The organism is Kosakonia sp. YIM B13571, from assembly GCF_042788095.1.
Taxonomy (GTDB): domain Bacteria; phylum Pseudomonadota; class Gammaproteobacteria; order Enterobacterales; family Enterobacteriaceae; genus Kosakonia; species Kosakonia quasisacchari.
This window is the reverse complement of record NZ_JBHZPL010000002.1, coordinates 1-113,115: the sequence shown is the minus strand read 5'-3', so window position 1 is coordinate 113,115 and position 113,115 is coordinate 1. Positions and strand designations below refer to the sequence as shown.

Genomic DNA, 113,115 nt, shown 5'->3' with positions numbered 1-113,115 from the left:
ATGCCAGAACACCATACCCGGCGCTTCTTCCTGCATGTGATACAGATCGAGCTGTTTACCGATTTTACGGTGATCGCGTTTTGCCGCTTCTTCCAGACGTTGCAGATAAGCGTTCAGCGCTTTTTTATCCGCCCACGCGGTGCCATAGATACGCTGCAGCATTTTATTATTGCTGTCACCGCGCCAGTAGGCACCTGCTGTTTTCATTAATTTGAAGTGATGGCAGAAACGCATATTCGGCACGTGCGGACCACGGCACATGTCGACATATTCCTGATGATGATACAAGCCTGGCTTGTCATCATGGGCAATATTTTCATCAAGGATCGACACTTTATAGCTTTCACCGCGTTTAACAAACGTCTCGCGCGCCTCTTTCCAGCTTACTTTCTGCTTGATGACATCGTAGTTTGTTTCGGCGAGCTCATGCATACGCTTTTCGAGCGCGTCGATATCTTCCTGGGTCAGCGTATGGTCAAGATCAACGTCATAGTAAAAACCGTTATCAATAACCGGACCAATAGCCATTTTGGTGTTGGGCCAAAGTTGCTTAATCGCATGGCCTAAAAGGTGCGCACAAGAGTGACGAATGATTTCCAGGCCGTCCTCATCTTTTGCGGTGATGATGGCAAGGTTGGCATCGCTGTCAATCACATCGCATGCATCGACCAGTTCACCGTTGACACGGCCAGCGATACAGGCTTTCGCCAGTCCTGGACCGATATCCAGCGCAACATCCATTGGGCTTACAGCGTGGTCGTAATGGCGTTGACTGCCATCAGGAAGAGTAATTACAGGCATTTCATTTCCTTAATTTGCAGTGGTGCCCCACACGAAAGAGCACATACAAAATGAGAGATCAAAAATATAACAGCTGCGACGGTAAGTTTTCTCGCTTCACTCTGCGGAATCTGTACAGTGTAGCGATTACCCACTACCTGATACCCTTACCTGCCGCTGTTAAGTACCCGGCAATAGTACACATTTGCGAAGTGTGTTGGAAGGATTAGTGTGACACAGCTCAATAGTGCTGCTTTATTGCAGATTCAAGATTCTCCATGGAAAAACGTTTCAAAAACAACCATTCAACCTGAGGATTATCCGATTTTTTAACACGATATTGACATAACGGTATCTCAAGCCGTTTATTTGGCTACCCATTCATACCTAACTTACTGATAAAAAATGGTAATCCTTTACCCCATTATTATTATTTTCGCGCTTGTCGCGATCATTATTTTTTCGTTTTATAAACACCACAGCATGAAATCGTCCCGCGCCCTTCCGGGCCGTTACAAGAAACGGCGTGGATAACGCCGTCTTCTTTTAAAAGCCACGATTATTCAGAAAGGCACGCAAGACGCGTGCCTTTTTATCATATCCGGCCTGCTGTTCAGGCGTTGTAACCCAAAGCCTGGATCACGGTTTCCATCGCTTCTTGTGTTAGCTCGGATCGTTTAATTTTCTTATTTGCCAACATGGTTCTGACCACCCCGGCAATGACAATATGCTTTGGTTCTTGCCCAAGGTCGCGCATTTCCAGCACGACTTTCCCCACTACACGGCACATTTCTTCATATAACGCCTCGTCTTTTGACTTCCCCATTTCACCTCCGGTAGCGATGGTTTTGATAAGCTATCTCTCTTCAGAGAGCCTCACGAAAAAAGCGGCTTGCGCCTGTAAAAAGAGTCAGTAAAGCATATTGTTACCAGTATCTGTACACAGGATCTTTCTCCTGACAGCATGAAGGGGCGACGCAAGCGGCCTTTTTCTGCACGTCACCCATTTTCGGTCATTTGCACAAAGTTAAATTTACCTGCGAATTTACCTTAAAGTTACTCACCCCTTTGCCGATGATTAATTCATTAGCGGTCTGAATGAATTAATGACGGAAATGCAGGCAATCAATCATAATGAGTTTATCGGGCTGAACCTCACCGCCCGAAAAAAAACGACCTCTACGCTACAAGAAAGCATTGAACGTCTGTCATCAGGGTTACGCATTAATGGCGCGAAGGATGATGCTGCCGGACAGGCTATCGCTAACCGCATGCGCTCCAACGCCAATGCGGATACCGTGGTGTCCCGCGGTCTTGATGATGCGATCAGTATGGCGCAGACCGCGGATGGCAACTTAAGCACTGTTAGCGAACTTTTGATTCGAGCAAAAAGCCTTGCCATACAGTCCGGAAATAGCACCCTCTCTGAGAATGACCGGCAAAGCATTCAGAACGAATATCAAAATATTCTTAACCATATTCAGTCAATCTCGGAGGGTACAGAGATTTTTGGACGCTACCCGTTGGCTACTGATTCACCGGAATTGCCGCCGGAGCTGATTGGTGACGTGCCACCGCTAAACGTGAAGTTTCCGGTTCAGGGAACCAATTATTCTTTCAGCTCAGGCATTGTCTCGCTGGCCTATATTCCTGCCGGTTCGACGAATATTGCTATTACTATTGATTCGCTGGGCCTGGATGATGACATTCAGTTATTCACTCGCGACGGCAAGCATCTGGCCGGCACACCGATGAACGGCGCAGCACCGGACTATACATGGAAAAGCCGCGGTATAACGGATTCAGCGAAAGCAACCAGCCGTGTGCTTACCGAAGCCAATGGTTTTGCGCATGGCGCAACCTACGACGATTCTTTACTGATTGAAGGGGGAACGTCGTGGGCACTAAACGGCAGCGAGACGCAGAATTACAACGGTATGGCTATCGCTTACAGTGGCGATGGCGATCGTTACGAACCGGGCAACGCCTACAATGACGGTAGCAACGGTTCAAACCGGCTGGAGCGCGTAAAGATTGATAACGTGACTGAAGATTTGGTGGTGATGGTTGTTGGCAGTGGTTCTTTTACCAGCAATTTAACTTGGGGTATCCTGCCAAAGCCAACGATAACCCCGGCGGAACCGCCGAAGCAGAGTCGCCCGTGGGAGGTCGTAACCAGCGCGAACGTTGGTGGTGATATCCAATCTGTAACCATACCAACCACACCGGCAGACGTGAAGTCCCTGGGTTTAAACGCGACATCCTTGCAAACGGCGGCCTCAGCAAGTGTTGCAATGGGTGCGCTTGATAGAGCGCTCGATAAAGTAAGCGCCTTTCGTGCGCAATATGGCGCGTATATCAATCGTTTCGAATCGAATAAATCAGTACTGGCACAACAAAACATTGCAACACAAGCGGCGAAGAGCCGCATTGAAGATGCGGATTACGCGCTGGAAGTCAGTAAGATGGCAAAAGCGCAGATATTACAGCAGAGCCAGGATGCAGTGCTAAAAGTTGCTAACCAGTCGGCAGAAAATATTCTGGCACTTCTTCGCAACTAACACTGTATTTTCACAAAGTTTAATAACAGCACTTAATAACAAAGCCATTTTTCGCCCGCGAATAAATAACTTCATTGCGTGTCATTACCTTTGAATACAAATACAAAAAACCGGTACGACTTAATCCGGTTTTTTCAAAGTTAATAAATTAACTCAGAATGTATTTAATTCCACTCACCCGCAACCAGGGTATGCGCGTTAAACGCATTGTCATTTGAGCCCTGAGTTGATTGAGACACAGGAACCATATTAGAACCCGCTTCAATGTTGGTGATGGTCGTGTTAGTCTGGATGGCCGTTGATGCAGGCTGAGCCGCGAAAACGCCAAAAGAGAGTGCAGAAAGCACGACGGCGACCGCAGCGGTTTTGATTTTTTTCATAATTAAATTCTCATTCTTGAATAACTACATTACTGGCTGGGCGTTTTTTTGCCCGTGCTGTTAGTGTAGATCTGGATCACACTTTTGCACAGTCAATTTATTTATCCATTCGTGTCAAATAAACTGAATATGTAACCCAAATATTAATTGTGAGGAAATTATGAAGAGAAAAGAATACTTAAACAAAATTGAGAATGGAATGATGGAATGAAAAGAGCACAAATTAACAAATAAAAAATGGGCCGATATTTTCGGCCCAACGAATTACATTTTATAGCCTAACGTTACCACTGTTCTACGATCGGTATGATCCGGCGCAGTCGATGGTGGCTGGGAGTTCCAGGTCAGGTTATACGCGACTTTCAACGCAAAGTGCGCGTTAATCGCTACGTTCAACGCTGTTTCTGAGTTCACGGTAGTATCATCCGCACCAAATACGGAAACACCCTGGGTGAATTTCGTGGTATCGGTCATCTGCCAGGTGTAGGTGCCGGAGGCATAACCGAGCCCGGTCGTTTTAGTATCGCCGTCGGTGTACTTGTCATAACGAACACCAGGACCGAATTCAAAACGCAGGCTGTGAACCGGGCCATTCAGGAACTGACGACCGTAACCAGCAGTTAGTACATCGCGATCGCTATAGCCGTTATAGCGGTCAGTTAACCAGCTCGCTTGGCCAAACAGGTAATCGTAATCCGTCATGTTATAACGGCTACGACCACCTACTGCGTATTTTTCAGACGAACGAACATCATTTGACGATGTATTGCTGGCGTTACCCCACAAAGACCAGGCGGTTGTATCGCCGTACCAGGTCAAGGTGGAATCAGCAGTCAAAGAGGAACTCTTTGTATTGCCGGACTGAGCCAGATAACCACCGTTTACGCTGCCTTCAAACGGCGCTTTAGCGGTAGAGGGATCATCCATGACAGTAAAAACGGTATCATCTGCAAACGCGTGCACTGATACAAACACACCCGCCGCCATCACAAGCACGGGTACTGTCTTCAAAAGCTTCATTTATTTAGAGTCCGTACAGCAAAAAAAGAGACCGATACGGTCCCGGAAACTTTCATTAGGATCAATGATCAACGGTCCAAAGAAAGGTAACAAATTATAAAAAGGCCGCTTAAACATATCAATGAAATCTTATTTGATTTTTTGAATAAGAGGGATCTCAAAACAACAAAAACGGTTATTAATCACCGCTGCGTATAAAATCAATATCATTTTGAAATCATGCCCTTAATTCCTTTCCCTTCTGCCTGAACAGTGCCAGGCTTACATCAATCTGAGAAAAGGAGGTCATCATGACAGCTGTATACACCCTTACGCTGGCGCCTTCGCTTGATAGTGCGACACTGACGCCACAAATTTATCCAGAAGGTAAACTGCGCTGCACGGCACCCGTTTTTGAGCCTGGCGGCGGTGGCATCAACGTTGCGCGCGCGATTGCACATCTGGGCGGTAAAGCAACGGCAATATTTCCAACCGGCGGCGCAACCGGCGAGCATCTCATCGCATTACTGGCAGATGAAAATGTACCGACCGTCACCGTAGCCACACAAGACTGGACGCGGCAGAATCTGCACGTTCACGTTGAGTCCAGCGGTGAGCAATACCGGTTTGTCATGCCCGGAGCCTCGCTGAATGAAGACGAGTTTCGCCAGATAGAAGAGAAAGTCTTGACCATTGAACGTGGCGCGATTTTGGTGATAAGCGGCAGCCTGCCACCAGGAGTCCAGGTTGAAAAGCTCACGCAGTTAATTAAAGCCGCGCAAAAACAGGGGATTCGCTGCATTGTCGATAGCTCGGGCGAAGCACTAACCGCAGCGCTCGCAATTGGCAATATTGAGTTGGTGAAACCCAACCAGAAGGAGCTGAGCGCCCTGGTCGGCAGAGATCTCACCCAGCCTGATGATGTGCGCAAAGCCGCACAGGAGATCGTTCAAACAGGCAAAGCGCTGCGCGTGGTTGTCTCCCTTGGACCGCAGGGTGCATTGGGTGTGGATGGCGATAATTGTGTTCAGGTTGTACCGCCGCCGATGAAAAGCCAAAGTACGGTGGGCGCTGGCGACAGCATGGTGGGCGCAATGACGCTTAAACTTGCACAAGATGCACCTTTTGATGACATGGTACGTTTCGGCGTCGCCGCCGGGAGTGCAGCCACCATCAACCAGGGTACGCGCTTGTGCGCGCAGGAAGACACGCAAAAAATCTACGACTATTTGTGCCATGCCTGACATACCTCCCCTTCCGGCTGGAAGGGGAAATATCAAATATCCCCTGCGATGGTCGACAAATGTCCCTCGCCGTCTATGCTAAAAAAAACGTTAAGATAACAACGAGGTGAAAGATGGGCAGCGATGGCATCACCCGCTACGTAGTTGAGGTCAAATTTCATGACCAAACGCTGACAGACATCAACGAGATCAATAACCACTTTACACGTGCCGGCTTTCTCCTCACGATGGCGGATGATAACGGCAACGTACACGATCTTGGCACCAATACCTTCGGTTTTATCAGCGCGCTAAGTGAGAAGGATGTTCATGCGCTGGCAAGCGGGCTTGCTGAAAGCGCCGTGGACGAGGAGACGGAAATCACTGTCACCACCTGGGAAGCGTTCCAGAAACAGGAACATTAAGTGCCATTCCACCGTTGCGTATGTCGGGCGTGCGTTAAGTCGGATTTTTCAACAGCTGTAGTGCGCTAACCTTATGATCGGGCTGATAACATGGGAGAGACATCATGTGGCAAGCGATAAGTGGTCTGTTAAGCGAACAACTGGGTGAAGGCGAAATTGAACAGCGCGACGAATTGCCTGGCGGTGAAATCCATGCTGCGTGGCACGTACGCTACGCCGGTCGCGATCTCTTCGTGAAGTGTGATGATCGCGCATTACTCCCCATTTTTACGGCTGAAGCCGATCAGCTCGCCCTGCTGGCACGCAGTAATACCGTGCGTGTGCCAGCGGTTTGGGCTGTGGGAAGCGACCGCGACTACAGTTTTCTGGTCATGGAGTATCTTCCTGCCCGCCCGCTTGATGCGCACAGCGCGTTCTTGCTGGGGCAGCAGTTAGCGCGCCTGCACCAATGGAGCGATCAGCCGCAGTTTGGCCTCGATTTCGACAACGATCTTTCCACCACGCCGCAGCCCAACGCCTGGCAGCGCCGCTGGTCAACGTTTTTTGCTGAGCAACGCATTGGCTGGCAGTTAGAACTGGCGGCGGAAAGAGGGCTGGAGTTTGGCAACATTGATGCGATTGTCGAGCATGTTCAGCAGCGGCTGAGTTCTCACCAACCGCAACCCTCGCTATTGCATGGCGATCTTTGGTCTGCCAACTGTGCACTTGGGCCTGACGGCCCTTACATCTACGACCCGGCTTGCTACTGGGGCGACCGAGAGTGTGATCTGGCGATGCTGCCGCTGCACCCGGACCAGCCGCCGCAAATCTATGACGGTTACCAGTCCATCTCCCCGCTTCCCTCTGATTTCCTTGATCGCCAACCCCTTTACCAGCTTTACACCTTGTTTAACCGGGCAATTCTGTTCGGTGGCGAGCATCTGCTGAATGCACAAAAAGCGCTGGATCGCGTGCTGGCGGCGTGAATGTGGTTCTCAGACCCGGGGTGCAACACCTCGGGTTTGGGGATTACAGGAAACCGAGCAGTGTAAAGAAGAAATAGCCTGCAACAATAATCATCACTGGCAATACATAAAGCGGAAAAATTTGCAGAAAGATAGTGTGATGCGGCACCACAATGCGTGCTTCAATCTGCTCACGCGTTAACCCTTCCGGGCCTTTGGCTTTCTCCAGGATCATCTGATTTTCTACACCTTCACGCAGAAAACGTGCCTGGCGGCTCATGCGCGCACCGGACGCCTGCAGCGCCAGCCCGACAAAGATCAGCACATAGATAATCCAGAACATGATGTTCAGGCTTTGGTGGAAATCTGGCGTTGGTGAGTTGTACCAAAAAAGATTCAGGAATGGCGTGTTAAAACGCATCATCTCAATGATTACATGGGCAAAATCAAGCATCACAGCATTGATACCCGGCTGTTTTTCGCTGTGATCGTACATAAACTTCAGTACAGAAATAATTGTCGAAATGACGGCTGGAATAAAAATCACCCAACCCAGAACGCGTTTCAGCACAGCGATGCGTCCAGCTTGTTGATACGTCATGGATTCCCCTTGTAAGTGACGCACTGTTTGCGCCTTAGTCTACCTGCTGATAACCATTTTCGCCTGATCTTTAAAGGCAGTATGATGAATGCTTAACCATAATTTCGGTTTTATCCCTGCAAAATCCGTTAATAGAGAGGTGTTATGTCTGCCCCGCGACAAATTCTTGCTGCCATTTTTGATATGGATGGATTACTGATTGACTCAGAACCGCTCTGGGATCGTGCCGAACTGGACGTTGTCGCAAGCCTTGGGGTCGACATTTCAAGGCGCAATGAGTTACCGGATACACTTGGCCTGCGCATCGATATGGTGGTTGAGTTGTGGTATGCCCAGCAGCCCTGGAATGGTCCGAGCCGTCAGGAAGTCACCGACAGAATCATTCAGCACGCCATCTCACTGGTTGAAGAAGAGCGTCCATTGTTGCCGGGCGTGCGTGAAGCCATCGCGCTGTGTAAAAGCAGCGGGCTGGCGGTTGGGCTGGCATCCGCATCACCGCTGCATATGCTGGAAAAAGTGCTGACCATGTTCGATCTGCGCGACAGTTTCGACGCACTCGCCTCAGCGGAAAAGTTGCCCTACAGCAAGCCGCACCCGCAGGTTTATCTGGACTGTGCGGCAAAACTGGGCGTAGACCCGCTCACCTGTGTGGCGCTGGAAGATTCGGTTAACGGCATGATTGCCAGCAAAGCCGCGCGGATGCGTTCCATCGTTGTGCCGGATGCCGAACATCGCGCGGACCCGCGTTACGTGCTTGCTAACGTGAAACTAGAAAGCCTCGAGCAACTCACCCTCACGCATCTTCACGGCTAGTTCTCCTGTGGGGTGATACAGATCACCCCATCACCCCTCAATTTTGAAACGTCATTTCATTTTTATTTGTGTTTTCTTTGCCCGCCTTCTATCCTGATCTTCAGGCGCAGATGCCCAATGACAACAATTTATAACGCCGGAGTAAATATGATACTGGAAGCCTTTAAGCTTGCGGGTAAAGTGGCTATCGTCACCGGATGTGACACCGGGCTGGGTCAGGGAATGGCATTAGGGCTTGCAGAAGCGGGCTGCGATATTGTCGGTGTTGGCCGCAAAGTGCCGCAGGAAACCGCCTCCCGCGTGCAGGCGTTAGGACGCCGTTTCCATGCTATTCAGGCCGACCTTCGCCACCAGCACGGTCTTGATGAGGTGGTTAAGCAAGCCGTTGCGACATTTGGGCACATCAATATTTTGGTGAATAACGCGGGCACGATTCGCCGCTGCGATGCCATTGATTTCAGTGAACAAGACTGGGATGACGTGATGAACCTGAACCTGAAAACGGTCTTTTTTCTCTCTCAGGCGGTGGCTCGGCAATTTATTGCCCAGGGTAATGGCGGGAAAATCATCAATATCGCTTCGATGCTCTCGTACCAGGGTGGCATTCGTGTACCTTCATATACGGCGTCCAAGAGCGGCGTCATGGGGCTAACGCGTTTACTGGCAAACGAATGGGCATCACATCAAATTAACGTTAACGCGATCGCACCAGGCTATATGGCGACAAATAACACCCAGCAATTGCGGGAAGATGCGGAACGCAGCCAGGAAATCCTTGACCGTATCCCGGCCGGGCGCTGGGGAGAACCAGAAGATCTGAAAGGCGCGGCGGTGTTTCTGGCCTCCAGAGCGGCGGATTATATCAATGGTTACACCCTTGCCGTCGATGGTGGCTGGCTGGCGCGTTAAACAATCAGGATTGTGACAAAGAGTTACACCGTCACCTCTTCCGCCTACTGTACAAACATCCTATACTGTATACATCAACAGTTGAGTGAGTTTGACCATGACGGCGGAAGGACACCTGCTTTTTTCCATTGCTTGCGCGGTGTTTTCCAAAAACGCTGAGTTAACGCCCGTCCTCGCCCAGGGAGACTGGTGGCATATTGTCCCGTCCGCTATTCTCACCTGCCTGCTGCCAGATATCGACCATCCGAAATCTTTTCTCGGGCAGCGCCTGAAGTGGATATCAAAACCGGTCGCCCGCGCTTTTGGGCATCGCGGGTTTACGCATAGCCTGCTGGCGGTTTTTCTGGCACTGACGCTCTTTTATTTAAAAGTGCCAGAAAGCTGGATAGTGCCCGCCGATGCGCTACAGGGAATGGTGGTCGGTTATCTCAGCCATATTCTGGCGGACATGCTTACCCCTGCTGGCGTACCGCTGCTCTGGCCCTGTCGCTGGCGCTTTCGTCTGCCGCTGCTGGTGCCGCAAAAAGGTAACCAACTGGAGCGCGTATTATGTATGGCGCTATTTACTTACGCGATTTGGATGCCACAAACATTGCCCGAAAACGGTGCAGTCCGCTGGTCGTCACAGATGATAACGTCGCTACAAAATCAGTTTAATCGCTTTATTCATCAGCAATCTGAGCATTAAATCGTCATTCCTCCTTATTTCGATATAACCCATTCCATTTGGATATAAGACCGTTTCAACACTTCTGCTAACCTTGCGCAACAGGAGCGGCCGAGAAGGCCGACCGAATAATGATATCAGGAGAAAGGGGATGAATTTTCCATTAATCGCGAACGTCGTTGTGTTCGTGGCACTGCTGTTTTTGCTGGCGCAGGCGCGTCACAAACAGTGGAGCCTGGCAAAAAAAGTACTGGTGGGTTTAGGTCTCGGTGTGGTCTTTGGCCTCGCGCTGCAGGCTATTTATGGTTCTGATAACCCGGTACTGAAAGATTCCATCCAGTGGTTCAACGTGGTCGGCAATGGCTATGTCCAGTTGCTGCAAATGATTGTCATGCCACTGGTTTTCGCTTCAATTTTGAGTGCCGTTGCGCGTCTGCATAACGCGTCACAACTGGGCAAAATCAGTTTTCTGACCATCGGCACATTGCTGTTCACGACGCTGATCGCCGCATCGGTGGGCGTGCTGGTGACCAATCTGTTCGGTTTGACGGCAGAAGGTCTGGTGCAGGGTACGGCAGAAACCGCGCGTTTGAACGCCATTCAGAGCAACTATGTCGGCAAAGTAGCCGATCTCACCGTGCCGCAACTGCTGCTCTCCTTTGTACCTAAAAATCCGTTTGCCGACCTGACAGGCGCAAACCCAACGTCAATTATCAGCATCGTTATCTTTGCTGCGTTCCTCGGTGTCGCAGCGCTGAAATTGCTGAAAGATGATGCGCCGAAAGGCCAACGTGTACTGACCGCTATCGATACGCTGCAAAGCTGGGTGATGAAACTGGTACGCCTGGTGATGCAATTGACGCCGTATGGCGTGCTGGCGTTGATGACCAAAGTTGTCGCTGGTTCTAACATTCAGGACATCATTAAGCTGGGTAGCTTTGTTATCGCCTCTTACCTTGGCCTGGGCATTATGTTTGTGGTGCACGGTCTGCTGCTTGGTGTGAACGGCGTTAGCCCGCTGAAATTCTTCCGTAAGGTATGGCCTGTTCTGACATTTGCTTTCACCAGCCGCTCCAGCGCAGCATCCATTCCGCTAAACGTGGAAGCGCAAACCCGTCGTCTGGGCGTACCGGAATCCATCGCCAGCTTCTCAGCCTCCTTTGGCGCAACCATTGGGCAAAACGGGTGCGCAGGCCTTTACCCGGCGATGCTGGCCGTGATGGTAGCTCCCACCGTTGGCATTAACCCGCTGGATCCGCTGTGGATTGCTACCCTGGTTGGGATCGTCACCGTCAGTTCCGCCGGTGTAGCCGGTGTTGGCGGTGGTGCGACTTTTGCCGCGCTTATCGTGCTGCCTGCAATGGGCCTGCCAGTGACGCTGGTGGCGCTGCTCATTTCCGTTGAACCGCTTATCGATATGGGCCGAACTGCCCTGAACGTGAGCGGCTCAATGACCGCCGGTACGCTGACCAGCCAGTGGCTGAAACAGACCGATAAAACCGTGCTGGACAGTGAAGACGACGCCGAACTGGCGCACCGTTAAACACCCGGAATGGAATGACCGATGCCCCTATCCGTCGAGGCGGCACCGGTGAATAATGAAAACCGCCTGCAATGTCAGGCGGTTTTTTTTACGCTTCGTCTACCTCGCCTTCCTGGCGCATCTGCATCGCCCAGCGCTGAGCAGCTTCCGGGACGCTAAAGACCGGCGAGCGGCGAAACTTTTCCCCCATCAACACAAACGCCACATACTTACCCCGCAGCAACCAGACATCACGATAGCCATCCACTTTTGAGGCGTGATCGGGGGGAGCCGGTTCGACACGCGGGACATAGCTGATAATGGCTCGGTTTTGTTGACGATAAGATTTCATAAGCGATGCGTTCTACAGACAAATTCTACAAACATTAAAGACCTATCATAGCCGATTGTGAGCTTGTGCGTCGCGCCTGGAACCACTTTCTCTGATTTTTCACTCCCGTGTTGACTCCTGATTCGCCAGGTCAATGCAGCATGTTGTTCTATAGTTAGAAGGGTTTTAAGGAAACATCGACCATTTTTCAGCAATGAAAACAGGAGACGAGTTCAATGTCGCACAATGAAAAAGACCCTCATCACCACGCCCCGGTTCATGATGCTAACGAATCCCGCCCAGGGCTGGACTCACTGGCACCCGAAGATAATTCTCACCGCCCTTCTCCGAGCCCCACAGCACCTGGCGAGCAACCGACTGCGCCGGGGAGCATGAAAGCGCCGGATACGTCGAATGACAAACTGAACGCGCTGGAGCCTTACCGAAAGGGTGGCGAGAATTATCCCCTCACCACTAACCAGGGCGTACGCATCGCCGATGACCAAAACTCCCTGCGCGCGGGAAAACGCGGCCCGACACTGCTGGAAGATTTTATTCTGCGGGAGAAAATCACCCATTTCGACCACGAACGTATCCCAGAACGTATCGTGCATGCACGCGGATCGGCGGCGCATGGTTATTTTCAGCCTTATCGTAGCCTGAGCGATATAACCAAAGCGGATTTTCTCTCTGATGCGGAGAAAATTACCCCGGTATTTGTCCGTTTTTCCACGGTGCAGGGCGGCGCGGGTTCAGCGGATACCGTTCGTGATATTCGTGGATTTGCCACCAAGTTTTATACCGAAGAAGGCATTTTTGACCTGGTCGGCAACAATACGCCGGTCTTTTTCATCCAGGATGCGCACAAATTCCCCGATTTTGTCCACGCGGTAAAACCGGAGCCGCACTGGGCGATCCCGCAAGGTCAAAGCGCACATGACACCTTCTGGGACTATGTTTCGTTGCAACCGGAAACCTTACACAACGTGATGTGGGCGATGTCCGATCGCGGCATTCCGCGCAGCTATCGCACGATGGAAGGTTTTGGGATCCACACATTTCGCTTGATCAACGCCGAAGGCAAAGCCACGTTTGTCCGCTTCCACTGGAAACCACTGGCAGGCAAAGCTTCCCTGGTGTGGGATGAGTCGCAAAAACTAACCGGGCGCGATCCGGATTTCCACCGCCGCGAGTTATGGGAAGCCATTGAAGCCGGCGATTACCCGGAGTTTGAGCTGGGCCTACAACTGATCCCGGAAGAGGATGAATTCAAATTTGATTTCGACCTGTTGGACCCGACCAAACTGATTCCCGAAGAGCTGGTTCCCGTGCAGCGCGTCGGAAAAATGGTATTAAACCGCAACCCGGATAACTTCTTTGCCGAAAACGAGCAGGCAGCGTTCCATCCAGGGCATATCGTGCCGGGCCTCGATTTTACCAATGACCCGCTGCTGCAGGGGCGTCTGTTCTCCTATACCGATACGCAAATCAGCCGGCTTGGTGGGCCGAACTTCCATGAAATTCCCATCAATCGCCCAACGTGTCCGTACCATAACTTGCAGCGCGACGGCATGCACCGCATGGAGATTGACACAAACCCCGCGAACTATGAGCCGAACTCCATCAATGATAACTGGCCGCGGGAAACACCGCCTGGTCCAAAACGTGGTGGTTTCGAGACTTACCAGGAGCGCGTCGAAGGGGAAAAAATCCGTGAACGCAGCCCCTCATTCGGTGAATATTACGCGCATCCGCGCCTGTTCTGGTTAAGCCAGACGCCGTTTGAACAACGCCATATTATTGACGCTTTTAGCTTTGAGCTGAGCAAAGTGGTACGGGCGTATATTCGCGAACGCGTGGTAGATCAACTGGCGCACATTGACGTTCATCTGGCGCAAAGTGTGGCAGAAAATCTCGGTATCACGTTGAGCGACGATCAGTTGAACATTGCCCCACCGCCGGAAGTCAATGGGTTAAAAAAAGATCCTTCGCTGAGTCTTTATGCCATCCCCGATGGCAACGTGAAAGGCCGGGTGGTAGCGGTATTACTGCATGATAAGGTCAGTGCAACGGATGTACTCAACGTATTGCAGGGCCTGAAAGCCAAAGGCGTTCATAGCAAACTGCTCTATGCGCGAATGGGGAAAGTGACTGCGGATGATGGCTCCGAATTACCGATTGCCGCCACCTTCGCTGGCTCGCCGTCTCTGACGGTCGATGGCGTCATTGTTCCCGGCGGGGATATCAGCGATATCCTGCAAAATGGCGACGCGAAATATTACCTGCTGGAAGCCTATAAGCATCTGAAAACTATCGCGCTGGCGGGAGATGCGCGGCAGTTTAAGCGCTTACTGGATGTGGATGACCAGGGAGAAGACGGTATTGTCGAGGCGGATAACGCTACGGCGAACTTTATCGATGATTTTCTGACGCATCTTGCTGCGCACCGCGTTTGGTCGCGCATCAGCAAAATCGATAGTGTCCCGGCGTAACCCCTGTTGCACCCATAAAAAACCGGCCAAATGGCCGGTTTTTTATTTGCTCAGGCGATAAACCGAAATTACTGCTTAACTTGCGGGTCAGTATCATACTCGGCGCAGGTCTGGTAGCCGGAGTTCATGACATGACCAGTTTCGTCCAGCGCAACGAAATAGGTTTCGGTTTTGCCGTCACGTTGACCCAGAATATAGGTCTGGCAAGTCCCGCGCGCGTGGATCATCGTAACTTCAGAAGAAGGACGGCCCGCAACCTGCATAACCTGCTGGCGGCTCATGCCTTTTTTCACATCTTTCACGACTGGCTGTGAAACCTGATCTTTTGCACGATCGTAAGCCGTACAACCCGCCAGCATAGTCAGCACTGCAGCTGCGCCCAGAATTCCTGCGATGTTCTTATTCATATTCCATCCTCTTTTGTATCCGCTTGTGTATCAGCGTGTTATCTAAGCCTGGAATATAAAATTGCATTTTTCAACTAACAGACAGCATTGGCATAACTTTCGGAGAAATCTAATAAAAGCACGATAAGCTACTAAAACGCCTTAATTTGCGGCACTCAAATCTGTGATCCTTGTCGTTTTACCGCCAAAGGGTTAATTTGGCCCTATTATCTATTTGCAACCTGCAAAGCAGGACAACACAACGGAGGGGTAAATGACTCTGCAACAAGAGATTATTCAGGCGTTAGGCGTGAAGCCCACAGTCAACGCCGAAGAAGAAGTTCGCCGCAGCGTGGATTTTCTGAAAACCTATCTGAAAACCTATCCTTTTTTGCAAACGCTGGTACTTGGCATCAGCGGCGGCCAGGATTCCACGCTAGCCGGGAAAATTAGTCAAACGGCCATCAGCGAACTACGCCAGGAAACGGGCAATCAAGCGTATCAATTTATCGCCGTCCGTCTGCCTTACGGTAAGCAAGCGGATGAGCAGGATTGCCAGGATGCCATCGCGTTTATTCAGCCGGATCGCGTCCTTACCGTCAATATCAAAGCCTCGGTGCTGGCAAGCGAGCAAGCGCTGCGTGAAACGGGCATCGAACTGAGCGATTTCGTGCGCGGCAATGAAAAAGCGCGCGAGCGTATGAAAGCGCAATACAGCATTGCTGGCATGACGAAAGGCGTGGTGGTTGGCACCGACCATGCCGCCGAAGCGGTGACCGGTTTCTTCACCAAATATGGCGACGGCGGCACTGATATCAACCCGCTTTTCCGTCTGAACAAACGCCAGGGTAAACAGTTGCTGGCTTACCTGGGCTGCCCGGAACATCTTTATAAAAAAGCGCCAACGGCCGATCTGGAAGATGATCGCCCCTCCCTGCCGGATGAAGCCGCACTGGGCGTCACCTACGAAAATATCGATGATTATCTGGAAGGGAAAACGCTGGATGCCAGTATCGCGAAAATCATTGAAGGCTGGTATGTGAAAACGGAACACAAACGTCGCCCGCCGATTACTGTATTCGACGATTTCTGGAAAAAGAAATAACCCGCAGGCGGCGCAAGCCGCCTCTTTTTTAGCCACTTATTGACTGCTATACTGGATAGACAAACAGTATCAGGAGTATTTTGTGGTCAGGCGTCAATCAGCCCCGCGTCTTGAATTCGAAGCGGCGGCAATCTATGAATATCCAGAACATCTTCGTCCGTGGTTGGAAGCAATGCCCAGGCAGCCCGGTGTCTATATTTTCCACGGCGAAAGCGAAGCAATGCCGCTCTATATCGGTAAAAGCATCAATATCCGCAGCCGTGTACTGTCGCATCTGCGCACGCCCGATGAAGCGGCTATGCTGCGCCAGTCGCGGCGGATTACCTGGATTTGCACCGCCGGTGAGATTGGCGCGCTGCTGCTCGAAGCGCGACTAATTAAAGAACAACAGCCACTGTTTAATAAGCGTCTGCGCCGTAATCGCCAACTCTGCTCGCTGCGCCTTAGCGGTGAAAAACCACTGGTGGTGTATGCCAAAGAAGTAGATTTCTCCTCCTCCCCAGATTTGTATGGCCTGTTTGCCAACCGTCGCGCCGCATTGCAAGCGCTGCAATCTATCGCTGATGACGAAAAGCTGTGCTATGGGCTGCTGGGTCTGGAATCGCTAACGCGTGGCCGGCCTTGTTTTCGATCCGCGTTACAGCGCTGCGCCGGGGCATGCTGTGGTAAAGAGACGTGTGAAGCACATGATGAGCGCTTCGCCGCCGCGATGGCGCGCTTGCAATTGGTCTGCTGGCCGTGGCGCGGTCCAATTGGGCTGAAAGAGAGCGCTGCGGGAATGACGCAGTACCATATCATCCACAACTGGCTATGGTTAGGTTCAGTTGATGAGCCCGCCGCTGCCGCGCAACTGCTGCGTTTACCGGCGGGTTTCGATCATGATGGCTACAAAATTCTCTGCAAACCGCTGCTTTCCGGTGATTATGAAATAATCGAACTGGATTAATGACCGGCCAGCCAGGTAATTTCACTGAACAGTAACTGCCCTTCAGACTTTAGCAACCGCAGAGTTTGCCGCCCTTCTTGCCAATAAGCACCCTGATCGGCGGTTAACAATTTATCACCCAATTGCCACGCTCCACTCAGAACGAAAATAACGCCCCCGCGTGTACCAATAGTGGTAAAGGTACGATCGGCGATACGGACTTTCGCCCGGCAGCGATCGCGCCGCGTCATCACATTAAAATCCATCGACATTTGTCCGTCGCAAAGCTCGGCCCTGACCGGCTGCTCACCGGCAAAAGTAAAGGGCTGGTAACGTTTAAGCGTGTGGCTAAAAGTACCTCCCCCATTCAGCGTCACTTCGCCACCTTCAATGAGTGTTATGACACGATCCACTCCGGGAAATTGTGGAAAATCACCGTTACTGGCCAACGAAGCGATACTGGCTCGCCAGTTAAAATCACGTGTTGCCGGCGGAAAACAGCAAATTTCTCGGGTTTCACCCGCCCCATTACGCCAGAGATTTACCGGCATTTTACGGATATCAAAGAATTCCATCATCACTCCTGAATGGCGCGGTGCTTCACCTGCGCCGCTGCTTCTTCGGGCAGCCTGCATCATTGTTATTGTTTACTTTGCCATGTGTGAGTTATCGGCAGCCGACACGATTTGCCTTAGGCTACTGTGTAATCAAACATGTAAAAAATCATAAATTTCAGGTAAGTAACATCACTAAAAAAAGGATTCAACGAGAATACCGCGCCAGTAGCGGCTGGCAAGAGGGGGAACAAGAAAAAACCGCCGGTTCTGCCCATCACGTAAAACAAGCGATGGGCAAAACCGGCGGTCTTAAGGAGGGTCGCTGAATTATTCAGCAGGTGCAGGAGGCATTTTACCTTCCGGCGCCGGATGTTCTGTCAGACGCTTCTCAAAATTAGCATTGAACTGCTTTTTCTGTTCCGGGGTCAGAATGTTGTAAATCTTGTTCTGGGTCTCCATGCGTTTCAGCATGCCCTCTTTATGCTGCTGTTCCATTTTGGTGATTTGCGCTTCGGCTTTCGCACGGTCAAAGCTGTCGCTGGTAATGATGTCATGCATTGCGCGCATCTCTTCAACCGGCGGGCGTTTCATCTCTTCGCGCTGGTTTTTCATGATATCGCGGACTTGCTGTTTCTGCGCATCGGTCAGGTTCAGACCTTTGAACATCATGTCATGCGGGCCTTTACCTTTGTGATGCATCATTGGTTTCTCGTCGGCAGGTGCGGAGGTGGTATCCGCAGCATGAGCCAGACCTGCAGCGCCAAAAGCCAGGGTAGAGGCAACAAACAGAGCAGTCAATTTACGCATAATTTTATTCCTTACTTCGGTTTTTCTTACGGCGGTTGCCGTGTTGACGCTATTCACTTTACTGGCTTTATCGTCAATTAATCAGAGCGACGGTAAAACAATGAAAGTGTAAATACCGTTTTTAGGTCAAATATGAAGGAAATAAGGATAAACCGTGGAGAGTCGAAAATTAAATATTCAATGCACTGATTAAAAAGGAATTATGGAAAATCTTAAATTAAAGTTATTTATTAATAAAGCGCTTCAACAGGATAATTCTGTAATTTATTTAAGAAAAGCATGAAAATAAGCCCTGTATAAACAGGGCTTACTGTTTAATTAATTTTCTCGAGCATTAACCCGGCGCGTAAACCAACGGCAACATTCGGATTTGGGAACAAAACATACTCCTGCTCATGTTGCACCACATACCGCTCGCCGCGATCCTCGGCCAACAAGGTGCCCGCATTGAAGGCGGTAAAATTGAGCGTATCTGCACTCATAAAAAGTTTAAACGCGTCACTGTGGCGAGTCAGTTGCTGCACCACGCGATAACGCAGCGGCGTATTTTCCGTGTCTGGCGCAGGTTCGCCCGCCAGTAACGCGGCCAGCGCCCAGGCCGTACGCTGGAACTGGCTTAAATCGTTTTCACCAAACGGCAACGCTTTGCCGAGCTCCAGAGTGCAAGCCAGGGCGTTAAAATGCTCGCAGCTGTAATGTGTAAACGTACCACCTGCCGCCTGGTGAAACACCAGCGCCTCCAGCCCGGCATCACCCAACCACTCCAGAAACAGTTCATCCCACGGCTCCGCCCGCTGCGGCAGCACACCAAAGCGGACATGGTGCGAACCGCGAATCGCGGTGTGCAAATCCAGATGCCAGCGCTCCTCCTCGTCGCCCGCCGCAAAGAAATGGGTCATCGCCCGTTCAAGCTGGGCGGCACGCACCGTTTCATCATTCGATGGCAACTGCTGCCAGCGGCCACCAAACATCCGGTTGAGATCGTTATGCAAAAATCGCTTGTTCTGCGCCAGCGCCTGCGGATTTCCAAGGATTACCAGCAGCCGCCAGGTGAGTGGCTGCTCGCCCGAAAGCACATTTTTAAGCAACAGATCCAGCATCTCCACCGGCGCGGTTTCGTTACCATGGATAGCACAAGAGATGACCAGCGATCGCCCGACAGCTTGTTTCGGGATCAGCTCAAGAATCCCTTGTTCGTGCCACAACCAGTGAATACCGCCCGACTCCCCTGACATTTTTCGCGGGATATCGCCCGCAAGCGTCGCAGCAAGAAAGTTATCCATACGGCCTCCGGTTAACGCTGGAAGGGATACACCGATCCCAGATTCAACAACTGCGTTAATCGGTCCAGCGCTTCCCGCCCCTCGCGTAAAAGCTGCGGATCGGCTAAATCCGCTTGCGTCAGCCGATCGCGGTAGTACCGATCCACCCAGTCATTGAGGGTGGCAAACAAACTGTCATTCATCATCACCGCCGGGTTAACGGCCCGCTGTTCCGCCTCGGTAAGTACCACGCGTAAGCGCAGGCACGCCGGACCACCGCCGTTCGCCATGCTTTCACGCAGGTCAAATACTTTGAGCTCGCTGATCGGGTTATCCTGCGCCAGCAGCGTGTTCAGATAGCGCCACACACCGGCATGTTGCTGTGACTCCTGGGGCAGCACCAGCATCATGCTGCCATCATCACGGCTCAGCAGTTGGCTGTTAAACAGATACGTTGCCACTGCATCGGTGACAGAAACAGCCTGCTGCGGAACCTGGATCGCCATAAATCCCGGTACTTTTGAGTGTAGCTCTGCCAGCAAACGAGATTGTTCGGCAAAAGCCAATTCGTGACAAAAAAACACCTGGCGGTTCGAAACGGCAATCACATCGTTATGAAACACGCCCAGATCGATAACATCCGGGTTTTGCCGGGCAAAAACCACCTGCTCTGCGCGCACCTGGTTGATACGCATCACCGCTTCGCTGGCTTCCCGCGTCTGGCGCGCCGGATAGCGCGCCGGAGCATCCAGGCTTGCGTACTCTCTGCCGTAAACGAAGAGTTGCACACCCGCTTCGCCGTAATTACCGCCAAAACGGTTATGGTTCGCGGCACCTTCATCGCCAAACATGGCAACCTGCGGCAGCGCAGGATGCACGGTAAACGCCGTTTCATCCCGGAAGATGGCGCGCAGCAGCGCTTCTGTCGTCGGGGCTTCCATCGCACGGTGGAATTTATTGTTCAGGTTAGCAACCGTGAGATGCACTTTGCCATCCTGCGCATCAGCCGACGGGCAGACGGTAGCAGCGTTCGCGACCCACATCGCCGATGCCGAACTGGCAGCAGAGAGGATCTGCGGCGCGTGTGCCGCAGCTTTTTCCACCACTTGCTCATCGCTGCCACAGAAACCAAGCTGGCGCAACACGGCCACATTGGGACGTTCCTGCGGCGGGATCACCGCCTGCGGAAAACCGGCGTCGGCGAGCGCTTTCATCTTCAGTAGCCCTTGCTTTGCCGCCAGTTTCGGGTTGGAAACCTGAAAGCGATGTTTGGTTGAGGCTTCATTCCCGAAAGACAATCCGGCGTAATGGTGCGTTAGCCCGACCAGGCCGTCGAAATTGACTTCACGCGCTTTCATGGTTGCGCCTCGCGGGAGAAATCAAGCCCCGGGCTGAGCGTCTGCGGTAGCGCCAGTGCCGGAGATTCCAGGCTCGCCATCGGCCACGCACAGTAATCCGCCGCATACCACGCACTGGCGCGATGATTCCCCGACGCGCCCACGCCGCCAAACGGCGCGGTACTGGCCGCACCGGTCAACGGCTTGTTCCAGTTGACGATCCCTGCGCGGGCTTCGAGCAACAGTTGATCAAACTTTTGCCGATCCGGTGAAATCAATCCGCAAGCCAGCCCGTAGCGCGTGTCATTCGCCATGCGGATCGCCTGATCAAAATTGTCGTAGCGCCAGACACACAGCAGCGGGCCAAAGACTTCTTCATCCGGTACTCCCGCAACGTCGGTCATCTCGATAATCCCCGGCGTCAGGAGCGAGGTTCCTTCCGCCAACAGACGCGGTGCCAGCAAAGTTTTACCGCCGCGCGCTTCGTGCGCCTGCCAGGCCTGATAAACATGCTGCGCCGCCTGGGGTGAAATCAAGCCACCGAGAAACGGCGCGGGTTCCGCATCCCATGCCTGCGGTTGCAGTCGCGCACTCACTTCTACCAACCGCATCAGAAAGTCATCGCCCGCTTTAGAACGCTTAACCAGTAAGCGACGCGCGCAGGTACAGCGCTGCCCGGCGGTGATAAATGCTGACTGGATCGCCAGATGTACTGCGGCATCAATATCGTCAGGATCTTCAACAATTAGCGGGTTGTTGCCGCCCATCTCCAGCGCGAGGATTTTTTCTGGCTGCCCGGCAAGCTGGCGATGCAATTGATATCCCGTATTGGCGCTGCCGGTAAATAACAATCCGTCCAGCCCCGGTAATGCGCTCAGCGCCTGGCCGGTTTCTCGCCCGCCCTGCGCCAGATTCAGCACGCCTGCGGGTAAACCTGCTTGCTCCCAGAGTTTGACCACCGCTTCACCGGTCCATGGCGTGAGTTCGCTGGGTTTAAAGATCACGGTATTACCCGCGAGCAGCGCCGGGATAATATGCCCATTCGGCAGATGGCCGGGGAAGTTATACGGGCCGAAGACAGCCAGCACGCCATGCGGGCGATGGCGCAATGTCGCAGCACCATCGGCCATCTCTGTATGTTGTTCACCGGTGCGCGTGTGGTACGCCTTTACCGATATGGAGGCTTTGTTGATCATTGCCGTCACTTCGGTCGCCGCTTCCCAGCGCGGCTTACCGGTCTCGCGGGCGATAATGTCGGTCAGCGCCGCTTTGTTGGTCTCCAGCAGCGCCGCGAATTTCTCAACAATGGCCTGGCGCTCAGTAAAAGCCTGCCGCGCCCACTGCGGGAAAGCGTCGCGTGCAGCCTGATACGCCAGCGCCACTTGCTCACTATCCGCATCAAAACCGTGCCACAGCGCTTCGTGGCTGACCGGGTTCGTTTTGATACGACGTTCGCCCTGGCCTGTGACCCAGTCACCCTTAATCCATAAACTCATTTTGTTTTCTCCTCGCCACTTTTATCTTCGGCACACAGGCGCACCAACCGCACGGTATCCCCCGGCTGACACTTCAGCGCATCCAGTTCGGCAGCCGTTAATAGCAACCGCTCGGTGTTCGGATCCGCATAGATAAGCATGGCCCGGAATTGCTGATACTGCTCATTGGAGACCATACACGCAGGCCATTCGCCCGGTGCGCGCTGCCCTTCGCCCGCCGCAACCAGGCGGCTTTTGCGAATCGCCCGCACCCGGTCGACATCGCATTCCAGCGTCGGCCCGCCATCAAAAATGTCGACATAGTTACGGTAGCGGAAGCCCTCTTTTTCCAGCACCGCACGGGCCGGTGCCGTTTGTGGATGCACCTCGCCAATCACCTCTTGCGCCTCTTGTGAAAGGAAGTGGGTATAAATAGGGTGCTTTGGCATCAGCTCTGCGATAAAGGCTTTTTGCCCGGTGCCGCACAGGTAATCCGCCCGGCTGAACTCCATCGAAAAGAAACGCTTGCCCAGACTCTCCCAGAACGGCGAATAGCCGTGCTCGTCAATCACGCCGCGCATCTCGGCTACTACTTTCTCATTGAAGCGCTCGCGGAATGCCGCCATAAACAGAAAGCGGGATTTTGACAACAGATAACCGTTGCCCTCTTTACGCCAGGCGGGATCGAGAAACAGCGTGCAGAGTTCGCTGCTGCCGGTGTGATCGTTACTGAGAAACAGCGTCGGCAACGCGTTATAGACATTCAGTTCTTTCGAGGCGTGCACCTGTGTCCCGACCCGGTAGTTATACCAGGGATCGTTCAGACCCACCGCGACTTCAATGGCGCAAATCCCCGCCACCTCGCCGCTTTGCGTCTCTTCCAGCACAAAAACGTACCCTTGCTCGCCCTTCGGCAACTTGCCTTGCCAGGTACGTTGCGAACGCTCAATCCGCGCAGCAAGCGTTGCTTCATCAACAGGCAACGACGTCAGGCCGCCACCGGTTTTCCCGGCCAGCCGCAGCAGCGCCGGTAAATCGCCTGCGGCGACAGGACGGATCACCATCATGATGCACTCTCCGCAGTGAATTTTTCACAGGCGCGGGCAACACGTACAAGCCCGTCGCGGATCTCTTCTTCGCTGATGTTCAACGCCGGAGCAAAGCGCAGCACATTACCACCAGCAATCAACACCATTGCGCCTTCCGCCGCCGCCAGTTGTGAAAGTTGTTTTGCTTTTCCAGCATATTCTGGAACCAGTTGGCAACCGATCAGCAACCCTAAGCCGCGGATTTCACTGAACAGGTGATAACGGTCATTGATCGCCGAAAGCTGTTCCGTAAACCATTGATGGCGTTGCTTCACGCCAGTCAGGGTTTCCCGTGTGTTGATAATATCGAGCACCGCGCCGGCCACCGCGCCCGCCAGCGGGTTACCGCCGTAGGTCGTACCGTGGGTGCCGACATTCATCACTTTGCCAAACTGTTCGGTGGTCAGCATCGCGCCAATCGGGAAACCGCCGCCCAACGCTTTTGCCGTGGTCAGCGCATCCGGCGTCACGCCGTAATGCATATAGGCATACAGTTCGCCGGTGCGGCCAACGCCGGTTTGCACTTCATCAAAAATCAGCAGCGCGTTATGGCGGTTGCACAGATCGCGCAGCCCTTGCAAAAACGCCTTGCTGGCAGGTACCACACCGCCTTCGCCCTGCATCGGCTCGACAATAACGGCACAGGTTTCGTCATTAATTAATGCGCTGGCGGAAGCCAGATCGTTGAACTGCGCATGCTGGATTTGCGGCGGCAACGGCGCAAAATCTTGCGAATAGGCAGGTTGCCCGCCCGCGCTGACGGTAAATAAGGTGCGTCCATGGAACGCATTTTTGAACGCGACAATGCCGCTTTTCTGCGGGCCGAAAGTGTCATGCGCATATTTGCGCGCCAGCTTCAGCGCCGCTTCATTCGCCTCAGCACCGGAGTTACAAAAAAAAGCGCGATCGGCGAAAGTAGCGTCCAGCAGGCGTTTCGCCAGTTTCAGCACTGGCTCATTGGTGTAACCGTTGCCGGTATGCCAGAACTTTGCCGCCTGCTCGCTTAACGCTTTACACAAAGCAGGATGCGCATGCCCCAGCGCATTCACCGCAATCCCACCGGCAAAATCGACATACTCTTTTCCCTGCTGATCCCACAGGCGGGAACCTTCACCACGTACCGGAATAAAAGGTGCAGGCGCGTAGACAGGCAACATCCATTGATCAAAATTTTCACGCGTAATTGACAGAGACATAGCGACCTCATCCGGTAAATAAATAGTTGATAAAATGTTAACGAATATGAACGTTTTCGCTGTAAATGTAGATTGCACGGTTCGTGCCAGCCAGCGATAAAAATGCATAAACCGCTTGCGGCAACGAAATTTCAACAACTTAAAACCTATCGCCATTCACTTTATTTGCATAAAAAGTGAATAAATAGAGATCCAACTGAGGTGGAGAGCAAGTAAAGACGCCTGTTTATGCAATTAGAAATTTTAATTATAGAACTGTGATCATCAGCGAAATTAATTTACATCATGCGCCCTTATTTAGTGCATTTCGCCCTAAATAAGGGCGCGAATTGCGCCAGTGCGCATCGGCGGCGGCAATATCAATAAGTGGCGGTGGTTAAATGTAAATTCTGCTAACATCTCTGCATCTTTCACTCTGCTAAATGGCTGCGACTATGAAATTCGTCTCTTTTAATATCAATGGCCTGCGCGCCCGCCCTCATCAGCTTGAAGCGCTGGTTGAGCAACATCAGCCGGACGTGATCGGTCTGCAGGAGACCAAAGTTCACGATGATATGTTCCCGCTCGAAGATGTCGCACGGCTGGGTTACAACGTTTTTTACCACGGACAGAAAGGTCACTACGGCGTTGCACTGTTGACCAAAGAGACGCCGATCTCTGTGCGCCGCGGCTGGCCGAACGACGGCGAAGAGGCACAGCGCCGCATTATCATGGCGGAGATCCCCTCGCCTATCGGCGATATCACGGTGATTAACGGTTATTTCCCGCAAGGCGAAAGCCGCGACCATCCGTTGAAATTCCCGGCGAAAGAGAAGTTCTACCAGGATTTGCAAACCTATCTCGATACAGAACTGGATAAAGCAAAACCAGTGTTGATCATGGGTGACATGAACATCAGCCCGACAGACCTCGATATCGGTATTGGCGAAGAGAACCGCAAACGCTGGCTGCGCACGGGCAAATGCTCCTTCCTGCCGGAAGAGCGTGAGTGGATGGAGCGCCTGAAAGGCTGGGGGCTGGTGGATACCTTCCGCGAAGCTAACCCGGAAACCCAGGATCGCTTCTCGTGGTTTGATTACCGCTCAAAAGGTTTCGACGATAACCGCGGCCTGCGTATCGATCTGCTGCTGGCAAGCCAACCGCTGGCGGAGCGCTGCATTGAAACCGGTATTGATTACGACATTCGCAGCATGGAAAAACCGTCCGACCACGCACCCGTGTGGGCCAAATTTAAGGTCTGAACCGATGCCCCCCGCGCGTTCTCCATGGGTTTGTGCGCAGTGGCTGGCGGATGTGCTGCAACACCTCCCGGTCAGCGCTCCCCCTGCGGGTGCCTGGCGGCTGCTGGAAGTAGGCTGCGAGGCTGAACACCTCTATCGCGCCGGGCATATTCCCGGCGCGGATTATATCGACACCCGCGAAGTAGAAAGCCTGCCGCTGTGGAATGTGGTTGAGCCCGATCAATTACGCAAGGTGCTGCTCAATCATGGTCTGCGCGCGGATATTACCGTCGTCCTTTACAGCCGTGGCAATTATGCAGCAGAGCGGCTGGCGCATATTTTGTTATACGCCGGAGTCTGTGATGTTCGCTTACTTGATGGCGGCTGGCAGAGCTGGTTGCACGCTGGTTTTGCGTGGCAAACTGGCGCAGCGCCAGACATTAAACCGCAAATGGATTTCGGCGTGCGTCTCCCGACGCAACCTGCGTTACTGCTTAATATGGCGCAAACCCAACAGCGGCTGACGCAGCCGGGTACGGTACTGGTCAGCATCCGCAGTTGGCCTGAGTTTAGCGGCCGCGCCAGCGGTTATGATTATATCGCCGCGACCGGCGATATTCCCGGTGCCCGCTGGGGGCAGGCAGCAGGCGACAGCCAGTTTATTACCAATTTTCACAATGCAGACGGCACGGTGCGAAACCCGTCTGAGATCGCCGCGCTCTGGCAACAACAGCACATCACTGGCGATAAGCGAGTGATTTTTTATTGCGGTACCGGCTGGCGCGCCTCGTTTGCCTTTTTTATTGCCCGTGCGCTCGGCTGGCCGGATATCGCCGTGTATGATGGCGGCTGGTTCGAATGGAGCCAGCACATTATCGGAACGCAGTAATGACCCTTCTGAAAACCCTGGATGTCGTAGCGGCCATCATTGAACGCGATGGCAAAATTTTACTGGCACAGCGCCCAGAACACGCCGATCAACCGGGTCTGTGGGAATTTGCCGGTGGCAAGGTAGAAGCCGGGGAAACACAGCCGCAGGCGCTGACGCGAGAGTTGCGGGAAGAGTTGGGCATTAACGCCGTACCGGCGCGCTATGTTGCCAGCCACCAGCGGGAGGTTTCAGGTCGGTTGATTCATTTGCACGCATGGCACGTGGTGAATTTTTACGGTGAACCGGTACGCCACTATCACCAGGATTTACGGTGGTGTTTACCCGCCGAAGCGCTGAAACTCGCGCTGGCTCCGGCGGATATTCCGCTGCTGGAAGCGTTTATGGCTTCACGCGCCGCCACACCAGCGGGTTAGTGGAAAGGGTTTTCTCATCGCGCTGGCATTGTAATAACACCCCCTCGGTTTTGATAACTGCCCCTTCGCTGTAGTTTTGATTACCATACACGCAGCATTGTATGCAGGGCTGCGTGGTTTGCGTCTGCCCACCGGAGCTGAACACTTCCGGCGGCACATTCACCTCAATTCCCGCCGACGGTAACCGTTCAGCCAACGCGCTGGTTGACGCAGCGACCAGTAACGCTGCTGCTATCCACTTAATTTGGGCCATAATTTGTCCTTTCTGATTGACGCCACTCATTACTATAACGGATCTCTGCGTCAGGACTTTAATTTCCCTACCCATCGTTTTTAGTTATGACAGGCTACCCATTATTAATTTGCCTGGTGTACAGATTTTTCCCTTGCGGCATGCAGCCTTGCGAATGTTATAGTCCAAAAGTGCCTGCTTTTTGCGCACCACCATCACAACAAATTCACCACAACAATAAGAGACTTTTATATCTATGGATCAGACGCATTCTCTTGCATCATTTCTCCAGTATGTCGAACAGCGCGACCCGCACCAGCCGGAGTTCTCACAGGCCATTCGTGAAGTGATGACCACCCTCTGGCCCTTCCTTGAAGCTCACCCGCGTTACCGCCAGATGTCTTTACTTGAACGCCTTGTTGAACCGGAGCGAGTGATCCAGTTTCGTGTCGCCTGGGTTGATGATCGCAATCAGGTCCAGGTCAACCGCGCCTGGCGAGTACAGTTCAGTTCGGCTATTGGCCCCTACAAAGGCGGTATGCGTTTTCACCCGTCGGTGAATTTGTCGATCCTCAAATTCCTCGGCTTCGAACAAACGTTTAAAAATGCGCTCACTACTCTGCCAATGGGCGGCGGCAAAGGTGGCAGTGATTTTGACCCGAAAGGCAAAAGCGATGGCGAAATGATGCGTTTCTGCCAGGCGCTGATCAGTGAACTGTATCGCCATCTTGGCGCAGATACCGACGTGCCCGCCGGAGATATTGGCGTCGGCGCACGCGAAGTCGGTTTTATGGCCGGGATGATGAAAAAGCTCTCCAACAATACCGCCTGTGTCTTTACCGGCAAGGGGCTTTCGTTTGGCGGCAGTCTGATCCGCCCGGAAGCGACCGGTTATGGTCTGGTCTATTTCACCGAAGCGATGCTCAAGCGCCACAGTCTTAGCTTTGAAGGGATGCGCGTCGCGGTTTCCGGCTCCGGCAACGTGGCGCAATACGCCATTGAAAAAGCGATGGCCTTCGGCGCACGGGTGATCACCGCGTCGGACTCGGCGGGTACCGTGGTGGATGAAGCCGGGTTTAACCGCGAAAAACTCACGCGTCTGTGCGAGATCAAAGCCAGCCGCGACGGTCGCATTGCGGATTACGCGCGTGAATTTGGTCTGACATATCTGGAAGGCAAACAGCCGTGGTCAGTGCCGGTCGACATCGCTCTACCATGTGCTACGCAAAATGAGCTGGATACCGACGCGGCGCGCGTATTGATTGCCAACGGCGTAAAAGCCGTAGCGGAAGGCGCGAATATGCCCACCACCATCGATGCTACCGAATTGTTCCTGGCGGCGGGCGTGCTGTTCGCGCCGGGGAAAGCCGCGAATGCAGGCGGTGTTGCCACCTCCGGTCTGGAGATGGCGCAGAATGCCACGCGTATGGGCTGGAAAGCGGAAAAAGTAGATGCACGTTTGCATCACATCATGCTGGATATTCATCAGGCTTGCGTCGAGTACGGCGGTGAAGGCAAACAAACGCACTATGTGCGCGGCGCCAACATCGCGGGCTTCGTGAAAGTCGCCGACGCCATGCTGGCGCAGGGTGTGATTTGATAAACAGGCCGGATAACAGCGAAAACGCGTTATCCAGCCGGAGACGCTGCATCACCGCCCGCCTCTGCTGATGGCGGGCGTTTTTTTCCACGACCTTTCGCGAACGTTTTTTTCTTCTCGCCGCCCGGTGCCACCAGCCCACGGAACTGACGCACTGGCGTGTTGCGCGCCTGGTGAATCAGCTCGTGTAGCGTACCGACCAACGGCTGCATGAAGTCCTGATAGCGGCACTCTTTTTCACTGATTTGCGTCAGCACCGACTCCCAATGCGCGGTCATATCGGGGCGTGCCGCCATCTCCGGCAGCGAGTGGATCAATGCCCGGCCCGGTTCGGTCGAGTGGATATAGCGTCCTTTCTTCACCAGAAAACTGCGCTTGAACAACAGTTCGATAATCCCTGCACGCGTCGCCTCAGTGCCCAGACCATCGGTAGCACGCAGAATTTTCTTCAGATCTTTGTCCTGCACGAATCGCGCAATTCCGGTCATCGCCGACAGCAATGTTGCATCGGTAAAGTGGCGCGGTGGCTGGGTCTGGCGCGCGACCACTTCGCCTTTTTCGCACAGCAATTCGTCGCCTTTTGCCACCACCGGCAACGGTGTGCCGTCATTCTCTTCGTCGCGCTCTTTCGAACCCAGCAGCGTGCGCCACCCGGCTTCTGCCAGAAAACGCGCTTTGGCGATAAACTTGCCGTTGGCGATGTCGAGATCGATCTGGCATTTACGGAACACCGCATCCGGGCAGAATTGCATCAAATACTGGCGAGCAATCAAATTATAAACGTTGGCTTCGTTATCGCTGAGATTGACCTTTGAGGCGCGGGCCGTCGGGATAATCGCGTGGTGCGCATCGACTTTCTTATCGTCCCAGCAGCGGTTGCGCGTGTCCGGGTTTACTACCGGCTGCGGCAACAAACCCGGGGCATGAGCGCCAATCGCATTCATCACCGCGTGTCGTCCGGCGAAGTGCTCTTCCGGCAAATAGCGGCAATCAGAACGCGGATAGGTGATCAACTTGTGGGTTTCGTAGAGTTTCTGGCAAATATCAAGCACGTTCTGCGCACTGAGCCCATAGCGTTTTGCCGCTTCAATTTGCAACGCGGAAAGCGAAAACGGCAGCGGCGCGAGTTCTGATTCCCGTTTATCGTTATAAGCTGTCACCAGCGCGGGTTGGCCGCTAATGCGGCTCACCACATGCTCCGCCAGCGGGCGATGCAGCAAGCGCCCTTCGTCGTCCTGATAAGGTTCGCACGCTTCGCTCGGCTGCCACAGGGCGGTAAAACGCTCCCCGGCAGGCGTGACGATATGCGCTTTCACTTCAAAGAAATCCTTCGCCACGAAGTTCTCAATCTCTTCGTCACGACGCACCACCAGCCCCAGCACCGGCGTCTGCACGCGCCCAACGGAGAGCACGCCCTGATAGCCGGCGTTACGCCCCAGCAACGTATACGCGCGGGTCATATTGATGCCATAGAGCCAATCGGCACGGGCGCGCGCCAGCGCCGACACGCACAGCGGAATAAATTCGCTATTCGCTCGCAGGCGCTCAATGGCGCGCTCCACCGCCTGCGGATTGAGATCGTTAATCAGGCAGCGTTGCACCTGCTGGCGTTTTTCAGCAGGCAGTTGCAGGTAATCAATCACTTCATCAACCAGCAACTGCCCTTCTCGATCCGGGTCACCGGCGTGAACCACCTGCTCGGCATCAGCGAGCAGGCGTTTGATAACATTGATTTGCTTAAGCACCGACGGGCGCGGCTGCAACTGCCACTTTTCCGGCACTATCGGAAGATCGGCCAGATTCCAGCGCGCATAGCGGCTGTCATAGGCATCCGGCTGCGCCTGTTCAAGCAGGTGACCGATACACCAGGTCACCACCTGACCATTACCGCACTCAATATAGCCGTCGCCTTTGCGATGTGGCTTAGGCAGCACATCGGCAATGGCACGCGCCAGACTGGGCTTTTCGGCAATAAATAACCGCATAGGATTAACGGATCTCAATCATCGGGCGACCGCCGCGCGCGCTGACCAGCTCGCCAATCGCGCTCAGTTCAATGCCATATTCCGCCGCTGTTGCTTTCACTTCTTCTTCCGAACCTGGCGCTACCGCCAGCAGCAAGCCGCCGGACGTTTGCGGATCGCACAGCAAATCGCGCACTGCCGTCGGCATCTCGCCCATCAGGTGACCATAGCTGGCGAAGTTACGCTGCGTACCGCCTGGCACTGCGCCCTGAGCAATGTACTCTTCAACACCTGGCAATTTCGGCACATCCTGATACCAGACCTGCGCCTGCACGCCAGCGCCCTGACACATTTCACTCAGATGGCCAAGCAGACCAAAACCGGTGACATCGGTCATCGCTTTTACGCCGTCGATCCCGGCAAATGCGGCACCGGCAAGGTTCATGCGACACATCACTTCCGTTGCCAGACCAACGTGTTCCGGTTTAAGCAGCGATTTTTTCTCCGCCGTCGTTAACACGCCAATACCCAGCGGCTTGGTGAGGAACAGTTTGCAGCCTGCCTGGGCGGTGCTGTTCTTCTTCACGCGTTCGGTTGGCACCACACCCGTTACGGCAAGGCCAAAAATCGGCTCCGGTGCATCGATTGAATGGCCACCTGCCAGCGCAATTCCCGCCTGCTGGCAAGCAAAACGCCCACCGTCGATCACCTCACGCGCGATTTCCGGTGCCAGTTTGTCGAGGGGCCAGCCCAAAATGGCAATCGCCATAATCGGTTTGCCGCCCATCGCGAAAACGTCACTAATGGCGTTGGTCGCAGCAATACGGCCAAAGTCGAAGGGGTTATCGACAATCGGCATAAAGAAGTCAGTGGTGCTGATAATGCAGGTGCCGTTACCCAAATCGTAAACGGCGGCGTCATCACGCGTTTCGTTGCCGACAAGCAGGTTCGGGTCGAGAAACTTCGCCTGCTCGCTATGCAGAATGGTATCCAGCACTTTGGGGGAAATTTTACAACCGCAACCGGCTCCGTGGCTGTATTGCGTTAAACGAATGGCTTGCTCGCTCATGGACATCTCCTGTCATTGCAATCGCGCTATGGTAGCGCCCAAATGCTGAGCTGGTAAGTCTGGCAATCTGATTTCGCGCGTTATTGCTCATTAAGCAAACGAAACAGACATCACGTGCGATGATTTTTTGCTCGTAAACATCATCTCAATAACTACATCGGCCATTTTGCGAGTCACCGCAATGTTCTTTTTGGCATTTTATGACAGAAATATGACAGCAGCCACTGAGGGCTACAGACGCTTTTTTACATAAAGGAACCGCTCATGAAAAAAAATATCATCGCGTTTTGTCTTGCTAGTTTGCTCTCTACCAGCGCTTTTGCTCTGGTTCCATCCGGGAATGACGCCACCACCAAACCTGATCTTTACTACCTGAAAAATGCGCAGGCGATTGATAGCCTGGCTTTGTTACCCCCGCCGCCGGAAGTCGGTAGCATCGCGTTTTTAAACGATCAAGCGATGTACGAGCAGGGCCGCTTGCTGCGTAGCACCGAGCGCGGCAAACAGGCGGCGGAAGACGCCAACCTGAGCAGCGGCGGCGTGGCAAACGCCTTCTCCGGCGCATTTGGCTCACCGATCACTGAGAAAGATGCCCCGCAGTTGCATAAGCTGTTGACCAACATGATCGAAGATGAGGGCGATCTGGCAACGCGCGGCGCGAAGCAAAAATATATGCGTATCCGCCCGTTTGCCTTCTACGGCGTGCCGACTTGCAACACCAAAGAGCAGGATTCACTGGCGAAAAATGGCTCTTATCCGTCCGGTCATACCTCTATCGGTTGGGCCACCGCACTGGTGCTGGCAGAGATTAACCCACAGCGTCAGGATCAGATCCTCAAACGCGGCTACGACCTGGGTCAAAGCCGGGTAATCTGCGGCTACCACTGGCAAAGTGATGTGGACGCCGCGCGCATTGTCGGCTCCGCCGTGGTTGCCACTCTGCATACCAATCCGGCTTTCCAGCAACAGTTGCAAAAAGCCAAAGATGAGTTTGCACAACGTAAATAAACAGCGCGCCCGGATCGGTGTGCTTTCGCTATGATCCCTTCGCGTTTTTATCGGCGAAAGCCGATTGGACTTTAAAAGAAAACGGCTGCGGCGGAGTTGTCGCAGCCGTCAGATATCAGGCTGAACTTAGAAATGCGTCACGAACGGCGTGGTATCCGGTACGGTGACAGTGGTCGAGGCTTTCAACTGCGGTGTGCCGAGGTACAGAAAACCGACGATTTTATCCTGTTCGCGGCAGTCAAACGCCTGACGAACTACTGCGCTGTCAGTCAACGGACCTGTGCGCCAGATACCGTTAAACCCTTGCGCCAGCGCCGCCATCTGCATCGCCATTACCGCGCAGCCGGCAGAAAGTAATTGCTCCCAAAGCGGGACTTTATGGTGCTCTTCGCATTTCGCCACCACTGCGATGATCAACGGTGCGCGAAAGGGTGATGTACGCGCTTTTTCGATGCCTTTTTCATCCTGCCCTGCGGCAGTCGCGGCCTGTTCCAGCGTCTGACTGAAACGTTCGCGCCCTTGCCCTTTGATGACAAAAAAATGCCACGGTTGAAGCGTACCGTGATCTGGCGCGCGCATGCCTGCACGCAAAATGTTATCCAGTTGTTCATCTGCCGGGGCCGGTTCTGCCAGCCGGGATGCGCTACGACGATTGACGAGCAGCTCAAGTGCGTCCATTAGTTAAACTCCTGTATTGAAATTTGTTCACAAAATTAACACGAGCGTAGAAATTGTTACAGCGTCGGAGGCGATTCCTGCTGACAAGAGGCGGCGGGGTAATTAGGATAACCACACTTTGCCGCTCGGGCAGCGGTGGTCGTTAACTACCAGGGAGAATACATGCGAACCCTTTGGCGTATTATTGCCGGTTTTTTCAAGTGGAGCTGGCGATTGCTGAACTTTATCCGCAATCTGGTGCTGAATCTTTTCTTTATTCTATTGGTGCTGGTCGTCGCAGGTGTATGGATGCAACTGAGCGACGGCAAAGCCAGCAGCAACAGCCGTGGAGCCTTGCTACTGGATATTTCTGGCGTGGTGGTGGACAAAACCTCCGCCAGCAGCCGACTGGGCGCGCTGGGCCGCCAGTTGTTCGGTGCCAGCTCCGATCGGTTGCAGGAAAACTCCCTGTTTGACATCGTCGACACCATTCGCCAGGCACAGCATGACCGGAATATCACCGGGATTGTGATGGATCTGAAAAACTTTGCCGGTGCGGATCAACCATCAATGCAGTATATCGGTAAAGCGCTGCGCGAATTCCGCGACAGCGGTAAGCCGGTTTATGCCGTAGGCGATAACTACAGCCAGGGGCAGTATTACCTTGCCAGCTTCGCCAACAAGATCTGGTTGTCGCCGCAGGGCGTGGTCGATTTGCACGGTTTTGCCACCAACGGCCTCTACTACAAGTCGCTGCTTGATAAGTTGAAAGTCACCACCCATGTATTCCGCGTCGGAACATATAAATCTGCCGTTGAACCGTTTATTCGCGACGATATGTCCCCGGCAGCCCGCGATGCGGACAGCCGCTGGATTAATGAGTTATGGCAGAACTACCTCAACACCGTTGCCGCTAACCGCCAAATCACCGCGCAACAGGTCTTCCCTGGCGCGCAAGCGATGCTGGAGGGTCTGCGTAAAGCGGATGGCGACACGGCGAAATATGCGCTGGATAACAAACTGGTGGATGAGCTGGGTTCCGCAACCGATGCGGAAAAAGCGATGGTTAAACAGTTTGGCTGGAGCACAGAGGATAAGAACTTCCGCGCGGTCAGCATGTATGATTACCAGGCGAAAAAACCAAGCGATGTTGGCGATACCGTAGCGGTGATTTTCGCTAACGGCGCGATTATGGACGGCGAAGAGACGCCGGGGAACGTAGGCGGTGATACGACTGCTGCGCAGATCCGCGATGCGCGTCTGGATCCGAAAGTGAAAGCCATTGTGCTGCGTGTCAACAGCCCTGGCGGCAGCGTCAGCGCATCGGAAGTTATCCGCTCCGAGCTGGCGGCAGCCCGCGCAGCAGGTAAACCGGTCGTGGTTTCGATGGGCGGTATGGCGGCATCTGGCGGTTACTGGATCTCAACACCGGCGAACTACATTGTCGCCAGTGCCAGCACGCTGACCGGTTCAATTGGTATCTTCGGGGTTATCAACACACTGGAAAACAGCCTCGACAGTATCGGCGTGCATACTGATGGCGTAGCAACCTCGCCGCTGGCAGATGTCAGTATGACCAAAGCGCTGCCGGACGAAGTTTCACAGATGATGCAGTTGAGCATTGAGAATGGCTACAAGCGCTTTATCACGCTGGTGGCGCAGTCGCGCAACAGCACGCCTGAGCAGGTTGATAAAATCGCGCAGGGCCACGTCTGGACCGGCCAGGATGCGAAAAACAACGGGCTGGTCGATGCGCTGGGCGATTTCGACGATGCACTGGCGAAAGCGGCTGAGCTTGCGAAACTGAAACAGTGGCATATCGATTACTACGAAGAAGAACCGAGTTTCTTTGATCGGGTAATGGACAGCATGTCTGGTTCGGTCAGCGCCTTGCTGCCAAAAGCATTGCAGACATACCTGCCCGCGCCGCTGGCGAGCGCTGCGCTGGAGATGAAAGCTGAAACTGACAAACTGGCGGTGTTTAACGATCCGCAAAATCGTTATGCGCTCTGTCTGAACTGCGCCAAAATCCGCTAAAATCACCTGACGATGTCCCCTCCACCGGAGGGGATTTTTTTGATGAAGCCAGAATATAACTATGCAAAAAAAATCCATTTACGTTGCCTACACGGGCGGTACTATCGGTATGCAACGCTCAGAACACGGCTATGTGCCAGTTTCCGGTCACCTGCAACGCCAGCTAGCGCTGATGCCTGAGTTCCATCGCCCGGAAATGCCCGATTTCACCATTCATGAATATGAGCCGCTGATGGATTCGTCTGATATGACGCCGGAAGACTGGCAACATATTGCAGACGATGTGAAAGCGCACTACGACGACTATGATGGTTTTGTGATTCTGCACGGCACGGATACGATGGCCTACACCGCATCAGCGCTGTCATTTATGCTGGAAAACCTGGGCAAACCGGTCATTGTGACAGGGTCACAAATCCCGCTTGCCGAACTGCGTTCTGATGGGCAGATCAACCTGCTTAATGCGTTATATGTGGCGGCTAATTTCCCGATCAATGAAGTGACACTGTTCTTTAATAACCGTCTGTACCGCGGTAACCGCACCACCAAAGCGCATGCCGACGGTTTCGATGCGTTCGCTTCGCCTAACCTTGCGCCGTTACTGGAAGCGGGTATCCATATTCGTCGCCTGGGTACGCCACCCGCACCGCATACGGTGGGAGAATTGGTGGTGCATCCGATCACTCCCCAGCCGATTGGCGTGGTGACGATTTATCCGGGTATTTCCGCCGACGTGGTACGTAACTTCCTGCGCCAGCCGGTAAAAGCGTTGATACTTCGTTCTTACGGTGTGGGTAATGCGCCGCAAAACGGTGAGTTTCTGAAAGAGTTACAGGAAGCGAGCGCCCGCGGCATTGTCGTGGTCAACCTGACACAATGTATGTCCGGCAAAGTCAACATGGGCGGCTACGCCACCGGCAATGCCCTCGCCCACGCAGGTGTGATTGGCGGCGCAGACATGACGGTTGAAGCGACCCTGACAAAACTTCACTACCTGTTAAGTCAGGATCTGGACGCCGATTCAATTCGCACCGCAATGACGCAGAACCTGCGCGGTGAATTGACGCCGGATGAATGAGGAGGTTTGTATGACGCAACGCGCACTGCTGCTGGTCGATATTCAGAATGATTTCTGCGCTGGCGGCGCGCTGGCAGTGGCAGAAGGCGACAACACGGTAGATGTCGCCAATGCCATGATGGCGTGGTGTAAAACACACGGCGATACCATCGTGGCAAGCCAGGACTGGCATCCGGCCGGGCATGGCAGTTTCGCCAGCCAGCACCACGTCGCGCCGTTCACGACGGGCGAGCTGGCTGGGTTAGCCCAAACATTCTGGCCCGATCACTGTGTACAAAACAGCGAGGGTGCGGCGTTGCATCCCTTGCTGAATCAGCACACTATCGACGCGGTGTTTCACAAAGGCGAGAACCCACTGATTGACAGTTACAGTGCGTTTTTTGATAACGGCCATCGTCAGGAAACCGACCTGCACAGCTGGTTGCAGCAGCACGGCATTCGCGAACTGGTGGTACTCGGTTTAGCCACCGATTACTGCGTGAAATTTACCGTGCTGGATGCGTTAAACCTGGGCTACAGGGTGAATGTCATTACCGACGGATGTCGCGGTGTGAATCTGAACCAACACGACAGCACCCAGGCGTTTATGGAGATGTCAGCGGCTGGCGCGACGCTCTATACGCTCGCGGACTGGCAGGAAACCCACGCCTGATGATCATGCCGGATGGTGTTGCGCCTCCGGCATGGCGACTTACGATTTAAACGTCGCGATCGGCTTTGGCGAAATGCCAAAATCCTCTTTTAACTGCTGCTTACTTTTCATCACCATCTGGCCGTTGGTATCAATGGTCATGTGCTGCGCCTGCGTGTTATTGCGCGCCTGCCACAGCATCACCAGTTGTAAGCTGTTCTCTTTTTGCTCTGGTGTCAGCGCAACGCCATCCGGCCATTTCCCTAACTCAACGGCCGTTACCAGTCGCTGATAGATCTCCGGCGTCATGCTGTTAACGATTTGATCAAGATTCATCTCAAACAACTCCGTGGAATAATTGCTGAATCGTTTTTTCAACCCTGAGACCGATCACCATTTTCATCATCCGTAAAACTCAGGGAAGCAGAGTTGACACAATAACGTTCGCCGGTTGGTTGTGGGCCATCCGGAAACACGTGTCCCAGGTGCGCATCGCATTTTCCGCAACGGATTTCCACGCGCTGCATGCCATGCGAATAATCGTTGATATAACGAATAGCATCCTCGCTGACCGGCTCAAAAAAACTTGGCCAACCGCAGCCAGAATCATACTTAGTTTGCGAATTGAACAGCGCGGCATCACACACCAGACAGTGATAAATCCCATCGCGTTTGTTATGCAAAAAACGCCCGGTGAACGGCGGCTCAGTGCCGTGGTTCTGTGTCACGTAGAACTGCATTTCAGTCAGTGTTTTTTTCAGGTCGTCTTCAGAAGAATTATGCGCCATTTGCTCACGCCTCACGGTAAAAACTCGACAACTTTTCAGCCTGATTCTAACAAAACATTAACAGTGCGGCGTTAACTTTTGTTCTAAACTTATTTGTTGCGGTAAAGCAGCCGGTGAATTGTGATTAATCTCACATTTTTATCCTATCTGACCTTTAAAATTCCAGGCGGCGCCCTTATATGGGGAGCATGCTCAAAGGAAGAGTGAGGCGAGTCAGTCGAACAAAGGCTATGCGGAGGATTGATTTGTCGCAATGATTGACACGATTCCGCTTGACGCTGCGTAAGGTTTTTGTAATTTTACAGCCAACCTTTTATTCACTAACAAATAGCTGGTGGAATATATGACTATCAAAGTAGGTATCAACGGTTTTGGCCGTATCGGTCGCATTGTTTTCCGTGCTGCTCAGGAACGTTCTGACATCGAAATCGTTGGTATCAACGATCTGTTGGACGCTGAATACATGGCGTACATGCTGAAGTATGACTCCACTCACGGTCGTTTCAACGGTACCGTAGAAGTGAAAGACGGCCACCTGGTTGTTAACGGCAAAACCATCCGTGTTACTGCTGAGAAAGACCCGGCTAACCTGAAATGGAACGAAATCGGCGTTGACGTAGTTGCTGAAGCTACCGGTATCTTCCTGACCGACGAAACCGCTCGTAAACACATCACCGCTGGCGCGAAAAAAGTTGTTCTGACTGGTCCGTCCAAAGACAACACCCCGATGTTCGTACGTGGCGCTAACTTCGAAAAATATGCTGGCCAGGACATCGTTTCCAACGCTTCCTGCACCACCAACTGCCTGGCTCCGCTGGCAAAAGTTATCAACGACAACTTCGGTATCATCGAAGGTCTGATGACCACTGTTCACGCGACCACTGCAACGCAGAAAACCGTTGATGGCCCGTCTCACAAAGACTGGCGCGGCGGCCGCGGCGCATCCCAGAACATCATCCCGTCCTCTACCGGTGCTGCTAAAGCAGTAGGTAAAGTACTGCCGGAACTGAACGGCAAACTGACTGGTATGGCGTTCCGCGTTCCGACTCCGAACGTATCCGTTGTTGACCTGACCGTTCGTCTGGAAAAAGCAGCGTCCTACGAAGAAATCAAGAAAGCCATCAAAGCCGCTTCTGAAGGCCCGATGAAAGGCGTTCTGGGTTACACCGAAGACGACGTGGTTTCTACCGATTTCAACGGCGAAGTTTGCACTTCCGTATTCGATGCTAAAGCCGGTATCGCACTGAACGACAACTTCGTGAAACTGGTTTCCTGGTACGACAACGAAACTGGTTACTCCAACAAAGTTCTGGACCTGATCGCTCACATCTCCAAATAAGTTGAGATGAGAACATGATCTGAAAGAGCGACTTCGGTCGCTCTTTTTTTGTTTTGAAGACAGAGGATTGCGTTAATGATTAATAAAATTTTTGCACTTCCGGTAGTCGAACAAATTACCCCTACTCTCTCCCTGCGCAAAATGGACGAGCTGGATGTTATCGTCGTCGACCATCCGCAGGTTAAAGGTTCATTCGCCCTACAGGGCGCACATCTGCTCTCATGGAAACCGCAGGGTGAAGAAGAAGTTCTGTGGCTGAGCGGCAACACGCCGTTTAAAGATGGCGTCGCGCTGCGTGGCGGCGTGCCGGTTTGCTGGCCATGGTTCGGCCCGGCAAAACAACAAGGCCTACCCGCGCATGGTTTTGCGCGCAATCTGCCGTGGGCGCTGAAAGCGCATAACGAAGACGCCAATGGCGTAGTGCTGACCTTTGAACTGCAGAGCAGCGATGCTTCGCGCAAATTCTGGCCACACGACTTTACGGTGTATGCCCGTTACAAACTGGGTGCGACCTGCGAAATGGAACTGGAAGCTCACGGTGAGTTTGAAACCACCTCAGCGCTGCACACCTATTTCAACGTCGGTGATATCGCAGCCGTAAAAGTAAGCGGTCTTGGCGATCGTTTCATCGATAAAGTGAACGATGCGAAAGAAGATGTGCTGGCCGATGGCGTGCAGACTTTCCCGGATCGCACCGACCGCGTCTATCTGAATACAGAAGCTTGCAGCCTGATCCACGACAGCGCGCTTAACCGCACCATCGAAGTCATCCACAGTCATAACGCGAATGTCGTCGCGTGGAACCCCGGCCCGGCGCTCTCCGTCAGCATGACCGACATGCCGGATGACGGTTATAAAACGTTTGTCTGTGTGGAATCGGTTAACGCGACCGTGCCGCAGAAAACCACGGAAGAGAAACCGTCCCGCCTGGCGCAGACCATCCGCGTCGTTAAACGCTGATCCTGCCGACCCTCTCCCGACAGGAGAGGGTTATTATTCCTGTCACACCACGTCGAGCGGCGTTTTACGGCCCGGTGCCGGGAAAGCGTTGTCCAGCCGCACTAACTCTTCGCTGCTTAACGTGATATTCAATGCCTCCGCATTTTCCTGCACATGTACCACGCTGGACGCTTTGGGAATCGCTATCACGCCCTGATGGCTAATCACCCAAGCCAGTAAAATTTGCGCAGCACTAACGTTATGTGCGGCGGCAATTTCGCGCACCGCGCTGTTTTCCAGCAAACCATCGCGTAAGCGGCCAGCCTGAGCCAGCGGACAATAAGCCATTACTGGTATTGCCTGTTGCTGACACCATGGCAGCAGATCATATTCAATGCCGCGTGAGCCAAGATGATACAGCACCTGATTTGTCGCACACGCATCACCGCCGCGCACGCGCATCAGCTCCTGCATATCGCTGTAATTCAGATTTGAAACGCCCCAGCGACGTATTTTGCCCTGCGCGATCAGCGTTTCCATCACCTCGACGGTTTCAGCAAGGGAGTAGTGACCGCGCCAGTGCAGCAGATAGAGATCGAGAACCTCGGTTTTCAGGCGACGCAGGCTGGCTTCGCAGGCAGCGATTGCTTTCTTGCCGCCGGCATTCCACGGATAAACTTTGGAAACCAGGAACACTTTGTCACGCAATCCGCCCTGCAAGGCTTCGCCGACCACCTCTTCCGCTCCGCCGTCGGCGTACATTTCCGCAGTATCAATCAGCGTTAAACCGAGATCGATACCCGCACGCAGCGCATCCACTTCTTTCTGACGCAGCCGCACGTTTTCCCCCATATACCAGGTGCCCTGGCCAATGGCGGGCTGCGAAACCTGGCCTGCAAAAACGACGTTGTTATCTGCCATACTCTCCTCCTGCTAAACGTTTCACCGTAAAGCAAAACAGGGCCAATGGCCCTGTTTTATTGCACAGATCGCGCTATTCAACTGCACAATCAGAAGCGGTAAGTCACCCCGGTGGACAACAGTCCGCCCCAGGATTTATCCACCATCGGACTGTCTTTGATCTCATCCGACAAATGGGTGTAACGACCGACACCGTACACGGTCCAGCTATCCGTCAGACGGTAGCTGACCGTCAGCTCCAGATAAGGGCTCCAGCCATTATCCGGATCGTAGCTGTTCAAACCGCTGCGGCGTGCTTCGGAACGCGACACGCCATAATAGTAGTTATTCAGGTTATCGCTGGCCCATTCAACACCAATGCCCGGCGTGAGGCTCAGCGCACCGTTGTTGTAGTTATACAGCCAGCCGATATCCCACATAACACCATTGCTGTTATCCAGCACATCGCCCGCGAGGGTGGTGCGCAGGAAACCGTAATCGGTATTGTGGACGTAGGAAAGCCCCGCCATCATCGTCCCTTTACGGCGATCCAACTGACGTAGCTGACGATTATCGCTGTCTTTTGGTTTGAACTCCCATGGCGAGTAAAACGCAGTGATAGAGAGTTTATCCGCCGCATCATTCCACAGGTAATAACCGCCACCTAAGCCGCGAAACCAGAAATTATCACTCTCATAGGTGATAACAGGAATCGGCAGGACACGTTTATCATACTGTTTATACGGGGATTCAACGACGCCCACGCCAGCGCCCAGTGAAAAGGTATTTTCTGCATTTGCTGCAAAAGCGCAGGACGCGGTCAGCACGCCCAGTGCCACGAGTTTGATTTTGGTCACAGTCCTTTCTTTCCTGTAGTCAAATAATTGGCGCATGAAGTTTAACCGCCCGCGACATCCTACCCAAATTTTTTTACCTAAACATTACAAAAAAATCGAAAATTCTGGATAGCGCGTAACCAGCCACAGCGGGTGCGAAAAAATGCTTTCGCACCCTGTTCATCAAGCCTCTTCGACCATTTCTGGTAATAAATAACACGCTGTACATACCGTTACACGGCAGTGCTCATCATCCGTCATAAGGCTGGTATATAGTGTCGCGGAAACAGAGATCAAATTTGTCTGTTACGTTAAAAAACAACATATTTTAAACAAATGAATATCAAGTAGTTTTAATTTTATAATGAAAATCAAAAATACTTTCTGCCTACATTTCCTGATGGCACTTCTCGCCATCCTGTTCCTTTGCGTTCATCCGCTGGTGACTCGCGTTGATCCACCGCTTAAATTCCAGCCGCTGATTAAAGCAATGGACGGCACGGCAAAAGAGCAGGCGGAAAAAATAGCCACTATTTCTCATGCCCTGCAAGGTAATGCGATTTTTTTCATTGGCGCATCGGAAGTCGCCACCTCAGAAGATGAACCTTACGCTGTATATAATTACCTAAATAATGATTTACATCGTAATGTTGTTGCATTTGGCGACAGTTTTGATGATAGCGTCACTCATTTTCTTCTGCTGTCTCGCTTTAAGAATGACCTTAATGCAAACAGTAAAGTCGTTTTGCTGCTGGCGCCCGATAGTTTTTATTCAACCGGCGTGCCTCCGGCTATTTTTGCGAATAATTTTCCGGCACCGGTTTTTAATCCATTGATGGAAGATGCTCAAACGCGCCCTTTTCTGGTCAACTACTTACGCCATATCAATAAAAAAGAGACCAGCCATTTAACGTTTGAGCAAATGAAAATTTCCGGCTGGGACCTGGACAATATCTGGCAGGAAGTTAGCTACGAATTTGCTAATTTCTGCACACTGATTAAAAACGACTGGCTGGCGATGCTGGATGTTGAAGCGTCGCCTGCACGCCCCTGGCCTGTGCAACCCGCCGTCGACATCACACCGAACTGGGAACACGAACTGGCCCACGCCCGCGAACTGAACGAGGCGCGCCAGGAAAGCGCTGACACCTTGTGGATGGACAAAACGGTTTATCAACCCGGCGAAAAGCCAGAAGTATGGGACGATTCGCCCGTTGAGCCGGAACAGTTAAAAGCGTTTCGCGCCATGATCAAGTTGCTGAAAGAGCGCCACGTTCAGGTGGTGGTAATTATTGATGCAATAAACCGCCGTGCGGTGCAAAACCCTGAGCTCGTGCAGCCTGCGGTGACACAGACCACCGCCATCCTGAAAGAAAACCAGATCCCCTATTTTGATATGTACTCCATGCCCTATCAGGACGGCTGGAACTGGGATCGTCTGCATCCCACCGATCTGGCATGGGTACCGATGGACCGCTTTATTCTTGAGAGTTTTAAACGATGAAATACGCTATTCGCCTGTTTTTCCTTTATCTCTTACTGGCGGTCACCGTTGTTGCGTGGTCCTCTGTTGATGAAAGCATGAATTTAAAAGTGCACTTTGAATATCAAAAGTTCTGAGGAATGAATGATGTATAGCTCCGGAACCTTTTTCTTTTTTCTCTTTTCTTCGGCGTTATTGTTTACGCTGGTTAACCGCGTGCTGCGCTATCGGTTAACTTACTTATCCGCTTTTTCCGTGCTGGCGGCGTTTGGCTGGGGATATATATTTCAGGGCGACTATATCGTCCCGGTTGCGGTTTTTATCAGCTTTTATATTCTCGTCACCTTAAAAGAGAAAGGCTGGTTAAAAACCTGGCAGGCGGTAAGTTTAACGTTAGTGCCATTGTTTGCAGTGAAATTACATCTGAATAACCATTGGGGCATGATTGGCTTATCTTTTATGACCTTCCGCGCCATTGATGTTTTGCTCTACCGCAATAAAAAAGATGGCAACAATGTATTGCACTACTTCTGTTACCTGTTTATGCCGTTTATTATTCTGGCTGGTCCAATGTACCGCTGGCGGACATGGATAACGGATATTAATAAACCGGTGTTTACGCTCACGCGTGAGCAATTTCTCATTGCCGCAGAGCAAATTTTCACCGGCATCGTGCAGAAGTTTTTATTCGCCATGCTGGTCGATAACCTTGTGATCCAGTCCTGGAGTCATCGCCCGTTTACATTCAGCGTCGGCGTTGTTATGTCGCTGGCCTACAGCGCCTACCTCTATTTTGACTTCGCCGGTTACAGCAATATGGCTACCGGTGCTGCTCGCCTGTTTGGCCTTAATGTCCCGGCAAACTTTAATATGCCGATTCTGGCGAAAAACCCGCAGGATTTCTGGCGTCGTTTCCACATCAGCCTTTCAGAGTGGCTGCGCGATGTGGTGTTTATGCCGATTTATATGAATTTAATGAAGCTCGACTTTTTCCGTCAGAACAAAACGCTGGCGCAGAATATCGGTATTTTCTGCACGCTGTTTTGTATGGGGGCATGGAACGGGCTCGAACGGCACTATGTCATTAGCGGCGCACTGTTTGGTGCCATTTCCGTTGCACACAACATGCTGCTGTGGTCAGCCAAACGCAGCCCGGCGCTGAACCGCTGGCTGCAATATCCAACGATTCTCTTTTTGGGACGCCTGTTAACGCTGGCAAGCGCTGCGGCATCTCTTTACATTTTTAGCGGAATGTCACCCCTATGAACCTACACTCTGAACTCCAGGCGCTGCAGGATTTCCTGCGTGCGGCATTACTCGATCCCGCCCGTCCGCATCAGTTAGCGATAAGCGGCAGCGACGAAGCACTAAACTGGCAACAGCTCTCTGTCGCGGTGACGGACTGGGCCCTGCGCTATCAGCGCAGTCAGCCTGAAGCCATGACGCCCGTAGTGTTATATGGCCACCAGCAGGCAGAATTCGCGGTAGCCATCTATAGCTGTCTGCTGCATAACATTCCCTACATTCCGGTAGATTGCATCTACCCGCAGGAACGGCTGAAAGAGATTTGCCATCTCGCCAGCGCGCCCTATTACTATGACGTGGCGACTCGACAGTTTGTGGCGACCGGTGAAACCGGCCAGCCGCTCGCGGAGCCAGATCTCGCCTATATCATGTTCACCTCTGGCAGCACGGGTAAACCGAAGGGCGTGCAGATTGGGCGTGAAAGCGTATGGCACTTTATGCAGTGGGTACGCAAGGATTTCGCCTTGCCGGAAGTGCCGGTGCTGATGAACCACGCAGTGTTCAGTTTTGACCTTTCGCTGATTCCCTTGCTGGCGAACCTGGCGACCGGCGGCCATATCGTGCTGAACGCCAAAGAGGATATTGCGGCAGAAAACTGGCTCGAGCGTCTGAAAAGTAACGCGGTATCGGTTTGGGTTTCCACCCCCTCTTTCGCTTACCAGAAGTTGCTCTCGCCGCAGTTCAACAGTGATTATTTACCTGCGCTCAGCGTGTTTGTGTTTATCGGTGAAGTGCTTAACAAAGCACTGGTCAAACAGCTTCGCCGCCGCTTCCCGCAGGCCAAAATCCTCAACTCCTATGGCCCGACCGAAGCGACTATCGCCACCACCGTTGTCGAAATTACGGATGAAATCCTCGCCAGCGACAACGATCTGCTACCGGTCGGCACCATGATGCCAGAAAGCAGAATGGAGATTACCGCCGAGGGTGAGCTGATTATTTGGGGCAAAAACGTAATGCGCGGATACCTCGGCCTGCCGCAAGAGAACGCGGCGAAACTGCTGCGCCGCGAAGGCGAAGCCTGGCGCGGCTATAAAACCGGTGATTTAGGTTATGAAGAGGGGCTTATTTACTGCCAGGGACGCAACGATAGCCAGATCAAGCTCAACGGTTACCGCATTGAAATTAACGAGATTGAAAACCGCCTGCTGGCGATGTCCGGCATTCGTGAAGCGGTGGTATTACCGCTAATGAAAGCGGGCGGCGGCGTACTGCGTATCGCGGCATTCTGCGTAACAAATCTGGCGCCGGACGCGATTAAACACTCGCTTTCACAGGTGGTACCGCCGTACATGGTGCCGTCACAAATCATTATCCAGGAGGCTTTGCCGCTGAACCCTAACGGCAAAATCGACCGTAAACTGCTGGACACCCATGCCCGCAGTAACTGAATACACAGGAAAAATCATGGAACAAGAAATTCTCGCGATGTTTGAAAAGATTTTATCCCGCAAAGTGGGCTTCCACGATGAGCTGATTGAGTCCGATATTCTCGACTCCATCCTCGCCGTCGATATGGTACTTGAAGTGCAGGATGTTTACGGCTGCATGATCCCGCCGACAGAAGTCGCCAGCGTGCTGAAAACCCCAGCGGATCTCGCACAATACATTGAAGAGCACCGCGGCTAACATGTCGTTTAAAGGTGCCGGGCATTCTCGCCTGGCACCTCAGCTTTCGTTTTGACGGCGACAACCGCCATATAAATCCTGCCTGTCATCATCCTTTAACACAGCTCGCGTACTTCTGTTGTCGATAATCTTTCCGGTCCAACGAAGTGACTATGACGGCGTCACTTTTTCTATACTTGCGATTCCGCACATCCTGTAAAAATTTACCAACATTCGCCCGATGTAAAATGTTGGCATTTTCCAACACAGAAACCCCATATTAAATATAAAAAATCCGCATAAATTCCATCCAATAGATATTTAATCTAAATGAAGGGCAAAAAAAGCCCCTCTGCCATCAGAATCTTCTTCAGCGATAACTTGATCAAAGCTGGATACACGCTCATAACAAATAGGACGGAGCATATTTTTTATCCCGTTGGTTTGCGACGCTAAAAGTGGAAAAACTGATAGCTGTACTGTTCCCACAGATTACGAAAGGACGGCACGCCATGAATATATTCGATCACTATCGCCAGCGTTATGAAGCTGCCAAGGACGAAGAGTTCACTCTGCAGGAGTTTCTTGCCATCTGTAAGCAAGATCGCAGCGCCTATGCGAATGCTGCTGAAAGGCTGCTGATGGCCATAGGGGAACCTGTGATGGTAGACACTGCCCAGGAGCCACGGCTTTCCCGTCTCTTTTCGAACCGGGTTATCGGACGCTACCCCGCGTTCGAGGAATTTTATGGAATGGAAGAGGCGATTGAGCAAATTGTCTCTTACCTCAAACACGCCGCGCAGGGTCTGGAAGAGAAGAAACAGATCCTCTATCTGCTCGGCCCGGTGGGCGGTGGTAAATCGTCGCTGGCCGAACGCCTGAAATCCTTAATGCAGCGGGTGCCCATTTACGTGCTGAGCGCCAACGGCGAGCGCAGCCCGGTTAACGACCACCCGCTGTGCCTGTTCAATCCGCAGGAAGATGCACAGATCCTTGAAAAAGAGTACAACGTTCCGCGCCGTTATCTTGGCACTATCATGTCGCCATGGGCCGCCAAACGCCTGCACGACTTCGGCGGCGATATCAGCAAATTCCGCGTGATAAAAGTCTGGCCGTCGATTCTCGAGCAGATTGCGATTGCCAAAACGGAACCGGGCGATGAGAACAACCAGGACATTTCGGCGCTGGTCGGGAAAGTGGATATCCGCAAACTGGAAAACCACGCACAAAACGATCCAGACGCGTATGGTTACTCCGGCGCGTTGTGCCGCTCAAACCAGGGCATCATGGAATTCGTTGAAATGTTTAAAGCGCCGATCAAGGTGCTGCACCCACTGCTGACCGCCACGCAGGAGGGTAACTACAACGGTACAGAAGGCATCTCCGCCCTGCCGTTCAACGGCATCATTCTCGCCCACTCGAACGAATCTGAATGGGTGCAATTCCGTAACAACAAAAACAACGAGGCGTTCCTTGACCGTGTTTATATCGTCAAAGTGCCTTATTGCTTGCGCATCTCGGAAGAGATGAAAATTTACGAAAAACTGCTCAACCACAGTGAGCTGTCCCATGCGCCGTGTGCACCGGGGACGCTCGAAACCCTGGCCCGTTTCTCGATTCTGTCGCGTCTGAAAGAGCCGGAAAACTCCAGCGTCTACTCGAAAATGCGTGTCTACGATGGCGAGAGCCTGAAAGATACCGATCCGAAAGCGAAGTCCTACCAGGAATACCGCGATTACGCCGGTGTCGATGAAGGAATGAACGGCCTGTCGACGCGCTTTGCCTTTAAGATCCTCTCCCGCGTGTTCAACTTCGACCACGTCGAGGTGGCAGCCAACCCGGTACACCTGTTCTACGTACTGGAGCAACAAATTGAACGTGAGCAGTTCCCGCAAGAGCTGGCAGAACGTTATCTGGAATTCCTGAAAGGTTACCTAATCCCGAAATACGCCGAGTTTATCGGCAAAGAGATCCAGACGGCTTACCTCGAATCCTATTCCGAATATGGGCAAAACATCTTTGATCGTTATGTCACCTATGCGGATTTCTGGATTCAGGATCAGGAGTACCGCGACCCGGATACCGGCCAGTTGTTTGACCGTGAATCCCTGAATGCGGAACTGGAAAAAATTGAAAAACCGGCCGGGATCAGCAACCCGAAAGATTTCCGTAATGAAATCGTTAACTTCGTGCTGCGCGCCCGCGCCAATAACAACGGACGCAACCCGAACTGGACCAGCTACGAAAAACTGCGCACGGTTATCGAGAAAAAAATGTTCTCGAACACCGAAGAGCTGTTGCCGGTGATTTCGTTTAACGCCAAAACCTCTACCGACGAGCAGAAAAAGCACGACGACTTTGTCGACCGTATGATGGAGAAAGGCTACACCCGCAAGCAGGTTCGCCTGTTGTGCGAATGGTATCTGCGTGTACGTAAATCATCATAACAACGCACTGGCCGTGCCCTGCGCGCGGCCTGTTGCAAAGTTGGCATACGCAGCGGGAGGGGAACTATGACCTGGTTCATTGACCGGCGTTTGAACGGTAAAAATAAAAGCACGGTTAACCGCCAGCGATTTTTACGCCGTTATAAAGCGCAAATAAAGCAGTCGATCTCTGAAGCTATCAACAAGCGCTCGGTGACCGATGTGGAGAATGGCGAATCCGTCTCCATCCCAACGGAGGATATCAGCGAACCGATGTTTCATCAGGGGCGTGGCGGTTTGCGCCACCGCGTTCATCCGGGAAACGACCATTTTGTGCAAAATGACCGTATCGAGCGCCCGCAAGGCGGCGGTGGCGGTGGTGGTAGCGGCCAGGGCGAAGCCAGCCCTGACGGCGAAGGCCAGGATGAGTTTGTGTTCCAGATTTCCAAAGATGAATATCTCGATTTGCTGTTTGAGGATCTGGCACTGCCGAACCTGAAAAAGAACCAGCAACGGCAGCTTAATGAGTTTAAAACGCACCGCGCGGGTTACACCGCCAACGGCGTACCGGCGAATATCAGCGTCGTGCGCTCGTTGCAAAACTCGCTGGCGCGCCGCACTGCCATGACGGCGGGAAAACGTCGTGAGCTGCGCGAACTGGAAAGTACCCTGGAAACGGTGGCAAAAAGCGAACCTGCACAGTTACTTGAAGAGGAGCGTCTGCGTAAAGAGATTGCCGAATTACGGGCAAAAATTGAGCGGGTGCCGTTTATCGATACCTTTGATTTACGCTACAAAAACTACGAAAAACGGCCGGAACCCTCGAGCCAGGCGGTGATGTTCTGCCTGATGGACGTTTCTGGCTCAATGGATCAGGCGACCAAAGATATGGCCAAGCGTTTTTACATTCTGCTCTATCTGTTCCTGAGCCGAACCTATAAAAACGTCGAAGTCGTTTATATCCGCCATCACACGCAGGCGAAAGAGGTGGATGAACATGAGTTCTTCTACTCGCAGGAAACGGGCGGCACCATTGTTTCCAGCGCCCTGAAATTGATGGATGAAGTGGTAAAAGAGCGTTACGACCCGGCGCAGTGGAATATTTACGCCGCGCAGGCGTCGGACGGTGATAACTGGGCGGACGACTCACCGCTGTGTCACGAAATCCTGGCGAAGAAAATCTTGCCGGTGGTGCGTTACTACAGCTATATCGAAATCACCCGCCGCGCACACCAGACGTTATGGCGCGAGTACGAACACCTGCAAACGATGTTCGATAATTTCGCTATTCAGCATATTCGCGATCAGGAGGATATCTACCCGGTATTCCGCGAGCTTTTCCATAAACAAACGACATCCATCAGCTAACCTTCCGCAGCCGGTAACCCTTCCGGCTGCGTCTCCTCATTGATCCTCAGAGAAAAAACGTGTTTAACCAGTCAAATGGATGAATTGCCGTACAAAATAGCGGCTATTTACCCCCTTGCCTGCACGTAAATATGGCAAATTAATTCCATCGAAGTATTTGTGGCACGGCGGGCGTAGATAACGTTTTCGCCGGTGCTGTTGCGCTCAGTTCAGCCTTATGAACGCATTGAGCCTGGTAGCGTAAGGCTACCTTTTTGAAAAGAAACTAACAGTACACACAAAAAGCGTTGTTTGTAGTGCTTGTATTTTTTCGCCGCCTCTTCAGGCGGCATTTTTATTTTCATCTCCCGTCGCGTGAATTATTCTTCATCTTCAACGTTTTTATCGGGAGCGAACATGTCTGAAATTGCCAGCCGTAACGTCCACCAACATTTGATAAACCTGCTTGAACAACAAGACGCACGCTTTCGCGTCGTTGAACACGAGGCCGTCGGCAAGTGTGAAGCCGTCAGTGAAATTCGCGGTACCGCGCTGGGCCAGGGCGCAAAAGCGCTGCTGTGTAAGATCAAAGGTAACGGCGTGAAAAAGCATGTGCTGGCGATCCTGGCCGCCGATTTACAGGCCGACCTTTCCCGCTTAGCGCAGCACTTTGGTGGCAATAAAGCCTCGCTGGCAAGCCCGGCGGAAGTGGATGCGTTAACAGCGTGCGTATTTGGCGCGATTCCCCCGTTCAGCTTTCACCCGGATCTGCACCTGGTTGCCGACCCGGTACTGTTTCAGCGCTTTGATGACATTGCGTTTAACGCCGGGTTACTGGAGAAATCGGTGATCATGAATACCGGCGACTATCTGCGCATTGCTCGCCCGGAGCTAGTGGATTTTCGCCGCGAATAACGCGTTTATGCGGCTTACCAGCCGCTTCTTTCCAGCATCAATACGGAAATCACCAGCCCGGCGGCCAGCGTGAAGAACAGTGCGGTGAGAATCAACACATCTGAAGGCATGATGGTAACTCGCAATGGCCTGGTATTTCACCGGGCGGAGCCACATTCATATCTCTGAATTATGAATTACGGATGACAATTCAACTGACTTTTGATTAAAAACCGCCCTTCACTTCTGGCAACTGCCTGAAAATATCTGCCTGCATGAAAAAAACCTGTTTCATCATCGGTTTATGCGTAGAGTAAACAGGTTTCTTTGTTGGCAAGGAATTTCTGATGTTTGATACCACGCTGTTTATTCTGCTGGCGCTCGCGGCGCTGGGTTTTGTCAGCCACAACACCACCGTTGCTGTCTCCATTCTGGTGCTGATCATTGTGCGCGTCACACCGCTCAATACCTTCTTCCCGTGGATTGAAAAACAGGGGCTGACCGTTGGCATTATTATCCTGACCATTGGCGTGATGGCGCCAATTGCCAGCGGCTCATTACCGCCCTCCACGCTGCTGCACTCGTTTGTGAACTGGAAATCACTGGTTGCGATTGCGGTTGGCGTTTTTGTCTCGTGGCTGGGCGGGCGCGGCGTAACGCTGATGAGTTCGCAACCCTCGCTGGTGGCGGGATTACTGGTCGGTACAGTATTGGGTGTGGCCCTGTTCCGGGGCGTTCCGGTCGGGCCACTGATTGCGGCGGGGTTAGTTTCGCTGCTAATTGGCCGGCAGTGAGTGGCGCCGCTGCCACAGTTTGACGGTAAATTCCAGCGCGCAACACAGCAGGTAATAGACCAGGCCAGTAAAGACGAACAGCGCGGCAGGATACACCTGCACCCGATTATTCACCTGACCTGCGACAGTCGTCAGTTCCGGGACGTTGACAATAAACGCCAGCGACGTGTCTTTCAGCAGCGCGATGAACAAACCGATATACGATGGCAACGCGTTGCGTAACGCCTGCGGCAGCAGCACCAGCCGCAAGATTTGCGCACTGCCAAACCCGCTACTGAGCGCAGCTTCATACTGCCCTTTCGGCAACGCCCCAAGCGCGGCAAGCGTCGAATACATCACTGCCGCCGAGGTAAACCACGCCAGCGCCAGCGTCACGGTGACCGCACCGGGAAGATCGGTCCCGGTTAACCAGGGCAGTAAAAACCACAGCCAGAAGATAACGAAGATCAGCGGAATGCCGCGAATCAGCTCCGCCCAGAGAAAGAGCACCTTGCGCGGCCAGCCGCGAAAACGCCACGCGCAGCACGCCAGCAGCACACCACCGGGAAACGCCAGTACCGCCGCACCGACGGTCATCAGCAGCGATAACAACACACCACCAGGCTCGCCCTGCGCCGCTCGCCCCCACAGTAAATAGTCGAGGTTGTCGGTAATCACGGTGATATTAGCGATCATGTTGCACCTCCGCTGCACGGCGCAGCGCCCGCACGTTGCGCGGCAGGTTAAACAACACGCTCATCACCAGCCCCAGCAGCAAGTAGAGCGCGCTGCCAATGGCAAACGCCTCCAGGGCGTGGGCATTAAAACTCTCGATCTGCCGGGTCTGGTAGGTTAACTCCCCCAGACCAATGCCGGTCGCCAGCGAAGAGAGCTTCATCAGATTCAAATACTGCCCCACCACTGGCTGCCAGGCATTCTGCAACCCCTGTGGTAACAGCACCCAGCGGAACAACGCCAGCGGGCTAAAGCCCTGCGATTGCGCGGCTTCAACCTGCCCACGCGGCACCGCGTGCAGACCCGACTGGATCTCTTCAACCAGAAATGCAGCAGTAAACAGCCCCAGCGCCCAAGCCGACGAGAGAAACTCTGGCGTAAACCACCAGACATCGCCCGGCAAAATGCTGAACGCGTGGTCGTCGTTAACGTACTGGCGGAAACTCTGCGGCAGCACATTCCAGGCGGCGAAATACCAGAACAACAGCTGCACCAAAAGCGGAGTATTGCGAAACAGCGACACCCACACCGCCACCACGCCTCGCCCGATTTTGCCACCGGCCAGGCGCAGCGCCAGCAGCAGTACTGTCAATACCGTCGCCAGCACGGTTCCCGCCACGGTAACCCAGAGGGTGGTAAGAAAACCGGAAGTGATCCATTGGGCGGGCTGCCCGGTAAGCACGCCCGCCCAGTCGAGATGCAGCGCCATCACAACTCCTTGTTATCTGCGTGCAGCGGGTTGAGCACTTTCTGTAAAAAACGCTGTGCGCGCGGGTGCTGCGGTGCAGAGAAGAATTGCACCGGTGCTGCCAGCTCAAGGATTTCGCCCCCGTCGATAAAGATCACGCGGTCGGCAATTTCGCGGGCAAATTGCATCTCATGAGTTACCACAATCAGCGTGATGCCACTGTGCGCCAGCAATTTCATCACCTGCAACACTTCGCCGATCATCTCTGGATCAAGCGCCGAAGTTGGCTCATCAAACAGAATGATATGCGGATCGGCGGCCAGGGTTCGGGCGATTGCCACGCGTTGCTGTTGCCCGCCGGAAAGCTGCGCCGGGTAGTGATACGCTTTATCCTGCAAACCAACGCGCGCCAGCAGTGCCAGCGCGATGGTCTGGGCTTCGGCAGCGGTTTTGCCGTGGATACGGCGTAACGCCAGCGTAATGTTATCCAGCGCATTGAGATGGGCATAAAGATTAAACTGCTGAAAGACGAAACCGACATGGCGACGCAGCTCACGAAGCTGCCGACCTTTCAGTTGGCTGGTCGGCTGACCATCAACATAGATCTCCCCGCCGCTCAGGGTTTCGAGCTGGTTAATCAAACGGATCAGCGTTGATTTACCGGAACCTGACGGCCCGCACACCGCCAGTACTTCCCCGGCGGCAACCTGTAAATCAATCGACTTTAATACCACGTTATCGCCGTAGCGTTTGCTTACCTGGCGGAACGTTACCGTGCCTTTTGCAACGGACAACGCCTCCGTGGCATCAGCCACAGAGGCGGAAAACAGACCTGCCAGCATAGTTACTTCGCTTCTATGGTAAAGCTGCGTGGAGCGGGCGTTTTTGTTTGCGGACCAAACCAGGTGTCGTAGATTTTTGCCGCGTCGCCGCTTTTCTCAAGGTTTACCAGCTCAGTATTAACCGCATTAAGCAACGCGGTTTCACCTTTGCTGACACCGACGCCAATCTCCTCTTTTGACAGCAAATCCGGCAGGATTTTGAATTTCGCTTTGTCCGGCGCTTCCGCCAGCAAACCAGCCAGAATGGTGCTGTCCTGGGTAATCGCCTGCACGTTGCCGTTACGCAGCGCGGTCAGCGCCAGCGGGATGTCGTCATAAGCCAGCACGCGAGATTGCGGGAAACGCTGGTGCAACGTTTGCTCGCCGGTGGTGCCTTTCACCGCGCCAATGCGCGCTTTGCTGTAGGCGTCCAACTTGTCGGCCGCAGAAGCCGGAACGAGGAATTGCTGGCCGGTGACAAAGTACGGCGTCGAGAAGTCGATCACCTGCGCGCGTTCCGGGGTGATGGTGATATCCGCAACGATCAAATCCACTTTGCCGGATTGCAACAGCGGAATGCGGTTCGCCGGATTCGTCGCTACCAGTTGCAGTTTTACGCCGAGGCTTTTTGCCAGCGCTTTGGCAAAATCGACGTCATATCCCACGATATCATGCGATTTCGGATCGATTGCGCCGAACGGCGGGTTAGCGTCAAACGTCGCCACTTTGACGACGCCAGCGGCTTTGATATCTGCCAGTTTGTCGGCATGAGCGGAAAAAGAGAGTGCTGAAAGCAGCGCCAGGGCGCTGATTGCGCCTATTTTTTTCGTATGTAATGAGGTTGCCATGCTAATCCTTATGCCCTGTTATTGTGTTAATTCAGCGCTAAAGTCACACAACCTTATTCATCAGACAAATATCAAAAACGGCATTGAATATCTGAAAAAGTTATTAAAAACAAACACCCCATACTTACTACTTATCTTTCCCTCTCAGCCAGGATAAACACGCCAAACCCACACAAAAACAACGGAATAGAAAGCAGAAAATGTTACGCCTCACCGAGCGCTGCCAGGTAACGCCCCGGCGTCTGCCCAAGCCCTTTTTTAAACATGGTGATAAAGGCGGTGGTTGAGTCATACCCTAACGCCTGAGCAATGTGCTGCACCGAGTGGCCGTCAATTAATAACCGTAGCGCGAGGATCAGTTGCATCTGATGCCGCCAGCGACGAAAGCTCAACCCCGTTTCCTTGACCATCAGCCGCGCAAGGTTGCGCTCGCTCATGGCAAATACCTGCGCCCACTGCGCCAGTGTTTGCCTGTCTGCCGGGTTGCTTTCCATGCTGTCGACCATCTGGCGGATTTTCGGGTGTGCGGAAACCGGTAGCTGCAAGTGCATTTGCGGCTGTGCTGGCAGTTCATCAAACAGCACTTGCACCAGCCGCTGGGTGGCGGGTTGCCGCCGCTGGGCTGGCGTGCGCGTGGCTAATGTGAGGATCAACTCGCGTACCAGCGCCGACACTTTGAGCGTGCAACAGTGCTCCGGCATGACCACCGACCAGGGCTCAACAAACAGAAAACAGAGCTGCGCATTCGCTGTGGCGCGGTTGCTGTGCAAAACCTGCCCCGGAAGCCACATCGCATGGTGTGGTGGCACCATCCAGCGGGCATGTTCGACCTCGCAGGTAATTGCGCCTTTCAAGGCCAGAATGAGTTGCCCTTTGCGATGGTGATGCGCCGGGATCAATTGTTCACTCTCATCAACAGTAATGCTGAACGCCACCGCCATTTCCTGCTGGCTATCTGGATCGTAGCCGCCGAGCCCAAGTCCGTGCATTAATTTGTCCGAATTTAGCGATAAAGTGTCATTCTAGCTTGATTCCAACAGCGGCAAAAAACGTTATCGTAGCGGCCTGTTATTTTTTCAGAGAAGACAATGATTACCACCCTTCCCTCCCGTGGTAAGCAAAGCGTACTGCTGATTACCGGGATCCTGATGATTGCCACCACGCTGCGTGTCACCTTTACTGGCGCAGCACCGCTGCTGGATGTCATTCGCACGGAATATGGTTTAACCACGGCGCAAACCGGTATGCTCACCACGCTGCCGCTGCTGGCTTTTGCATTGATATCCCCCCTGGCGGCCAGTGTGGCACGCCGTTTCGGCATGGAACGCAGCCTGTTCGCAGCGATGGTGCTGATTTGTCTTGGCATCGCCATTCGTTCTCTGCCCTCATCGCTGCTGCTGTTTACGGGGACAGCGATCATCGGTTGCGGGATCGCGCTCGGCAACGTGCTGCTGCCGGGGATAATAAAACGCGACTTCGCCCAGCATGTGGCGAAACTGACGGGCGCTTACTCACTCACCATGGGCGCAGCGGCGGCGCTAGGCTCGTCGGTCGTTGTGCCGCTGGCGCAATATGGTGCGGGCTGGCATGGCGCACTATTGATGCTGATGATCTTTCCGTTACTGGCACTATTGCTGTGGCTACCAAGATTGCGCCACGGCGCACCCGCGGCACTCAGTAACGCTGGCGCGCTGCATAACCGCGGGATCTGGCGCTCCTGGCTTGCCTGGCAGGTCACGTTGTTTTTAGGGATCAACTCATTAATCTATTACATCGTGATTGGCTGGCTGCCGTCGATTCTGATAGCCCAAGGCTTCAGTGAAGCGCAGGCGGGTTCTGTACACGGCATTTTGCAACTGGCGACGGCAATGCCGGGCCTGCTGGTGCCGCTGGTTCTGCACCGGCTAAAAGATCAGCGCGGTATCGCTGTCGTGGTCGCGCTGCTGTGTGCCGTCGGTTCGTTAGGATTGTGGCTGGTGCCGGAACATGCCACGCTCTGGACCCTTGTTTTTGGCTTTGGCTCCGGTGCGACGATGATCCTCGGGTTAACGTTTATCGGGCTGCGCGCCAGCTCCGCTCATCAGGCAGCCGCGCTTTCCGGCATGGCGCAATCGGTCGGCTACCTGCTGGCAGCTTGTGGGCCGCCGCTAATGGGGAAAATTCACGATGCCAGCGGCAACTGGCATCTTCCGCTGCTGGCGTGTGGTGTTTTATCAGTCATCATGGCGGTTTGCGGGGCGTTTGCCGGACGCGAACGCGAAATGATGTGACGTAGAGAAACCCCTCACCACCTCTTCAGACGGTGGTTTAGGGGTAATAAACAAAAACAGGCCCGCAGGCCTGTTTTTTTATTCACATGCCGCACGCAGCATCGCCTGTACCAGCGGCACTGGACGCCCTGCGAGCGCCGCACGTTCATGCTGGAACAAGGTGGCGACAAAAAACGGGTGCGTCACCAACTCCACGGCACGGATTTCTCCGTCTTCATCCCAACCGGTAACACGCAGATCGCCGCTTTCCAGCTCGCGGGCAAACTCTTCTGCTACGCCAAAGCTGCACCGATAGGCTTCCTCAATCAGCTCACGACCGTAAGCATGGGCAATTAACGTGTTAGGCCGCAGCTCAATAGCACCATTTTGATCCACCAGCGCACAGGTCAGCGGCGTAATCACCATTCGGCCGATGTTTTCCGTCTCGGCGTGCGCCGCATCTGCCCAACCCAACACATTACGGGCATATTCAATGACCGCATGCTGGAAGCCGCCGCAGGTGCCAAGGAATGGCACCGCGTTTTCACGCGCGTATTTAATGGCGATAAACGCGCCATTGGCGTTTTTATAGGGGCTTCCCGGTACAACCCAGATGGCGTCATAGCCAACCAGATCTTCATCGCTGTTGATTTCGCTGGTGGGTAACCAGTCGTAATCAGCGGTAATTTCCAGCACGGCGGCGGCATCATCAATCGCCAGAGGGATCGCCTGATGCGCGACAACGTCGTGGTTGTAATCGCCGACCAGCGCGATGCGTAATGTTTTTTTCGGAGGAATGTGATGCATGAAAGTGTCCTTATGCCGGAGCTGATAACGAATAACATAAGGAATATCACACTAGCTGTCTTTTAATGTAATCACAACACATTAAAATCAGCAGGCATATATCATGCAAAATTATGGAAAAATACCTTTCCGGCAATGCATTATGGCGAACACTATGTACCAAACCAAAATTCTCGTCAGTGCGTGTCTGATGGGCTTCAAAGTCCGTTACAACGGCAGTGCGAAAATCGCGCTGCCGGAGACGCTGCAACGCTGGCAACAGGAAGATCGTCTGGTGATCCACTGCCCGGAACTGGCGGCAGGTTTACCCGTGCCGCGAAGACCGGCGGAGATTGTCGCAGGTCACGGCGCAGACGTGATGCGCGAACAGGCGCGGATTGTTGAAAATGATGGGCGGGACGTTACCGCACACTATCAGTTAGCCGCCTGGCTGGCGCTAGAGGCTGCGCAAAACGCGGGGTGTCGCGCAGCGCTGCTCACCGATGGCAGCCCCACCTGCGGCAGCCAGTTTATCTATAATGGAACCTTCAGCGGCACGCGGCGGCAAGGTATGGGCGTAGCGGCCGCGCTGCTGGAAGAACACGGCATTCGCGTCTTTTCCGAGCGGCAATTATCGGCGCTGGCGGCGTGGATTGAAGAGAGGGAGAGGTAACCATGATCCAATGCAAACGGGTGTATGATTCCGCCGTCGATGACGACGGCTACCGGGTGTTAGTCGACAGGCTCTGGCCGCGCGGCATCAAGAAAACGGATTTGGTCTTTGATGAATGGAACAAAGCGCTGGCACCGTCAACTGAACTGCGCAAAGCGTTTCACGGCGAAGCTATTGATTTCGCCGCGTTCAGTGAAAGCTATCGTCAGGAACTTGCCGCACAGGAAGCGGAAGGGAAAAAGCTGGCGGCACGCGGGAAAAAAGGCACCGTCACGCTGTTATACGCGGCAAAAAACGTTGAGCAAAACCACACGCTGGTGCTGGCGCAATGGCTACGCTCGTTGAATTAACTGATTACGCGCTCGCGAACATCCTGGGGTTCGCTGTCCGGCTGTAGTGGCATCAGATGTTCGGCGCGCACAAACGCGAACCCGTGTTGACCATCAAAAGCGGTCACATCGCCGGTTACCAGCCACAGCGCACGCGCGGCATTACGCGGCATTTCCGTGACCACGCCGTTCACCGGGTTAAGAAAACGCTCGCCGGGCTGACACAGCCCAAAAAGCTCAACAGATTTGCCAATATTACCGCGACCATTGGCGGTTTGGGCGCCGATAATTAAAGCCGGGCTGCCCGGACGTAACTGGAACATGCTTCTCTCATGCGCTCCCGCGCCAGTTAAAAAATAGGATAATTCTGAGTGCGAAGTGTACCCTGGCGACCCGGCGATTGTCACGCGGTGCAATTACGGGTGGTCGCGCCGCCACAGCGCCCATTCATCAATCACCTCGCCACCCGGCAATTTACACTCTGTGCGTACGCCCTGCGGGCTTTGCACAGGCACGCGCTCGCCGCCCCGCTGCTGGCAATAAACCGCCGCCGGGTTTGCCATACCGATTTGTGGGTGGCGGGGAGATTCAGGTTGTGAGGAAGAACACGCCGCGAGAACAACGGGTAACGCCAGTAACCTATAACGCATCTTTTTTTCCTTAAATCGCCTGTAAACCGCTTTCCAGCATAGCCACGCGGCAGAGATATCTCCATGATTTCTCCATTCTTACTGCACTTTCAGCGGGTATAGTTAGCCTCGTTCTCACCCATGACCAGAGAACATCATTCCGTAATCAATGAGTTTTTGCCCCGCTTCATCAACGGGGCTTTTTTTCGTTATTGCCTGCTAATTTTTAGCGCCAGCTCGCCACGATATGTAAAACCCTCTTTTTTCATGATTTAATGACGCGCCCTGGATGTTTTCAGCATCAATGAAGCGATGTATTAATTTAAAAAATAAAGAAAAAAACACTTTATTCGTCTCGATTAAGTGTATCTCTGTGACGTGAAGACTTGAGAAAAATCTCATTTTCTTCTATTTCTTATACAATTGATTTCTGGCGATTATCGCCAGCAAAGGAGTTTTCGTGAGAAAGACAACCATCATTATGCTCGTCGTGGCGGTTATTGCTGTGGCCGGAACCCAATTCGGTTGGTGGTAATTGCGCGTCAGGATTTTTATTAAGCCGTAAGCCTAAGCGCATGATGGAGTCATCTGAACAGAACACCACCATCTCATTGATTTGGGCAGGAGCTCGCTATGTTCACTGGTCTCAAAAAAAGCGAAAGCAAACGGCTTGCCGCTCTGGAGCTGCTGAGTAAGGAAGACAAATCCCGCGATGCAGCGCTAGCCGAATTTGCGCGTCTGGCTTGTGAGGTGATGGGCGTTGAAGGATGCTTTATCACAACATTTGACGACGAATTTCAATATATCAAATATGTTAAGAATATCCCGATTGAGCACGTCAAAATTCGTATCGAACAGACCATGTGCCAATATTCGCTGCACGGTTGCCAGACCGTTATTAGTTCTGATACCCGGCTCGATGAACGATTTAATCATCAACCTTTGGTAAAAAGCGGAAATATTCTTTTTTACGCTTCAGCACCAATGATAAATAAAGAAGGCACGGTGCTGGGCACGTTATGTGTCAGTCACCCTGAAATCTATACGCCGACATCACGGCAGATAACCAATTTCCACCGCGTCACTGCACTTGCCACCGTTTATCTTGAATCTTGCTATACCATCGGTTTGATCGATGCCCTCACCAGTTTACCGAATCGCCAGTTTCTGGTGAAAGAGATGGAGCGGTTGACGCAGGAAAAGGCGAGCGGCAGCTACGCCCTGATGATTTTTGACTGTATTGATATGCCGCGCGCGTATGAATTATCCCGCTACCTGGGCGTGGAAGCGCTGGAGAAGATGCTCCGCAGTTTTGGACCACTGCTGCGCTTGCGCTTGAAGCTGAAAGAAGAGACCACGCTGTATGCTTTCACCACCGGTCGCTACGCTGTATTGGTGGATATGGACTATGCGTTGACGCTGGCAAAACGGGCAGAAAAATTGCCCGGAATACAGGCGAAAATCACCGGCGATATCGATATCAATCTGACTATTCACGCAGGCTATGTGCAATTTTCGCCACAGGAAGATAACGTTCAGGAGATTGTGCGTCAGGCCATCAGCGCCCTGCATGAATCGATTCGCGAAAAGATTCGGGTGTTGCAGTTCAACCCGATTCTCGATCACAAGCGGAATAAAGATTTTAAACTGCTCTACGATCTCAGCGAGGCAATCAAAGCCACCGATCAACTCTACCTCGTTTTTCAACCCAAAATTTCGCTGCGTTCTGGCAAAACCGAAGGCGTGGAAGCGCTGCTGCGCTGGAAGCACCCGGAACTGGGCCAGATCTCACCAGCAGTGATTGTGGCGCTGGCGGAAAAAACCACGTTGATGTCTGATTTGACGCAGTGGGTGATCAAGTCCGTGATTTCTCAGCTTCAACAATGGAGACAGCAAGGTATTCTGCTGCCGGTGTCGATTAACGTCACGGTCAGTGATTTTTCGCGCCCCGGATTTGCCGATGAGCTGGAACAGAACGTACTGGCCGCCGGGCTGTACACGTCGGATCTGCGTATTGAATGCCTGGAGACGGAGAAAGTGCTGGAAAGTGACCCGGCACTCGAAGAACTCGACCGTTTAAAATTGCTCGGCTTTACCATTTTGCTGGATGACTTTGGCGCAGGATACAGCAATATCAGTTACTTACGCCGCATCCCTATTGATGTGATTAAGCTCGACCGTTCGCTGGTTAGCCAGGTCACCACCGACACCGGCAGCCGGATTATCGCCCGTAACGTCATTATGATGCTCAAAGAGTTGCATTATGTGGTGCTGGCTGAAGGGATTGAAGATCTGGAAACCGCGCGAATGCTTGCCGAGTACGGCTGCGATGAAGCCCAGGGCTATCTGTTCTCACGCCCGTTGTCGCCCGAGGAGATCCCGGCCTGGCTCGCGGATAACAAACCGTTCCGCTTGTTGTCGAAGATCGCGACAGAGCCGCAGCAGCAACATTTGTACGGTTCGTAATGCCCACAAATTAGCCTGACTGTTGTATTTCGCAACAGTCAGGCTTTGTCACGAAAATGTCATAAAACACCGAAGATATTCTCCTTCAATAACTTAACGCCAATTTTGCTCACCGGGCCGTTTTCCCCCATTAAAGCTGGGCTTAAACCCGTCGATATTGCTGGTGTGCGCCCTATTTTGCGCCTCACTGACTATGGGAAGTATCGATTGATGAAGCTCAACCATCTCACTATCGGGCAACGGCTCGGTTTCCTGGCGGCCATTCTTTTACTGGCAACGCTGTTTATGGGTATTCGCGGGTTGTCGATTAACGCCAGCGGATTAGTACAAAACCAACAGATCATGGCCACGGAGAAGGTGGTTGCGGACAGTATCGACACGGCCCGCAACGCGCAAGTACAGTTTAAAATTCAGGTTCAGGAGTGGAAAAACACCTTGCTGCGCGGCGCACAAGGACAGCAAGCGTTCGACAAGTATAAAAACGCCTTTGTCGAACAGAGCCAAAAAACGCAGGCACTATTAAAAACGCTCAGCGAACTGTTGCCGCAAATTGGCCTCTCCAATACCGAGGCCGTCAAAACCATCGCGCTGCATGCTGAGCTGGAAAGCCAGTATCTGGCTGCGCTGCAACAATACAATGTTCAGGACATTACCAGCGCCCAACGTGTCGACCATCTGGTGACGGGAATCGATCGTGAGCCAACACGGATGATTGATGAGATGGTCGCCAGCACGCTGAAACAAGCGGAGCTTATCCGTGCGCAGACCGACACGCGTAGCCATGAGCATTACCAGCAGACACGCCTGATGCTCATGCTGGTGATGGTATTCACGTTGATGGTCGGCATGCTGATCACCTGGTGGCTGATCCGCAGTATCACTCACCCTCTGGCGCAGGCGGTATCGGTTGCCCGCAATGTCGCAGCCGGTGACTTACAGTCTGCTATCGTGGTGTCCGGGCGCGATGAAACCGCCGAGCTGATGCACGCCCTGCAGGAGATGAACGGTAACCTGACGCGTATCGTTACCGGAGTACGTTCCGGTACAGAAACGATTGCCGGTGCGTCGCAGCAAATCGCCAGCGGCAGCCGTGAGCTTTCGTCGCGTAATGAAGCGCAGGCCAGCGCGCTGGAACAAACGGCGGCGTCGATGGAAGAGCTCACGTCAGTAGTAAAAAACAACGCCGAGAATTCGCGTGTCGCCAGCGATATCACCCGGGAAGCAACCCGTGTGGCAAACCAGGGCGGCGAAGTGGTTGAACAAGTAGTCACCACAATGAGTGAAATTAATCTGCTCTCTGGCGAAATCAGCAACATTATTGGCGTTATCGACAGTATCGCCTTCCAGACCAATATTCTGGCGCTGAACGCTGCCGTTGAGGCCGCGCGCGCAGGAACCGAAGGGCGCGGCTTTGCGGTTGTTGCAGCAGAAGTCCGGGCGCTGGCGCAACGCTCCGCGACAGCGGCGAAAGAGATCAGTGATTTGATCCAGCGCTCAGTCAGCCGTATTGATGAAGGCAATAAGCTGGTGAAAAACGCCGGTAACGCCATGGAAGAGATCATGCAAAGCGTGGGACGCGTCAGCCAGTTGGTGGAGACGATTTCGCTGGCCAGTAATGAGCAAAGTACGGGCATCGATCAGGTGCACATCGCCATTACCCAGATGGATGCCGCCACACAGCAGAACGCTACGCTGTCGCAGGAATCTTCGGCCGCCGCGCACGCAATGCAGCAGCAGGCAGAGAATTTGTTGGAGATGGTGCAGATTTTCAAACTGCATGAGCAGCGCAACCCAGCATAGCTCGCGGTGACTCGATCCTGATATAGCGCAAGGGCTGTTCAATCAGTAAGATTGATGAATTAATACGCTGATCATAAATTTTATCAATCCATCCGCAGAAAAATTTGCGTTTGCGCTCTTTATGCCAATAGGTTATAAAGTGCGCAAGTGATGGATATACGCTTTAACAATCTCAAAAAAATCTTCGCTGGCAGTTTTGATGTCGAAACTGCCATCTTTCTTTTTACTTTCTCTCTTCCCTTCAGATACATCTCGACTTCAGCTTGCCCAGCACCTTCTTACTCTCATTAATCGTGTTTTTCTTCAAACGCCAGAACGGGAAAATGAAAGCGCGCCAGAGCAGATAATAGAAATGATCGGCCCCGGTCAACGTAACAACAGGCGATCGTAACTTGCTATAGTGGCTTGTATTGAATTGCTTAATGGCTTTTTTGCTGACATTGCGGTAAACCAGCCCGACATTGCGGTGGTTTTCCTGCTGACGAAAACGCGCACACTTACGCACTTTTTCAATACCCAGCGTAAACGGGATCGGCCCGGTGGTATTTAACACCCCCCGCATTCCCACCCCATAGCGCCACGGTTTATAGCGTTTGAGTCGGTCAACGACCTCATCTATAACGGCTTTAATATAAGGCGAAGCAGGTGCGACAATAATATTCCATTGCTGGTACTCTCCATTTTTGAGAAAAGCGAGCTCATCATGCTTGCCCATATTATTATCGCAACCCTGCGGTTTATTATCCCAGTTACATAATAATATTTCGCAATCTGGCGGAATAACTTCGCTAAACGGAACAGTACAAGAGCTTTTGATATCTAAATAAACGCCACCTTCGCGATACATCAATAAATAACGGAAAAAATCCGCGCGCGCTGCGCCATACTGCGGGTTTATTTTTTGGTATAACGCCAGCATCTCCTGGCCATAGTGAGCATGTAGATAGGCCAGCATCTTTTCTTCGTCGTAAAAATAATATTCCCAGCCGGGATTTAATTGCCTGAGTCTTTCGATGGAGGCATGCACCTCGGTCGGTAGCGCTGCCATCCCCTTGGTGTAGACCTGGTGGATTTTATGCGGGATCGTATTCATCATCTATCCTAAGCTCATTAACTTTAAATACCTGAAAGGTAAAAACATAAAAAACTCTAAAGTATGAGAAAAAAGATAATGCGTTAATCTGACATTAGCATTACGCAGGGTCGGATAATTGTCTTGCAGAATCGTCTGCAACTGCCCTTGCGTATTCTTCAGTAAGTGGAGAGCGAATTTAACTTAAGGTTCTGTATGGCAACAGAAAAACGTCTTTTCAGGTGGAAAATGCCCGACCTGATAAAAATGTGAAGGTTAGCGTCAACTCGCCCGCAAGGGGCGAGCCACGCACGCTGGCGCTGTTTAATGAGTACGCAGGATATAGCTTATGGCATCCTGTTCCGATAGCCCGTGCCCCTTCATAAAAACATCCATCGACTCATCTTGCGTCTCATTGAATAACGTTCCGCCGCCGCTGGTCTGCAACTCGCCGGACACGACATCGCCCCTTTCAACATCGTAGCTCCCCAGTAGCTCCGCGACAGCGAACTCTCCCTTCTCGTCGCGAATAACAATAAAACCAATACGGTGTTCGTGATGAACGACAGTACCTTTCATATGAAAAATCCTTTCGTTGTTGTTCATTTCAGATTAGCTGAATCCGTACGCAGCGGAAATGCTCATTGCTGTTTTTAGTGAGCCAGAGAACGATTCAGCTATTTCTTTATGTGCCTTATCCTAAATATTCGTCAGCACACTAACTATCTAGCGTGTCCAGAAACGATCTTTCTGACCAGGTGATAAAAATTCAGGATATAGAATATTTTCTTCACCCGGACATAATTAAAGCACTTTTATTTTGTATGGCTATGTTTATGGCGTAAAACCTCTTTTTGTTTTACGGTTATCAGAAGCGTGTCAAAAAATATAAAGCTCTGAGTGAACCATGCCGTAAATAGATATAAGAATTTAGAAATTTCCAATGCCCTCCCTTTTTCTCGAGAATACTCACTATGCGCAACAATGAACCCGTTACACAGCAAGAGTACGTTTTCGATAATGATGCAACGTTAATGTCCACCACCGATCCGGAGAGCTACATCAATTATGCCAATGATGCATTTATTGATGTCAGCGGCTTCTCGCTGGAAGAGATCAAAGGCCAGCCGCATAATCTGGTGCGCCATCCGGATATGCCAAAGCAGGCGTTTGCCGATATGTGGTCGACCTTGAAACAGGGAGAACCCTGGACAGCGCTGGTAAAAAACCGTCGCAGTAATGGCGACCATTACTGGGTGCGCGCTAACGCGATTCCGGTAATTCGTCAGGGTAAAGTGAAGGGCTACATGTCGGTGCGTACCCGACCAGCGGCAGAAGAAGTCACTGCCGCCGAAGAGGTTTATCGCCAGTTTCGCGAAGGCCAGGAGAGCGGCCAACGTTTCCATAAAGGGTTGATTATCCGCACGGGCTTGATGCGCTGGCGCTCACTGTTTGTCACCATGCCTCTACGCTGGCGGCTACGTTCAGCGTTGATCATCGCGCTGCTATTCAGCCTTGCCGCTGCCTGGGGGCATGATCTGACGCCCGGTCAACTGGTCAGTTTCGCCAGTTTCATGACGCTACTGCTGCTGTGTATCAATATCTGGCTGGAGCTGCAAATTGTCCGGCCGATCGAGCGCTTGTGCCGCCAGGCTTTACAAGTGGCCAGTGGCGAAGCACATCAAGTAGATCAACTCAATCGGGTAGATGAAGTCGGTATGACATTGCGCGCGATCAGCCAGCTCGGGTTGATGTTCCGCTGGCTGGTCAACGATGTCAGCGGCCAGGCGATGACCGTCTTAAAAGCCTCGGAGTCTCTGCGGCAAGGGAATGATGACCTGAGCCGCCAGACAGAACAGGCGGCGGCAAACGTTGAGCAAACGGCCGCGACGATGAATGAATTAACCGCCACGGTAAAAAGTAATCGGGAGACAGCCGCCGAAGTCACCGTCTTGTCGCAAGGGACGCGCGATGCTGCGCAGCAAGGTGGTCAGGTGATGCACCAGATGATAGAAATGATGTCGGCGATTGCGGAAAGCTCACGGCAAATCGCCAGTATCACCAGTATTATCGACAGCATCGCGTTTCAGACGAACATTCTGGCGCTGAACGCGGCGGTTGAGGCAGCGCGAGCAGGTGAACAAGGTAAAGGGTTTGCCGTCGTTGCAGGAGAGGTACGCAGTCTGGCACAGCGCAGCGCGCGTGCCGCCAGCGAAATCAAGGCGTTGATTGAAAATAGCGTTACGCATGTTAATTCCGGCAGTCAACTGGCAGACGACGCAGGAAAAACCATGAAGGAAATCGTTAAGCAAGTGCAAAATGTGACCTCGCTGATAGCACAGATCAGCGCGGCAACTGCCGAGCAGGCATCGGCCTTGAGTGAAGCCAGCCTGGCGGTGGAGGATCTGGACAAGATCACCCACCAGAATGCGCAACGAGTACAAGAAGGAGCGGAAGCGACCGGTCGCATGAACCAGCAGGCCATTCGCCTGGCGGAAGCGATATCGGTATTTCAGTAATCCTATGCGAGAAAAGATCCGGGCGTAAGACACCCGGATGACATATTGAGGTTGAAAATGATTCGGTTACGTCCCATGTCAGCGGCTGAATTCGCTGATTTTGTTGCTTATTTTGTCCCTGATTATGCGGCTGAAATTTCAGCAAATTATCGTTTATCTCTCGCGGAGGCGACAGAACAGGCCAAGCGAGAAATCGAAACAAGTTTGCCTGCGGCGCAGAAAACACCAGGCCATTCGTTGACGACCATTACGTTTGTCGACAACGGCATCACACAGGTTGTGGGATCGCTGTGGTACAGGGCTGACTTTATCGATAAATCCGCTTTTATTTATGATTTTTTTCTCCGTCCTGCCTTTCGCGGCAAAAGTCTTGGAAGCCAGGCGATGCAATGCCTGGAATCAAAACTTAGCGCAGCGGGAATTCGGCAAATTAAACTTCGCGTGGCGGCCGAAAACGAACATGCCAGGAAAGTCTATGAAGCGAATGGTTACCAGATTACTGGCTATAACATGAATAAACTGCTTTGAATCATGCCTGCATAAACTTTCGTATTAAGTGGTGTAAACCTGGATATTGCGCTCATTTTCTCGCCAACGGCGGGCATAGTGTGGTCGCAACTACCACAGGAGGCACCTATGAAAAAATTATTGATATGTTGTCTTTTTGGCAATACCGCTACATCACTGGCCAAAAAGATGCAAAAAGCGGCTAATGAGCATGGTTATTCATTGCTCGTCAGTGCTGTCGGTGTGGATAACTTCGCCAGCGTCGCCCCTGCTTTTGACTGTTTTTTAGTTGCACCGCACATCCAGTACAAACTTGATGAGCTCAAAAGCCACATTGCTGAAGAAGCGCCCATTGCCATTATTGAAAGCTACCCTTTCGCGTCGATGGATGGAGAGAAGGTGTTGAAGTTTGTAATGGATCATATGCCTGAATTAACGCAATAAGCCCGTGAAAGCCACGTATTCAGACGTGGCTTTTCAGCGGTGAGTATTCTCAGGTCATTGAGCAGGAATAACTATTTCCGAAAAAAATAAGCGGCCATCATTTTCAAAAGGTGGATAACCATGGGCAGCAAGACAATGACCTGGAAAAAATGGACAGCATAGGTTGAAAATTGCATCACGCCTGGTGCGGTTAAATACTCCATCATCGGCGTATAGATCACGACCTGCCACGCCAAAAGATACAGCCCAATCAACAGCGCAAAAACCACAACGCTATAAAGCATAAATTTGGCCAGTTGTTTCCCACTCAATATATAACTACAGCGGAAAGCATTTCGGTAAGTTGCGATATAGAAACGCATTTTATTGCCCCAGGGTTCAGGATTGCAGTGTCGCCAGCCGTGCAGCGAAACCAACAAAAACCAGCCCCAGCAGTGAGTTACCCAACCGGGTGAGTTTCTTCTTGGTTTTTACCCACTGTGTGAGATACGAACCTGAAACAATGAGGAAACTGAAATAGCAGAAACTGATCAGCTCCAGCGTACTGGCGAGGATAAAGAATGACATTCCAGGTCTTGCATAGGTAATGTCGATAAATTGCACAAAGAAGGACACATAAAACAAAATCGCTTTCGGATTCGTCAGGCTTAATATCAGCGCACGCTTGAAGATTTCGCCTTTTTGCACGTCGTGATGGCCCTCTTCTTTCGCACTGCGTTTAAGCGTGCTGTACAACATTTTAATGCCAAGGTAGAGCAGATAAAACGCCCCCAGATAGCGAACAATGTTGAACAATACTGGCGTGGTTTTAATCAGTGTGGCAACGCCTGTATAGGCCAGGAACATCAAAACTGCATCACCAATAAACACCGCGCTAGCCGCAACGTAACCATTTTTTAATCCATGGGCAACACTGGTTTTCAATACAAAAAAGGTATTCGGTCCCGGCAGTAAGATGATGAAAATGGCACCGATAAAATAGGACCAGTAACTGAGAACTCCATATTCAGCAAACACAACAACTCCTGTAAAACGATACACATAACTTATAGCTACAACACTACCACACAGCAGCAGCGGCGCACAGGCGTACGCACAAACTGTGGTTGAAGAGTCGACTGGCACTACCTATGGTGTCTCCAAAGGCTTACCGAAACCTGGGATTTAAGTGAAATTAATTAAGCTAATGCTCGTCTTATCATTACGCTGGCATATGTCTTTATGACAGTCTTTATCACCGGTCTGGTGATCAGGCAATATTCAGGGGCTATCGATGATAATGCCTCCATGCGCGTTATGAACCAGAGAGCTAAAAATAGCGCACTTCATGGCTTGTTTGCTGTTGCCGCTATTGGCGTAGGTTTACCCGGCTTTTATGCAATCGAGCATTGGGGCTGGCTCGCGCTAAAATATATCGGCCTGAAGATAAGATATTTCTACCACGGGGATTGAATTCACATTCAAATTTGTTAACTCGCAAACATTATCGCGATCGAAATAAAGATTCGCGTTGCCTCATCTGCCAATGATGATCTGGATCATGGAGTATCCAGACGCTTGGTGAGATTACTTATTTTCGTCGTAATACTATCCTAAGGAATGAATTATTTTCAGCATCAGTAAGCGCTGACTAAAAAAGAAAAACACAAGTGAGTTATAACCATTTAAGCATTGAGTTAATTCGTTCCAGACTAAAATAGCAGCTACATGAAGATAAGCATTATTAACCCGATATAGTTGATTCTGTTTGAGTGACTACACACTCTAAGGTTATGGGAAAGAAATGGAAAACTTCAAACTAAGACTTAAAAACCATATCGAACATGTCAAAAACGTTGGCATTCACTGCACAACGGAAGAAACCACCAAACAAGCGCTGATCCTGCCTTTTTTAGATATTCTCGGCTTCAATGCTTACGATCCGCAAAAAGTCAGAGCGGAATATGGTGCCGACTTTCCCGGTGTTAAAGCGGGCGAACGTGTTGATTATGCGCTGTTTTGCCAGGGTGTCCCCGTCATGTTCATCGAAGCAAAACCGTATAAAGAGAAAATCGATAATCACTGCCCACAGCTTTCCCGATACTTTAACTGCACGCCGGAAGTGACGATTTCCGCAATTACGAATGGCCAGGAGTGGCGTTTTTTTACCGATCTGCAGGAAAAAAACATTATGGATCCCACGCCATTTTTGCGCATTCGCATGGACGACATTACCGATGCAGACGCCGAACAACTCTTCCGCTTTCGCCACGATAAATTCAAACCGGAGGCGTTACGAACGCTTGCTGAAGAGAGTGTCTATATCTCCTCATTCTCTAAAGTTATTACCTCCAGCCTGAAAGAGGTGGATTCAGAATTTGTTCGGTATGTCGCCTCACGCGCCAATATTGGTCGACAGCTCAATCAGCGGTTTATTGATGCGATCACCCCGCTGGTCAGAGAGGCGGTTCAGCGTTCCGTCAGCGCCATGGTGGTTTCCGGGCTTACCGCCCATCAGCCAATCCGGGAAGAGCTGGCAAACCAGGGCATCGATGAAGCGGTATCGATTGATGAAAAAGCGGATCATATTGATCCGGATAATCCCAACATTATTACGACGCATAATGAACGCGCGTTATATGAAAAAATTGTCTCGATTATCGGGCCGGAAAAAGATTTGCAATCCAAAGATACCGAGTCGTATTACAACGTGCTTTATCAGGGAAAAACCAACCGTTGGATTGTTCGTTATTATGATAAGAAAAATCGCTCATCTCTTCAGTTGCCCATCGAATTGACGCCTATTGCTTTAAATGAAGTGGCACGAGCGGGGCTGGAGCATGATGGCACGCGAATCTATCTCGACCATCCCGAAGATGTATTGCGGATCTCAGGCTTGATACTGGATTCGTTCCAGCATGTGATAAACGATGAGAACTTTAAAAAGAAAAAGAGCAGCAATTAAACTCGCCTGACCATCCCGCTTCGTGCGGGATTTTTTTTGTGCAACGCCTTCCATCACGGCCCAAAGATCGCCCCCTCGTTGAACGCAAACGGATTCTTCGCTTGAATACTGGCTTTTCATCCAGTATAAGTGCTGTACGAAAAAACAGTAAAAAGGGCTGCCTTGTGTTTGTTGAACTGGTTTATGACAAGCGTAATGTTGCGGGTTTACCCGGCGCTAAAGAGATTATTCTCGAAGAATTAACTAAGCGTGTGCACCGCATCTTTCCTGATGCCGATGTGCGCGTAAAACCGATGCAGGCCAATGGCCTGAACAGCGACGCCAGCAAAAGCGATCGTGAAAAGCTCAACCGTATGCTTGAGGAGATGTTTGAAGAGTCTGACATGTGGCTGGTGCAGGAGTAATTTTCTGCCCTTTGCACCCGCAGACAATATCGAATAAGTGTGTCGCTTATCCACGCACTCCGGCATCATTTATTACGGTTTGAATTCCAGCGTCGCGTTTTTGAAGACCTCATAAACAGCCGGTGAAGGTGGTTTCGGGAGCCTCGCTTGCCTGATAACGATAATAGCCGCGCTGCAAAGTTCAGGATCGCCGCCTATCGACCGCTCATCCTCTAGTGCGCCATTCTCAGCAAGCCTGATTTGCAGCGTACATACCTTCCCGGCGTAACGATCAGCCTCAAAAAAATGGCTTTCAGTCGCCGATTTGATCTGCCCTGCATAACGATTAATATCGTTTTCCGGCGCTGTTGCATGTATCCCTTTATACTCGGCAAACCTATTATCTACTTCTGCGTTCGCCTCTGCGCGCTGCGTTGCAAAACCGGTCTTTGTACAACACGAGAGTAATAATGACGTCACCAATAGCAACACATATCCGGCATTAATTTTTATCATCATCCTTGTGTAATGCTTGTATTCTAAATGGGACTAATTTAACAAATAGCGACTGACAATTATATTCCGCCGGCCTGGATTTACCTTAAGTCAAAAAATATTCCACCCGTCAGTCGGCACGCGAAGCGTAGCGCTCACTGAACATCGAAAGGGAGTTTTCAATCGCTGCCTTTTCGTTTGGTAAATTTCAATATCAAAACGACCTTATTAAGTATTTACAAAGCTCATAACTTTCTTTTCTTGGTGCATAAAAAAGCCCCGCACGTTGCGAGGCTTTGCGGGTAAAACACGAGCCGTGTTAATCAAAAACACCATTGATGATCGCAGTAACAATAGCGGTGCTCAGCGCGACCAGAACCAGATCATTTCCGACAATACGCCACTCATAACCGGGATAATATGGCAGTTGACCAAGCATGGATGCCGGTACCGCTTTTTTAGCAATTCCTGGAGGCAAGGGTTTGCCGCGAGTAAGATTTTTCGCAATCCCCGGCGGGAGAGACTGATAGCCGATTAGTCCGTAATTGACTGCCAGAGAACGGGCACGCGAGACACTAATATCTGACTCAACATGATCCGGCTTTCCATAGTTTTTACGGTTAACCTGGTCATCGGAGGAAAGGCTATTACCTTTATTAGCATGGCTACCGCTATTGCCATGATTGCCATTACTGTTGCCATGGCCGCCGCCGTTTCCATTACCATTTCCGTTTCCCGGATTTGCGAACACAGGCGCGGAAAATACGAACAAAGAAATCACCGCCGCAAGTGCAGCATTAAGAGTGCGACGTTTAAACATGATCTTTATACCTCAAAAGCGAGCACACATTATTAGAATAAATAATGTTTATTACCTCAACCATATAGCGGATTCTTATTTTTAATTAGGCCGGTATATAACCCAAAAAAAAACGGGAACCAATCGGCTCCCGTTCTTGTTTAACCCGCGAGGCGGATTACATGTTCGCGATAATCGCATCACCAAACTCTGAACATTTCAGCAGTTTAGCGCCTTCCATCAGACGTTCGAAATCGTAGGTCACGGTTTTGGCGTTGATCGCGCCGCTCATGCCTTTAACGATCAGGTCAGCCGCTTCAGTCCAGCCCATGTGACGCAGCATCATTTCGGCCGAGAGAATCACAGAACCCGGGTTCACTTTATCCTGACCTGCGTACTTCGGCGCCGTGCCATGAGTCGCTTCGAACAGCGCGCACTCGTCGCCAATGTTCGCACCAGGGGCGATACCGATACCGCCAACCTGCGCCGCCAGGGCGTCGGAGATGTAGTCACCGTTCAGGTTCATACAAGCGATAACGTCGTATTCTGCCGGGCGCAGCAGGATCTGTTGCAGGAACGCATCAGCAATCACATCTTTGATGATGATCTCTTTGCCGGTTTTCGGGTTCATAATTTTCTGCCACGGGCCGCCATCAATCAGCTCGCCGCCGAACTCTTCGCGTGCCAGCTGGTAGCCCCAGTCTTTGAACGCGCCTTCGGTGAACTTCATGATGTTGCCTTTGTGCACCAGCGTTACAGAATCACGGTCGTTAGTGATTGCGTATTCAATCGCGGCGCGCACCAGGCGCTTAGTACCTTCTTCGGAGCACGGCTTGATGCCGATACCGCAATGTTCCGGGAAGCGAATTTTCTTCACGCCCATCTCTTCGCGCAGGAATTTAATCACTTTCTCTGCGTCAGCAGAGTCGGCTTTCCACTCGATACCCGCGTAAATATCTTCTGAGTTCTCACGGAAGATAACCATGTCGGTCAGTTCCGGGTGTTTTACCGGGCTCGGCGTGCCCTCGTAGTAACGTACCGGGCGCAGGCAAATGTACAGATCCAGTTCCTGGCGCAGCGCAACGTTCAGGGAGCGAATGCCGCCGCCAACTGGCGTGGTCAGGGGGCCTTTAATCGCAACGCGATAATCACGAATCAGATCAAGTGTTTCAGGCGGCAGCCAGACGTCCTGGCCGTAAACATGGGTAGATTTCTCACCGGTATAAATTTCCATCCAGGAAATTTTACGCTCGCCCTTATAGGCTTTCTCCACAGCGGCATCCACCACTTTCAGCATCGCCGGGGTCACGTCCACGCCGATACCGTCACCTTCAATGAACGGGATAATCGGGTTATTCGGAACGTTGAGCTTGCCATTTTGCAGGGTGATCTTTTTACCTTCCGCCGGAACAACTACTTTGCTTTCCATTCACCTCTCCTTCGAGCGCTTCTGGTTGTTTGCTCGCTGACTTCATGCGGGGCGCTCAGACTGCGTCCGCTCACCTGTTACGTGATTCACACAGAGCAAACCGTTTTTGTTAATGAATTGTAATGAGCCCAAACATACTAACCGATACTCAGGCTCCATGAAAGGCAATCGTGATTCAGCTATAATGCGGCAATTGATAACTACTGAAAATACCATGAACAAAACTTCTTTTAGAAATCACCGCCTTAAGCGATTCAGCTCACGACAAGCCACCAGGCCTGAACAACAAAACCAACCAAAACGCGTGATTCTGTTCAATAAACCCTACGATGTTTTGCCGCAATTTACCGACGAAGCCGGGCGCAGCACGCTAAAAGATTTTATTCCGCTACAGGGTGTTTACGCCGCAGGCCGCCTGGATCGCGACAGCGAAGGACTGCTAGTGCTAACAAATGACGGCGCGTTACAGGCAAGCCTGACGCAGCCGGGCAAACGCACCGGCAAAATCTATTACGTGCAGGTGGAAGGCGAACCGACTCAGGAAGCTATTGAGGCACTGCGCGCCGGGGTAACGCTGAACGACGGGCAGACACTGCCGGCAGGCATTGAGCGCGTAGAGGAACCCGGCTGGCTGTGGCCGCGGAATCCCCCCATTCGCGAGCGCAAATCGATTCCTACCGCCTGGCTGAAAATTACCCTGTATGAGGGCCGTAACCGCCAGGTACGGCGCATGACTGCGCATATTGGCTTCCCTACCCTGCGCCTCATCCGCTACGCTATGGGAAACTACACGCTGGATAACCTTGCCACTGGCGAATGGCGTGACGCTTAATCAGGGAGACTATGATGTTTAAACCCCATGTTACTGTCGCTTGCGTGGTACACGCGCAGGGTAAATTTCTGGTCGTTGAAGAAACCATTCGCGGCAAGGCGCTGTGGAATCAACCCGCAGGCCACCTCGAAGCTGACGAAACCCTGCTACAAGCGGCAAAACGTGAGCTGTGGGAAGAGACGGGTATTCGTGCCGAGCCGCAGCATTTTATCCGCATGCACCAGTGGCTGGCTCCGGATCGCACCCCGTTCCTGCGTTTTTTATTTGCCGTCGAGCTTAACGAAATGTGCGCCACTGAGCCGCATGACAGCGATATTGATTGCTGTCACTGGGTCACCGCCGACGAGATCCTGAATGCGACAAACCTGCGTTCGCCGCTGGTTGCGGAGAGCATCCGCTGCTACCAGACCGGCAAGCGCCTGCCGCTGGAAATCATCGCAGAATTTAACTGGCCGTTTACAGGGGATGCCTGACTCGCCAGCCCGTGCTAGAATACGCCGCCCTGAAGTTCTTAGTCGCGAGTATTCTATGTCTGATAGCCCAAAAAAAGTGATCGTCGGCATGTCCGGCGGTGTCGACTCTTCCGTTTCCGCTTACCTGTTGCAACAGCAAGGTTACAAGGTGGAAGGCCTGTTCATGAAGAACTGGGAAGAGGATGACGGCGAGGAATACTGTACCGCGGCGGCAGATCTTGCCGACGCGCAAGCCGTTTGCGACAAGCTCGGCATTGAGCTTCACACCGTCAATTTCGCCGCAGAATATTGGGACAACGTGTTCGAACACTTCCTGGCTGAATATAAAGCCGGACGCACGCCAAACCCGGATATTCTGTGCAACAAAGAGATCAAATTTAAAGCTTTCCTTGAGTTCGCCGCCGAAGATCTGGGCGCCGACTATATTGCCACCGGCCACTATGTGCGCCGCGCCGACGTTGACGGCAAAAGCCGCCTGCTGCGCGGTCTCGATGGCAATAAGGATCAGAGCTATTTCCTTTATACGCTCGGTCACGAGCAGATCGCACAAAGCCTGTTCCCGGTGGGCGAGCTGGAAAAACCCCAGGTGCGTAAAATCGCCGAAGAACTGGGTTTGATTACGGCGAAGAAAAAAGACTCGACCGGTATCTGCTTTATTGGCGAGCGTAAATTCCGCGAATTCCTCGGCCGTTATCTGCCCGCGCAGCCGGGTAAAATCCTCACCGTCGACGGTGAAGAGATTGGTGAGCATCAGGGCTTGATGTACCACACACTCGGCCAGCGTAAAGGACTGGGCATTGGCGGTACGAAAGAAGGCAGCGAAGAGCCGTGGTATGTGGTTGATAAAGACGTTGAAAACAACATCCTGATTGTCGCTCAGGGTCATGAACACCCGCGCCTGATGTCCGTTGGGCTGATCGCGCAACAGCTGCATTGGGTCGATCGCGAGCCGCTGCAAGGCACGCTGCGCTGCACGGTTAAAACACGTTATCGGCAGGAAGATATTCCCTGCACGGTTACCGCGCTGGATGATGACCGCATTGACGTGCGCTTCGATGAACCGGTTGCCGCCGTGACACCGGGGCAATCTGCGGTATTCTACCTGGGCGAAGTGTGCCTCGGTGGTGGAATTATTGAGCAGCGTCTGCCGCTCCCCCTTTAATAACGACATTTAGCATAACCGGACTGGCCAACGCCCGTGGCAGCAATGCCTCCGCGGGCACAAAAGGAGTGAGTGTGGCGAAGAACTATTACGATATAACCCTGGCGCTGGCGGGAATCTGCCAGTCGGCTCGTCTGGTGCAGCAGTTGGCGCACCAGGGACACTGTGACGCTGACGCGCTGCATGTCTCGTTAAATAGCGTAATCGACCTGAACCCGGACTCCACCTTAGGCGTCTTTGGCGGCAGCGAAACCAACTTGCGCACCGGGCTAGAAACGCTGCTCGGCGTGCTGAACGCCAGCAACCGCCAGGGGCTGAACGGTGAATTGACCCGCTACACACTTAGTATGATGGTGCTGGAGCGCAAGCTTGCTGCCAGCAAAGGCGCGATGGAGACGCTCGGTAATCGCATCGCCGGTTTACAGCGTCAGCTTGAGCATTTTGACCTGCAGTCCGAAACGCTGCTCAGCGCAATGGCCGCCATCTATGTCGACGTTATCAGCCCGCTGGGACCGCGTATTCAGGTCACCGGCTCGCCTGCCGTGCTGCAAAGCCCGCAAGTGCAGGCGAAAGTCCGCGCCACATTGCTTGCCGGTATCCGCGCTGCGGTACTGTGGCACCAGGTTGGCGGTGGTCGTCTACAGTTAATGTTTTCCCGAAATCGCCTGTCGACGCAGGCCAAACAAATTCTCGCTCATTGTTAACCTCCCGGAGTTGTGACTTATGGAATTATCCTCCCTGACCGCCGTTTCCCCTGTTGATGGACGTTACGGCGATAAAGTCAGCGCACTGCGTGGCATCTTCAGCGAATTCGGTTTGCTGAAATTTCGCGTTCAGGTTGAAGTACGCTGGCTGCAAAAACTGGCGACACACGCGGCGATCAAGGAAGTTCCTGCTTTTGCTGCCGACGCAAACGGTTACCTCGATAAAATCGTGGAAGACTTCAACGAGGAAGACGCCGCGCGCATCAAAACTATCGAGCGCACCACCAACCACGATGTGAAAGCGGTAGAGTATTTTCTAAAAGAAAAAGTGGCAGATATCCCGGCGCTGCACGCCGTTTCGGAATTTATCCACTTCGCTTGCACCTCAGAAGACATCAACAACCTGTCTCACGCGCTGATGCTGAAAACCGCGCGCGACGAAGTGATCCTGCCGTACTGGCGCAAGATCATCGAGGCGGTAAAAGATCTGGCCGTTCAATACCGTGATATCCCACTGCTCTCCCGTACCCACGGCCAGCCGGCAACACCGTCGACGCTGGGCAAAGAGATGGCGAACGTGGCTTACCGCATGGAGCGCCAGTTCCGCCAGCTTAACCAGGTGGAAATTCTGGGCAAAATCAACGGTGCGGTCGGCAACTACAACGCCCATATTGCCGCTTACCCGGAAGTGGACTGGCATCAGTTCAGCGAAGAGTTTGTCACCTCGCTGGGTATTCAGTGGAACCCCTACACCACGCAGATTGAGCCGCATGATTATATTGCCGAGCTGTTTGACTGTATGGCGCGCTTCAACACGATCCTGATCGATTTCGACCGTGACGTATGGGGTTACATTGCGCTGAACCACTTCAAGCAGAAAACTATCGCCGGTGAGATTGGTTCCTCAACCATGCCGCACAAAGTTAACCCGATCGATTTTGAAAACTCAGAAGGCAATCTTGGGCTGTCCAACGCCGTGCTACAGCACCTGGCCAGCAAACTGCCGGTCTCCCGCTGGCAGCGCGATCTGACCGACTCCACCGTGCTGCGTAACCTTGGCGTCGGCGTCGGCTATGCGCTGATCGCCTACCAGTCCACGCTGAAAGGCGTAAGCAAACTGGAAGTGAACCGCGATCGCCTGCTGGACGAGCTGGATCATAACTGGGAAGTGCTGGCCGAGCCGATCCAGACCGTAATGCGCCGCTACGGGATCGAAAAACCGTACGAAAAACTGAAAGAGCTGACGCGCGGTAAACGCGTTGATGCCGAAGGCATGAAACAATTTATCGACAGCCTGGCGCTGCCGGAAAACGAAAAAGAGCGCCTGAAAGCGATGACCCCGGCCAACTATATTGGTCGAGCCATCACTATGGTTGATGAGTTGAAATAATACCCCGAAGTTGCTGTTCGCCCTCTTTCCGCCGCGAAAGAGGGTTTCTTTCTCCCCCGGTTTAAGAAATGTTTATCCCCTGCGCACCACAATCAGCGTTAAACTATTTATATCAAAAATATATGGAGAGTTCTGACGATGCGCGTACTCGTTGTGGAAGATAATGCTCTGTTGCGTCACCATTTAAAGGTTCAGTTGCAGGAGTTGGGACATCAAGTAGACGCCGCAGAAGATGCAAAGGAAGCGGATTACTTTCTTAACGAACACTTGCCGGATATCGCCATTGTTGATCTCGGCTTGCCGGATGAAGATGGCCTGTCACTGATTCGCCGCTGGCGCAGCCATGACGTCACGCTGCCGGTACTGGTGCTCACCGCGCGTGAAGGCTGGCAGGACAAAGTGGAAGTGCTGAGTGCCGGTGCAGATGACTACGTCACCAAACCGTTCCACATTGAAGAAGTCGTGGCGCGTATCCAGGCGCTGATGCGCCGCAACAGCGGCCTCGCATCTCAACTGATTTCCATGCCGCCGTTCCAGGTAGATCTCTCCCGCCGCGAACTCTCCATTAATGACGACGTGGTAAAGCTCACCGCTTTCGAATACACCATTATGGAAACGCTAATCCGCAACAGCGGCAAAGTGGTCAGCAAAGATTCGCTGATGCTACAGCTTTACCCGGACGCCGAACTGCGCGAAAGCCACACCATCGACGTATTGATGGGGCGGTTACGTAAAAAAATCCAGACGCTCTATCCTGATGACGTCATCACCACGGTGCGCGGCCAGGGCTACCTGTTCGAATTGCCAAAATGAGACGCCTTCTGCGGCACTTCCTGCCGCTCTCTCTGCGGGTTCGTTTTTTACTCGCCACGGCCGCCGTCGTAATGGTGCTTTCTCTGGCCTACGGTATGGTGGCGCTGGTGGGTTATAGCGTCAGCTTCGACAAAACGACCTTTCGCCTGCTGCGTGGCGAGAGCAATCTGTTCTATACCCTGGCGCATTGGGATAACAATAAACTCAGTGTGAATCTGCCCGACACGCTTAATTTGCAAAGCCCGACCGTGGCGCTGATTTACGATCAGCAAGGTAAATTGATGTGGTCACAGAAAGACGTTCCGTGGTTGCAAAACCTCATTAAACCGGACTGGCTTACCGCTAACGGCTTTCATGAGATAGAAGCCGATGTCGATAACAGCAGAACGCTGGTTGATGATGACCACTCGATTGCCCAGAAGCTGAAAGAGATCCGCGACGATGACAGCAACTCCGAAATGACGCACTCAGTGGCGGTGAATATCTATCCGGCAACGGCGCACATGCCGCAGTTAACCATTGTGGTGGTCGATACCATTCCCATTGAGCTTAAACGCTCTTATATGGTGTGGAGCTGGTTCATTTACGTGCTCGCCGCCAACCTGCTGTTAGTAGTGCCGCTGTTATGGCTGGCGGCGTGGTGGAGCTTGCGACCAATTGAAGATCTGGCGCGCGAAGTGCGCGAACTCGAAGAACACCATCGTGAGCAGCTCAACCCGGAAACCACCCGCGAGCTCACCAGTCTGGTGCGCAACCTCAACCAGCTATTGAAAAGCGAGCGCGAACGGTATGACAAATACCGCACCACGCTTACCGATCTGACTCACAGCCTGAAAACACCGTTAGCGGTGCTGCAAAGCACCTTGCGATCGCTGCGCAGCGAGAAGATGAGTGTTAGCGACGCAGAGCCGGTAATGCTGGAGCAAATCAGCCGAATTTCTCAGCAAATTGGCTACTATTTGCACCGGGCAACCATGCGCGGTTCCAGCGGTTTGCTCAGCCGGGAACTGCACCCGGTCGCGCCCTTACTTGATAGTCTGACCTCGGCGTTGAATAAAGTTTATCAGCGTAAAGGCGTCAACATTACGCTCGATATTTCACCGGAAATCAGTTTTGTCGGTGAGAAAAACGACTTTATGGAAGTGATGGGCAACTTGCTGGATAACGCCTGCAAATACTGCCTGGAGTTTGTCGAAGTCTCTGCCAGGCAGAGCGACGATACACTGCATATTCTGGTGGAAGATGATGGCCCGGGGATCCCTTCGGCAAAACGCGAGATGGTGTTCGATCGCGGGCAACGCGCTGATACGTTACGCCCCGGTCAGGGCGTTGGCCTTGCGGTGGCGCGGGAGATTTTGGATCAATACGAAGGGCAGATACTGACTGACGAAAGTCTACTGGGTGGGGCGAAAATGGAAGTGATTTTTGGCCGTCAGCAGACGATGACGGGTAACGAGTAATCTTTCGCCATAACAAAGCAAACAAAAAGAACAAAAAGGAGCCTTTACGGCTCCTTTTTACTTTTCTGTCACATCGTTACGCAGACAAAATGACATATCAGCATTACTATGATCCTTTATTCAGCCACTGATTAATTGCCGGAAACGCATATGGAATATCACGTAGAAATAAACTGGCCAGACTTTATTCAACGCTACTGGCAAAAACGCCCGGTGGTGCTGAAGCGTGGCATTAAGAATTTCGTCGACCCAATAAGCCCCGATGAACTGGCAGGGCTGGCAATGGAAAATGAAGTGGACAGCCGCCTGGTTAGCCATCTTGAGGGTAAATGGCAGGTCGGGCACGGTCCTTTTGAAAGTTACGATCACCTGGGCGAGAACAATTGGTCGCTGCTGGTGCAAGCGGTGAACCACTGGCATCAACCGGCCGCCGCGCTGATGCGCCCGTTCCGCGCCCTGCCCGACTGGCGCACAGATGATCTGATGATCTCATTCTCTGTACCCGGCGGCGGTGTAGGCCCGCATCTCGATCAGTATGATGTGTTCATTATTCAGGGAACCGGTCGTCGTCGCTGGCGCGTCGGCGAGAAAACGGCGCTGAAACAGCACTGCCCACATCCGGATCTGCTGCAGGTGGATCCGTTCGAGGCCATTATTGATGAAGAGATGGAGCCGGGCGATATCCTCTATATTCCGCCTGAATTCCCGCACGAAGGGTATTCGCTGGAAAACTCGTTGAACTACTCGGTGGGCTTCCGTGCGCCAAGCGGTCGCGAGCTGATAAGCGGCTTCGCCGACTATGTTCTGCAACGCGAGCTGGGTAGCCAACGTTACAGCGATCCGGACGTGCAGTTACGTGACCATCCGGCAGATATTTTGCCGCAAGAGCTGGATAAGCTGCGCGAAATGATGCTCGGGTTGATTAATCAACCGGAGCAGTTCAGCGAGTGGATGGGCGAATTTATCTCCCAGTCACGCCACGAACTGGATGTCGCGCCACCAGAGCCGCCTTATCAACCGGATGAGATTTACGATGCGCTACAACAAGGCGACAAACTGGTGCGCCTTGGCGGTCTGCGCGTGTTGCGAATCGGTGAGGATGTGTTCGCCAACGGCGAGCGGATCAACTCCCCGCATCGCCCGGCGCTGGAGGCACTCGCCAGCCATATTGTGCTAACGGGTGAGCTGCTCGGCGATGCGCTGGAAGATCCCTCTTTCCTCGCTATGCTTGCAGCACTGGTTAACAGCGGTTACTGGTTCTTCGAAGATTAATGCCTGATATTTGCCCGGAGGCACTTGCCACCGGGCAATATGAGAGGGTTTACTCGCCTTTGGCGGTCAGTTCGGCAATACGAACAATCACCTGCACCGCTTTCTCCATGCCTTCCAGCGTCACAAACTCGTGTTTGCCATGGTAGTTATAGCCGCCGGTAAACAGGTTCGGGCACGGCAACCCCATAAATGAGAGCTGCGCCCCGTCGGTGCCGCCGCGAATCGGTTTCAGATCCGGCTCAATGTCGCAGTCGCGCATGGCCTGTTGCGCCACGTCCAGAATGTGCGGAAACTCGACCACTTTCTCGTGCATATTGTAATAGCTGTCTTCAATCGCCAGTTCGATATAGCAGTCCGGGTGCAGGCCCTTCCCTACTTTTTTGGCGATCTCCATCATCTTGCGTTTACGCGCTTCGAAGTTTTTGCGGTCAAAATCGCGGATGATGTAGTGCATTTCGGCGCGATCAACCGTGCCTTTAATGCTAGTGAGATGGTAGAAACCTTCGTAGCCCTCGGTCTGTTCCGGGCTCTCCTCTTCCGGCACCTGCGCATGAATTTTGCTGGCGAGCGTTAAGGCGTTAACCATTACCCCTTTCGCCGTACCAGGATGCACATTATTGCCAACAATCTTAATGGTCACCGACGCCGCGTTGAAATTCTCAAACTCCAGTTCCCCTACGCCGCCGCCATCAACGGTATACGCCCACTTCGCGCCGAACTTCTCAACATCGAAATGCTTCGCCCCTTTGCCCACTTCTTCATCCGGCGTGAAGGCGACGCAAATATCGCCATGCGGAATATTTTTCTTTTTCAGTACCGCAAGGGCGGTCATGATTTCGGCGACACCCGCTTTATCGTCCGCGCCAAGCAGCGTTTTGCCATCGGTGGTGATCAGCGTCTGGCCCAGCATTTGATGCAGCACCGGGAACATCACTGGCGAAAGGATCTCATCGCCAATACCCAGCGCAATATCGCCACCGCGATAGTTTTCAACGATTTGCGGGTTAACATTCTTACCGCTGTAATCCGGCGAGGTATCGACATGAGAAATAAAACCAATGGCCGGAACCGGCGTTTGCACATTCGACGGCAGCTTTGCCATCACCGTGCCTTTATCGCTTAACGTCACATTTTCCAGCCCCATTTCTTCCAGCTGGTTCTGAAGTAAACGCAGGAGCTTCCATTGGCCGTCTGTACTTGGCACCTGGCGGACGCCGGGCTTTGATTGAGTATCCAGAGAAACGTACTGCAAAAAACGCTCTAATAGTTTGTCCATGAAGCCCCCCTACAAAATGTCACAACATTATCAGTAAGCGCGAAAAGACAAATATTGCGTCAGGTCACTTTTACCCCGTAAACGGGAATATTTTCAAAATTGCGCGCTGCGTAATCAGTATTGTTGAGAACATACGGGGTTGCGCGGTCAAAAGAGAACAACAATTGGCGATTTCATGGGTTTGCCGTAGAATGCCAGCCCTTAAATCGTGCACAACCCTAAAGGTGGTTCATCACAAACCCCGCATCGGATATCGCTTTTGATGCGCAAACACGGGACAGAGTAAATAATTGAACACACAATCGCGTTCGCGTTCGCCGCTGGTGCAACTGGCCGGTATTCGCAAAAGCTTTGATGGCAAGAATGTTATTTCTGATTTTAATCTCACCATTAATAACGGCGAATTTCTGACGCTGCTTGGCCCTTCTGGCTGCGGTAAGACGACGGTTCTGCGCCTGATCGCCGGGCTGGAAAGCGTTGATGTCGGCCATATCCATCTTGATGCCCAGGATATCACCCACGTTCCGGCAGAACACCGCCATGTGAATACCGTTTTTCAAAGTTATGCCCTCTTCCCGCATATGACCGTGTTCGAAAACGTGGCATTTGGCCTGCGGATGCAAAAAACCCCGGCGCAAGACATTATCCCGCGCGTCACAGACGCATTGCGTATGGTGCAGCTCGATGAATTCGCCCAACGGAAACCGCACCAGCTCTCCGGTGGGCAGCAACAACGCGTCGCTATTGCTCGCGCGGTGGTCAATAAACCGCGTTTACTGCTGCTGGATGAATCGCTCTCCGCGCTCGACTATAAACTGCGCAAGCAGATGCAGAATGAACTGAAAGCCTTACAGCGCAAGCTCGGTATCACCTTTGTCTTTGTGACCCACGATCAGGAAGAAGCGTTGACCATGTCAGATCGCATCGTGGTGATGCGCGACGGACGCATCGAACAAGACGGCACCCCGCGTGAAATTTATGAAGAGCCGAAAAACCTGTTTGTCGCCAGTTTTATTGGTGAAATCAATATCTTCAGCGCCACGGTGATTGCGCGTCTGGACGACAGCCGCGTGCGGGCAAATGTAGAAGGCCGCGAGTGCAACATCTATGTCAACTTCGCAGTGGAAAAAGGCCAGCAGTTGAACGTGCTGCTGCGCCCGGAAGATCTACGTGTCGAAGAGATCCATGATATTGGCGAAACCGACGGGCTGATTGGCTATGTGCGCGAACGTAACTATAAAGGAATGACGCTGGAATCCATGGTTGAGCTGGAAAACGGCAAAATGGTGATGGTCAGCGAGTTCTTTAATGAAGACGATCCAGATTTTGACCACTCGCTGGACCAGAAAATGGTCATCAACTGGGTAGAGAGTTGGGAGGTCGTATTGGCTGATGAAGAGTACAAGTAAATTCCAGAAGGGAGTGATCGCGACCATCGTCGGTTGGCTTGTACTGTTTGTTTTTCTGCCCAACCTGATGATCATCGCCACCAGCTTTTTGACCCGCGACGACGCTAACTTCGTCAAACTGGTCTTCACGCTGGATAACTACACCATGCTGCTCGATCCGCTCTATTTCGATGTGCTGCTGCACTCGCTCAATATGGCGTTTATCGCTACGCTGGCGTGTCTGGCGCTGGGCTATCCGTTCGCCTGGTTTCTGGCGAAACTGCCCGCAAAGGTGCGCCCGCTACTGTTGTTTTTGCTGATTGTCCCCTTCTGGACCAACTCGCTGATTCGCATCTATGGGCTGAAAATTTTCCTCAGCACCAAAGGTTATCTCAACGCATTCCTGCTGTGGTTAGGGGTTATCGACACGCCGCTGCGTATTATGTTTACCCCCGGCGCGGTGATTATCGGGCTGGTCTACATTCTGCTGCCGTTTATGGTGATGCCGCTCTACTCCAGTATCGAAAAGCTCGATAAGCCGCTGCTGGAAGCGGCAAAAGATCTCGGCGCCAGCAAGCTGCAAACGTTTATCCGTATCATTATTCCACTGACGATGCCGGGGATCGTCGCCGGTTGTCTGCTGGTGATGCTGCCAGCCATGGGGCTGTTCTACGTCTCGGATTTGATGGGCGGCGCAAAAAACCTGCTGATCGGCAACGTGATTAAGAGCCAGTTCCTGAACATCCGCGACTGGCCGTTTGGATCGGCAACCAGTATCACGCTGACTATCGTGATGGGGCTGATGCTGCTGGTTTACTGGCGCGCCGCGCGATTGCTGAATAAAAAGGTGGAGCTAGAATGATCGGTCGACTGCTGCGCGGCGGTTTTATGACCGCCATTTACGCTTACCTTTATATCCCGATCATTATTTTGATCGTCAACTCCTTTAACAGCTCACGCTTTGGCATCAACTGGCAGGGCTTTTCCACACAGTGGTACAGCCTGTTAATGAATAACGACAGTCTGCTGCAGGCGGCGCAACACTCGCTAACGATGGCGGTACTGTCGGCAACGTTCGCGACGCTGATTGGCTCGCTGACCGCCGTGGCGCTTTACCGCTACCGTTTTCGCGGCAAACCGTTTGTTAGCGGCATGTTGTTTGTGGTGATGATGTCGCCGGATATCGTGATGGCAATTTCGCTGCTGGTGCTGTTTATGCTGCTCGGCGTGCAGTTAGGTTTCTGGTCGCTGCTGTTTTCCCATATCACCTTCTGCCTGCCGTTTGTGGTGGTCACGGTGTTCTCACGGCTGAAAGGTTTTGATGTGCGGATGCTGGAAGCGGCTAAAGATTTGGGTGCCAGCGAAATGACTATCTTGCGCAAAATCATCCTGCCGCTGGCGATGCCCGCTGTCGCCGCAGGCTGGCTGCTGAGCTTTACCCTGTCGATGGATGACGTCGTGGTTTCCTCTTTCGTCACCGGACCCGGGTATGAAATTCTGCCATTGAAGATTTACTCGATGGTCAAAGTCGGTGTATCGCCAGAAGTGAACGCGCTGGCGACGATCCTGCTCGTGCTGTCGCTGGTGCTGGTGATTGCCAGCCAGTTGATTGCGCGTGATACGACGAAAACAAAAAGCCTGCCTCACCAGGCGTAACTGATGCAGCCAGTTCGGGGCGGACAGCGCGCAGAAGCCGCAGTACCTGAGGCGTTAGGGCACTGTCCAGCCCCGGAATGGCAAATAAAATCGCCTGCAAAACAGGCGCAAACTCAGGGGACGTTTGAATGAAAAAATGGTCACGCCACCTGCTCGCGGCGGGCACACTTGCCCTCGGTATGAGCGCCGCACACGCCGACGACAACAACACACTCTATTTCTACAACTGGACTGAGTATGTACCGCCGGGCCTGCTGGAGCAGTTCACCAAAGAGACCGGCATCAAGGTTATCTATTCGACGTATGAATCGAATGAAACGATGTATGCCAAGCTCAAGACCTACAAAGAAGGCGCCTACGATCTGGTAGTGCCGTCGACCTACTTTGTGGACAAAATGCGCAAAGAGGGCATGATCCAGAAGATAGACAAAACGAAGCTGACTCACTTTCACAATCTCGACCCGGAGATGCTTAACAAACCGTTCGACCCGAATAACGATTACTCGATTCCATATATTTGGGGTGCAACGGCGATTGGCGTCAACACTGACGCTATTGATGTGAAAACCATCACCAGTTGGGCGGATCTGTGGAAACCGGAATACAAAAGCAGCCTGCTGTTAACCGATGATGCGCGCGAAGTGTTCCAGATGGCGCTGCGCAAACTCGGTTATTCCGGCAACACCACCGATGTGAAAGAGATTGAAGCGGCTTATAAAGAGTTGCAAAAACTGATGCCAAACGTGGCGGCGTTCAACTCCGATAACCCGGCGAACCCGTATATGGAAGGCGAAGTGAACCTCGGTATGGTGTGGAATGGCTCCGCCTGGGTTGCGCGCCAGGCGGGAACACCGCTGGAGGTCGTGTGGCCGAAAGAGGGTGGTATTTTCTGGATGGACAGCTTATCCATTCCCGCCAACGCGAAAAACGTCGATGGCGCCCTGAAGCTGATTAACTTCCTGCTGCGCCCGGAAATCGCCAAACAAGTTGCGGAAACCATCGGCTACCCGACGCCAAACCTGGCGGCGCGTAAGCTGCTCAAACCTGAGGTGGCAAACGATAAATCTCTCTATCCGGATGCCGAAACCATCCAGAAAGGTGAATGGCAAAACGATGTCGGTAGCGCCAGCGCCATTTATGAAGAGTATTACCAGAAGCTAAAAGCGGGCCGTTAACGCTATTGTCGACCGGGTAACTCACCCGGTCGACACAGTCAGAAGCAGCCCAGGACGGGCATTTTCCGCTTGCAGCGTCCAGCCGTGCGCCAGTGCAATTTCATGGCAAATCGCCAGCCCCAATCCCGCCCCGCTATCGCGTCGATGCGCGCCGCGCCAGAAGCGCGAAAACAGCAATGGCAACTCGGTTTCTGCCACGCCCGACCCGACATCGCGCACCGTAAACCCGTTTTCGCTAACGACTGTTTGCACTACCGTACCGGGCGGCGCGTGCTGGATGGCATTCTCAATCAGGTTTTTGAGCAGGGTGAATAATGCCCCGCGATCAGCGCGCCAGCGTAGCGGATCGTCTGCCGTTGATAAGGTCAACGACACCTGTGCGTCTGCGGCAATGCGCTGGAGAAACTGCACACTATCGTGGGCAACCGCCTGCACATCAACCTGAGCAAACTGGTAGCTAAGTGGTTCACTGGCCTCAGCCAGCAGTAATAACTGCTGAACCTGGCGCGCCAGATGTTCGACCTGCAACAAGAGCGGTTCGCGCGCATCGAGTTGTTGATCCATCAATTCTACTTCTGCGCGTATCAGCGTCAGCGGCGTTTTTAACTCATGCGCCGCCTTCGCCAGGAAATCCTGCTGATTGCGATACCCTTTCTCCAGCCGAGCCAGCACCTGGTTGAAGCTGTCGATGAGTGGGGAAATCTCTGTCGGCACACCGTGCGTTTGCAGGCGAGCATCCAGCGATCGCGGTGAGATAAGCGCCGCCTCCGTCGAAACATTACGCAGCGGTTTCAGGGAATATTTCAACGTCACCCACGCACACAGCCCAAACACCACCAGCAACACCAGGCTGAACAACTCAATACCGAAGCGGATAAACGGTAAGGCGAAACCGCGATGCAGAAAATCGATAATGCGCGAGCTGGCGGCCATCTGGATCCACCACGTTTTTCCAGCAAGAACATACGGTTCGGTCGCGCCATCGTAAATCATGCCGTTAAGCGTGAATTTAAACTCTCGTGATACTTGCGGTGTCAGCGTCGGCCAGTGCTGCGCGCCAGGTGACATCAGCACGACTCGCCCTTCGTCATCCAGCACGCGATAAGCCACATCATCGGTGATGCTTTGGTAGATCCACAGGGGATATTGGTCGCCGTTGTTGAACCCGGTCGGCTGTCCGCGCGAATCAAACTGTAATTCCTGAGCCAGTCTGTGGGTGTAGTCAGAAAGATCCATCCCCGGTAAGCGCTCTTTCACCACCCTGCCAGACAGCACCAGCAACGCGATACTCAGCAGCGCGCCAGCGATAAACGCCAGCAGGATCTTCAGCGCCAGGCTATTCAGCCAACGTTTTTTCCCGGATGGCATAGCCCAATCCTCTGAGGTTAACAATCTGCAAGCGCGAACCAATCGCCGCTAACTTGCGCCTTAACCGGTGCAGCGCGACGTCGAGCGCGTTCGGCGTCACCGCATCGCTTAAGCCCCATCCGGCGGCTTCCATCCGGCTGCGGCGCACGACGCCGCCCTGCTTTCCCACCAGCGCTAACATGATTTGCAGCTCGGCAGGTGCCAGCGCAATATGCTGTTCGCCGCACTGCATGATGCTGGCTTCCGGCGAGAGGGTTAAATCACCCCACGCCGGTTGCAGCGGCTGGCTTTGCGCCGGACGGCGCAACAAAGCACGTACACGCGCCACCAACTCCTCCATGGCAAACGGCTTGGCAAGATAGTCATCTGCACCGGCCTCCAGCCCTTCTACGCGATCGTGCAGCGCATCACGGGCGGTGAGGATCAAACAAGGGATCACAACCTGTGCCTGGCGCAGGCGATGCAACAACTGGAGACCGTCGCCATCGGGCAAGCCGCGATCAAGCACCAGCCCCTGGTAGGTGACCTGCGCTATTGCCGTCCAGGCCGCATCGCCGCGCCCAACGATATCCGCCGCGATCCCCGCCGCCGCCAGCCCTTTGGCAATCAGACGCGCCAGATGGTCGTGATCTTCAATCAGTAATATTCGGCTCATCAGAAATAGTACATATAACTCATAAAGATGCGATTTTCGTTAGTCCTGTCCACCAGCGGGCTGTCCTTAATTTCCGACGCCAGCAGCGTCATTTCCACATCAACCATCAGCGAGTGATGCTCATTGAACGCGTACAGGCTGCGTACGCCAATTTCGGTGTTAATAGCAGCATCCGCACGGTACGCAGGCCGCCATGGTCGTGCTTCACTGCTGCGCACACCGTAGTAGTAATCGACATAGCTGCTGTTATAACGGCTGGCGACCAGGCGCGGCGTCAGCGTAAATTGCTCGCTCAGATGCCAACTTTTTTCTGCGCCCAGGCGTAAACGCTGCCCGCTGCTATTGCCGGAAAGATCGTGCGTCCAGTCGGTAAACAGATTCACCACCGAATTTTGCCACTCGATGCCCGCCCCGCCCCAGAATCCCCCTTTGCGCTTGTCCATCCCTTTCAGGATATCGGCATCATCGGACGAATAGCCTGCGCCATCGTAACGGGCTATTAGACCGATATTGAGCTGTTGGGTTTCACTGAGTTGCAGCGCGGGCAATTTAACTTCAGCCGCCGTGCCTAAAAAGCGGAAATAACGGTTTTCATAGTGCAGTACGGGGATCGGAGTGTACTGACGGTCACTATCCTGGTAAGGCTTTTGCGTGCTAATGACGCCGACGCCGACGCCCCAAACCGGCGGTTCTTCGGCCTGGGCGGTAAAGACAACAGACACGAGACTTGCTGCGACAACACAACGTGGCACAACAACCATGATGATGCTCCTGTTAGCGGTGGAAACGCTATCATCAGGGTCATTGTCTTACGGGGAACTTACCGGAGATTTTCACGATAGTCACAAGCTGGCGCGTGGCGAACAGATCAGTAAAAAACGCGCTAAACCGCCATCCTCTTAGCTAAAAAAGGTGGCGGTGATGGTTAAAGCCCTTTCAGCAGCTTTTCGACATATTCCGGCACAACCTGGCTTGCCAGCCCGTAATGTTTCTCTTCGAACTCGCTGCCAACCTGGCTGGGCTCCAGGTTCAGCTCTACAGTGTGCGCGCCTTGCAGTTTCGCTTCATGCACAAACCCGGCAGCCGGATAGACATGTCCGGATGTACCAATCGCGATAAACACATCCGCCATTGCCAGCGCGCTGTAGATCTCGTCCATCCCCAGCGGCATTTCGCCAAACCACACCACATGCGGGCGCAACGGTGCCGGGAACTGACAGCAGTGGCATTTATCATCGTGAGTGACATCGCCCGTCCACGCCAGCACCTGCCCGCTTTGCGAGCAACGCACTTTCAGCAGTTCGCCGTGCATATGGATAATGTTTTTATTGCCCGCGTGCTCGTGCAGATTGTCGATGTTTTGCGTGATTAGCAAAAAGCGATCGCCCAGCGCCTGCTCCAGCTTCGCCAGCGCCAGATGCGCGGCATTCGGCACAATCTCTGGCAGTTGCAGTTGCCTGCGCCGATCGTTATAGAAGGTTTGCACCAGTTGCGGGTTACGGGCGAAACCTTCCGGCGTCGCGACATCTTCAACATGATGCTCTTCCCACAGCCCGTCTGCCGCGCGGAAGGTTCGAATACCGGATTCAGCGGAAATGCCCGCTCCCGTCAGAACAACGACTCTTGGTTTTTCCATTACGTCTGGCACCATTGTGTCTCTGAAAAAAACTCGCTGGCGTAAGCGCTCGCGCAAACGGCGTTTGTTGCGGCGAAAACGGCTGAGATGATGTGAACGTCGCGATTGCATAGCATCCTCTCAGATTAGTCAGTGAGATGAAGAAAGGCCGCGCCGCGCATCCCGCCTGCATCGCCGTGGCGCGCGCGTTCGATACGCGGAACATCGCCTGCCGGTAACAGATGCGGCGCAATGCGCGCGGGCAACAGCCGGGTCAGCGCGCTGAAATTCGATAAGCCGCCGCCAATCACCAGCAGATCCGGGTCGACGATGGTCAGAATATTGCCCAGACACACTGCCAGCAGATCCACATAACGTTCCACGTGCGCCAGCGCCTTCGCATCGCCCTGTTCCCAGCGCGTAATGATTTCCGGCGCTGACAAAGATTGATGATAGAAGTGTCTGTACAGCCACGCAAAACCGCGACCAGAGAGATAGTTTTCAATACAACCGATTTTTCCGCAGCCGCAGCGGGTAAGCGGGAAATCAAAGCCCATCAGCCCCAGCGCATCGACCGGCAAGCGGATATGGCCAAACTCACCGGTGATAAAGCGACGGCCAGGAACAGATTTACCATTGACCACCAGCCCACCGCCAACGCCAGTGCCGAGGATTAACCCCATCACCAGCGTATACTGGCGGAATTCGTCATCCCAGGCTTCGGAGAGCGTAAAGCAGTTGGCGTCGTTGTCGATACGCACATTGCGTTCAAGCAATGCAGTGAGGTCGGCGCGCAGCGGTTGACCGCTGGCGGCGGGAAGATTCGTGGCATACAACGTGCCGTCGGCGGTTTCCGGCATGCCGGGAATGCCGATGCCAACGCTGCCTTTCACACCAAAATGCGCATCCGCTTCGGCAACCAGTTCGGCAATGGCGCGCAGAAACGCTTCATAGCTCTCGTGCGGGGTAGCGACGCGCTTTTCCCACTGTAAGCGCCGGTTGGCGTCAAAGACGCCCAACGCGATTTTACTGCCGCCGATATCAAATCCGTAATTCATTGCCACTCCTTCGTTGTGGCCCGTTCCACGCGGAATTACTGCCCGCTCAGCACTCTTGCAGGATCAATATTGCTCGCCCGGCGCGCCGGATACCAACTTGCCAGCAGACTCAACGCCAGCGCAGTCACCAGCACATAGACAACATCCAGCGGGTGCAGCTCCGATGGCAGGAAATCGATAAAGTAGATATCTCCCGACAGGAACTGATGGCCTATCAGCTTTTCAAGCACGTTAATGATTGGCGTCAATTGCAACGACACGACAACGCCGATCACCACACCGCTGATGCTGCCAAGCAGGCCCGCCAGCAGACCGTACCAGACGAAAATGGCGCGAATAAGCCCATCTTTCGCCCCGAGAGTGCGCAGCACAGCAATGTCGCCACTCTTGTCTTTTACCGCCATGACCAGCGTCGAGACAATGTTAAAACAGGCCACGCCAATCACCAGTACCATCGCCAGATACATGATGGCGCGGATCATCTGAATGTCGCGGTACATGTAGCCATACTTACCGATCCAGCTTTTGATATAGACGTAGCTGTTGGTCACTTCACCGGCGTCGCGCACCAGTTTGTTGGCGTTAAACACATCATTCACTTTGATGTCGATACCGGTGACGCTGCCGCCCATATCCAAATATTGCTGCGCATCCTGCATCGGGATCATTGCATAGCTGTGATCAAGCTGGCCGCTCAGTTGCAGAATACCGGTTACATGCAAACGTACGCGCTTCGGTTGTAGCAGTTTATGCGCATCATCGGAGTTGGGGATCATGATGGAGACCCAATCGCCCTGCTTCACTTTCAGTGCATCAGCCACGCCTTTACCCAGAATGATCTGCTGCTCACCGGCACGGAAATTTTGCCAGGCGTCACCCTGTACAAATTTCGGCAAGGCGCTGAGCTGCGTTTCCTGCACCGGGTCAACGCCTTTCACCTGAATCGCACGCAGGTTCGCACCACTTTCCACCAGCCCGGTAAAATTAATATAGGGCGCAGCGGCGGCAATGCCCGGCACTTTTTTCACTTTTTCCAGCGCCGTATCCCAGTTAGTCCACGGCTGATTCACCGGTTCGATTTCACCGTGCGGTACTACCGCCAGAATGCGGTTGTTCAGCTCACGTTCGAAACCGTTCATCGCACTTAATCCGACAATCAGCACCGCTACGCCCAGCGCGATACCAACGGTGGAGATCACCGAAATCAGTGAGACCATGCCGCCACGGCGGCGGCCCCGGCTAAAACGCAGCGCAATCAGTAAAGAGAGGGGGGAAGCCATTACTCGGCCCCCATCAGGGTGACTTCAGAGTTCAGGCGGCCATCGCGCATTTCCAGTTGGCGGTTCATGCGCTTCGCCAGTTGTAGATCGTGCGTTACCACGAGAAACCCGGTGCCCTGCATTTTGTTCAGCTCGCCCAGCAGTTCGAAAATGCTGTCCGCGTTACGCGCATCCAGGTTCCCGGTTGGTTCATCCGCCAGCACCAGGCGCGGGTTGTTGACCAGCGCGCGGGCAATCGCCACACGCTGACGTTCGCCGCCGGAGAGCTCTGAAGGACGGTGGCTGGCGCGATGTTCAAGCCCAACCGCGTGTAGCATTTCCCGGGCACGCTCATTAATTTCTGCCGGTTTCTTTTTGCCAATCAGCAGCGGCATCGCCACGTTTTCCAGCGCGGTAAAGTCCGGCAACAGATGGTGAAACTGGTAGATAAAGCCTAACTCCCGGTTACGCAGTTCCGCTTTGGCGGTCGAGGAGAGTTTGCTCATCGGCTGGTCACGGAAAATCACATCGCCCGAGGTCGGGGTATCCAGCCCGCCCAACAGGTGCAACAGCGTACTTTTGCCGGAGCCGGAACTGCCGACAATCGCCATTAACTCCCCTTCCGCCATGCTAAAGCTGACATCGTGCAGTACGTCGGTTTGCACACTGCCTTCCTGATAGCGTTTGCACAGGTTGTCGCATTGCAACAGGATCTTATTCATAACGTAAAGCCTCAGCGGGTTGAGTGGCGGCGGCGCGCCAGGAAGGATAAAGCGTAGAGAGCAGCGCGATGGCCATCGCCACCAGCGCAATACCAATGACCTGCAGCGGCTCAATTGCCACCGGCAAGGCGGCACCATCAAGGAAGGCGCCGATAATGGGCATCAGGTTATTCAACTGGCTGGCGAGCAGCGCGCCCAGCCCGGCACCCAGCAACGCGCCAATAATCCCGGCGCTGGCCCCCTGTACCATAAACACCGCCATGATTTGACGTGGGGTTAAGCCCTGGGTTTGCAAAATCGCCACTTCGCCCTGTTTTTCCATCACCATCAGGCCGAGCGAGGTAATAATATTGAATGCCGCAACGGCAATGATCAGGCTCAACAACAGCCCCATCATATTTTTTTCCATCCGCACAGCCTGGAACAGCTCGCCTTTACGGTCGCGCCAGTCCTGCCATTTGGTACCTTCAGGCAGTTTCTGTTGGCTGAGCACATCGACTTTCAGCGGCTCGTTCAACCACAAACGCCAGCCGGTAATATTTCCTGCCGGGTAGCGCATCAGGCGCGAGGCGTCGTCAATATTGACCAGCATCTGGTATTCATCGACTTCGCTGTTCGCCGCAAACGTGCCGACCACGGTGAACAAGCGCTGGCTGGGCAAACGGCCCATCGGCGTAAACTGGCTGGCGGACGGCACCATCACGCGAATTTGATCGCCACGGTTCACACCCAATTGCCCGGCCAGTTGCTCACCGAGGATAATGTTGTATTTACCCGCTTGCAGGTCGCTTTGTTTGACATTGACCAGGTACGGTGTCAGCGGGTCGTTTTGCGCCGGATCGATGCCCATCATCACACCCACCGCAACGCTGCGCGCGCTCTGTAACACCACATCGCCTGTGGTGAGCGGCGCAATACGCGTTACGCCCTGCAATTTGACCTGACTTGCCGGGAGCTGTTCTGGATTCAATGAGCCATTTTGCGTGGTAAGGGTGGCCTGCGGCATCAGCCCCAGGATGTTGTTTTGCAGCTCGCGCTCAAAGCCATTCATCACCGATAACACCGTTACCAGCGCCATTACACCGAGGGTGATGCCAATGGTTGACAGCCAGGAGACAAAGCGGCCAAAGCGGTCCGCTGCGCGCCCGCGCATATAGCGCAGGCCTATGAAAAGAGTGACAGGCTGGTACATGAAATCCGTCTGGTTGCTGATAGCAGAGTGAGGAGTATATAAGCGAAAGCACAGAGCGTAAATGAGTGAAACGGTAAGTATTCGTCAGACATATACGGAAAAATTCCGTGAAATCAAACCAATAAACAACCATCGGCCAGTTTGCATTTCCGTTTGTTTGTACGGCTGTTGACCGTTAACTCCCCCTCACCTTAATCCGAAAATGAACAAATACAGACACTTCCCCAATACATCGCCCTCCAGCATGACCAGGATCAACGGCCAGAATTTTGGCAAAACAGGCAACAATGTTAATGAAACAGAAAGCATTATGGATTAATCAAATCAAGGGGTTATGTATTTGTCTGGTTGTGGTTTATCACTCAGTCATCACGTTTTACCCGCATCTTTCTACTTTCCAGCACCCGTGGTCGCAAACCCTTTCTAAGTGCTGGATTTACTTCAACCTTTACCTCGCGCCGTTTCGTATGCCGGTGTTCTTTTTTATCTCCGGCTATCTCATTCGCCGTTATATAGACGATGTACCGTGGAAAGATACGCTTGATAAGCGTATCTGGAGCATCGTCTATGTGCTGGCGCTGTGGGGCGTATTGCAATGGGCTGGTCTAAGCCAGATTAATGACTGGCTTGCGCCGCAGCGCGATCTGAGTAATGCCGCCAACGCGGCTTACGCGGAGAACTGGCGCGAGTTCCTTCAGGGCATGCTCACCGCCAGCACCAGCTTGTGGTATCTCTATGCGCTGGTGGTCTATTTCACGCTTTGTAAACTGCTTAGCAACTGGAAAGTGCCGGTATTAGCGCTGATGATCCTGGCAAGCCTGGCGATTAATTACCTGCCGCTGCCGTGGTGGGGGATGAATAGCGTGGTGCGCAATATGATTTTCTATTCGCTCGGCGCCTGGTATGGGGCAAGCGTAATGGAGTGGGTCAAAACCGTGTCGATCCGCCGTTACGGGTTGCTGTTCGCGCTGGCGGCCGTGGTGGCTTTCGGGTTGTGGATGTTCAATATGCCACTGCCGCTGTGCCTGCTTTCCATCGTGGGCATTATGCGTTTGTTCCAGATGCTGGAGCAGCGTTTTCCACCCAACGAAAAGAGCCTGCTGAACGTGGTCGGATCTAATACGTTGGCGATTTACACCACGCATCGCATTCTGATTGAGGCTATCAGCCTTGCGCTACTCAAACCGATGAACGCGGGCGCGTGGCCGCAAACAGTCGAACTGGCGCTGCTGTTAGTCTATCCGTTCGCCACGTTGCTGATTTGTACGCTGGCTGGGCTGATGGTGCGAAAATTGTCGTCGGCGCTGTTCGCCGATCTCTTTTTCACGCCGCCAACGAAACATCTCACGACGGTGCAAGCGCGTTAATCCTGCGCGTTGTATTGGCTAAAGCCGCCTAATCACAGATAATAATGGTATTGCGTATCAGGGATATGCCCCCATAACGGGGGCATATCCATAACGAGATCTTGATATCCCCATGCCTGAACAATACCGTTATTCCCTGCCTGTCAAAGCAGGCGACCAGCGCCAGTTTGGCGAACTGACAGGTGCTGCCTGCGCCACCGAAGTTGCGGAAATCATTGAGCGCCATCCTGGCCCGGTCGTGCTGATTGCGCCGGATATGCAAAACGCGCTGCGCTTGCAGGATGAGATTGGTCAATTTACCGATAACCTGGTGATGAACCTTGCCGACTGGGAAACGCTGCCATATGACAGCTTCTCGCCACATCAGGAAATTATCTCTTCCCGCTTGTCGACGTTATATCAACTGCCCTCCATGCAGCGCGGCGTGCTGATTGTTCCGGTGAATACGCTGATGCAGCGCGTTTGCCCGCACAGTTACCTGCATGGCCATGCGCTGGTGATGAAAAAGGGGCAACGCTTATCGCGCGATGAGCTGCGCAACCAGCTTGATAGCGCGGGTTATCGCCATGTTGATCAGGTAATGGAGCATGGGGAATACGCCACGCGCGGCGCGCTGCTCGATCTCTTTCCGATGGGCAGTGAGCAGCCCTTCCGTCTCGACTTTTTCGACGACGAAATCGACAGTTTGCGACTGTTCGACGCTGATACGCAGCGCACGCTGGAAGAAGTCGAGGCGATTAACTTGCTCCCCGCGCACGAATTCCCGACCGATAAAAATGCCATTGAGCTGTTCCGTAGCCAGTGGCGCGATAAATTTGAGGTCAAACGCGACGCAGAACATATCTATCAGCAAGTCAGCAAAGGTACGTTGCCTGCCGGGATCGAGTACTGGCAACCGCTGTTTTTCAGCGAGCCGCTGCCGCCGCTGTTCAGCTATTTCCCGGCAAATACGTTGCTGGTCAACACCGGTAATCTGGAAAACAGTGCCGAACGCTTCCAGCAGGAAACGCAGGCGCGTTTTGAGAACCGTGGCGTCGATCCGATGCGCCCTCTTCTGCCGCCGGAAATGCTGTGGCTTCGCGTTGATGAGTTCTACATCGAGTTGAAGAAATGGCCGCGGATCCAGTTGAAAACCGAACATCTGTCCGACAAAGCCGCGCATGTTAACCTGGGCTACCAGTCGTTACCGGATCTGGCGGTACAGGCGCAGCAGAAATCACCGCTCGATAACCTGCGTAAGTTTCTGGAATCGTTCGGCGGACCGGTGGTGTTTTCCGTCGAAAGTGAAGGCCGCCGCGAAGCGTTAATCGAACTGCTGGCGCGCATCAAAGTTGCGCCGAAGCGCATCATGCGTCTCGACGAAGCCGAAACGCCAGGCGCATATCTGATGATCGGCTCAGCAGAACACGGTTTTATCGATACCTTGCGCAGCCGGGCGCTGATTTGTGAAAGCGACTTGCTCGGTGAGCGCGTCGCCCGTCGCCGTCAGGACACGCGACGCACCATTAACCCGGATACCCTGATCCGCAACCTCGCCGAGCTGCATGACGGCCAGCCGGTGGTGCACCTGGAGCATGGCGTGGGACGTTATGCCGGAATGACCACGCTGGAAGCGGGCGGCATCAAAGGTGAATATCTGATGTTGACCTACGCGGGTGATGCCAAATTGTACGTGCCCGTTTCGTCGCTGCATTTAATCAGCCGCTACGCAGGCGGTGCGGAAGAGAACGCGCCGCTGCATAAATTGGGGAGCGATGCCTGGTCGCGCGCGCGGCAAAAAGCGGCGGAGAAAGTGCGCGATGTCGCCGCAGAGCTGCTGGATATTTACGCTCAGCGCGCAGCCAAAGCGGGCTTCGCCTTTAAACATGACAAAGAGCAGTATCAACTTTTCTGCGACAGTTTCCCGTTTGAAACAACGCCGGATCAGGCGCAGGCCATTAACGCAGTGCTCAGCGATATGTGCCAGCCGCTGGCAATGGACCGGCTGGTGTGCGGCGATGTCGGCTTCGGTAAAACCGAAGTCGCGATGCGCGCGGCGTTTCTTGCTGTTGAAAACAATAAGCAGGTGGCGGTGCTGGTACCCACCACCCTGCTCGCTCAGCAGCACTTCGATAATTTCCGCGATCGCTTCGCCAACTGGCCGGTGCGTATTGAAATGCTTTCGCGCTTTCGCAGCGCCAAAGAGCAAGCGCAGATCCTGGAGCAGGCCGCAGAAGGGAAAATCGATATTCTAATTGGCACTCACAAGCTGCTGCAAAGCGATGTCAAAATGAAGGATCTCGGTCTGTTAATTGTCGATGAAGAGCACCGTTTCGGTGTACGTCACAAAGAGCGTATTAAAGCGATGCGCGCCGATGTGGATATCCTGACGCTGACCGCCACACCGATCCCCCGTACGCTGAATATGGCGATGAGCGGTATGCGCGATCTGTCGATTATCGCAACCCCACCCGCGCGCCGTCTGGCGGTAAAAACCTTTGTACGCGAGTACGACAGCCTGGTGGTTCGCGAGGCGATGCTGCGTGAAATCTTGCGCGGTGGGCAGGTCTACTATCTCTACAACGATGTGGAAAATATCCAGAAAGCCGCAGGCAGGCTGGCGGAACTGGTGCCGGAAGCGCGCATCGCCATCGGGCACGGGCAGATGCGTGAACGCGAGCTGGAGCGGGTGATGAATGATTTCCACCATCAACGTTTCAATGTGTTGGTGTGCACCACCATTATTGAAACCGGGATCGACATTCCGACCGCCAATACCATCATTATTGAACGCGCCGATCACTTTGGCCTTGCCCAGCTACACCAGTTGCGCGGGCGCGTTGGACGTTCACACCACCAGGCCTATGCGTGGTTGCTGACGCCGCATCCTAAAGCCATGACCACCGATGCGCAAAAACGTCTGGAGGCCATCGCCTCACTGGAAGATTTAGGTGCGGGCTTTGCGCTGGCAACGCATGATCTGGAGATTCGCGGCGCGGGTGAACTGCTGGGCGAAGATCAGAGTGGGCAGATGGAAACCATCGGTTTCTCGCTCTATATGGAGCTGCTGGAAAACGCGGTCGATGCACTGAAAGCGGGCCGTGAACCATCACTGGAAGATCTCACCAGCCAGCAAACAGAAGTTGAATTACGTATGCCTTCGCTGTTGCCGGATGATTTTATTCCTGACGTCAATACGCGCTTGTCCTTCTATAAACGCATCGCTAGCGCCAAAGATGAGAACGCGCTGGAGGAGATTAAAGTCGAGCTGATTGACCGTTTCGGTTTGTTGCCAGATGCGGCGCGGAACCTGCTGGATATCGCCCGCTTGCGCCAGCAGGCGCAAAAACTGGGGATCCGCAAGCTCGAAGGCAATGAGAAAGGCGGCATGATTGAGTTCAACGAGAAAAACCATGTCAACCCGGCGTGGCTGATTGGCTTACTGCAGAAACAACCGCAACACTTCCGACTGGACGGCCCAACGCGATTGAAATTTATGCAAGACCTGAGTGAGCGCAAAGCGCGTATGGATTGGGTTCGTAACTTTATGCAGCAGCTCGGCGAAAACGCGGTAGCCTGATAAAAATGCTCCAGGCCGGGTCGCACGACCCGGCTCCTTTACTTCCCTCAACATTTACAAATATTTTGCAATATTCCAGGATTTCCCTACACGCAGACCTACCATAATTCCATCACACAGCTTTATAGCAATAACCTTATGATTTACATGGATTATGGTAATGATTAAAACGTCGCGTTTCCTTCACTGGCTCGCGCTGCTGGCCGCCGCTGCCACTGTCGCTCTTGCTCTACCTGCACAGGCTAATACCTGGCCTTTACCTCCTTCCGGCAGTCGCCTCGTTGGCGAGAACCGTTTTCATGTCGTGCAGAACGACGGCGGTTCACTGGAGGCGATTGCCAAAAAATACAATGTGGGTTTCCTTGCACTTTTGCAGGCCAACCCGGGTATTGACCCGTATGTCCCGCGCGCGGGCAGCGTACTGACCATTCCGCTGCAAACGCTGCTACCCGATGTGCCGCGCAAAGGCATTGTGATCAACCTCGCCGAGCTGCGCCTCTATTACTATCCGCCGGGTAAAAACGAAGTCACTGTTTACCCGATCGGCATTGGTCAACTGGGTGGCGATACGCTGACACCAACCATGGTCACAACGGTTTCTGATAAACGCGCGAACCCGACCTGGACACCCACCGCGAATATTCGTGCACGCTACAAAGCACAGGGAATTGATCTGCCAGCGGTGATGCCTGCCGGACCGGATAACCCAATGGGACACCATGCCATTCGCCTTGCCGCGTTTGGTGGCGTCTATTTACTGCATGGTACTAACGCAGATTTCGGTATCGGTATGCGCGTTAGCTCTGGCTGCATTCGCCTGCGTGACAAGGACATTTCTAACCTGTTTGCCCAGGTTTCCCCGGGTACGCCAGTGAATATCATCAATACGCCAATCAAAGCGTCAGTTGAGCCTGATGGTAGGCGGCTGGTTGAAGTGCATCAGCCGCTATCGAAATCGATTAACGATGATCCCAAAACGTTACCCATCGTGCTGAATGGCGCGATGCAAGCGTTTAAAGATGATGCGCGTAGTGATGCAGCAGTGATGAATCATGTGATGGAAGTGCGTTCCGGGATGCCGGTCGATATCTCCCGCCAGACTGAAAATGCGCCACAGGTGATGTAACTGCCCTACCGACGTAAAAAAGGCCCTGCGATAATTCGTGGGGCCTTTTTTATAGCTATAGCGTCGTGTTGCGCTTATTTGTAGAGAACAGCAGTACCGTGCAGGTTATCGGAGCCGGTCACAGAGGTGATGCGAAACGATTTAGCGCCCATCTGATCGGCTTTCTGTGCCAGTTGATCTTCAACAGATGCGAGGTTGGAATTTGCACGCACACCAACGGTCGCGACTTCTTGCTGGCCTGCCGGAGCAGATTGCACTTCAACGGCAGCGAAGCTGGCGAAAGAGAGAGCACTCAGTACAGCAGCGGTAAACAGCGCAGTGATATTTTTCATGATGTCTTTCCTGGATGCAGATGAAGGATGTCGTTAAACATTAAATTAACGATCGATATACAAATCGTAGATGTGATCTGCATCGTGCGTCAATGAATTTTTATAATGATCGTTAAATAAAATTAAATTCATTTAAAATTCATAAAGATATGATTTATCAATATGTGCTGATTTGCTGCTGGTTATCTGCCGTAATTATTTTTATAATGGTCATTCAACAAACTAACAAAGGTTAGGCGGCGATATGACCAGTGAAGTCAGCAGTTGCACCAAAAAAAGCCGTGGCCGACCGAAAGTGTTCGACAGGGAAGCGGCGCTCGACAAAGCCATGACGCTATTTTGGCAACATGGTTACGAAGCCACATCATTATCCGATCTCGTCGAAGCGACCGGCGCGAAAGCGCCGACGCTGTACGCCGAGTTCACCAATAAAGAGGGGCTGTTTCGCGCCGTCCTCGATCGTTACATCACCCGGTTCGCGCGTCAGCACGAAGCACAGTTGTTGTGCGAAGAAAAATCTGTGGAAAGTGCGCTGCGGGATTACTTCACCGCCGTGGCCAAGTGTTTTACCAGCACGGATACGCCCGCTGGGTGCTTTATGATCAACACTTCGGCGACGCTGGCGGCATCGTCACAGGCGATTGCGAACACCATAAAATCGCGACACGCGCAGCAGGAAGAGACGCTACGTCAGTTCCTCACAGCTCGCCAGCTACGCGGTGAAATTCCACAAGCAGTTGACACGCTCGCATTAGCGCAGTTTTTAGGATGTATTTTGCAGGGTATGTCCATCAGCGCGCGTGAAGGCGCGAGTTGTGAAAAACTTCTGCAAATTATTCAAACCACCCTGCGGCTGTGGCCGGATTTGATCAAAGCCTGAAAAAAAATGAGACGGGAAACCGTCTCATCTCGCCTCTGTGATAGAGATATCACATTTCAATAATAGGTAAAACCTATCAGCATTTCCCCCTGCTTTGCTATTCTTAATTGTCATTATTGCGCGGCTAATGATTAGTGCGGGTGATACAAATAATGAGCATCATGATGATGCAACTGCGTACTTACTTTCCTTTGCTCTCACCCTAAGTGCTGTATTGAACGACTTTCGAGGATAAAGGGTATTTACCTGTGCTTAACACATGCAGAAGGAAAATGGAGATGATTTTGCTATTACCATTCATTAAAGTGTTAATAGTAATAACATTATTATTTGGTCTGTGGGTTTTGTTGGGTGGTTCAGTACTGTTTGCGTTTATCTCAATTGTGATAACAGGCCTGCTGCTGGTTCGCCAACATGACTTTATTTAATTGATTAAAGCCTTGCAGAAATGTGAGGCTTTTTTAATGAAAAAAGGCTCCTCAGCCTGAGCGATGAGGAGCCAACATGCAGAGTACTTCTGTTTTACGCTTTGTTATTCAAAACAAGCTGACCGTTGCCATCCAGCGGAATTTGCGTACCGGGATCTTTATCCATGCGGATTTTTCCTTGCTGGTCACCAATTTTATACGTCACGTCATAGCCAAGCATTTTTTCGCTTTTGTCATACACGGTGCTGCAACGTTGCTGAGTGGTGGTGTAGGTATCCCTTTCTTGCATCCCACCCTGAATCTGATTACCCGCATAACCACCACCTAATGCGCCGACCACAGTAGCAACATCTTTACCGCGACCGCCACCAAGCTGGTGTCCCAGTACGCCCCCCGCTACTGCGCCAAGAACAGAACCGGTAATACGGTTTTCATCTTGTACGGGGCGACGATGCGTCATTGTCACATTTCGACACTCCTGACGTGGCGTTTTAACCGTTTCCTTGATTGGCGTCGCAGAAACCACTTGCGCGTACTGAGGACCACGCTCAAACACGTTCAGGCTGGCAACTGCGGCAACGCCCAGTGCAGCGGCCACGCCAATACCGATACCCGCTAACATTGATTTATTCATCAGGATTCTCTCCCTGGTTGCTATTGGTAACAATTTTGCAACTTCGCAAGCAAGGAAGCCAATCAGAAAGAGCGTAAAAAGAGGGATAGTAGGTATGAAAATAGCGACATTCAGAGTTATCCGAGCGGTTTAACGCCACCGACAGGGGGATATGCTGCTCCCTGGGCAGATAAAGCCGCAGGGAGCAGAACAGCGTTAGTGCAATTTGAGGCGCGGGCGAATCACCCGGTTAATACTGCCGACCAGCATCATCAAGCCAGTTTTGAAATAGCCATGTAGCGCGACCTGGTGCATACGGTACAGCGAGATATACACGAAGCGCGCAATGCGGCCTTCAACCATCATCGAACCACGCATCAAGTTGCCCATCAGGCTACCCACAGTCGAGAAATTCGACAGTGAAACCAGCGAGCCATGATCTTTATAGACGTAAGATTTCAGCGGCTTACCTTTGACCTGCGCAAGAATGTTATGCAGAGCGAGGCTTGCCATTTGGTGAGCTGCCTGCGCACGCGGCGGTACAAAACCGCCTTCCGGTCGCGCACAAGAAGCGCAATCACCAATGGCGTAAATATCCGCATCGCGGGTGGTTTGCAATGTTGGCTCGACCACCAGTTGGTTAATACGGTTGGTTTCCAGCCCGCCAATCTCTTTCATAAAGTCCGGCGCTTTAATACCCGCCGCCCACACCATCAGATCGGCGTTGATGTATTCGCCCTCTTTCGTGTGCAGACCGCCTTCATCGGCGCTGGTCACCATCGTTTGGGTCAACACGCGCACGCCCATTTTGGTCAACTCGTTATGCGCAGCACCAGAAATCCGTGGTGGCAGCGCCGGCAGAATACGTTCGCCGGCTTCAACCAACGTCACATTCAGCGCTTCGTTTGTCAGGCCTTTGTAACCATAACTGTGCAGCTGTTTCACCGCATTGTGCAGCTCCGCAGAGAGTTCGACACCGGTTGCCCCGCCACCGACAATAGCAATGTTGACTTTGCCGCTAGCACCAAGGTTCGCCGAATATTTCAGGAACAGATTAAGCATCTCCTGGTGGAAACGGCGCGCCTGGTGTGGGTTGTCGAGGAAAATACAGTGCTCTTTCACACCCGGGGTGTTGAAGTCGTTCGAGGTACTGCCGAGCGCCATCACCAGCGTGTCATAGGCCAGTTTACGCTCCGGTACCAGTAAATCGCCCTTCTCATCACGCAGTTCAGCAAGCGTAATGGTTTTGCTTTCGCGATTAATATCGACGACAGAACCGAGCTGGAACTGGAAATGGTGATTACGCGCGTGCGCCAGGTAGCTCAGCGCATCGACGCCTTCATCCAGCGAACCGGTTGCCACTTCGTGCAGTAACGGTTTCCACAAGTGGCTATGGTTACGATCAACAAGCGTGATTTTCGCTTTTTTGCCGCGGCCAAGCTTTTTACCTAACTGCGTCGCCAGTTCCAGACCACCAGCACCACCGCCTACAATCACAATTTTCTTTAATGGTGTAGTCAACGTGACCCCCTAAAATATTAACCAATTGTTAATTAAAAGTTATAAAAATAGCCTTTATTTAACAACAGGTTACGTGCCTGCAACCTGACATTGACGTCGAGAATAACACGAACGGTTCAATGGTCATACCAAAATTGATGTGCATCAAGTTTTGATGCTTAAAAGATGAGCAAGTGTAGTCAATAGACAAAACAATGCCCGGCGAAACGCAAAGATAAAAATAACACCGGCAGGTTAGATAACCTGCCGGAAGGGGGGATTAACCGAGGGTTTTAAAGGCTTTAATACGCTGGAGATGCGGTGAGATGTTCTTGAATTTATGAGACTGTTCTTCGTCCCAGACAATTTCGTAGTAGTGGTGCAACTCCTCGGCTGAACGCTGGCTATTCAGTGCCTCATCCTGGCGCGAGAGGATCACCAGGCAGCGATCGCGGTTTTTCTCACGAAAGTTGGAAACGCATTTGGTTGCAATATCCTGATACTCTTCCGGGCGGTCAATTTTCCCTTCCATATTCTCATAAGGGAACAGGTTAGGATTAAGGATCACTTGACGGATATCGCACAAGAAACCGATGCGTTCGGCCCAGTAACCACCAAGGCCAACACCGCAAATCAGCGGACGCTCATCAATATTAAGCTGCAACATTTTATCCACTTCTTTCAGCAGATGCTGCATGTCATGCTTCGGGTGACGCGTGCTGTAACTGATCAGACGCACATCCGGATCAATAAATTGCAGTTGCAACACTTTTTCATGGTTGCCGGGGCTGTTTGAGTCAAAACCATGTAAATAGATAATCATTGTATCCTCACCACTTCGACATCGCGTCCGCAGGAATTAACGAGCTTCTTTGTGCTCCTGCCAGCGCATATGCAACTGTTCCAGCTCTTTATGGGCAGCCTTCCAGCGCGCTGAACTCATCAACTCCTGACGAGAATATGAACCTTTATGATACAAATGTGTAACACGTTGTGCATTGATCGGCGACAGGTTATCTAACACGCTTACTGCACCTTTACGATTATTACAGACCAGGACCATATCGCAACCGGCGTCCAGAGATACCTGGCCACGTTCAGCGTAACTTCCCATGATAGCCGCGCCTTCCATTGACAAATCATCCGAAAAAATCACGCCGTTAAAACCCAATTCACCGCGCAATACGGTTTTCAGCCAATACGGCGAACCGCTGGCCGGACGCGGATCCGCATCGGTATAGATCACGTGCGCGGGCATAATCGCATCGAGTTTGTTTTGCTCAATGAGGCTGCGAAATATCGTCATATCATGCGCGCGGATCTCGCCTTGTGGTCGCGGGTCGCGTGGCGTTTCTTTATGGGAATCGGCCGTGACCGCTCCGTGTCCAGGAAAGTGTTTACCGGTGGTTTTCATCCCAGCGCTGTGCATTCCGTCGATAAAACGCGTTGCCATAGCCAGTGCTTTCGACGGGTCTTCATGATACGAACGCTCGCCAATCGCCGCGCTGATATGCCCAACATCCAGCACCGGGGCAAAACTGATGTCGATATCCATCGCGATCATTTCGCTGGCCATTAGCCAACCCGCCTCCTGCGCCAGGCGACCGCCTTCCTCCAGCCCACGCAAAGCAGCAAAAGATTGTGCGGCGGGCAAGCGGGTAAAGCCATCGCGAAAGCGCTGCACACGCCCGCCCTCCTGATCGACCGCCACCACCAAACGATGATGCGAAGCACTGCGGATCTGGCGCACCAGTTCACGTAATTGCTCGGGATCGTGATAATTACGGGTAAAGAGGATCAGGCCGCCAACCAGCGGGTGCGCCAGAATCTCGCGTTCTTCCGCATCCAGTTCGTACCCTTCCACATCCAACATCACTGGGCCCACATTTTCCTCTCTTATTCTTTTGTCACTAACTGACGCCATGTTTCATTCGCCAGCGTAATAAATTGTTGATCGCCCGTTTGCTGCCAGCGGCACTCATACCAGCCAGCCATTAGCATCAATACCCACGGACGCCAGCGCCTGACCTGGCGCCACAGTTGAGCGGGATTGATGGCAGACTGTTGCGCATAGCGATTCACCAGTTCCTGCCGTTGCGCTTCGTTTTGCGTCCATATTGCTGACAATTCCAGCGCAATATCGCCATCGCCCGCGTATTCCCAGTCGATCAGACGCAAACCCGAATCACTCTGCACCAGGTTTCCAGCGTGGACATCCATATGTAACGGAGCCAGTCGTAGCGGCACAGGCTCTTTTTGCTGACGCAGCTGTTTTAACTGCCGCAGCCAGAATGGCGTACGCCGCGAGCGTGCACTCTGCTGCCAATAACCTTCAAGCAGCGGCAATAATGTTATCCGCCAGCCAAATAGAGACTGTCGGTGTAAATCATACAGTAACGGCACCAGTTCCCCCGCCTGCGGCAGCTCGGCGCAGACCTCACCGGGTAGATAATCGACCGCCATCCACCCGCCGGTAAATAAGCGCGGACGCGGCGTAATAGACGCTGGCAAACGACGGAGTAAACGATACTGGCGCAGAAAAGGCGATGATGTCGCACTGTGCCTTTTTCGCAGCGCCAGCGTATGCCGCCCATCGCTAATAAGACAACTCCCGCCGCTGAGCCCGCTATTCTGGCTGGCGACGGGAGTATAGGTCGGAAAATAGCGTGACAACACCTCGTCACGCGTCTGTTTATTGTTGCTGAACCGCACCTTTACCCGACCAGATAATTTCGCCGGTTTGTACCAGCATTAATTGCATTTGCAGCGCCGGTGCGTTGACATTCCCGGTAGCGTTGGAGTAGAGCACATACTGCGCCCCGACGTTACGGGCAATACCGATGGCTTTACTGCGCGTACCGAGGCTGTCTTGTGGAGAAAGCCCCAGTTGCTGCTTCGCTACCGCCAGTTGCTGCTCGGTAACAAGCGTAAACTTACCGTTATTGGCTAACGCGTTGCGCACGACACCCGTCGGTTCAGCCGTGTTGATGGAACCGTTGGTTCGATTATTTACGCTGTCCACTAACAGCACACTGCCTGCGTTAGCGCCGCTGGCCTGCAGCATTTTGCCAACCATCGGCTGAACGGCACTGTTCCAGTCAAAATGACGTTCACGCGGCGCGGGTTGTCCCGTCTGATCCTGGTGCTCAATCGGGCCCGGTTGCTGCTGCGGGAGCGTCGGGACAGAAGGCACCGACGGTACCGGTTGTTGCGGCTGCACCGGCGTGGGCTGCTGCGGTGCGCCTGCCCCACCCGCCTGATCAACCGGTGCAGGTTGCTGATCGCTAATACAGCCCGCAAGCAGCACGGCCAGGGTTGTCAGTAGCGCGTAGCGTCCAATAGTTTTAATCAAGAGTCCCCCCTTACAGGTAAAGATAAAGTCTGACGCTGTGCGCACCCAAATAGTTGGCGCTACCATACAGCGTCACGCCCGAATTCCCCGGAATCGTGACGGTTCGCGGCGCTTCCAGCGGGTGCATTTCCAGACCTCTGGCGTCATACCAGAAAAAACGATAATGCACGGTAACGGGCTGCTGTCTTTCATTAAACAACTGTGAAGACGCGGAAGGCTGGAGTTCCTGCGTACTTAACGTCGGCGGCTGCGCAATAATCCCGGACGCCAGAATGCTCGATTCCATCACTAACGTCTGGTCGTCGGCGACCGGGATCGTTGGACGTGAATTGCACCCCGCCAGCATTAGCGCTGTCAGCCATAACGCGACACGCCCGTTCGTCATATCAAAGACCTTTATGAGCCAGCATCGGCCCCAGTGCGCGCCCGCCGAGCAAGTGCATATGAATATGATAAACCTCCTGCCCGCCATGACGATTACAGTTCATGATCAAACGGTAACCGTCTTCAGCAATCCCCTCATCACGGGCGATTTTCGCCGCAACAGTCACCATGCGACCCAGCGCCTGCTCGTGCGCTTCGGTCACGTCGTTCACGGTTGGAATCAGGATGTTTGGCACAATCAGGACATGTGTTGGAGCCTGCGGAGAGATGTCGCGAAAAGCGGTAACCAGTTCGTCCTGGTAAACAATATCCGAGGGAATTTCGCGGCGAATGATTTTACTGAAAATGGTTTCTTCGGCCATGACGTTTTCCTTTTATGTACGCGGAGCCAGCCCGCAGCCGTCGTCAATTACGTGCCCTAGAGTATGATCGAGATTCTCTTGTTGTTTCAACCAAAACGCTGTTTTTCTTTCACCTTTCCGTCTTTCCTGGCGTGCAAACCGCTCGCGTTTAAGCCGCATAGCGGTGAAATGGCATTTCAATAATCAATATTACATCCGTTTACATTCATTCAGTGAATGCGTATATTTCGCATTCGCGTTTTCATAAAAATTATTACCAGACGAATTACAAAACCCGCCTGACGCGACAACGTATCGCGGCAAGGCTTTCCCTCTAACGCACCATTAAGGGTTTATTCATGTTTTTCACTCATCACGCCAGGGGCGAAGCGCGTCCGTTAACTGCCACACCGTCGCTGCTTGCCGCCTGCATTGCCATGGCTTTAGTCCCCTCTGTTGCGTTTGCGACAGATACCGCCGCCGCATCTGAAGAGACGGTTGTGGTTGATGGTGCGGCATTGAGCACCGCTGACAGCCAGGCGCAAGACTACAGCGTGAAAACCACCACCACAGGCACCAAGCTGTTACTGGTTCCGCGCGACATCCCGCAATCAGTAAGTGTGGTCAGCCAGCAGCGTATGCAGGATCAGCAGTTAAATACGATCGAACAAGTGCTGGATAATACGATTGGCGTCAGCGCATCGCGCATTGATACTCACCGCACGAACTTCTTCGCGCGTGGCTTTTTCGTCAGTAACTTTGCTTATGAAGATATGCCAACATTCCTTGATAACCGCTGGAACTTTGGTGATACCGCAGGCGACACGGCCATTTACGATAAGATTGAAGTGGTGCGTGGCGCGGCCGGTCTGATGAGTGGGACAGGTAATCCCTCAGCTTACGTCAATATGGTACGTAAACATGCCGACAGCAAAGAGTTCAAAGGAACGGCTACCGCAACTTATGGCAGTTGGGACAACCAGCGCTATGTCCTGGATCTGCAAGCACCGCTGACCGAATCCGGCAACGTGCGCGGCCGGGTCATCACGGGTTACCAGGATAAAGATTCATGGGTTGAACGTAACCACTACCGCAAAAAATTTATTACTGGCGTAGTGGATGCGGATATCACCGACTCCACCACCCTTTCTCTCGGTTACGACTATCAGGAAAGCGAAGAAGACAGTCCGACCTGGGGCGGCTTCCCATCGCTGTATAGTGACGGCAGCCGCACGCATTTCCGCCGTGGTTTCAATACGGCGGCTGACTGGGCTTACTCAAATGTCGATTCTTCAAAAATTTTCGCCAACCTGACCCAACGTTTTGACAACGGCTGGGAGGCGAAAGTTAACGCCATGCATGCGGAAACAAACTTCGACAGCAAGCTGATGTATATCGACGGTTACCCGGATAAAACCACCGGTCTGTATGATGCCTCGCAGTGGCAAGGCGCATGGGGCGGCTGGAACCGTGGCGAGCGCAAACAAGACTCCATTGATGCGTTTGTTCGCGGTGGTTACGATTTATTTGGTCGCCAGCACGAAGTGATGTTCGGCGGTAGCTACAGCCGCCAGCGCAACAATTATGACAACGCATATCCGGTCAATGACAATTCCGGCCTGATGGATGTCGGCAACATTCATAAATATAACGGTAACACGCTGGCCGACCCGAGCTGGTCTGACTGGGCGCTCTACCAGCGCGATGTGATCCGCCAGAAATCACTCTATGCGGCAACCCGTATCTCTTTAGCCGATCCGCTGCACCTGATCCTCGGCGCGCGTTATACCGAATGGAGCGCAAAATATAATCTGGAACGTAAGCCGGATGAAATCCGTAACAGCAAGTCCGATGACGTTACGCCCTACGCTGGTCTGATTTATGACATTGATGACACCTGGTCGGTGTACGGCAGCTACACCTCTATTTTCGAACCGTCCAGCCAGCGTGATATCAACAGTGAATTTCTTGAACCTACCACCGGTAAAAGCTACGAAGCCGGGATCAAGGGTGACTGGTACAACACTCGTCTGACGGCGACCCTGGCGGTGTTCCGTACCGAGCAGGATCACGTTGCGGTATCGACAGGCGAGTACATTCCGAATTCCGGCGGCCAGACAGCATATAAATCCGTCAATGGCACCGTAAGCAAAGGCGTTGAGTTTGAGTTGAATGGTGCCCTCACTGACAACTTACAGCTCACCTTTGGTGCCAGCCGTTTTATGGCTGAAGATGGCGACGGTGTGGCCGTTAACCCAGAACAAGCGCGGACCACGATGAAATTGTTCACACGTTATCAATTGCCGATGTTACCGGAACTCTCCATTGGTGGTGGTGCGCGCTGGCAGAATAAAACCTGGCAGGAGATCAAAGGCCCGAGCAGTGACATGCGCATTACACAGAGCGGTTATACCGTGGTTGATCTCTTCACTCGCTACCAGGCAACCAAAAACTTCGCCATCCAGGCCAACCTGAACAATGTGTTCGATAAAGAGTATTACGACTATCTGGGCACTTACGGTGTGTACGGTGCGCCGCGTAACGTCTCCGTGAGCGCCAGCTACAGCTTCTAGGGGTTAAAGCCGAGCGCCAGAAAAGCCCCTCGAATGGACTGCACCCCAAAAGTTGGACACCCAACTGAGTAAGGTGCAGTTTTTTATGGCAAAACCAAAATATTCCCTCGAAACCAGATTAGCTGTAGTTAATCACTACCTCGCCGGAAAAGATGGAACACACCGTACCGCTGAACGTTTTGGTGTTGAAAGAACATCAGTGCGACGCTGGGTAAGAGCCTGGCAACTCCACGGTCTTGATGGTATTACCTGGAAAAATGACCGCCATTCTCTGGCGTTCCGGATGACTGTTGTCCGGACTGCTCTCGATGAAGAACTTTCAATGCGTGAGGCTGCTGCACGGTTTAATA

Annotated in this window: 114 protein-coding genes (1 of these 114 only partly in view); 59 read left to right on the top strand and 55 right to left on the bottom strand. The window is 52.8% G+C overall.

Features of this window, described 5'->3' with window-relative positions:
* Together thrS and fumD are read right to left on the bottom strand one after the other, a co-directional pair.
* A protein-coding gene (thrS, locus tag ACFX4O_RS05685) for a threonine--tRNA ligase (RefSeq protein WP_131411525.1) crosses the window boundary here: on the bottom strand, positions 1 to 801 show its beginning. It extends 1,128 nt beyond the left edge of the window; 801 of the gene's 1,929 nt are visible here — the first part of the coding sequence; its start codon is at positions 799 to 801; its stop codon lies off the left edge, out of view.
* A 592-nt stretch (positions 802 to 1,393) separates the two neighbouring features.
* Positions 1,394 to 1,606, bottom strand: a complete 213-nt coding sequence (gene fumD / locus ACFX4O_RS05680; protein WP_131411527.1) for a fumarate hydratase FumD — start codon at positions 1,604 to 1,606, stop codon at positions 1,394 to 1,396.
* A 289-nt stretch (positions 1,607 to 1,895) separates the two neighbouring features.
* Between fumD and ACFX4O_RS05675 the strand changes: the two genes are divergently transcribed.
* Positions 1,896 to 3,341, top strand: a complete 1,446-nt coding sequence (locus tag ACFX4O_RS05675) for a flagellin (RefSeq protein WP_380208028.1) — start codon at positions 1,896 to 1,898, stop codon at positions 3,339 to 3,341.
* A gap of 164 nt (positions 3,342 to 3,505) precedes the next feature.
* On the opposite strand, the gene ACFX4O_RS05670 is transcribed toward ACFX4O_RS05675, so the two are convergent.
* Complete coding sequence (locus tag ACFX4O_RS05670) at positions 3,506 to 3,721, bottom strand: hypothetical protein (RefSeq protein ID WP_380207710.1); 216 nt, start codon at positions 3,719 to 3,721, stop codon at positions 3,506 to 3,508.
* Between the two features lie 264 nt (positions 3,722 to 3,985).
* Entirely contained in the window at positions 3,986 to 4,741 is a 756-nt protein-coding gene (locus tag ACFX4O_RS05665) for a YdiY family protein (RefSeq protein ID WP_131411533.1), read from the bottom strand.
* A 290-nt stretch (positions 4,742 to 5,031) separates the two neighbouring features.
* Between ACFX4O_RS05665 and pfkB the strand changes: the two genes are divergently transcribed.
* The 3 genes from pfkB (at position 5,032) to ACFX4O_RS05650 (ending at position 7,333) form a co-directional block, all read left to right on the top strand.
* Positions 5,032 to 5,964, top strand: coding sequence for a 6-phosphofructokinase II (gene pfkB / locus ACFX4O_RS05660; RefSeq protein ID WP_380207709.1), 933 nt, complete (start codon positions 5,032 to 5,034; stop codon positions 5,962 to 5,964).
* A gap of 113 nt (positions 5,965 to 6,077) precedes the next feature.
* Complete coding sequence (gene ghoS, locus ACFX4O_RS05655) at positions 6,078 to 6,368, top strand: type V toxin-antitoxin system endoribonuclease antitoxin GhoS (RefSeq protein ID WP_017456546.1); 291 nt, start codon at positions 6,078 to 6,080, stop codon at positions 6,366 to 6,368.
* Positions 6,369 to 6,472: 104 nt separating this feature from the next.
* Positions 6,473 to 7,333, top strand: a complete 861-nt coding sequence (locus ACFX4O_RS05650) for a fructosamine kinase family protein (protein WP_131411537.1) — start codon at positions 6,473 to 6,475, stop codon at positions 7,331 to 7,333.
* 43 nt (positions 7,334 to 7,376) lie between these two features.
* Here the strand turns inward: ACFX4O_RS05650 and ACFX4O_RS05645 are convergent, their stop codons facing one another.
* A complete protein-coding gene (locus ACFX4O_RS05645; protein ID WP_131411539.1) occupies positions 7,377 to 7,913 on the bottom strand; it encodes a YniB family protein in 537 nt (178 codons plus the stop codon).
* 144 nt (positions 7,914 to 8,057) lie between these two features.
* Here ACFX4O_RS05645 and hxpB point away from each other — a divergent pair, with 144 nt between their 5' ends.
* The 4 genes from hxpB to ACFX4O_RS05625 all read left to right on the top strand — a co-directional run bounded on the left by hxpB (position 8,058) and on the right by ACFX4O_RS05625 (position 11,845).
* Positions 8,058 to 8,726 carry a hexitol phosphatase HxpB gene (gene hxpB / locus ACFX4O_RS05640; RefSeq protein ID WP_131411541.1) on the top strand — a complete coding sequence of 223 codons (669 nt, stop codon included), beginning with the start codon at positions 8,058 to 8,060 and terminating at the stop codon, positions 8,724 to 8,726.
* Positions 8,727 to 8,873: 147 nt separating this feature from the next.
* Positions 8,874 to 9,635: a 2-dehydro-3-deoxy-D-gluconate 5-dehydrogenase KduD gene (kduD, locus tag ACFX4O_RS05635; protein ID WP_380208026.1), complete on the top strand. Its 762-nt coding sequence runs from the start codon at positions 8,874 to 8,876 to the stop codon at positions 9,633 to 9,635.
* Between the two features lie 97 nt (positions 9,636 to 9,732).
* Positions 9,733 to 10,323 (top strand): metal-dependent hydrolase, encoded by a 591-nt coding sequence (locus ACFX4O_RS05630; protein WP_380207708.1) that lies wholly within the window; start codon positions 9,733 to 9,735, stop codon positions 10,321 to 10,323.
* Between the two features lie 130 nt (positions 10,324 to 10,453).
* Positions 10,454 to 11,845 carry an L-cystine transporter gene (locus ACFX4O_RS05625; RefSeq protein WP_380207707.1) on the top strand — a complete coding sequence of 464 codons (1,392 nt, stop codon included), beginning with the start codon at positions 10,454 to 10,456 and terminating at the stop codon, positions 11,843 to 11,845.
* 88 nt (positions 11,846 to 11,933) lie between these two features.
* Here ACFX4O_RS05625 and cedA read toward each other — a convergent pair whose 3' ends face one another.
* Entirely contained in the window at positions 11,934 to 12,176 is a 243-nt protein-coding gene (gene cedA, locus ACFX4O_RS05620; protein WP_131411547.1) for a cell division activator CedA, read from the bottom strand.
* 215 nt (positions 12,177 to 12,391) lie between these two features.
* Here cedA and katE point away from each other — a divergent pair, with 215 nt between their 5' ends.
* Entirely contained in the window at positions 12,392 to 14,647 is a 2,256-nt protein-coding gene (gene katE, locus ACFX4O_RS05615) for a catalase HPII (protein WP_131411549.1), read from the top strand.
* Positions 14,648 to 14,715: 68 nt separating this feature from the next.
* On the opposite strand, the gene osmE is transcribed toward katE, so the two are convergent.
* Positions 14,716 to 15,054: an osmotically-inducible lipoprotein OsmE gene (gene osmE / locus ACFX4O_RS05610; RefSeq protein WP_131411551.1), complete on the bottom strand. Its 339-nt coding sequence runs from the start codon at positions 15,052 to 15,054 to the stop codon at positions 14,716 to 14,718.
* Positions 15,055 to 15,307: 253 nt separating this feature from the next.
* On the opposite strand from osmE, the gene nadE reads away from it, so the two are divergent.
* Both nadE and cho read left to right on the top strand, forming a co-directional pair.
* A complete protein-coding gene (gene nadE / locus ACFX4O_RS05605; RefSeq protein WP_131411553.1) occupies positions 15,308 to 16,138 on the top strand; it encodes an ammonia-dependent NAD(+) synthetase in 831 nt (276 codons plus the stop codon).
* 82 nt (positions 16,139 to 16,220) lie between these two features.
* Complete coding sequence (gene cho / locus ACFX4O_RS05600) at positions 16,221 to 17,084, top strand: excinuclease Cho (RefSeq protein ID WP_380207706.1); 864 nt, start codon at positions 16,221 to 16,223, stop codon at positions 17,082 to 17,084.
* Here the strand turns inward: cho and ves are convergent.
* The 7 genes from ves to ACFX4O_RS05565 all read right to left on the bottom strand — a co-directional run bounded on the left by ves (position 17,081) and on the right by ACFX4O_RS05565 (position 24,785).
* On the bottom strand, positions 17,081 to 17,638 hold the full coding sequence (gene ves / locus ACFX4O_RS05595; protein WP_131411661.1) for an environmental stress-induced protein Ves: 558 nt from the start codon (positions 17,636 to 17,638) through the stop codon (positions 17,081 to 17,083). The two genes, cho and ves, sit on opposite strands and share 4 nt — an antisense overlap.
* A 309-nt stretch (positions 17,639 to 17,947) precedes the next feature.
* Positions 17,948 to 18,427, bottom strand: a complete 480-nt coding sequence (spy, locus tag ACFX4O_RS05590; protein ID WP_380207705.1) for an ATP-independent periplasmic protein-refolding chaperone Spy — start codon at positions 18,425 to 18,427, stop codon at positions 17,948 to 17,950.
* 314 nt (positions 18,428 to 18,741) lie between these two features.
* Positions 18,742 to 19,710, bottom strand: a complete 969-nt coding sequence (astE, locus tag ACFX4O_RS05585; protein WP_380207704.1) for a succinylglutamate desuccinylase — start codon at positions 19,708 to 19,710, stop codon at positions 18,742 to 18,744.
* A gap of 11 nt (positions 19,711 to 19,721) precedes the next feature.
* Positions 19,722 to 21,047: an N-succinylarginine dihydrolase gene (astB, locus tag ACFX4O_RS05580; protein WP_380207703.1), complete on the bottom strand. Its 1,326-nt coding sequence runs from the start codon at positions 21,045 to 21,047 to the stop codon at positions 19,722 to 19,724.
* Positions 21,044 to 22,522 (bottom strand): succinylglutamate-semialdehyde dehydrogenase, encoded by a 1,479-nt coding sequence (gene astD, locus ACFX4O_RS05575; RefSeq protein WP_380207702.1) that lies wholly within the window; start codon positions 22,520 to 22,522, stop codon positions 21,044 to 21,046. Before astD ends, astB begins: the two co-directional genes overlap by 4 nt.
* Positions 22,519 to 23,568, bottom strand: a complete 1,050-nt coding sequence (gene astA, locus ACFX4O_RS05570; RefSeq protein WP_380207701.1) for an arginine N-succinyltransferase — start codon at positions 23,566 to 23,568, stop codon at positions 22,519 to 22,521. The genes astD and astA overlap by 4 nt, the downstream gene beginning before the upstream one ends.
* Entirely contained in the window at positions 23,565 to 24,785 is a 1,221-nt protein-coding gene (locus tag ACFX4O_RS05565) for an aspartate aminotransferase family protein (RefSeq protein ID WP_380207700.1), read from the bottom strand. The genes astA and ACFX4O_RS05565 overlap by 4 nt, the downstream gene beginning before the upstream one ends.
* Positions 24,786 to 25,219: 434 nt before the next feature.
* Here ACFX4O_RS05565 and xthA point away from each other — a divergent pair, with 434 nt between their 5' ends.
* Genes xthA through ACFX4O_RS05550 form a run of 3 tightly spaced genes read left to right on the top strand, consistent with a single transcriptional unit; the run spans position 25,220 to position 27,310 of the window.
* The gene (xthA, locus tag ACFX4O_RS05560) at positions 25,220 to 26,026 is read left to right on the top strand and encodes an exodeoxyribonuclease III (protein WP_131411569.1); all 807 of its coding nucleotides are present in this window, start codon (positions 25,220 to 25,222) and stop codon (positions 26,024 to 26,026) included.
* A gap of 4 nt (positions 26,027 to 26,030) precedes the next feature.
* Entirely contained in the window at positions 26,031 to 26,894 is an 864-nt protein-coding gene (locus ACFX4O_RS05555) for a sulfurtransferase (RefSeq protein WP_380207699.1), read from the top strand.
* Positions 26,894 to 27,310, top strand: coding sequence for a pyrimidine (deoxy)nucleoside triphosphate diphosphatase (locus ACFX4O_RS05550; RefSeq protein WP_380207698.1), 417 nt, complete (start codon positions 26,894 to 26,896; stop codon positions 27,308 to 27,310). Before ACFX4O_RS05555 ends, ACFX4O_RS05550 begins: the two co-directional genes overlap by 1 nt.
* On the opposite strand, the gene ACFX4O_RS05545 is transcribed toward ACFX4O_RS05550, so the two are convergent.
* Complete coding sequence (locus ACFX4O_RS05545; protein WP_380207697.1) at positions 27,276 to 27,563, bottom strand: YnjH family protein; 288 nt, start codon at positions 27,561 to 27,563, stop codon at positions 27,276 to 27,278. The genes ACFX4O_RS05550 and ACFX4O_RS05545 overlap by 35 nt on opposite strands.
* Before the next feature lie 235 nt (positions 27,564 to 27,798).
* On the opposite strand from ACFX4O_RS05545, the gene gdhA reads away from it, so the two are divergent.
* Positions 27,799 to 29,142, top strand: a complete 1,344-nt coding sequence (gdhA, locus tag ACFX4O_RS05540; RefSeq protein WP_380207696.1) for an NADP-specific glutamate dehydrogenase — start codon at positions 27,799 to 27,801, stop codon at positions 29,140 to 29,142.
* Between the two features lie 29 nt (positions 29,143 to 29,171).
* Here the strand turns inward: gdhA and ACFX4O_RS05535 are convergent, their stop codons facing one another.
* Positions 29,172 to 31,127, bottom strand: a complete 1,956-nt coding sequence (locus ACFX4O_RS05535; protein WP_380207695.1) for a DNA topoisomerase III — start codon at positions 31,125 to 31,127, stop codon at positions 29,172 to 29,174.
* A 4-nt stretch (positions 31,128 to 31,131) separates the two neighbouring features.
* Positions 31,132 to 32,175 (bottom strand): selenide, water dikinase SelD, encoded by a 1,044-nt coding sequence (gene selD / locus ACFX4O_RS05530; protein WP_131411581.1) that lies wholly within the window; start codon positions 32,173 to 32,175, stop codon positions 31,132 to 31,134.
* Positions 32,176 to 32,439: 264 nt separating this feature from the next.
* Here selD and phoC point away from each other — a divergent pair, with 264 nt between their 5' ends.
* A complete protein-coding gene (gene phoC, locus ACFX4O_RS05525; protein ID WP_380207694.1) occupies positions 32,440 to 33,183 on the top strand; it encodes an acid phosphatase PhoC in 744 nt (247 codons plus the stop codon).
* Positions 33,184 to 33,309: 126 nt separating this feature from the next.
* Here the strand turns inward: phoC and ACFX4O_RS05520 are convergent, their stop codons facing one another.
* The gene (locus ACFX4O_RS05520) at positions 33,310 to 33,861 is read right to left on the bottom strand and encodes an NAD(P)H nitroreductase (protein ID WP_380207693.1); all 552 of its coding nucleotides are present in this window, start codon (positions 33,859 to 33,861) and stop codon (positions 33,310 to 33,312) included.
* Positions 33,862 to 34,023: 162 nt separating this feature from the next.
* Here ACFX4O_RS05520 and sppA point away from each other — a divergent pair, with 162 nt between their 5' ends.
* From sppA to pncA, 3 genes are all read left to right on the top strand, one after another.
* Complete coding sequence (gene sppA, locus ACFX4O_RS05515) at positions 34,024 to 35,877, top strand: signal peptide peptidase SppA (RefSeq protein ID WP_380207692.1); 1,854 nt, start codon at positions 34,024 to 34,026, stop codon at positions 35,875 to 35,877.
* 61 nt (positions 35,878 to 35,938) lie between these two features.
* On the top strand, positions 35,939 to 36,955 hold the full coding sequence (gene ansA, locus ACFX4O_RS05510; protein ID WP_131411589.1) for an asparaginase: 1,017 nt from the start codon (positions 35,939 to 35,941) through the stop codon (positions 36,953 to 36,955).
* A gap of 10 nt (positions 36,956 to 36,965) precedes the next feature.
* On the top strand, positions 36,966 to 37,607 hold the full coding sequence (pncA, locus tag ACFX4O_RS05505) for a bifunctional nicotinamidase/pyrazinamidase (RefSeq protein ID WP_380207691.1): 642 nt from the start codon (positions 36,966 to 36,968) through the stop codon (positions 37,605 to 37,607).
* 39 nt (positions 37,608 to 37,646) lie between these two features.
* Here pncA and ACFX4O_RS05500 read toward each other — a convergent pair whose 3' ends face one another.
* Together ACFX4O_RS05500 and msrB are read right to left on the bottom strand one after the other, a co-directional pair.
* A complete protein-coding gene (locus tag ACFX4O_RS05500; RefSeq protein WP_131411593.1) occupies positions 37,647 to 37,922 on the bottom strand; it encodes a YeaC family protein in 276 nt (91 codons plus the stop codon).
* Positions 37,923 to 37,960: 38 nt separating this feature from the next.
* A complete protein-coding gene (msrB, locus tag ACFX4O_RS05495) occupies positions 37,961 to 38,374 on the bottom strand; it encodes a peptide-methionine (R)-S-oxide reductase MsrB (RefSeq protein ID WP_017456514.1) in 414 nt (137 codons plus the stop codon).
* Between the two features lie 343 nt (positions 38,375 to 38,717).
* Between msrB and gapA the strand changes: the two genes are divergently transcribed.
* Both gapA and ACFX4O_RS05485 read left to right on the top strand, forming a co-directional pair.
* Positions 38,718 to 39,713, top strand: coding sequence for a glyceraldehyde-3-phosphate dehydrogenase (gene gapA / locus ACFX4O_RS05490; RefSeq protein WP_380207690.1), 996 nt, complete (start codon positions 38,718 to 38,720; stop codon positions 39,711 to 39,713).
* 75 nt (positions 39,714 to 39,788) lie between these two features.
* On the top strand, positions 39,789 to 40,673 hold the full coding sequence (locus tag ACFX4O_RS05485; RefSeq protein ID WP_380207689.1) for a D-hexose-6-phosphate mutarotase: 885 nt from the start codon (positions 39,789 to 39,791) through the stop codon (positions 40,671 to 40,673).
* Between the two features lie 42 nt (positions 40,674 to 40,715).
* On the opposite strand, the gene ACFX4O_RS05480 is transcribed toward ACFX4O_RS05485, so the two are convergent.
* A complete protein-coding gene (locus tag ACFX4O_RS05480) occupies positions 40,716 to 41,573 on the bottom strand; it encodes an aldo/keto reductase (protein WP_380207688.1) in 858 nt (285 codons plus the stop codon).
* Positions 41,574 to 41,662: 89 nt separating this feature from the next.
* Complete coding sequence (locus ACFX4O_RS05475; protein WP_380207687.1) at positions 41,663 to 42,409, bottom strand: MipA/OmpV family protein; 747 nt, start codon at positions 42,407 to 42,409, stop codon at positions 41,663 to 41,665.
* A gap of 343 nt (positions 42,410 to 42,752) precedes the next feature.
* On the opposite strand from ACFX4O_RS05475, the gene ACFX4O_RS05470 reads away from it, so the two are divergent.
* The 8 genes from ACFX4O_RS05470 to ACFX4O_RS05435 all read left to right on the top strand — a co-directional run bounded on the left by ACFX4O_RS05470 (position 42,753) and on the right by ACFX4O_RS05435 (position 52,245).
* On the top strand, positions 42,753 to 43,892 hold the full coding sequence (locus tag ACFX4O_RS05470) for a D-alanyl-lipoteichoic acid biosynthesis protein DltD (protein WP_380207686.1): 1,140 nt from the start codon (positions 42,753 to 42,755) through the stop codon (positions 43,890 to 43,892).
* A 126-nt stretch (positions 43,893 to 44,018) separates the two neighbouring features.
* Positions 44,019 to 45,137: a membrane-bound O-acyltransferase gene (locus tag ACFX4O_RS05465; RefSeq protein WP_380208023.1), complete on the top strand. Its 1,119-nt coding sequence runs from the start codon at positions 44,019 to 44,021 to the stop codon at positions 45,135 to 45,137.
* On the top strand, positions 45,134 to 46,567 hold the full coding sequence (locus tag ACFX4O_RS05460) for an AMP-binding protein (protein WP_380207685.1): 1,434 nt from the start codon (positions 45,134 to 45,136) through the stop codon (positions 46,565 to 46,567). Before ACFX4O_RS05465 ends, ACFX4O_RS05460 begins: the two co-directional genes overlap by 4 nt.
* Before the next feature lie 16 nt (positions 46,568 to 46,583).
* Positions 46,584 to 46,805, top strand: a complete 222-nt coding sequence (locus tag ACFX4O_RS05455) for an acyl carrier protein (protein WP_131411605.1) — start codon at positions 46,584 to 46,586, stop codon at positions 46,803 to 46,805.
* 491 nt (positions 46,806 to 47,296) lie between these two features.
* Positions 47,297 to 49,231 (top strand): protein kinase YeaG, encoded by a 1,935-nt coding sequence (gene yeaG, locus ACFX4O_RS05450; protein WP_131411607.1) that lies wholly within the window; start codon positions 47,297 to 47,299, stop codon positions 49,229 to 49,231.
* Positions 49,232 to 49,297: 66 nt separating this feature from the next.
* A complete protein-coding gene (locus ACFX4O_RS05445; protein WP_131411609.1) occupies positions 49,298 to 50,578 on the top strand; it encodes a YeaH/YhbH family protein in 1,281 nt (426 codons plus the stop codon).
* A 396-nt stretch (positions 50,579 to 50,974) separates the two neighbouring features.
* A complete protein-coding gene (locus ACFX4O_RS05440; RefSeq protein ID WP_380207684.1) occupies positions 50,975 to 51,472 on the top strand; it encodes a YbaK/prolyl-tRNA synthetase associated domain-containing protein in 498 nt (165 codons plus the stop codon).
* A 326-nt stretch (positions 51,473 to 51,798) separates the two neighbouring features.
* Entirely contained in the window at positions 51,799 to 52,245 is a 447-nt protein-coding gene (locus tag ACFX4O_RS05435; RefSeq protein WP_380207683.1) for a DUF441 domain-containing protein, read from the top strand.
* On the opposite strand, the gene ACFX4O_RS05430 is transcribed toward ACFX4O_RS05435, so the two are convergent.
* The 5 genes from ACFX4O_RS05430 to ACFX4O_RS05410 all read right to left on the bottom strand — a co-directional run bounded on the left by ACFX4O_RS05430 (position 52,228) and on the right by ACFX4O_RS05410 (position 56,305).
* Positions 52,228 to 52,920: an amino acid ABC transporter permease gene (locus ACFX4O_RS05430; RefSeq protein WP_380207682.1), complete on the bottom strand. Its 693-nt coding sequence runs from the start codon at positions 52,918 to 52,920 to the stop codon at positions 52,228 to 52,230. The two genes, ACFX4O_RS05435 and ACFX4O_RS05430, sit on opposite strands and share 18 nt — an antisense overlap.
* Positions 52,910 to 53,668 carry an amino acid ABC transporter permease gene (locus ACFX4O_RS05425; protein ID WP_380207681.1) on the bottom strand — a complete coding sequence of 253 codons (759 nt, stop codon included), beginning with the start codon at positions 53,666 to 53,668 and terminating at the stop codon, positions 52,910 to 52,912. Before ACFX4O_RS05425 ends, ACFX4O_RS05430 begins: the two co-directional genes overlap by 11 nt.
* Positions 53,668 to 54,489 carry an amino acid ABC transporter ATP-binding protein gene (locus ACFX4O_RS05420; RefSeq protein ID WP_380207680.1) on the bottom strand — a complete coding sequence of 274 codons (822 nt, stop codon included), beginning with the start codon at positions 54,487 to 54,489 and terminating at the stop codon, positions 53,668 to 53,670. Before ACFX4O_RS05420 ends, ACFX4O_RS05425 begins: the two co-directional genes overlap by 1 nt.
* A 2-nt stretch (positions 54,490 to 54,491) precedes the next feature.
* A complete protein-coding gene (locus ACFX4O_RS05415; RefSeq protein ID WP_131411622.1) occupies positions 54,492 to 55,316 on the bottom strand; it encodes an ABC transporter substrate-binding protein in 825 nt (274 codons plus the stop codon).
* Positions 55,317 to 55,519: 203 nt separating this feature from the next.
* Positions 55,520 to 56,305, bottom strand: a complete 786-nt coding sequence (locus ACFX4O_RS05410) for an AraC family transcriptional regulator (protein WP_380207679.1) — start codon at positions 56,303 to 56,305, stop codon at positions 55,520 to 55,522.
* 99 nt (positions 56,306 to 56,404) lie between these two features.
* Between ACFX4O_RS05410 and ACFX4O_RS05405 the strand changes: the two genes are divergently transcribed.
* The gene (locus tag ACFX4O_RS05405) at positions 56,405 to 57,586 is read left to right on the top strand and encodes a CynX/NimT family MFS transporter (RefSeq protein WP_380207678.1); all 1,182 of its coding nucleotides are present in this window, start codon (positions 56,405 to 56,407) and stop codon (positions 57,584 to 57,586) included.
* A gap of 78 nt (positions 57,587 to 57,664) precedes the next feature.
* On the opposite strand, the gene ACFX4O_RS05400 is transcribed toward ACFX4O_RS05405, so the two are convergent.
* Complete coding sequence (locus ACFX4O_RS05400) at positions 57,665 to 58,372, bottom strand: CTP synthase (RefSeq protein ID WP_380207677.1); 708 nt, start codon at positions 58,370 to 58,372, stop codon at positions 57,665 to 57,667.
* A 154-nt stretch (positions 58,373 to 58,526) separates the two neighbouring features.
* Here ACFX4O_RS05400 and ACFX4O_RS05395 point away from each other — a divergent pair, with 154 nt between their 5' ends.
* Positions 58,527 to 59,024 (top strand): DUF523 domain-containing protein, encoded by a 498-nt coding sequence (locus ACFX4O_RS05395; RefSeq protein WP_380207676.1) that lies wholly within the window; start codon positions 58,527 to 58,529, stop codon positions 59,022 to 59,024.
* A 2-nt stretch (positions 59,025 to 59,026) separates the two neighbouring features.
* Positions 59,027 to 59,374, top strand: a complete 348-nt coding sequence (locus tag ACFX4O_RS05390) for a DUF488 domain-containing protein (RefSeq protein WP_380207675.1) — start codon at positions 59,027 to 59,029, stop codon at positions 59,372 to 59,374.
* On the opposite strand, the gene ACFX4O_RS05385 is transcribed toward ACFX4O_RS05390, so the two are convergent.
* Both ACFX4O_RS05385 and ACFX4O_RS05380 read right to left on the bottom strand, forming a co-directional pair.
* Positions 59,371 to 59,676: a hypothetical protein gene (locus ACFX4O_RS05385; protein ID WP_380207674.1), complete on the bottom strand. Its 306-nt coding sequence runs from the start codon at positions 59,674 to 59,676 to the stop codon at positions 59,371 to 59,373. The genes ACFX4O_RS05390 and ACFX4O_RS05385 overlap by 4 nt on opposite strands.
* Positions 59,677 to 59,769: 93 nt before the next feature.
* A complete protein-coding gene (locus ACFX4O_RS05380; protein ID WP_380207673.1) occupies positions 59,770 to 60,003 on the bottom strand; it encodes a DUF333 domain-containing protein in 234 nt (77 codons plus the stop codon).
* 460 nt (positions 60,004 to 60,463) lie between these two features.
* On the opposite strand from ACFX4O_RS05380, the gene ACFX4O_RS05375 reads away from it, so the two are divergent.
* From ACFX4O_RS05375 to ACFX4O_RS05365, 3 genes are all read left to right on the top strand, one after another.
* Positions 60,464 to 60,517 (top strand): hypothetical protein, encoded by a 54-nt coding sequence (locus tag ACFX4O_RS05375; RefSeq protein ID WP_071925284.1) that lies wholly within the window; start codon positions 60,464 to 60,466, stop codon positions 60,515 to 60,517.
* A gap of 98 nt (positions 60,518 to 60,615) precedes the next feature.
* Complete coding sequence (locus tag ACFX4O_RS05370) at positions 60,616 to 62,448, top strand: EAL domain-containing protein (protein WP_380207672.1); 1,833 nt, start codon at positions 60,616 to 60,618, stop codon at positions 62,446 to 62,448.
* Positions 62,449 to 62,658: 210 nt separating this feature from the next.
* Positions 62,659 to 64,248 (top strand): methyl-accepting chemotaxis protein, encoded by a 1,590-nt coding sequence (locus ACFX4O_RS05365; protein ID WP_380207671.1) that lies wholly within the window; start codon positions 62,659 to 62,661, stop codon positions 64,246 to 64,248.
* A 241-nt stretch (positions 64,249 to 64,489) separates the two neighbouring features.
* Here the strand turns inward: ACFX4O_RS05365 and ACFX4O_RS05360 are convergent, their stop codons facing one another.
* The gene (locus ACFX4O_RS05360) at positions 64,490 to 65,344 is read right to left on the bottom strand and encodes a glycosyltransferase family 32 protein (protein WP_380207670.1); all 855 of its coding nucleotides are present in this window, start codon (positions 65,342 to 65,344) and stop codon (positions 64,490 to 64,492) included.
* Between the two features lie 300 nt (positions 65,345 to 65,644).
* Complete coding sequence (locus ACFX4O_RS05355; protein ID WP_380207669.1) at positions 65,645 to 65,899, bottom strand: hypothetical protein; 255 nt, start codon at positions 65,897 to 65,899, stop codon at positions 65,645 to 65,647.
* Positions 65,900 to 66,294: 395 nt separating this feature from the next.
* On the opposite strand from ACFX4O_RS05355, the gene ACFX4O_RS05350 reads away from it, so the two are divergent.
* The 3 genes from ACFX4O_RS05350 (at position 66,295) to ACFX4O_RS05340 (ending at position 68,790) form a co-directional block, all read left to right on the top strand.
* On the top strand, positions 66,295 to 67,839 hold the full coding sequence (locus ACFX4O_RS05350) for a methyl-accepting chemotaxis protein (protein ID WP_380207668.1): 1,545 nt from the start codon (positions 66,295 to 66,297) through the stop codon (positions 67,837 to 67,839).
* Between the two features lie 57 nt (positions 67,840 to 67,896).
* A complete protein-coding gene (locus ACFX4O_RS05345; protein WP_380207667.1) occupies positions 67,897 to 68,367 on the top strand; it encodes a GNAT family N-acetyltransferase in 471 nt (156 codons plus the stop codon).
* Positions 68,368 to 68,475: 108 nt separating this feature from the next.
* Positions 68,476 to 68,790, top strand: coding sequence for a PTS sugar transporter subunit IIB (locus ACFX4O_RS05340; RefSeq protein ID WP_131411651.1), 315 nt, complete (start codon positions 68,476 to 68,478; stop codon positions 68,788 to 68,790).
* A gap of 71 nt (positions 68,791 to 68,861) precedes the next feature.
* Here ACFX4O_RS05340 and ACFX4O_RS05335 read toward each other — a convergent pair whose 3' ends face one another.
* Entirely contained in the window at positions 68,862 to 69,152 is a 291-nt protein-coding gene (locus ACFX4O_RS05335; RefSeq protein ID WP_131411653.1) for a hypothetical protein, read from the bottom strand.
* Between the two features lie 16 nt (positions 69,153 to 69,168).
* Positions 69,169 to 69,807, bottom strand: a complete 639-nt coding sequence (gene leuE / locus ACFX4O_RS05330) for a leucine efflux protein LeuE (RefSeq protein WP_380207666.1) — start codon at positions 69,805 to 69,807, stop codon at positions 69,169 to 69,171.
* Positions 69,808 to 70,011: 204 nt separating this feature from the next.
* Between leuE and ACFX4O_RS05325 the strand changes: the two genes are divergently transcribed.
* From ACFX4O_RS05325 to ACFX4O_RS05315, 3 genes are all read left to right on the top strand, one after another.
* Complete coding sequence (locus tag ACFX4O_RS05325; RefSeq protein WP_131411856.1) at positions 70,012 to 70,242, top strand: hypothetical protein; 231 nt, start codon at positions 70,012 to 70,014, stop codon at positions 70,240 to 70,242.
* 331 nt (positions 70,243 to 70,573) lie between these two features.
* Positions 70,574 to 71,734: a type I restriction endonuclease gene (locus ACFX4O_RS05320; RefSeq protein WP_131411855.1), complete on the top strand. Its 1,161-nt coding sequence runs from the start codon at positions 70,574 to 70,576 to the stop codon at positions 71,732 to 71,734.
* A 164-nt stretch (positions 71,735 to 71,898) separates the two neighbouring features.
* Positions 71,899 to 72,138, top strand: a complete 240-nt coding sequence (locus ACFX4O_RS05315) for a DinI family protein (RefSeq protein WP_020454063.1) — start codon at positions 71,899 to 71,901, stop codon at positions 72,136 to 72,138.
* Between the two features lie 72 nt (positions 72,139 to 72,210).
* On the opposite strand, the gene tolA is transcribed toward ACFX4O_RS05315, so the two are convergent.
* The 3 genes from tolA to icd all read right to left on the bottom strand — a co-directional run bounded on the left by tolA (position 72,211) and on the right by icd (position 74,840).
* Positions 72,211 to 72,633, bottom strand: a complete 423-nt coding sequence (gene tolA, locus ACFX4O_RS05310) for a cell envelope integrity protein TolA (RefSeq protein WP_380208021.1) — start codon at positions 72,631 to 72,633, stop codon at positions 72,211 to 72,213.
* Positions 72,634 to 72,931: 298 nt separating this feature from the next.
* Positions 72,932 to 73,432: an anti-virulence regulator CigR family protein gene (locus ACFX4O_RS05305; protein ID WP_380207665.1), complete on the bottom strand. Its 501-nt coding sequence runs from the start codon at positions 73,430 to 73,432 to the stop codon at positions 72,932 to 72,934.
* 157 nt (positions 73,433 to 73,589) lie between these two features.
* Entirely contained in the window at positions 73,590 to 74,840 is a 1,251-nt protein-coding gene (gene icd, locus ACFX4O_RS05300; RefSeq protein ID WP_380207664.1) for an NADP-dependent isocitrate dehydrogenase, read from the bottom strand.
* 184 nt (positions 74,841 to 75,024) lie between these two features.
* Here icd and rluE point away from each other — a divergent pair, with 184 nt between their 5' ends.
* The 8 genes from rluE (at position 75,025) to ACFX4O_RS05260 (ending at position 82,946) form a co-directional block, all read left to right on the top strand.
* Positions 75,025 to 75,672, top strand: a complete 648-nt coding sequence (rluE, locus tag ACFX4O_RS05295; RefSeq protein WP_380207663.1) for a 23S rRNA pseudouridine(2457) synthase RluE — start codon at positions 75,025 to 75,027, stop codon at positions 75,670 to 75,672.
* 14 nt (positions 75,673 to 75,686) lie between these two features.
* On the top strand, positions 75,687 to 76,145 hold the full coding sequence (locus ACFX4O_RS05290; RefSeq protein WP_131411847.1) for an NUDIX hydrolase: 459 nt from the start codon (positions 75,687 to 75,689) through the stop codon (positions 76,143 to 76,145).
* Between the two features lie 55 nt (positions 76,146 to 76,200).
* On the top strand, positions 76,201 to 77,307 hold the full coding sequence (gene mnmA, locus ACFX4O_RS05285; RefSeq protein WP_131411845.1) for a tRNA 2-thiouridine(34) synthase MnmA: 1,107 nt from the start codon (positions 76,201 to 76,203) through the stop codon (positions 77,305 to 77,307).
* Positions 77,308 to 77,381: 74 nt separating this feature from the next.
* Entirely contained in the window at positions 77,382 to 78,011 is a 630-nt protein-coding gene (hflD, locus tag ACFX4O_RS05280; protein ID WP_020457488.1) for a high frequency lysogenization protein HflD, read from the top strand.
* 19 nt (positions 78,012 to 78,030) lie between these two features.
* Complete coding sequence (purB, locus tag ACFX4O_RS05275; RefSeq protein ID WP_131411843.1) at positions 78,031 to 79,401, top strand: adenylosuccinate lyase; 1,371 nt, start codon at positions 78,031 to 78,033, stop codon at positions 79,399 to 79,401.
* A gap of 138 nt (positions 79,402 to 79,539) precedes the next feature.
* On the top strand, positions 79,540 to 80,214 hold the full coding sequence (phoP, locus tag ACFX4O_RS05270; protein WP_017456462.1) for a two-component system response regulator PhoP: 675 nt from the start codon (positions 79,540 to 79,542) through the stop codon (positions 80,212 to 80,214).
* On the top strand, positions 80,211 to 81,674 hold the full coding sequence (gene phoQ / locus ACFX4O_RS05265) for a two-component system sensor histidine kinase PhoQ (protein ID WP_380207662.1): 1,464 nt from the start codon (positions 80,211 to 80,213) through the stop codon (positions 81,672 to 81,674). The genes phoP and phoQ overlap by 4 nt, the downstream gene beginning before the upstream one ends.
* Before the next feature lie 150 nt (positions 81,675 to 81,824).
* The gene (locus tag ACFX4O_RS05260) at positions 81,825 to 82,946 is read left to right on the top strand and encodes a JmjC domain-containing protein (protein ID WP_380207661.1); all 1,122 of its coding nucleotides are present in this window, start codon (positions 81,825 to 81,827) and stop codon (positions 82,944 to 82,946) included.
* Between the two features lie 49 nt (positions 82,947 to 82,995).
* On the opposite strand, the gene pepT is transcribed toward ACFX4O_RS05260, so the two are convergent.
* Positions 82,996 to 84,222, bottom strand: coding sequence for a peptidase T (gene pepT, locus ACFX4O_RS05255; RefSeq protein WP_380207660.1), 1,227 nt, complete (start codon positions 84,220 to 84,222; stop codon positions 82,996 to 82,998).
* A gap of 290 nt (positions 84,223 to 84,512) precedes the next feature.
* On the opposite strand from pepT, the gene potA reads away from it, so the two are divergent.
* The 4 genes from potA (at position 84,513) to potD (ending at position 88,441) form a co-directional block, all read left to right on the top strand.
* Positions 84,513 to 85,631, top strand: coding sequence for a spermidine/putrescine ABC transporter ATP-binding protein PotA (potA, locus tag ACFX4O_RS05250; protein WP_380207659.1), 1,119 nt, complete (start codon positions 84,513 to 84,515; stop codon positions 85,629 to 85,631).
* Positions 85,615 to 86,472: a spermidine/putrescine ABC transporter permease PotB gene (gene potB / locus ACFX4O_RS05245; protein ID WP_380207658.1), complete on the top strand. Its 858-nt coding sequence runs from the start codon at positions 85,615 to 85,617 to the stop codon at positions 86,470 to 86,472. The genes potA and potB overlap by 17 nt, the downstream gene beginning before the upstream one ends.
* The gene (gene potC / locus ACFX4O_RS05240; protein ID WP_380207657.1) at positions 86,469 to 87,266 is read left to right on the top strand and encodes a spermidine/putrescine ABC transporter permease PotC; all 798 of its coding nucleotides are present in this window, start codon (positions 86,469 to 86,471) and stop codon (positions 87,264 to 87,266) included. The genes potB and potC overlap by 4 nt, the downstream gene beginning before the upstream one ends.
* A gap of 128 nt (positions 87,267 to 87,394) precedes the next feature.
* A complete protein-coding gene (gene potD, locus ACFX4O_RS05235; RefSeq protein WP_380207656.1) occupies positions 87,395 to 88,441 on the top strand; it encodes a spermidine/putrescine ABC transporter substrate-binding protein PotD in 1,047 nt (348 codons plus the stop codon).
* 21 nt (positions 88,442 to 88,462) lie between these two features.
* Here potD and ACFX4O_RS05230 read toward each other — a convergent pair whose 3' ends face one another.
* The 8 genes from ACFX4O_RS05230 to lolC form a co-directional block, all read right to left on the bottom strand.
* On the bottom strand, positions 88,463 to 89,809 hold the full coding sequence (locus tag ACFX4O_RS05230) for an ATP-binding protein (protein ID WP_380207655.1): 1,347 nt from the start codon (positions 89,807 to 89,809) through the stop codon (positions 88,463 to 88,465).
* On the bottom strand, positions 89,778 to 90,464 hold the full coding sequence (locus ACFX4O_RS05225) for a response regulator transcription factor (RefSeq protein WP_380207654.1): 687 nt from the start codon (positions 90,462 to 90,464) through the stop codon (positions 89,778 to 89,780). Before ACFX4O_RS05225 ends, ACFX4O_RS05230 begins: the two co-directional genes overlap by 32 nt.
* Complete coding sequence (locus ACFX4O_RS05220) at positions 90,464 to 91,225, bottom strand: MipA/OmpV family protein (RefSeq protein WP_380207653.1); 762 nt, start codon at positions 91,223 to 91,225, stop codon at positions 90,464 to 90,466. The genes ACFX4O_RS05225 and ACFX4O_RS05220 overlap by 1 nt, the downstream gene beginning before the upstream one ends.
* 164 nt (positions 91,226 to 91,389) lie before the next feature.
* Positions 91,390 to 92,211, bottom strand: a complete 822-nt coding sequence (gene cobB, locus ACFX4O_RS05215; protein ID WP_380207652.1) for a Sir2 family NAD+-dependent deacetylase — start codon at positions 92,209 to 92,211, stop codon at positions 91,390 to 91,392.
* A 14-nt stretch (positions 92,212 to 92,225) separates the two neighbouring features.
* Complete coding sequence (gene nagK / locus ACFX4O_RS05210; protein WP_380207651.1) at positions 92,226 to 93,137, bottom strand: N-acetylglucosamine kinase; 912 nt, start codon at positions 93,135 to 93,137, stop codon at positions 92,226 to 92,228.
* A gap of 35 nt (positions 93,138 to 93,172) precedes the next feature.
* Complete coding sequence (lolE, locus tag ACFX4O_RS05205) at positions 93,173 to 94,417, bottom strand: lipoprotein-releasing ABC transporter permease subunit LolE (protein WP_380207650.1); 1,245 nt, start codon at positions 94,415 to 94,417, stop codon at positions 93,173 to 93,175.
* Entirely contained in the window at positions 94,417 to 95,118 is a 702-nt protein-coding gene (gene lolD, locus ACFX4O_RS05200) for a lipoprotein-releasing ABC transporter ATP-binding protein LolD (protein WP_380207649.1), read from the bottom strand. Before lolD ends, lolE begins: the two co-directional genes overlap by 1 nt.
* Positions 95,111 to 96,310 (bottom strand): lipoprotein-releasing ABC transporter permease subunit LolC, encoded by a 1,200-nt coding sequence (gene lolC, locus ACFX4O_RS05195; RefSeq protein WP_380207648.1) that lies wholly within the window; start codon positions 96,308 to 96,310, stop codon positions 95,111 to 95,113. The genes lolD and lolC overlap by 8 nt, the downstream gene beginning before the upstream one ends.
* Positions 96,311 to 96,603: 293 nt before the next feature.
* Between lolC and ACFX4O_RS05190 the strand changes: the two genes are divergently transcribed.
* The 3 genes from ACFX4O_RS05190 to ACFX4O_RS05180 all read left to right on the top strand — a co-directional run bounded on the left by ACFX4O_RS05190 (position 96,604) and on the right by ACFX4O_RS05180 (position 102,362).
* Positions 96,604 to 97,677, top strand: a complete 1,074-nt coding sequence (locus ACFX4O_RS05190) for an acyltransferase family protein (RefSeq protein WP_380207647.1) — start codon at positions 96,604 to 96,606, stop codon at positions 97,675 to 97,677.
* 112 nt (positions 97,678 to 97,789) lie between these two features.
* The gene (gene mfd, locus ACFX4O_RS05185; protein WP_380207646.1) at positions 97,790 to 101,236 is read left to right on the top strand and encodes a transcription-repair coupling factor; all 3,447 of its coding nucleotides are present in this window, start codon (positions 97,790 to 97,792) and stop codon (positions 101,234 to 101,236) included.
* 160 nt (positions 101,237 to 101,396) lie between these two features.
* Positions 101,397 to 102,362 carry a L,D-transpeptidase family protein gene (locus ACFX4O_RS05180; RefSeq protein WP_131411807.1) on the top strand — a complete coding sequence of 322 codons (966 nt, stop codon included), beginning with the start codon at positions 101,397 to 101,399 and terminating at the stop codon, positions 102,360 to 102,362.
* Between the two features lie 74 nt (positions 102,363 to 102,436).
* Here ACFX4O_RS05180 and ACFX4O_RS05175 read toward each other — a convergent pair whose 3' ends face one another.
* Positions 102,437 to 102,694, bottom strand: coding sequence for a DUF1471 domain-containing protein (locus tag ACFX4O_RS05175; protein WP_380207645.1), 258 nt, complete (start codon positions 102,692 to 102,694; stop codon positions 102,437 to 102,439).
* 244 nt (positions 102,695 to 102,938) lie between these two features.
* On the opposite strand from ACFX4O_RS05175, the gene ACFX4O_RS05170 reads away from it, so the two are divergent.
* The gene (locus tag ACFX4O_RS05170) at positions 102,939 to 103,574 is read left to right on the top strand and encodes a TetR/AcrR family transcriptional regulator (protein ID WP_065368728.1); all 636 of its coding nucleotides are present in this window, start codon (positions 102,939 to 102,941) and stop codon (positions 103,572 to 103,574) included.
* A gap of 522 nt (positions 103,575 to 104,096) precedes the next feature.
* Here the strand turns inward: ACFX4O_RS05170 and ACFX4O_RS05165 are convergent.
* From ACFX4O_RS05165 to hinT, 8 genes are all read right to left on the bottom strand, one after another.
* Entirely contained in the window at positions 104,097 to 104,636 is a 540-nt protein-coding gene (locus ACFX4O_RS05165) for a glycine zipper 2TM domain-containing protein (RefSeq protein ID WP_380207644.1), read from the bottom strand.
* 195 nt (positions 104,637 to 104,831) lie between these two features.
* Positions 104,832 to 106,136, bottom strand: a complete 1,305-nt coding sequence (locus ACFX4O_RS05160; RefSeq protein ID WP_131411801.1) for an NAD(P)/FAD-dependent oxidoreductase — start codon at positions 106,134 to 106,136, stop codon at positions 104,832 to 104,834.
* A gap of 259 nt (positions 106,137 to 106,395) precedes the next feature.
* Positions 106,396 to 106,938 (bottom strand): alpha/beta hydrolase YcfP, encoded by a 543-nt coding sequence (ycfP, locus tag ACFX4O_RS05155; protein ID WP_131411799.1) that lies wholly within the window; start codon positions 106,936 to 106,938, stop codon positions 106,396 to 106,398.
* A gap of 36 nt (positions 106,939 to 106,974) precedes the next feature.
* Positions 106,975 to 108,000: a beta-N-acetylhexosaminidase gene (gene nagZ / locus ACFX4O_RS05150; RefSeq protein WP_380207643.1), complete on the bottom strand. Its 1,026-nt coding sequence runs from the start codon at positions 107,998 to 108,000 to the stop codon at positions 106,975 to 106,977.
* A gap of 11 nt (positions 108,001 to 108,011) precedes the next feature.
* Complete coding sequence (gene thiK, locus ACFX4O_RS05145; protein ID WP_380207642.1) at positions 108,012 to 108,827, bottom strand: thiamine kinase; 816 nt, start codon at positions 108,825 to 108,827, stop codon at positions 108,012 to 108,014.
* Positions 108,808 to 109,467 carry a penicillin-binding protein activator LpoB gene (gene lpoB, locus ACFX4O_RS05140; RefSeq protein ID WP_131411793.1) on the bottom strand — a complete coding sequence of 220 codons (660 nt, stop codon included), beginning with the start codon at positions 109,465 to 109,467 and terminating at the stop codon, positions 108,808 to 108,810. Before lpoB ends, thiK begins: the two co-directional genes overlap by 20 nt.
* Before the next feature lie 10 nt (positions 109,468 to 109,477).
* A complete protein-coding gene (locus tag ACFX4O_RS05135) occupies positions 109,478 to 109,852 on the bottom strand; it encodes a YcfL family protein (RefSeq protein ID WP_380207641.1) in 375 nt (124 codons plus the stop codon).
* A 1-nt stretch (position 109,853) separates the two neighbouring features.
* Complete coding sequence (gene hinT, locus ACFX4O_RS05130) at positions 109,854 to 110,213, bottom strand: purine nucleoside phosphoramidase (RefSeq protein ID WP_020457459.1); 360 nt, start codon at positions 110,211 to 110,213, stop codon at positions 109,854 to 109,856.
* Positions 110,214 to 110,551: 338 nt separating this feature from the next.
* Here hinT and fhuE point away from each other — a divergent pair, with 338 nt between their 5' ends.
* Positions 110,552 to 112,765 carry a ferric-rhodotorulic acid/ferric-coprogen receptor FhuE gene (gene fhuE / locus ACFX4O_RS05125; RefSeq protein ID WP_380207640.1) on the top strand — a complete coding sequence of 738 codons (2,214 nt, stop codon included), beginning with the start codon at positions 110,552 to 110,554 and terminating at the stop codon, positions 112,763 to 112,765.
* Positions 112,766 to 112,850: 85 nt separating this feature from the next.
* On the top strand, positions 112,851 to 113,115 hold a 265-nt coding region (locus ACFX4O_RS05120), incomplete at its 3' end, for a helix-turn-helix domain-containing protein (RefSeq protein ID WP_380207639.1).

Excerpts from the sequence above, each read along its gene's own strand:
- ACFX4O_RS05230 (WP_380207655.1), bottom strand. The coding sequence starts at position 89,809 with ATGCCATCCGGGAAAAAACGTTGGCTGAATAGCCTGGCGCTGAAGATC.
- ACFX4O_RS05135 (WP_380207641.1), bottom strand. The coding sequence starts at position 109,852 with ATGACGAACGGGCGTGTCGCGTTATGGCTGACAGCGCTAATGCTGGCG.
- ycfP (WP_131411799.1), bottom strand. The coding sequence starts at position 106,938 with ATGATTATCTATTTACATGGTTTTGACTCAAACAGCCCCGGCAACCAT.
- fumD (WP_131411527.1), bottom strand. The coding sequence starts at position 1,606 with ATGGGGAAGTCAAAAGACGAGGCGTTATATGAAGAAATGTGCCGTGTA.
- ACFX4O_RS05465 (WP_380208023.1), top strand. The coding sequence starts at position 44,019 with ATGTATAGCTCCGGAACCTTTTTCTTTTTTCTCTTTTCTTCGGCGTTA.
- ACFX4O_RS05325 (WP_131411856.1), top strand. The coding sequence starts at position 70,012 with ATGACAGTCTTTATCACCGGTCTGGTGATCAGGCAATATTCAGGGGCT.
- ACFX4O_RS05670 (WP_380207710.1), bottom strand. The coding sequence starts at position 3,721 with ATGAAAAAAATCAAAACCGCTGCGGTCGCCGTCGTGCTTTCTGCACTC.
- phoQ (WP_380207662.1), top strand. The coding sequence starts at position 80,211 with ATGAGACGCCTTCTGCGGCACTTCCTGCCGCTCTCTCTGCGGGTTCGT.
- ACFX4O_RS05430 (WP_380207682.1), bottom strand. The coding sequence starts at position 52,920 with ATGATCGCTAATATCACCGTGATTACCGACAACCTCGACTATTTACTG.
- pfkB (WP_380207709.1), top strand. The coding sequence starts at position 5,032 with ATGACAGCTGTATACACCCTTACGCTGGCGCCTTCGCTTGATAGTGCG.
- ACFX4O_RS05470 (WP_380207686.1), top strand. The coding sequence starts at position 42,753 with ATGAAAATCAAAAATACTTTCTGCCTACATTTCCTGATGGCACTTCTC.
- ACFX4O_RS05190 (WP_380207647.1), top strand. The coding sequence starts at position 96,604 with ATGAAACAGAAAGCATTATGGATTAATCAAATCAAGGGGTTATGTATT.
- ACFX4O_RS05425 (WP_380207681.1), bottom strand. The coding sequence starts at position 53,668 with ATGGCGCTGCATCTCGACTGGGCGGGCGTGCTTACCGGGCAGCCCGCC.
- ves (WP_131411661.1), bottom strand. The coding sequence starts at position 17,638 with ATGGAATTCTTTGATATCCGTAAAATGCCGGTAAATCTCTGGCGTAAT.
- mnmA (WP_131411845.1), top strand. The coding sequence starts at position 76,201 with ATGTCTGATAGCCCAAAAAAAGTGATCGTCGGCATGTCCGGCGGTGTC.
- ACFX4O_RS05360 (WP_380207670.1), bottom strand. The coding sequence starts at position 65,344 with ATGATGAATACGATCCCGCATAAAATCCACCAGGTCTACACCAAGGGG.
- ACFX4O_RS05485 (WP_380207689.1), top strand. The coding sequence starts at position 39,789 with ATGATTAATAAAATTTTTGCACTTCCGGTAGTCGAACAAATTACCCCT.
- hxpB (WP_131411541.1), top strand. The coding sequence starts at position 8,058 with ATGTCTGCCCCGCGACAAATTCTTGCTGCCATTTTTGATATGGATGGA.
- ACFX4O_RS05650 (WP_131411537.1), top strand. The coding sequence starts at position 6,473 with ATGTGGCAAGCGATAAGTGGTCTGTTAAGCGAACAACTGGGTGAAGGC.
- ACFX4O_RS05550 (WP_380207698.1), top strand. The coding sequence starts at position 26,894 with ATGACCCTTCTGAAAACCCTGGATGTCGTAGCGGCCATCATTGAACGC.
- pncA (WP_380207691.1), top strand. The coding sequence starts at position 36,966 with ATGACGCAACGCGCACTGCTGCTGGTCGATATTCAGAATGATTTCTGC.
- astE (WP_380207704.1), bottom strand. The coding sequence starts at position 19,710 with ATGGATAACTTTCTTGCTGCGACGCTTGCGGGCGATATCCCGCGAAAA.
- katE (WP_131411549.1), top strand. The coding sequence starts at position 12,392 with ATGTCGCACAATGAAAAAGACCCTCATCACCACGCCCCGGTTCATGAT.
- ACFX4O_RS05380 (WP_380207673.1), bottom strand. The coding sequence starts at position 60,003 with ATGCGTTATAGGTTACTGGCGTTACCCGTTGTTCTCGCGGCGTGTTCT.
- ACFX4O_RS05390 (WP_380207675.1), top strand. The coding sequence starts at position 59,027 with ATGATCCAATGCAAACGGGTGTATGATTCCGCCGTCGATGACGACGGC.
- ACFX4O_RS05535 (WP_380207695.1), bottom strand. The coding sequence starts at position 31,127 with ATGCGGTTATTTATTGCCGAAAAGCCCAGTCTGGCGCGTGCCATTGCC.
- ACFX4O_RS05480 (WP_380207688.1), bottom strand. The coding sequence starts at position 41,573 with ATGGCAGATAACAACGTCGTTTTTGCAGGCCAGGTTTCGCAGCCCGCC.
- nagK (WP_380207651.1), bottom strand. The coding sequence starts at position 93,137 with ATGAATTACGGATTTGATATCGGCGGCAGTAAAATCGCGTTGGGCGTC.
- spy (WP_380207705.1), bottom strand. The coding sequence starts at position 18,427 with ATGCGTAAATTGACTGCTCTGTTTGTTGCCTCTACCCTGGCTTTTGGC.
- ACFX4O_RS05440 (WP_380207684.1), top strand. The coding sequence starts at position 50,975 with ATGTCTGAAATTGCCAGCCGTAACGTCCACCAACATTTGATAAACCTG.
- ACFX4O_RS05555 (WP_380207699.1), top strand. The coding sequence starts at position 26,031 with ATGCCCCCCGCGCGTTCTCCATGGGTTTGTGCGCAGTGGCTGGCGGAT.
- ghoS (WP_017456546.1), top strand. The coding sequence starts at position 6,078 with ATGGGCAGCGATGGCATCACCCGCTACGTAGTTGAGGTCAAATTTCAT.
- potD (WP_380207656.1), top strand. The coding sequence starts at position 87,395 with ATGAAAAAATGGTCACGCCACCTGCTCGCGGCGGGCACACTTGCCCTC.
- ACFX4O_RS05400 (WP_380207677.1), bottom strand. The coding sequence starts at position 58,372 with ATGCATCACATTCCTCCGAAAAAAACATTACGCATCGCGCTGGTCGGC.
- ACFX4O_RS05625 (WP_380207707.1), top strand. The coding sequence starts at position 10,454 with ATGAATTTTCCATTAATCGCGAACGTCGTTGTGTTCGTGGCACTGCTG.
- phoC (WP_380207694.1), top strand. The coding sequence starts at position 32,440 with ATGAAAAAAAATATCATCGCGTTTTGTCTTGCTAGTTTGCTCTCTACC.
- ACFX4O_RS05370 (WP_380207672.1), top strand. The coding sequence starts at position 60,616 with ATGTTCACTGGTCTCAAAAAAAGCGAAAGCAAACGGCTTGCCGCTCTG.
- astB (WP_380207703.1), bottom strand. The coding sequence starts at position 21,047 with ATGAAAGCGCGTGAAGTCAATTTCGACGGCCTGGTCGGGCTAACGCAC.
- purB (WP_131411843.1), top strand. The coding sequence starts at position 78,031 with ATGGAATTATCCTCCCTGACCGCCGTTTCCCCTGTTGATGGACGTTAC.
- ACFX4O_RS05350 (WP_380207668.1), top strand. The coding sequence starts at position 66,295 with ATGCGCAACAATGAACCCGTTACACAGCAAGAGTACGTTTTCGATAAT.
- ansA (WP_131411589.1), top strand. The coding sequence starts at position 35,939 with ATGCAAAAAAAATCCATTTACGTTGCCTACACGGGCGGTACTATCGGT.
- cedA (WP_131411547.1), bottom strand. The coding sequence starts at position 12,176 with ATGAAATCTTATCGTCAACAAAACCGAGCCATTATCAGCTATGTCCCG.
- fhuE (WP_380207640.1), top strand. The coding sequence starts at position 110,552 with ATGTTTTTCACTCATCACGCCAGGGGCGAAGCGCGTCCGTTAACTGCC.
- ACFX4O_RS05365 (WP_380207671.1), top strand. The coding sequence starts at position 62,659 with ATGAAGCTCAACCATCTCACTATCGGGCAACGGCTCGGTTTCCTGGCG.
- lolD (WP_380207649.1), bottom strand. The coding sequence starts at position 95,118 with ATGAATAAGATCCTGTTGCAATGCGACAACCTGTGCAAACGCTATCAG.
- rluE (WP_380207663.1), top strand. The coding sequence starts at position 75,025 with ATGCGGCAATTGATAACTACTGAAAATACCATGAACAAAACTTCTTTT.
- cobB (WP_380207652.1), bottom strand. The coding sequence starts at position 92,211 with ATGCAATCGCGACGTTCACATCATCTCAGCCGTTTTCGCCGCAACAAA.
- ACFX4O_RS05220 (WP_380207653.1), bottom strand. The coding sequence starts at position 91,225 with ATGGTTGTTGTGCCACGTTGTGTTGTCGCAGCAAGTCTCGTGTCTGTT.
- ACFX4O_RS05445 (WP_131411609.1), top strand. The coding sequence starts at position 49,298 with ATGACCTGGTTCATTGACCGGCGTTTGAACGGTAAAAATAAAAGCACG.
- ACFX4O_RS05335 (WP_131411653.1), bottom strand. The coding sequence starts at position 69,152 with ATGCGTTTCTATATCGCAACTTACCGAAATGCTTTCCGCTGTAGTTAT.
- ACFX4O_RS05435 (WP_380207683.1), top strand. The coding sequence starts at position 51,799 with ATGTTTGATACCACGCTGTTTATTCTGCTGGCGCTCGCGGCGCTGGGT.
- msrB (WP_017456514.1), bottom strand. The coding sequence starts at position 38,374 with ATGGCGCATAATTCTTCTGAAGACGACCTGAAAAAAACACTGACTGAA.
- astA (WP_380207701.1), bottom strand. The coding sequence starts at position 23,568 with ATGATGGTGATCCGTCCTGTCGCCGCAGGCGATTTACCGGCGCTGCTG.
- ACFX4O_RS05355 (WP_380207669.1), bottom strand. The coding sequence starts at position 65,899 with ATGAAAGGTACTGTCGTTCATCACGAACACCGTATTGGTTTTATTGTT.
- mfd (WP_380207646.1), top strand. The coding sequence starts at position 97,790 with ATGCCTGAACAATACCGTTATTCCCTGCCTGTCAAAGCAGGCGACCAG.
- ACFX4O_RS05565 (WP_380207700.1), bottom strand. The coding sequence starts at position 24,785 with ATGTCTCTGTCAATTACGCGTGAAAATTTTGATCAATGGATGTTGCCT.
- nadE (WP_131411553.1), top strand. The coding sequence starts at position 15,308 with ATGACTCTGCAACAAGAGATTATTCAGGCGTTAGGCGTGAAGCCCACA.
- ACFX4O_RS05385 (WP_380207674.1), bottom strand. The coding sequence starts at position 59,676 with ATGTTCCAGTTACGTCCGGGCAGCCCGGCTTTAATTATCGGCGCCCAA.
- lolE (WP_380207650.1), bottom strand. The coding sequence starts at position 94,417 with ATGGCTTCCCCCCTCTCTTTACTGATTGCGCTGCGTTTTAGCCGGGGC.
- ACFX4O_RS05665 (WP_131411533.1), bottom strand. The coding sequence starts at position 4,741 with ATGAAGCTTTTGAAGACAGTACCCGTGCTTGTGATGGCGGCGGGTGTG.
- ACFX4O_RS05175 (WP_380207645.1), bottom strand. The coding sequence starts at position 102,694 with ATGAAAAATATCACTGCGCTGTTTACCGCTGCTGTACTGAGTGCTCTC.
- ACFX4O_RS05420 (WP_380207680.1), bottom strand. The coding sequence starts at position 54,489 with ATGCTGGCAGGTCTGTTTTCCGCCTCTGTGGCTGATGCCACGGAGGCG.
- xthA (WP_131411569.1), top strand. The coding sequence starts at position 25,220 with ATGAAATTCGTCTCTTTTAATATCAATGGCCTGCGCGCCCGCCCTCAT.
- ACFX4O_RS05415 (WP_131411622.1), bottom strand. The coding sequence starts at position 55,316 with ATGGCAACCTCATTACATACGAAAAAAATAGGCGCAATCAGCGCCCTG.
- ACFX4O_RS05545 (WP_380207697.1), bottom strand. The coding sequence starts at position 27,563 with ATGGCCCAAATTAAGTGGATAGCAGCAGCGTTACTGGTCGCTGCGTCA.
- ACFX4O_RS05260 (WP_380207661.1), top strand. The coding sequence starts at position 81,825 with ATGGAATATCACGTAGAAATAAACTGGCCAGACTTTATTCAACGCTAC.
- ACFX4O_RS05500 (WP_131411593.1), bottom strand. The coding sequence starts at position 37,922 with ATGAATCTTGATCAAATCGTTAACAGCATGACGCCGGAGATCTATCAG.
- ACFX4O_RS05675 (WP_380208028.1), top strand. The coding sequence starts at position 1,896 with ATGCAGGCAATCAATCATAATGAGTTTATCGGGCTGAACCTCACCGCC.
- ACFX4O_RS05645 (WP_131411539.1), bottom strand. The coding sequence starts at position 7,913 with ATGACGTATCAACAAGCTGGACGCATCGCTGTGCTGAAACGCGTTCTG.
- ACFX4O_RS05180 (WP_131411807.1), top strand. The coding sequence starts at position 101,397 with ATGATTAAAACGTCGCGTTTCCTTCACTGGCTCGCGCTGCTGGCCGCC.
- ACFX4O_RS05165 (WP_380207644.1), bottom strand. The coding sequence starts at position 104,636 with ATGAATAAATCAATGTTAGCGGGTATCGGTATTGGCGTGGCCGCTGCA.
- ACFX4O_RS05340 (WP_131411651.1), top strand. The coding sequence starts at position 68,476 with ATGAAAAAATTATTGATATGTTGTCTTTTTGGCAATACCGCTACATCA.
- ACFX4O_RS05395 (WP_380207676.1), top strand. The coding sequence starts at position 58,527 with ATGTACCAAACCAAAATTCTCGTCAGTGCGTGTCTGATGGGCTTCAAA.
- ACFX4O_RS05410 (WP_380207679.1), bottom strand. The coding sequence starts at position 56,305 with ATGCACGGACTTGGGCTCGGCGGCTACGATCCAGATAGCCAGCAGGAA.
- ACFX4O_RS05460 (WP_380207685.1), top strand. The coding sequence starts at position 45,134 with ATGAACCTACACTCTGAACTCCAGGCGCTGCAGGATTTCCTGCGTGCG.
- selD (WP_131411581.1), bottom strand. The coding sequence starts at position 32,175 with ATGAGCGAGCAAGCCATTCGTTTAACGCAATACAGCCACGGAGCCGGT.
- potB (WP_380207658.1), top strand. The coding sequence starts at position 85,615 with ATGAAGAGTACAAGTAAATTCCAGAAGGGAGTGATCGCGACCATCGTC.
- gdhA (WP_380207696.1), top strand. The coding sequence starts at position 27,799 with ATGGATCAGACGCATTCTCTTGCATCATTTCTCCAGTATGTCGAACAG.
- ACFX4O_RS05405 (WP_380207678.1), top strand. The coding sequence starts at position 56,405 with ATGATTACCACCCTTCCCTCCCGTGGTAAGCAAAGCGTACTGCTGATT.
- lolC (WP_380207648.1), bottom strand. The coding sequence starts at position 96,310 with ATGTACCAGCCTGTCACTCTTTTCATAGGCCTGCGCTATATGCGCGGG.
- gapA (WP_380207690.1), top strand. The coding sequence starts at position 38,718 with ATGACTATCAAAGTAGGTATCAACGGTTTTGGCCGTATCGGTCGCATT.
- ACFX4O_RS05290 (WP_131411847.1), top strand. The coding sequence starts at position 75,687 with ATGTTTAAACCCCATGTTACTGTCGCTTGCGTGGTACACGCGCAGGGT.
- ACFX4O_RS05345 (WP_380207667.1), top strand. The coding sequence starts at position 67,897 with ATGATTCGGTTACGTCCCATGTCAGCGGCTGAATTCGCTGATTTTGTT.
- ACFX4O_RS05455 (WP_131411605.1), top strand. The coding sequence starts at position 46,584 with ATGGAACAAGAAATTCTCGCGATGTTTGAAAAGATTTTATCCCGCAAA.
- phoP (WP_017456462.1), top strand. The coding sequence starts at position 79,540 with ATGCGCGTACTCGTTGTGGAAGATAATGCTCTGTTGCGTCACCATTTA.
- ACFX4O_RS05520 (WP_380207693.1), bottom strand. The coding sequence starts at position 33,861 with ATGGACGCACTTGAGCTGCTCGTCAATCGTCGTAGCGCATCCCGGCTG.
- astD (WP_380207702.1), bottom strand. The coding sequence starts at position 22,522 with ATGAGTTTATGGATTAAGGGTGACTGGGTCACAGGCCAGGGCGAACGT.
- osmE (WP_131411551.1), bottom strand. The coding sequence starts at position 15,054 with ATGAATAAGAACATCGCAGGAATTCTGGGCGCAGCTGCAGTGCTGACT.
- ACFX4O_RS05305 (WP_380207665.1), bottom strand. The coding sequence starts at position 73,432 with ATGTTTAAACGTCGCACTCTTAATGCTGCACTTGCGGCGGTGATTTCT.
- ACFX4O_RS05630 (WP_380207708.1), top strand. The coding sequence starts at position 9,733 with ATGACGGCGGAAGGACACCTGCTTTTTTCCATTGCTTGCGCGGTGTTT.
- ACFX4O_RS05170 (WP_065368728.1), top strand. The coding sequence starts at position 102,939 with ATGACCAGTGAAGTCAGCAGTTGCACCAAAAAAAGCCGTGGCCGACCG.
- ACFX4O_RS05225 (WP_380207654.1), bottom strand. The coding sequence starts at position 90,464 with ATGAGCCGAATATTACTGATTGAAGATCACGACCATCTGGCGCGTCTG.
- ACFX4O_RS05320 (WP_131411855.1), top strand. The coding sequence starts at position 70,574 with ATGGAAAACTTCAAACTAAGACTTAAAAACCATATCGAACATGTCAAA.
- kduD (WP_380208026.1), top strand. The coding sequence starts at position 8,874 with ATGATACTGGAAGCCTTTAAGCTTGCGGGTAAAGTGGCTATCGTCACC.
- tolA (WP_380208021.1), bottom strand. The coding sequence starts at position 72,633 with ATGATAAAAATTAATGCCGGATATGTGTTGCTATTGGTGACGTCATTA.
- icd (WP_380207664.1), bottom strand. The coding sequence starts at position 74,840 with ATGGAAAGCAAAGTAGTTGTTCCGGCGGAAGGTAAAAAGATCACCCTG.
- yeaG (WP_131411607.1), top strand. The coding sequence starts at position 47,297 with ATGAATATATTCGATCACTATCGCCAGCGTTATGAAGCTGCCAAGGAC.
- pepT (WP_380207660.1), bottom strand. The coding sequence starts at position 84,222 with ATGGACAAACTATTAGAGCGTTTTTTGCAGTACGTTTCTCTGGATACT.
- potC (WP_380207657.1), top strand. The coding sequence starts at position 86,469 with ATGATCGGTCGACTGCTGCGCGGCGGTTTTATGACCGCCATTTACGCT.
- hinT (WP_020457459.1), bottom strand. The coding sequence starts at position 110,213 with ATGGCCGAAGAAACCATTTTCAGTAAAATCATTCGCCGCGAAATTCCC.
- sppA (WP_380207692.1), top strand. The coding sequence starts at position 34,024 with ATGCGAACCCTTTGGCGTATTATTGCCGGTTTTTTCAAGTGGAGCTGG.